The 113145-nt window shown below is 61.6% G+C and carries 106 protein-coding genes, 2 tRNA genes and 29 pseudogenes (1 of these 137 only partly in view); 99 read left to right on the top strand and 38 right to left on the bottom strand.

Annotation, left to right across the window (positions count from 1 at the left end):
* The 8 genes from QNJ43_RS00645 to QNJ43_RS00610 form a co-directional block, all read left to right on the top strand.
* Window positions 1–368, top strand: the 3' portion of a protein-coding gene (locus QNJ43_RS00645; protein ID WP_300466540.1) for a hypothetical protein. It extends 97 nt beyond the left edge of the window; the window shows 368 of its 465 coding nt (coding positions 98–465); the start codon falls outside the window, past its left edge; it ends in the stop codon at window positions 366–368.
* 85 nt (window positions 369–453) lie between these two features.
* Complete coding sequence (locus QNJ43_RS00640) at window positions 454–1488, top strand: aminotransferase class I/II-fold pyridoxal phosphate-dependent enzyme (RefSeq protein WP_300466538.1); 1035 nt, start codon at window positions 454–456, stop codon at window positions 1486–1488.
* A gap of 25 nt (window positions 1489–1513) precedes the next feature.
* Window positions 1514–2872 (top strand): homoserine dehydrogenase, encoded by a 1359-nt coding sequence (locus QNJ43_RS00635; RefSeq protein ID WP_300466536.1) that lies wholly within the window; start codon window positions 1514–1516, stop codon window positions 2870–2872.
* Window positions 2873–2877: 5 nt separating this feature from the next.
* Window positions 2878–3873, top strand: coding sequence for a class II fructose-bisphosphatase (gene glpX / locus QNJ43_RS00630; protein WP_300466534.1), 996 nt, complete (start codon window positions 2878–2880; stop codon window positions 3871–3873).
* A 238-nt stretch (window positions 3874–4111) separates the two neighbouring features.
* Window positions 4112–4951 carry a hypothetical protein gene (locus tag QNJ43_RS00625; RefSeq protein WP_300466532.1) on the top strand — a complete coding sequence of 280 codons (840 nt, stop codon included), beginning with the start codon at window positions 4112–4114 and terminating at the stop codon, window positions 4949–4951.
* A gap of 119 nt (window positions 4952–5070) precedes the next feature.
* Entirely contained in the window at window positions 5071–6915 is a 1845-nt protein-coding gene (gene recJ / locus QNJ43_RS00620) for a single-stranded-DNA-specific exonuclease RecJ (RefSeq protein ID WP_300466530.1), read from the top strand.
* Between the two features lie 103 nt (window positions 6916–7018).
* Window positions 7019–7219: a hypothetical protein gene (locus QNJ43_RS00615; protein ID WP_300466528.1), complete on the top strand. Its 201-nt coding sequence runs from the start codon at window positions 7019–7021 to the stop codon at window positions 7217–7219.
* 535 nt (window positions 7220–7754) lie between these two features.
* Window positions 7755–8570 carry a tetratricopeptide repeat protein gene (locus QNJ43_RS00610; protein WP_300466526.1) on the top strand — a complete coding sequence of 272 codons (816 nt, stop codon included), beginning with the start codon at window positions 7755–7757 and terminating at the stop codon, window positions 8568–8570.
* Window positions 8571–9053: 483 nt separating this feature from the next.
* On the opposite strand, the gene QNJ43_RS00605 is transcribed toward QNJ43_RS00610, so the two are convergent.
* The 4 genes and pseudogenes from QNJ43_RS00605 to bcp all read right to left on the bottom strand — a co-directional run bounded on the left by QNJ43_RS00605 (window position 9054) and on the right by bcp (window position 11747).
* A complete protein-coding gene (locus QNJ43_RS00605; RefSeq protein ID WP_300466524.1) occupies window positions 9054–9383 on the bottom strand; it encodes a M23 family metallopeptidase in 330 nt (109 codons plus the stop codon).
* A gap of 22 nt (window positions 9384–9405) precedes the next feature.
* Window positions 9406–10281, bottom strand: coding sequence for a hypothetical protein (locus QNJ43_RS00600; RefSeq protein WP_300466522.1), 876 nt, complete (start codon window positions 10279–10281; stop codon window positions 9406–9408).
* 301 nt (window positions 10282–10582) lie between these two features.
* The gene (locus tag QNJ43_RS26530) at window positions 10583–10924 is read right to left on the bottom strand and encodes a DUF455 family protein (protein WP_346432791.1); all 342 of its coding nucleotides are present in this window, start codon (window positions 10922–10924) and stop codon (window positions 10583–10585) included.
* Window positions 10925–11276: 352 nt separating this feature from the next.
* Window positions 11277–11747 (bottom strand): annotated as a pseudogene (gene bcp / locus QNJ43_RS00590) (thioredoxin-dependent thiol peroxidase).
* A gap of 309 nt (window positions 11748–12056) precedes the next feature.
* On the opposite strand from bcp, the gene QNJ43_RS00585 reads away from it, so the two are divergent.
* Complete coding sequence (locus tag QNJ43_RS00585; RefSeq protein ID WP_300466520.1) at window positions 12057–15299, top strand: AsmA-like C-terminal domain-containing protein; 3243 nt, start codon at window positions 12057–12059, stop codon at window positions 15297–15299.
* 461 nt (window positions 15300–15760) lie between these two features.
* Here the strand turns inward: QNJ43_RS00585 and tyrS are convergent, their stop codons facing one another.
* Window positions 15761–17014 (bottom strand): tyrosine--tRNA ligase, encoded by a 1254-nt coding sequence (gene tyrS / locus QNJ43_RS00580; protein WP_300466518.1) that lies wholly within the window; start codon window positions 17012–17014, stop codon window positions 15761–15763.
* A 98-nt stretch (window positions 17015–17112) separates the two neighbouring features.
* On the opposite strand from tyrS, the gene QNJ43_RS26525 reads away from it, so the two are divergent.
* On the top strand, window positions 17113–17502 hold the full coding sequence (locus tag QNJ43_RS26525; protein WP_346432790.1) for an anhydro-N-acetylmuramic acid kinase: 390 nt from the start codon (window positions 17113–17115) through the stop codon (window positions 17500–17502).
* Window positions 17480–18223, top strand: a pseudogene (locus QNJ43_RS00575) (anhydro-N-acetylmuramic acid kinase). Before QNJ43_RS26525 ends, QNJ43_RS00575 begins: the two are co-directional and overlap by 23 nt.
* A gap of 40 nt (window positions 18224–18263) precedes the next feature.
* Here QNJ43_RS00575 and QNJ43_RS00570 read toward each other — a convergent pair.
* Both QNJ43_RS00570 and QNJ43_RS00565 read right to left on the bottom strand, forming a co-directional pair.
* Window positions 18264–18935: a GNAT family N-acetyltransferase gene (locus QNJ43_RS00570; RefSeq protein WP_300467259.1), complete on the bottom strand. Its 672-nt coding sequence runs from the start codon at window positions 18933–18935 to the stop codon at window positions 18264–18266.
* 266 nt (window positions 18936–19201) lie between these two features.
* A complete protein-coding gene (locus tag QNJ43_RS00565; RefSeq protein ID WP_300466516.1) occupies window positions 19202–19462 on the bottom strand; it encodes a hypothetical protein in 261 nt (86 codons plus the stop codon).
* Between the two features lie 215 nt (window positions 19463–19677).
* Here QNJ43_RS00565 and QNJ43_RS00560 point away from each other — a divergent pair, with 215 nt between their 5' ends.
* Complete coding sequence (locus QNJ43_RS00560) at window positions 19678–19986, top strand: polysaccharide deacetylase family protein (protein ID WP_300466514.1); 309 nt, start codon at window positions 19678–19680, stop codon at window positions 19984–19986.
* Between the two features lie 114 nt (window positions 19987–20100).
* Window positions 20101–20466: a hypothetical protein gene (locus QNJ43_RS00555; protein WP_300466512.1), complete on the top strand. Its 366-nt coding sequence runs from the start codon at window positions 20101–20103 to the stop codon at window positions 20464–20466.
* A 436-nt stretch (window positions 20467–20902) separates the two neighbouring features.
* On the opposite strand, the gene QNJ43_RS26520 is transcribed toward QNJ43_RS00555, so the two are convergent.
* Together QNJ43_RS26520 and QNJ43_RS26515 are read right to left on the bottom strand one after the other, a co-directional pair.
* Window positions 20903–21316, bottom strand: coding sequence for a cation transporter dimerization domain-containing protein (locus QNJ43_RS26520; protein WP_346432789.1), 414 nt, complete (start codon window positions 21314–21316; stop codon window positions 20903–20905).
* A 190-nt stretch (window positions 21317–21506) separates the two neighbouring features.
* A pseudogene (locus QNJ43_RS26515) lies at window positions 21507–21863 on the bottom strand (cation diffusion facilitator family transporter); the annotation flags it as partial.
* A 288-nt stretch (window positions 21864–22151) separates the two neighbouring features.
* Here QNJ43_RS26515 and QNJ43_RS00545 point away from each other — a divergent pair.
* The 3 genes and pseudogenes from QNJ43_RS00545 (at window position 22152) to QNJ43_RS00535 (ending at window position 26288) form a co-directional block, all read left to right on the top strand.
* Window positions 22152–22940, top strand: a complete 789-nt coding sequence (locus QNJ43_RS00545; RefSeq protein ID WP_300466510.1) for an efflux RND transporter periplasmic adaptor subunit — start codon at window positions 22152–22154, stop codon at window positions 22938–22940.
* A gap of 9 nt (window positions 22941–22949) precedes the next feature.
* Entirely contained in the window at window positions 22950–23126 is a 177-nt protein-coding gene (locus QNJ43_RS00540) for a hypothetical protein (RefSeq protein ID WP_300466508.1), read from the top strand.
* Window positions 23123–26288, top strand: a pseudogene (locus QNJ43_RS00535) (efflux RND transporter permease subunit). The gene QNJ43_RS00540 and the pseudogene QNJ43_RS00535 overlap by 4 nt, the downstream one beginning before the upstream one ends.
* 332 nt (window positions 26289–26620) lie before the next feature.
* On the opposite strand, the gene QNJ43_RS00530 reads toward QNJ43_RS00535, so the two are convergent.
* The gene (locus QNJ43_RS00530) at window positions 26621–27397 is read right to left on the bottom strand and encodes a MarC family protein (RefSeq protein ID WP_300466506.1); all 777 of its coding nucleotides are present in this window, start codon (window positions 27395–27397) and stop codon (window positions 26621–26623) included.
* Between the two features lie 265 nt (window positions 27398–27662).
* Between QNJ43_RS00530 and gyrA the strand changes: the two genes are divergently transcribed.
* Entirely contained in the window at window positions 27663–30473 is a 2811-nt protein-coding gene (gyrA, locus tag QNJ43_RS00525; RefSeq protein ID WP_300466505.1) for a DNA gyrase subunit A, read from the top strand.
* A gap of 429 nt (window positions 30474–30902) precedes the next feature.
* Here the strand turns inward: gyrA and QNJ43_RS00520 are convergent, their stop codons facing one another.
* Complete coding sequence (locus QNJ43_RS00520) at window positions 30903–31256, bottom strand: hypothetical protein (RefSeq protein ID WP_300466503.1); 354 nt, start codon at window positions 31254–31256, stop codon at window positions 30903–30905.
* Window positions 31257–31639: 383 nt separating this feature from the next.
* Between QNJ43_RS00520 and QNJ43_RS00515 the strand changes: the two genes are divergently transcribed.
* Together QNJ43_RS00515 and QNJ43_RS00510 are read left to right on the top strand one after the other, a co-directional pair.
* Entirely contained in the window at window positions 31640–32131 is a 492-nt protein-coding gene (locus QNJ43_RS00515) for a DUF192 domain-containing protein (protein ID WP_300466501.1), read from the top strand.
* Window positions 32121–32438: a hypothetical protein gene (locus QNJ43_RS00510; RefSeq protein WP_300466499.1), complete on the top strand. Its 318-nt coding sequence runs from the start codon at window positions 32121–32123 to the stop codon at window positions 32436–32438. Before QNJ43_RS00515 ends, QNJ43_RS00510 begins: the two co-directional genes overlap by 11 nt.
* A 206-nt stretch (window positions 32439–32644) precedes the next feature.
* On the opposite strand, the gene QNJ43_RS00505 is transcribed toward QNJ43_RS00510, so the two are convergent.
* Window positions 32645–33766, bottom strand: a complete 1122-nt coding sequence (locus QNJ43_RS00505; RefSeq protein WP_300466497.1) for a PAS domain S-box protein — start codon at window positions 33764–33766, stop codon at window positions 32645–32647.
* Window positions 33767–34041: 275 nt separating this feature from the next.
* On the opposite strand from QNJ43_RS00505, the gene QNJ43_RS00500 reads away from it, so the two are divergent.
* Together QNJ43_RS00500 and QNJ43_RS00495 are read left to right on the top strand one after the other, a co-directional pair.
* Window positions 34042–34398: a hypothetical protein gene (locus tag QNJ43_RS00500; RefSeq protein WP_300466495.1), complete on the top strand. Its 357-nt coding sequence runs from the start codon at window positions 34042–34044 to the stop codon at window positions 34396–34398.
* A gap of 322 nt (window positions 34399–34720) precedes the next feature.
* Complete coding sequence (locus tag QNJ43_RS00495) at window positions 34721–34999, top strand: hypothetical protein (RefSeq protein WP_300466493.1); 279 nt, start codon at window positions 34721–34723, stop codon at window positions 34997–34999.
* 104 nt (window positions 35000–35103) lie between these two features.
* Here QNJ43_RS00495 and QNJ43_RS00490 read toward each other — a convergent pair.
* Window positions 35104–36079, bottom strand: a pseudogene (locus QNJ43_RS00490) (IS3 family transposase).
* A gap of 96 nt (window positions 36080–36175) precedes the next feature.
* Between QNJ43_RS00490 and QNJ43_RS00485 the strand changes: the two are divergent.
* Window positions 36176–36631: a hypothetical protein gene (locus tag QNJ43_RS00485; RefSeq protein WP_300466491.1), complete on the top strand. Its 456-nt coding sequence runs from the start codon at window positions 36176–36178 to the stop codon at window positions 36629–36631.
* A 77-nt stretch (window positions 36632–36708) separates the two neighbouring features.
* On the opposite strand, the gene QNJ43_RS00480 is transcribed toward QNJ43_RS00485, so the two are convergent.
* Window positions 36709–36921, bottom strand: a complete 213-nt coding sequence (locus tag QNJ43_RS00480) for a hypothetical protein (protein ID WP_300466489.1) — start codon at window positions 36919–36921, stop codon at window positions 36709–36711.
* 49 nt (window positions 36922–36970) lie between these two features.
* On the opposite strand from QNJ43_RS00480, the gene QNJ43_RS00475 reads away from it, so the two are divergent.
* Window positions 36971–37996 carry a class I SAM-dependent methyltransferase gene (locus tag QNJ43_RS00475; RefSeq protein WP_300466487.1) on the top strand — a complete coding sequence of 342 codons (1026 nt, stop codon included), beginning with the start codon at window positions 36971–36973 and terminating at the stop codon, window positions 37994–37996.
* 202 nt (window positions 37997–38198) lie between these two features.
* Here QNJ43_RS00475 and QNJ43_RS00470 read toward each other — a convergent pair.
* The 3 genes from QNJ43_RS00470 to QNJ43_RS00460 form a co-directional block, all read right to left on the bottom strand.
* Window positions 38199–38275, bottom strand: a tRNA-Arg gene (locus QNJ43_RS00470).
* A gap of 105 nt (window positions 38276–38380) precedes the next feature.
* A complete protein-coding gene (locus tag QNJ43_RS00465) occupies window positions 38381–38686 on the bottom strand; it encodes an ETC complex I subunit (RefSeq protein ID WP_300466485.1) in 306 nt (101 codons plus the stop codon).
* Between the two features lie 67 nt (window positions 38687–38753).
* A tRNA-Pro gene (locus QNJ43_RS00460) sits at window positions 38754–38830 on the bottom strand.
* A gap of 1247 nt (window positions 38831–40077) precedes the next feature.
* Here QNJ43_RS00460 and QNJ43_RS00455 point away from each other — a divergent pair.
* Window positions 40078–41199, top strand: a complete 1122-nt coding sequence (locus tag QNJ43_RS00455) for a DUF2336 domain-containing protein (RefSeq protein WP_300466483.1) — start codon at window positions 40078–40080, stop codon at window positions 41197–41199.
* Window positions 41200–41416: 217 nt separating this feature from the next.
* On the opposite strand, the gene QNJ43_RS00450 is transcribed toward QNJ43_RS00455, so the two are convergent.
* On the bottom strand, window positions 41417–41941 hold the full coding sequence (locus tag QNJ43_RS00450; protein ID WP_300466481.1) for a metallophosphoesterase: 525 nt from the start codon (window positions 41939–41941) through the stop codon (window positions 41417–41419).
* A gap of 49 nt (window positions 41942–41990) precedes the next feature.
* Window positions 41991–42233 (bottom strand): annotated as a pseudogene (locus QNJ43_RS00445) (metallophosphoesterase); the annotation flags it as partial.
* Window positions 42234–42555: 322 nt separating this feature from the next.
* Here QNJ43_RS00445 and QNJ43_RS00440 point away from each other — a divergent pair.
* The 7 genes and pseudogenes from QNJ43_RS00440 (at window position 42556) to QNJ43_RS00410 (ending at window position 46382) form a co-directional block, all read left to right on the top strand.
* The gene (locus tag QNJ43_RS00440; RefSeq protein WP_300466479.1) at window positions 42556–43380 is read left to right on the top strand and encodes a phospholipid carrier-dependent glycosyltransferase; all 825 of its coding nucleotides are present in this window, start codon (window positions 42556–42558) and stop codon (window positions 43378–43380) included.
* 161 nt (window positions 43381–43541) lie between these two features.
* Window positions 43542–43715, top strand: a complete 174-nt coding sequence (locus QNJ43_RS00435; RefSeq protein WP_300466476.1) for a hypothetical protein — start codon at window positions 43542–43544, stop codon at window positions 43713–43715.
* A gap of 100 nt (window positions 43716–43815) precedes the next feature.
* Window positions 43816–44331: a hypothetical protein gene (locus QNJ43_RS00430; protein ID WP_300466474.1), complete on the top strand. Its 516-nt coding sequence runs from the start codon at window positions 43816–43818 to the stop codon at window positions 44329–44331.
* A complete protein-coding gene (locus tag QNJ43_RS00425; protein ID WP_300466472.1) occupies window positions 44328–44561 on the top strand; it encodes a hypothetical protein in 234 nt (77 codons plus the stop codon). Before QNJ43_RS00430 ends, QNJ43_RS00425 begins: the two co-directional genes overlap by 4 nt.
* A complete protein-coding gene (locus tag QNJ43_RS00420) occupies window positions 44555–45334 on the top strand; it encodes a phosphatase PAP2 family protein (protein ID WP_300466470.1) in 780 nt (259 codons plus the stop codon). The genes QNJ43_RS00425 and QNJ43_RS00420 overlap by 7 nt, the downstream gene beginning before the upstream one ends.
* Before the next feature lie 4 nt (window positions 45335–45338).
* A pseudogene (locus tag QNJ43_RS00415) lies at window positions 45339–46072 on the top strand (glycosyltransferase family 2 protein).
* Entirely contained in the window at window positions 46062–46382 is a 321-nt protein-coding gene (locus QNJ43_RS00410; protein WP_300466468.1) for a lipid-A-disaccharide synthase N-terminal domain-containing protein, read from the top strand. The pseudogene QNJ43_RS00415 and the gene QNJ43_RS00410 overlap by 11 nt, the downstream one beginning before the upstream one ends.
* 381 nt (window positions 46383–46763) lie before the next feature.
* On the opposite strand, the pseudogene hspQ reads toward QNJ43_RS00410, so the two are convergent.
* The 4 genes and pseudogenes from hspQ to QNJ43_RS00390 form a co-directional block, all read right to left on the bottom strand.
* Window positions 46764–47085, bottom strand: a pseudogene (hspQ, locus tag QNJ43_RS00405) (heat shock protein HspQ).
* A 157-nt stretch (window positions 47086–47242) separates the two neighbouring features.
* Window positions 47243–48259: pseudogene (locus QNJ43_RS00400) on the bottom strand (CoA ester lyase).
* 150 nt (window positions 48260–48409) lie between these two features.
* Window positions 48410–49204, bottom strand: a pseudogene (locus tag QNJ43_RS00395) (lauroyl acyltransferase).
* A 15-nt stretch (window positions 49205–49219) separates the two neighbouring features.
* The gene (locus QNJ43_RS00390) at window positions 49220–49351 is read right to left on the bottom strand and encodes a hypothetical protein (RefSeq protein WP_300466466.1); all 132 of its coding nucleotides are present in this window, start codon (window positions 49349–49351) and stop codon (window positions 49220–49222) included.
* Between the two features lie 175 nt (window positions 49352–49526).
* On the opposite strand from QNJ43_RS00390, the gene QNJ43_RS00385 reads away from it, so the two are divergent.
* Window positions 49527–49805, top strand: a complete 279-nt coding sequence (locus QNJ43_RS00385; RefSeq protein WP_300466464.1) for a hypothetical protein — start codon at window positions 49527–49529, stop codon at window positions 49803–49805.
* A gap of 46 nt (window positions 49806–49851) precedes the next feature.
* Complete coding sequence (locus QNJ43_RS00380; RefSeq protein ID WP_300466462.1) at window positions 49852–50229, top strand: hypothetical protein; 378 nt, start codon at window positions 49852–49854, stop codon at window positions 50227–50229.
* Here the strand turns inward: QNJ43_RS00380 and QNJ43_RS00375 are convergent.
* The gene (locus tag QNJ43_RS00375) at window positions 50204–50401 is read right to left on the bottom strand and encodes a DUF2842 domain-containing protein (RefSeq protein WP_300466460.1); all 198 of its coding nucleotides are present in this window, start codon (window positions 50399–50401) and stop codon (window positions 50204–50206) included. The genes QNJ43_RS00380 and QNJ43_RS00375 overlap by 26 nt on opposite strands.
* A 181-nt stretch (window positions 50402–50582) precedes the next feature.
* Here QNJ43_RS00375 and QNJ43_RS00370 point away from each other — a divergent pair, with 181 nt between their 5' ends.
* The 3 genes from QNJ43_RS00370 to QNJ43_RS00360 all read left to right on the top strand — a co-directional run bounded on the left by QNJ43_RS00370 (window position 50583) and on the right by QNJ43_RS00360 (window position 53158).
* Window positions 50583–51671, top strand: a complete 1089-nt coding sequence (locus QNJ43_RS00370) for a COX15/CtaA family protein (protein ID WP_346432788.1) — start codon at window positions 50583–50585, stop codon at window positions 51669–51671.
* Between the two features lie 100 nt (window positions 51672–51771).
* A complete protein-coding gene (locus tag QNJ43_RS00365) occupies window positions 51772–52278 on the top strand; it encodes a protoglobin domain-containing protein (RefSeq protein ID WP_300466458.1) in 507 nt (168 codons plus the stop codon).
* Between the two features lie 4 nt (window positions 52279–52282).
* The gene (locus tag QNJ43_RS00360; RefSeq protein WP_300466456.1) at window positions 52283–53158 is read left to right on the top strand and encodes a methyl-accepting chemotaxis protein; all 876 of its coding nucleotides are present in this window, start codon (window positions 52283–52285) and stop codon (window positions 53156–53158) included.
* Window positions 53159–53399: 241 nt separating this feature from the next.
* On the opposite strand, the gene QNJ43_RS00355 is transcribed toward QNJ43_RS00360, so the two are convergent.
* The 3 genes and pseudogenes from QNJ43_RS00355 to QNJ43_RS00345 form a co-directional block, all read right to left on the bottom strand.
* Entirely contained in the window at window positions 53400–54680 is a 1281-nt protein-coding gene (locus tag QNJ43_RS00355; protein WP_300466454.1) for an O-acetylhomoserine aminocarboxypropyltransferase, read from the bottom strand.
* A 199-nt stretch (window positions 54681–54879) separates the two neighbouring features.
* Window positions 54880–55401, bottom strand: a pseudogene (locus QNJ43_RS00350) (CoA-binding protein).
* 316 nt (window positions 55402–55717) lie between these two features.
* Window positions 55718–56513: pseudogene (locus QNJ43_RS00345) on the bottom strand (enoyl-CoA hydratase).
* 136 nt (window positions 56514–56649) lie between these two features.
* Here QNJ43_RS00345 and QNJ43_RS00340 point away from each other — a divergent pair.
* Entirely contained in the window at window positions 56650–57075 is a 426-nt protein-coding gene (locus tag QNJ43_RS00340) for a PaaI family thioesterase (protein WP_300466452.1), read from the top strand.
* A 278-nt stretch (window positions 57076–57353) separates the two neighbouring features.
* On the opposite strand, the gene QNJ43_RS00335 is transcribed toward QNJ43_RS00340, so the two are convergent.
* Window positions 57354–58559: a UbiH/UbiF family hydroxylase gene (locus QNJ43_RS00335; protein ID WP_300466450.1), complete on the bottom strand. Its 1206-nt coding sequence runs from the start codon at window positions 58557–58559 to the stop codon at window positions 57354–57356.
* 627 nt (window positions 58560–59186) lie between these two features.
* Between QNJ43_RS00335 and QNJ43_RS00330 the strand changes: the two genes are divergently transcribed.
* The 60 genes and pseudogenes from QNJ43_RS00330 (at window position 59187) to QNJ43_RS00055 (ending at window position 105507) form a co-directional block, all read left to right on the top strand.
* The gene (locus tag QNJ43_RS00330; protein ID WP_300466448.1) at window positions 59187–59708 is read left to right on the top strand and encodes a CDP-alcohol phosphatidyltransferase family protein; all 522 of its coding nucleotides are present in this window, start codon (window positions 59187–59189) and stop codon (window positions 59706–59708) included.
* Between the two features lie 336 nt (window positions 59709–60044).
* Window positions 60045–61023 (top strand): annotated as a pseudogene (locus QNJ43_RS00325) (quinone oxidoreductase).
* Window positions 61024–61724: 701 nt separating this feature from the next.
* Window positions 61725–62072: a hydroxyisourate hydrolase gene (uraH, locus tag QNJ43_RS00320; protein ID WP_300467255.1), complete on the top strand. Its 348-nt coding sequence runs from the start codon at window positions 61725–61727 to the stop codon at window positions 62070–62072.
* A gap of 5 nt (window positions 62073–62077) precedes the next feature.
* Window positions 62078–63561 (top strand): annotated as a pseudogene (gene xdhA, locus QNJ43_RS00315) (xanthine dehydrogenase small subunit).
* A gap of 61 nt (window positions 63562–63622) precedes the next feature.
* Window positions 63623–65107 (top strand): annotated as a pseudogene (locus tag QNJ43_RS26510) (molybdopterin cofactor-binding domain-containing protein); the annotation flags it as partial.
* A gap of 64 nt (window positions 65108–65171) precedes the next feature.
* On the top strand, window positions 65172–65708 hold the full coding sequence (locus tag QNJ43_RS26505; protein WP_346432826.1) for a molybdopterin cofactor-binding domain-containing protein: 537 nt from the start codon (window positions 65172–65174) through the stop codon (window positions 65706–65708).
* 63 nt (window positions 65709–65771) lie between these two features.
* A complete protein-coding gene (locus QNJ43_RS26500) occupies window positions 65772–65993 on the top strand; it encodes an XdhC family protein (protein ID WP_346432787.1) in 222 nt (73 codons plus the stop codon).
* Between the two features lie 311 nt (window positions 65994–66304).
* Entirely contained in the window at window positions 66305–66592 is a 288-nt protein-coding gene (locus QNJ43_RS00305; protein ID WP_300466446.1) for an XdhC family protein, read from the top strand.
* Between the two features lie 124 nt (window positions 66593–66716).
* A pseudogene (locus tag QNJ43_RS00300) lies at window positions 66717–68307 on the top strand (ABC transporter ATP-binding protein).
* Complete coding sequence (locus QNJ43_RS00295) at window positions 68297–69337, top strand: ABC transporter permease (protein WP_300466444.1); 1041 nt, start codon at window positions 68297–68299, stop codon at window positions 69335–69337. Before QNJ43_RS00300 ends, QNJ43_RS00295 begins: the two are co-directional and overlap by 11 nt.
* Window positions 69334–70241: pseudogene (locus QNJ43_RS00290) on the top strand (ABC transporter permease). Before QNJ43_RS00295 ends, QNJ43_RS00290 begins: the two are co-directional and overlap by 4 nt.
* Window positions 70242–70298: 57 nt before the next feature.
* Window positions 70299–71363 (top strand): annotated as a pseudogene (locus QNJ43_RS00285) (BMP family ABC transporter substrate-binding protein).
* A gap of 335 nt (window positions 71364–71698) precedes the next feature.
* Window positions 71699–72259, top strand: a complete 561-nt coding sequence (locus QNJ43_RS26495) for a solute carrier family 23 protein (RefSeq protein ID WP_346432786.1) — start codon at window positions 71699–71701, stop codon at window positions 72257–72259.
* 11 nt (window positions 72260–72270) lie between these two features.
* A complete protein-coding gene (locus QNJ43_RS26490; RefSeq protein ID WP_346432785.1) occupies window positions 72271–72441 on the top strand; it encodes a hypothetical protein in 171 nt (56 codons plus the stop codon).
* Window positions 72380–73105, top strand: coding sequence for a solute carrier family 23 protein (locus QNJ43_RS26485; protein ID WP_346432784.1), 726 nt, complete (start codon window positions 72380–72382; stop codon window positions 73103–73105). Before QNJ43_RS26490 ends, QNJ43_RS26485 begins: the two co-directional genes overlap by 62 nt.
* Window positions 73106–73178: 73 nt before the next feature.
* A complete protein-coding gene (locus QNJ43_RS00275; RefSeq protein ID WP_300466442.1) occupies window positions 73179–74327 on the top strand; it encodes a urate hydroxylase PuuD in 1149 nt (382 codons plus the stop codon).
* Window positions 74328–74378: 51 nt separating this feature from the next.
* Window positions 74379–74702, top strand: coding sequence for a 2-oxo-4-hydroxy-4-carboxy-5-ureidoimidazoline decarboxylase (locus QNJ43_RS00270; protein WP_346432783.1), 324 nt, complete (start codon window positions 74379–74381; stop codon window positions 74700–74702).
* Entirely contained in the window at window positions 74641–76227 is a 1587-nt protein-coding gene (gene uraD / locus QNJ43_RS00265; protein ID WP_300466437.1) for a 2-oxo-4-hydroxy-4-carboxy-5-ureidoimidazoline decarboxylase, read from the top strand. Before QNJ43_RS00270 ends, uraD begins: the two co-directional genes overlap by 62 nt.
* 19 nt (window positions 76228–76246) lie before the next feature.
* Window positions 76247–77014: pseudogene (locus QNJ43_RS00260) on the top strand (M20/M25/M40 family metallo-hydrolase); the annotation flags it as partial.
* Complete coding sequence (locus QNJ43_RS00255; RefSeq protein ID WP_346432782.1) at window positions 77005–77100, top strand: hypothetical protein; 96 nt, start codon at window positions 77005–77007, stop codon at window positions 77098–77100. The pseudogene QNJ43_RS00260 and the gene QNJ43_RS00255, both read left to right, overlap by 10 nt.
* Window positions 77101–77130: 30 nt before the next feature.
* Window positions 77131–77433, top strand: a complete 303-nt coding sequence (locus QNJ43_RS00250) for a hypothetical protein (protein ID WP_346432781.1) — start codon at window positions 77131–77133, stop codon at window positions 77431–77433.
* A 1234-nt stretch (window positions 77434–78667) separates the two neighbouring features.
* The gene (locus tag QNJ43_RS00245) at window positions 78668–79798 is read left to right on the top strand and encodes a type III PLP-dependent enzyme (protein WP_300466433.1); all 1131 of its coding nucleotides are present in this window, start codon (window positions 78668–78670) and stop codon (window positions 79796–79798) included.
* A gap of 19 nt (window positions 79799–79817) precedes the next feature.
* Complete coding sequence (locus QNJ43_RS00240; RefSeq protein ID WP_300466431.1) at window positions 79818–80495, top strand: N-acetyltransferase; 678 nt, start codon at window positions 79818–79820, stop codon at window positions 80493–80495.
* A gap of 166 nt (window positions 80496–80661) precedes the next feature.
* The gene (locus tag QNJ43_RS00235) at window positions 80662–82092 is read left to right on the top strand and encodes a homospermidine synthase (protein ID WP_300466429.1); all 1431 of its coding nucleotides are present in this window, start codon (window positions 80662–80664) and stop codon (window positions 82090–82092) included.
* Window positions 82093–82301: 209 nt separating this feature from the next.
* Complete coding sequence (locus QNJ43_RS00230) at window positions 82302–82595, top strand: SH3 domain-containing protein (protein WP_300466427.1); 294 nt, start codon at window positions 82302–82304, stop codon at window positions 82593–82595.
* Window positions 82596–83113: 518 nt separating this feature from the next.
* The gene (locus QNJ43_RS00225) at window positions 83114–83461 is read left to right on the top strand and encodes a hypothetical protein (RefSeq protein WP_300466425.1); all 348 of its coding nucleotides are present in this window, start codon (window positions 83114–83116) and stop codon (window positions 83459–83461) included.
* Window positions 83462–83628: 167 nt separating this feature from the next.
* A complete protein-coding gene (gene flgB, locus QNJ43_RS00220; RefSeq protein ID WP_300466423.1) occupies window positions 83629–84009 on the top strand; it encodes a flagellar basal body rod protein FlgB in 381 nt (126 codons plus the stop codon).
* Between the two features lie 4 nt (window positions 84010–84013).
* Window positions 84014–84433, top strand: a pseudogene (gene flgC / locus QNJ43_RS00215) (flagellar basal body rod protein FlgC).
* Entirely contained in the window at window positions 84433–84765 is a 333-nt protein-coding gene (locus QNJ43_RS00210; protein ID WP_300466421.1) for a flagellar hook-basal body complex protein FliE, read from the top strand. Before flgC ends, QNJ43_RS00210 begins: the two are co-directional and overlap by 1 nt.
* Before the next feature lie 88 nt (window positions 84766–84853).
* Window positions 84854–85629 (top strand): annotated as a pseudogene (flgG, locus tag QNJ43_RS00205) (flagellar basal-body rod protein FlgG).
* A gap of 40 nt (window positions 85630–85669) precedes the next feature.
* The gene (gene flgA / locus QNJ43_RS00200; protein WP_300466419.1) at window positions 85670–86080 is read left to right on the top strand and encodes a flagellar basal body P-ring formation chaperone FlgA; all 411 of its coding nucleotides are present in this window, start codon (window positions 85670–85672) and stop codon (window positions 86078–86080) included.
* A gap of 79 nt (window positions 86081–86159) precedes the next feature.
* A pseudogene (flgI, locus tag QNJ43_RS00195) lies at window positions 86160–87216 on the top strand (flagellar basal body P-ring protein FlgI).
* 649 nt (window positions 87217–87865) lie between these two features.
* On the top strand, window positions 87866–88120 hold the full coding sequence (locus QNJ43_RS00190) for a hypothetical protein (protein WP_300466418.1): 255 nt from the start codon (window positions 87866–87868) through the stop codon (window positions 88118–88120).
* 6 nt (window positions 88121–88126) lie between these two features.
* Window positions 88127–88300, top strand: coding sequence for a hypothetical protein (locus QNJ43_RS00185; RefSeq protein ID WP_300466416.1), 174 nt, complete (start codon window positions 88127–88129; stop codon window positions 88298–88300).
* 28 nt (window positions 88301–88328) lie between these two features.
* Complete coding sequence (gene flgH / locus QNJ43_RS00180; protein ID WP_300466414.1) at window positions 88329–89030, top strand: flagellar basal body L-ring protein FlgH; 702 nt, start codon at window positions 88329–88331, stop codon at window positions 89028–89030.
* A gap of 13 nt (window positions 89031–89043) precedes the next feature.
* A complete protein-coding gene (locus QNJ43_RS00175) occupies window positions 89044–89472 on the top strand; it encodes a flagellar protein (protein ID WP_300466412.1) in 429 nt (142 codons plus the stop codon).
* Window positions 89473–89596: 124 nt separating this feature from the next.
* Window positions 89597–90286 (top strand): annotated as a pseudogene (gene fliP / locus QNJ43_RS00170) (flagellar type III secretion system pore protein FliP); the annotation flags it as partial.
* A gap of 156 nt (window positions 90287–90442) precedes the next feature.
* Window positions 90443–91351, top strand: a complete 909-nt coding sequence (locus QNJ43_RS00165) for a flagellin (protein ID WP_300466410.1) — start codon at window positions 90443–90445, stop codon at window positions 91349–91351.
* 188 nt (window positions 91352–91539) lie between these two features.
* Window positions 91540–93000, top strand: a complete 1461-nt coding sequence (gene fliF, locus QNJ43_RS00160) for a flagellar basal-body MS-ring/collar protein FliF (RefSeq protein ID WP_300466408.1) — start codon at window positions 91540–91542, stop codon at window positions 92998–93000.
* Between the two features lie 177 nt (window positions 93001–93177).
* Window positions 93178–93696 carry a hypothetical protein gene (locus tag QNJ43_RS00155; RefSeq protein WP_300466406.1) on the top strand — a complete coding sequence of 173 codons (519 nt, stop codon included), beginning with the start codon at window positions 93178–93180 and terminating at the stop codon, window positions 93694–93696.
* Complete coding sequence (locus QNJ43_RS00150) at window positions 93693–94043, top strand: flagellar motor protein MotB (RefSeq protein WP_300466404.1); 351 nt, start codon at window positions 93693–93695, stop codon at window positions 94041–94043. Before QNJ43_RS00155 ends, QNJ43_RS00150 begins: the two co-directional genes overlap by 4 nt.
* Window positions 94024–95379, top strand: coding sequence for a hypothetical protein (locus tag QNJ43_RS00145; protein WP_300466402.1), 1356 nt, complete (start codon window positions 94024–94026; stop codon window positions 95377–95379). The genes QNJ43_RS00150 and QNJ43_RS00145 overlap by 20 nt, the downstream gene beginning before the upstream one ends.
* A gap of 3 nt (window positions 95380–95382) precedes the next feature.
* A complete protein-coding gene (locus QNJ43_RS00140; RefSeq protein WP_300466400.1) occupies window positions 95383–95604 on the top strand; it encodes a hypothetical protein in 222 nt (73 codons plus the stop codon).
* A gap of 9 nt (window positions 95605–95613) precedes the next feature.
* Window positions 95614–96939 (top strand): flagellar hook-length control protein FliK, encoded by a 1326-nt coding sequence (locus QNJ43_RS00135; RefSeq protein WP_300466398.1) that lies wholly within the window; start codon window positions 95614–95616, stop codon window positions 96937–96939.
* Entirely contained in the window at window positions 96902–97525 is a 624-nt protein-coding gene (locus QNJ43_RS00130) for a hypothetical protein (RefSeq protein WP_300466396.1), read from the top strand. Before QNJ43_RS00135 ends, QNJ43_RS00130 begins: the two co-directional genes overlap by 38 nt.
* A 42-nt stretch (window positions 97526–97567) precedes the next feature.
* Complete coding sequence (locus QNJ43_RS00125; RefSeq protein ID WP_300466394.1) at window positions 97568–97852, top strand: flagellar basal body rod C-terminal domain-containing protein; 285 nt, start codon at window positions 97568–97570, stop codon at window positions 97850–97852.
* An 8-nt stretch (window positions 97853–97860) separates the two neighbouring features.
* Window positions 97861–98910 (top strand): flagellar hook-associated family protein, encoded by a 1050-nt coding sequence (locus QNJ43_RS00120; RefSeq protein ID WP_300466392.1) that lies wholly within the window; start codon window positions 97861–97863, stop codon window positions 98908–98910.
* 64 nt (window positions 98911–98974) lie between these two features.
* A complete protein-coding gene (flaF, locus tag QNJ43_RS00115) occupies window positions 98975–99322 on the top strand; it encodes a flagellar biosynthesis regulator FlaF (protein ID WP_300466390.1) in 348 nt (115 codons plus the stop codon).
* Window positions 99319–99618 carry a flagellar biosynthesis repressor FlbT gene (locus tag QNJ43_RS00110; protein ID WP_300466388.1) on the top strand — a complete coding sequence of 100 codons (300 nt, stop codon included), beginning with the start codon at window positions 99319–99321 and terminating at the stop codon, window positions 99616–99618. Before flaF ends, QNJ43_RS00110 begins: the two co-directional genes overlap by 4 nt.
* Window positions 99619–99741, top strand: coding sequence for a hypothetical protein (locus QNJ43_RS00105; RefSeq protein ID WP_300466386.1), 123 nt, complete (start codon window positions 99619–99621; stop codon window positions 99739–99741). It abuts the gene before it with no gap.
* A gap of 13 nt (window positions 99742–99754) precedes the next feature.
* Window positions 99755–99883 (top strand): annotated as a pseudogene (locus QNJ43_RS00100) (flagellar hook capping FlgD N-terminal domain-containing protein); the annotation flags it as partial.
* Between the two features lie 196 nt (window positions 99884–100079).
* Window positions 100080–100348, top strand: a pseudogene (fliQ, locus tag QNJ43_RS00095) (flagellar biosynthesis protein FliQ).
* Window positions 100349–100869: 521 nt separating this feature from the next.
* The gene (locus QNJ43_RS00090) at window positions 100870–101061 is read left to right on the top strand and encodes a hypothetical protein (protein WP_300466384.1); all 192 of its coding nucleotides are present in this window, start codon (window positions 100870–100872) and stop codon (window positions 101059–101061) included.
* 30 nt (window positions 101062–101091) lie between these two features.
* Window positions 101092–102960: pseudogene (gene flhA / locus QNJ43_RS00085) on the top strand (flagellar biosynthesis protein FlhA).
* 38 nt (window positions 102961–102998) lie between these two features.
* Window positions 102999–103403: pseudogene (locus QNJ43_RS00080) on the top strand (flagellar biosynthetic protein FliR); the annotation flags it as partial.
* The gene (locus QNJ43_RS26480; protein ID WP_346432825.1) at window positions 103393–103728 is read left to right on the top strand and encodes a flagellar biosynthetic protein FliR; all 336 of its coding nucleotides are present in this window, start codon (window positions 103393–103395) and stop codon (window positions 103726–103728) included. The pseudogene QNJ43_RS00080 and the gene QNJ43_RS26480, both read left to right, overlap by 11 nt.
* A gap of 6 nt (window positions 103729–103734) precedes the next feature.
* Window positions 103735–104166 carry a flagellar biosynthesis protein R gene (locus QNJ43_RS00070; RefSeq protein ID WP_300467302.1) on the top strand — a complete coding sequence of 144 codons (432 nt, stop codon included), beginning with the start codon at window positions 103735–103737 and terminating at the stop codon, window positions 104164–104166.
* A 24-nt stretch (window positions 104167–104190) separates the two neighbouring features.
* Window positions 104191–104658: a rod-binding protein gene (locus QNJ43_RS00065; RefSeq protein WP_300466382.1), complete on the top strand. Its 468-nt coding sequence runs from the start codon at window positions 104191–104193 to the stop codon at window positions 104656–104658.
* A gap of 130 nt (window positions 104659–104788) precedes the next feature.
* Window positions 104789–105187: a flagellar protein FlgN gene (locus QNJ43_RS00060; protein WP_300466380.1), complete on the top strand. Its 399-nt coding sequence runs from the start codon at window positions 104789–104791 to the stop codon at window positions 105185–105187.
* Between the two features lie 2 nt (window positions 105188–105189).
* The gene (locus QNJ43_RS00055; protein ID WP_300466378.1) at window positions 105190–105507 is read left to right on the top strand and encodes a hypothetical protein; all 318 of its coding nucleotides are present in this window, start codon (window positions 105190–105192) and stop codon (window positions 105505–105507) included.
* 423 nt (window positions 105508–105930) lie between these two features.
* Here the strand turns inward: QNJ43_RS00055 and QNJ43_RS00050 are convergent, their stop codons facing one another.
* From QNJ43_RS00050 to motA, 10 genes and pseudogenes are all read right to left on the bottom strand, one after another.
* Window positions 105931–106053 carry a hypothetical protein gene (locus QNJ43_RS00050; RefSeq protein ID WP_300466376.1) on the bottom strand — a complete coding sequence of 41 codons (123 nt, stop codon included), beginning with the start codon at window positions 106051–106053 and terminating at the stop codon, window positions 105931–105933.
* 45 nt (window positions 106054–106098) lie between these two features.
* Window positions 106099–106389, bottom strand: a complete 291-nt coding sequence (locus tag QNJ43_RS00045; RefSeq protein WP_300466374.1) for a hypothetical protein — start codon at window positions 106387–106389, stop codon at window positions 106099–106101.
* A gap of 14 nt (window positions 106390–106403) precedes the next feature.
* The gene (flhB, locus tag QNJ43_RS00040) at window positions 106404–107480 is read right to left on the bottom strand and encodes a flagellar biosynthesis protein FlhB (RefSeq protein WP_300466372.1); all 1077 of its coding nucleotides are present in this window, start codon (window positions 107478–107480) and stop codon (window positions 106404–106406) included.
* Window positions 107481–107631: 151 nt separating this feature from the next.
* Entirely contained in the window at window positions 107632–108654 is a 1023-nt protein-coding gene (locus tag QNJ43_RS00035) for a flagellar motor switch protein FliG (RefSeq protein ID WP_300466370.1), read from the bottom strand.
* Window positions 108655–108728: 74 nt separating this feature from the next.
* A pseudogene (gene fliN, locus QNJ43_RS00030) lies at window positions 108729–108997 on the bottom strand (flagellar motor switch protein FliN); the annotation flags it as partial.
* A gap of 317 nt (window positions 108998–109314) precedes the next feature.
* Complete coding sequence (locus tag QNJ43_RS00025; protein ID WP_300466368.1) at window positions 109315–109740, bottom strand: hypothetical protein; 426 nt, start codon at window positions 109738–109740, stop codon at window positions 109315–109317.
* Window positions 109721–109939 (bottom strand): FliM/FliN family flagellar motor C-terminal domain-containing protein, encoded by a 219-nt coding sequence (locus QNJ43_RS26475; protein WP_346432824.1) that lies wholly within the window; start codon window positions 109937–109939, stop codon window positions 109721–109723. Before QNJ43_RS26475 ends, QNJ43_RS00025 begins: the two co-directional genes overlap by 20 nt.
* Before the next feature lie 54 nt (window positions 109940–109993).
* Complete coding sequence (locus QNJ43_RS26470) at window positions 109994–110404, bottom strand: hypothetical protein (RefSeq protein ID WP_346432823.1); 411 nt, start codon at window positions 110402–110404, stop codon at window positions 109994–109996.
* Window positions 110341–110550: pseudogene (locus tag QNJ43_RS26465) on the bottom strand (flagellar motor switch protein FliM); the annotation flags it as partial. The pseudogene QNJ43_RS26465 and the gene QNJ43_RS26470, both read right to left, overlap by 64 nt.
* A 121-nt stretch (window positions 110551–110671) precedes the next feature.
* Window positions 110672–111565 carry a flagellar motor stator protein MotA gene (motA, locus tag QNJ43_RS00015; RefSeq protein ID WP_300466366.1) on the bottom strand — a complete coding sequence of 298 codons (894 nt, stop codon included), beginning with the start codon at window positions 111563–111565 and terminating at the stop codon, window positions 110672–110674.
* Between the two features lie 290 nt (window positions 111566–111855).
* Between motA and QNJ43_RS00010 the strand changes: the two genes are divergently transcribed.
* Together QNJ43_RS00010 and QNJ43_RS00005 are read left to right on the top strand one after the other, a co-directional pair.
* Window positions 111856–112614, top strand: coding sequence for a DUF1217 domain-containing protein (locus QNJ43_RS00010; RefSeq protein ID WP_300466364.1), 759 nt, complete (start codon window positions 111856–111858; stop codon window positions 112612–112614).
* A 3-nt stretch (window positions 112615–112617) separates the two neighbouring features.
* Window positions 112618–113145, top strand: a 528-nt coding sequence (locus QNJ43_RS00005; protein WP_300466362.1) for a flagellar hook-basal body complex protein, incomplete at its 3' end; no start/stop codon positions are given.

Genomic DNA, 113145 nt, shown 5'->3' with positions numbered 1-113145 from the left:
GCGTGCAGCCCGGTATTTCGCAGGCAAAGCCCGCCGTGGTGCTGGCCGCAACGGCCAGCGAACCGGCCGATGGCAATTCCAATAAGCCCGACTATGTCTACGATCCCGACAGCCCGAACAAGGTCGTCATGCGTGAGAGCAGCGTGACCGCCTATGCCCCGGAAGGCCAGGGCACGGGGCAGGGCGCCCGGCTGAAGACCAATGACGCGGTCAATCGCACGGAAGAGGAGCTGCGGCAGTTGGCTCAGCGCAATTCGTCCGATTCCGGGCGCGGCCTGTGGAATGCCAAGATCCGCGATCTTCTCGCCAAGCGCGACCATCACATCGATGACGCGATCAAGAAGATCGAAGAGGACGACGCCGAGTAGGCCGGAGAGGCGCCCTTCACCCGTTCTCCGCGTCCGTGTTCTCTGCCTCTCGATGCTTTCGCAACGACTCCTTTGAAGTCTTTCCTTGCTGACCGAGATCGTTCAGGACCCGCGCTCGCACCGGTATTCCGCGTCCAAGGGCATCAAGGGCCTGCGCAAGGCGCAAGGCGGATATTACGGCCGCCGGTTCGGCGTGAAGCTTGACCCGGATACCCAGGTCGTCGCGACGCTGGGCTCCAAGGAAGGCTTCGCCAACATGGCGCAGGCGATCACCGCGCCGGGCGACGTGGTGCTGGTGCCGAACCCGAGCTACCCGATCCACGACTTCGGTTTCCTGATGGCGGGCGCCGCGTTGCGCTACGTTTCGGTCGAGCCGAATGCGGAGTTCTTTCATGCGCTTGAGTGCGCCGTCAAACACTCGGTGCCCAAGCCCACGGCCGTGATCCTGTGCTACCCGTCGAACCCGACGGCCTATGTCGCGGATCTGGATTTCTACAAGGACGTGGTGGCGTTTGCGAAAAAGAATGACGTGTTCCTGCTGTCCGATCTCGCCTATTCGGAGATCTATTTCGACAACACCCCGCCGCCGTCGGTTCTTCAGGTTCCCGGTGCGATGGATATCGCGGTGGAGTTCACCTCGATGTCGAAGACCTTCTCGGTGCCCGGTTGGCGCATGGGATTCGCGGTCGGTAACGAACGACTGATCGGCGCACTCGATTACGGCGCCTTCACGCTGATCCAGGTTGCAGCCACCGCCGCGCTGAACGGGCTGGACGAGTGCATCGCGGAGACGCGCGAGATCTACAAGAAGCGTCGCGACGTGTTGGTGGAATACTTCGACAATGCCGGTTTTCCGGTGACTTCGCCGCGCGCCTCGGTGTTCGCCTGGTCGCCGATTCCGGAGAAATTCCGGCACCTGGGATCGGTGGAATTTTCTAAACTACTGATTGAAAAGGCGGATGTGGCGGTGTCTCCGGGCATCGGATTCGGCGAATATGTCCGCATCGCACTTGTGGAGAATGAGCAACGGATCCGCCAGGCTGCGCGAAACATCCGGCGTTTTCTTGAAACTGCGGACGAAACATTGCACAGCGTGATCCCGATAGGCGCCCGGCGCTGAAACTCAGATACTGGATCACGGATATATGCAAGATGCCTTGAGACTCGGCGTCGCCGGCCTTGGAACGGTCGGCGCGTCCGTTCTCCGTCTCGTCGAAGAGCACGGCAAGCATCTGGCCGCACGTTGCCGTCGGCCGATCGAAGTCGTCGCCGTCGCTGCTCGCGACAGGAGCCGCGACCGCGGCGTCGATCTTTCCGGGTATGCCTGGTACGACGACGCCCTGACGCTCTCCCATTCCAACAGCATCGACGTTCTCGTCGAATTGATCGGCGGGGAAAATGGGCCCGCTCTGGCGGTGGTGCGCGCCGCGCTGTCATCCGGCAAGCACGTGGTGACGGCCAACAAGGCACTTCTTGCAAAACGCGGAATGGACCTGGCGAAGCTCGCCGAGGACAACGGCGTCAGCCTCAATTTCGAGGCTGCCATCGCCGGCGGCATTCCGATCGTCAAGACGCTGCGTGAGTCGCTGTCGGGGAATGCGGTTACCCGCGTTTCCGGCATTCTCAACGGCACCTGCAATTACATCCTGACCTGGATGGAACGCGAGGGCCTGTCTTTCGAGGAGTGCCTCAAGGAAGCGCAGCGGCTTGGCTATGCGGAGGCCGATCCGACCTTAGATATCGAGGGCAACGACACCGCGCACAAGCTGGCGCTGCTGACCAGCCTGGCTTTCGGGTGCCAGACGGATGTCGAGTCCATCTATCTCGAAGGTATCACCGAGATCACCACGGCCGATATCGAGGCGGCCGACGAACTCGGCTACCGCATCAAGCTCCTCGGGATCGCCCAGCGCACCGATACCGGTATCGAACAGCGCGTGCATCCCACAATGGTGCCTAAATCATCCGCTATCGCGCGCATCGACGGTGTTTTGAACGCCGTTGCCGTGGAAGCGGATTACCTCGGCGAGGTGGTGCTGGTCGGGCCGGGTGCCGGCGGCAACGCCACCGCTTCCTCGGTTATTGCAGACATTGCCGACATTGCCCGCGGCGACATCATGCCGACCATGGGCCGTCCCGTGGAGGATCTGGAGCCCTATACCCGCGCACGCATGCGTCGGCATGAGGGCGGCTACTTCATCCGTTTGTCGATCTATGATCGGCCGGGCGCCTTCGCCACCATCGCCAGATGCATGGCGGAAAAGAACATCTCTCTTGAATCGATCGTGCAGCGCCGGCGTGCGCCCAAGAGTGAGGCTCCGGAGCTTTCCCTCGACGCCCTGCACGTGACGTCTCCGCAACCGGTCATCATGATCACCTATGAAACAACCGAAGCGGATATCAAGGCAGCACTAGAAGCGATCCGGTGCGAGAACGTTCTCGTCGGCCAGCCGCGCATGATCCGCATCGAACGCAAACCCGACGCTGGCACAGCGCAAGGATGACATGAATGTCCACCGAGGATGAAAATTCGAAGTACAAGCTCGACCGCCTCCTGACCCTGGAGGTGGCGCGTGTGACGGAACGAGCGGCGGTTTCGGCTGCACGCATGCGCGGGCGCGGGGACGAGAAGGCCACCGATCAGGCAGCCGTCGACGCCATGCGGCGCGAACTCAACCGCCTTCCCATCGACGGCACCGTCGTGATCGGCGAGGGCGAGCGCGACGAGGCGCCGATGCTTTATATCGGCGAGAAGGTTGGCACCACCAAGGGCCCCAAGGTCGACATTGCGCTCGATCCTCTGGAGTGCACCACCGTCTGCGCCAAGAACCTGCCGAACTCGCTGGCCGTTCTAGCGCTTGCCGAGCATGGCGGCCTTTTGAATGCGCCGGACTGCTACATGAACAAGATCGCCATCGGCCCGGGCTATCCGGATGGTCTGGTTGATCTGGATACGCCGGCGGCGGAGAACATCAACGCGCTGGCCAAGGCCAAGGGCGTCGACCTGCATGAGATCAACGTCTGCGTGCTCGACCGTCCGCGCCACGACAAGCTGATCGCGGAGATCCGTGAAGTCGGATGCGCGCTGCGGCTCATCGGCGACGGCGACATTGCCGGCGTGATCCACACCACGACGCCGAAAGAGACCGGCATCGATATCTACATGGGTATTGGCGGTGCGCCCGAGGGCGTTCTGGCAGCGGCAGCGCTTCGCTGCGTCGGCGGTCAGATGCAGGGCCGTCTGGTGATCGCGCGTGACGACCAGTACGAGCGCGCGGAACGGATGGGCATCTCCGATCTCAACCGCAAGTACAAGATGGAAGAGCTGGCTTCGGGCGACGTCTACTTCGCCGCGACCGGCGTGACCGACGGCAACTTCCTGCGCGGCGTGCATTTCGGCAAGGATCGCATCACGACGCACACCTGCGTTATGCGTTCCACCACTGGCACCGTGCGCTGGATCGAAGGCGAGCACACGCAGTTCAAGAAGTTCTATCTGGACTGAGGACAGTCCGGTCTTGAATGTGGAAACGGCGTCGCCCCGGCGGCGGCGTTTTGCGTTTCGGGGGAGGAAGAAGGAAAGGGTCCGGAGGCGCGAAAGCGCCTCCATTTCCCCTTCGCCCATAAGGGGCCCGCATGAAAAACCGTGCCCTGATCTACCGCCCTTCGGCGACCCGCTGGACGCCCTGCATCTTGAAGACGCGGATCTCGCTCCTCTCAAGCCGGGACTGATCCGGGTCGAAATGGAGCTCGCTCCGGTCAACCCCTCCGATCTGATCCCCGTCACCGGCGTCTATTCGCATCTCATCACGCTGCCGATGGTGGCGGGTTACGAGGGCGTGGGCCGGGTGGTAGAGGCACACGGAGCGCATGCCGCTCTCATCGGCTCCCGTGTTCTGCCCCTGCGTGGGCCGGGAACGTGGCAGCGCTATGTCGATTGCGATCCGGCTCTCGCGGTGCCGGTTCCCGATGATATCGAGGATCTGCGCGCCGCGCGCGGTTACATCAATCCGCTGGCGGCGCTGCGCATGCTCACCCGCTATCCGGTGGCGGGAAAGCGTGTGCTGTTGACGGTATCGGGCTCCAGTTGCGCCACGCTCTTGGGACATTGGGCGTTGTTGCAAGGAGCGGTCGAGGTCGTCGGCGTCTACCGCTCGAGCGAGCGGGTCGCCCGCATGCGCACACTCGGCATCGTACCGGTTTCGGGAGAGGACGCGGGCGCGATCGAGGCGGCGGCGCGGGCCGCGGATGTGACGTTCGATGCCGTCGGCGGAGATCTGGGATCGAAGGTGCTCGCCGCCATGCGGATGGGGTCGGTTTTCGTCGGCTACGATCTGTTGAGCGGGCAACCTGTGGTGCCGCCTGCGATCCTTCGGGCCGGGTTCGAGCGGTTTCACCTTCGCGACGATCTGGCGGAAATGACGCCCGCCGTCTGGCAGGTGCAGTTCGATCGATTGTGGCCGTTGCTGCGGCAGGTGGAGTTCCCTGAGGTGCAGGTGTTTGTGCTGGAAGACTGGAAAGCGGCCATCCGCGCGTTCCGGGAGGCGGGCGGGGCGAAGCCGTTGATTGATTTTCGGTCTTGAGGGGGCGCGCAAGCGCCTCCATTTCCTTCTCTCGGCCCCCAATCTCACCGCACCCTCTTGCCCGCGTCCGACTCGTGGTTATAGTCCGGCCCATCATCCGCGAACCCGAAGAGACCGTTTTGCTGCCAAAGCTCGCCACACTCTCCCATGACGGTTTTCGCGAGGATCCGGAGACCCGCGCCTTTCTGGGGGTGAAGAATTCGGCTACGGGCAGGGCATGGCGCGAGCGGCTCGACAATGTCAGCGCCATGCAGGCCCAGGCCATTGCACAGCGCAACGGCATTCCCGATATCGTGTCCCGCGTTCTGGCCGGGCGCGGCGTGGTGGCGGAAGAGGCGGCCGAATTCCTCGAACCCTCCATCCGTTCGCTGATGCCCGATCCCTCCAGCCTCGTCGATATGGATGCGGCCGCCGCATGCATTGCCGATGCGGTCGAGCGCGGGGAGGGCGTTGCCGTCTTCGGTGACTATGACGTGGACGGGGCAACCTCCTCGGCCCTGATGACGCGAGGCCTGCGATCTCTCGGGCTCGATCCGCGTATCTATATTCCCGACCGGATCATCGAGGGCTACGGCCCGAACCCAGCCGCCATGCACGATCTCAAGGCGGGCGGGGCGAGCCTCATCATCACGCTCGATTGCGGCTCCGTTTCCTTCGAGGCGCTGGAAGAGGCGCGCAAGATCGGGCTCGACGTCGTGGTTGCCGATCACCATCAGGTCGGTGTGGAGCTGCCGCTGTGCACCGCGCTCGTCAATCCCAACCGGCAGGACAACCTGTCCGGACAAGGACATCTGGCGGCGGTCGGGGTGACGTTCCTGGTGCTGGTCGCGCTCATGCGCGAGTTGAAGAAACGTCGCTACTTTAACGGGAATGCTCCAGATTTGCTCTCATGGCTTGATCTGGTGGCGCTGGGAACGGTGTGCGACGTGGTTCCGCTCAAGCAGCTCAACCGGGCCTATGTGACGAAAGGGCTTGTCGCAATGCATCGGCGGCAGAATGCGGGACTGGCCGCCCTTGCCGACGTGGCGCGGATCAATGGTCCGCTGGCGCCTTATCATCTGGGATTTCTGCTCGGGCCGCGCATCAATGCGGGCGGACGTATCGGCGACGCTGCGCTGGGCGCTCGGCTGCTGTCGACCGACGATGCGAGTGCGGCGGGCGAAATCGCGGCTCATCTCGACCGGCTGAACGCGGAGCGGCAGGCCATGGAAGCGGCCATGCTGGAAGAGGGAGAGGCGCAGGCGACCGCCGTCATGCTCGACGGTGAAGGGCCGTCGGTGCTGGTGACGGGGGCCGACAACTGGCATCCGGGCGTCGTCGGGCTGATCGCCTCGCGGTTGAAGGCACGCCATCGCCGCCCGACCTTCGCCATCTCGTTCGATGCCGACGGCAAGGGCACGTCGTCGGGCCGGTCTGTTCCGGGCGTCGATCTCGGTGGGGCGGTGCGTGCGGCGCTCGACGCGGGCATCATCCTCAAGGGCGGCGGGCACGCCATGGCGGCCGGGCTGACCGTGATGCGCGACAGGGTCGACGATCTCAAGGTGTTCATGGAAGAGCGGCTTGCCGCCGATGTTACCGCCTCGCGCGAGGACCACGTCCTCAAGATCGACGGTGCGGTGACGGCATCGGGCGCGACGCTGGATCTGATGGCGCTTCTGGAAAAGGCCGGGCCTTACGGGACAGGGCACTCCGAACCGGTCTTTGCGCTGCCGAGTCACCGGGTGACCTTTGCCGATACGGTCGGCAACGGCCATGTGCGGCTGTCGTTGGAGGGATCCGACCGCTCCTCGATCAAGGCGATCGCGTTCCGCTGCGCCGATCAGCCGCTTGGCCAGGCGCTTCTGGGGGCGCGCGGGCACATGCTGCATGTGGCGGGCTGCCTGTCGCTCGACCATTGGCAGGGCGCGCCCAAAGTGCAGATGCGGGTGCTGGATGCGGCCGAGCCGAAACTGGGCCAGCGCTAGGGCCACGCCACCGATTCCCGACGTCAATTAACTGGTGCGCCATTAACCATAGAGAAACCGGCTGGCGTCTATCGCGCGACCTCCCATGAACAGTAGGTCCAGGATGGGCACCTACGGCGAACTTCATGCGGTTCTGGCGGAACTCCGGTCAAGCGCAGAACGCGCAGAGATGGCTCTCTCCAAGGTTCAGCTTACCCGTACCCCGCCCATCATGCCGCCCCCCGGCATGCTGGCGGCTCTTTCGCTCGCCGCATTGCCGGCGGAAATGGCGGCGCGCTTCGTCGTTCGTCCTAAAATCAACTGAAGGAACCTCCTTGCCCTTACGTTGCGGAGATTTGTCTTTCGCGCGGGTGTTGAGCGCTTCCGATCCGGAGACGCACACGCTTGAGCGCGGAGTGCAGAACGAGGCAGGAAACGGGCGACACTTCGGCGCGAATCCGACTGCCGCAAGGCTGTTTTTCGGCCTATGTGCCCAGCGCGCAACACACCTTCGTGAATGTTTCGGCTAACAGTCTGTGCGAGGGCTGACGCCCCCTTTCGGCCATGTTTCTGCGGGCATGTATCGTGTCGAATGAAGTGCGGCGGCAACCCGTTAGAAAAGCGCAAGCGGATTACTCGGGTTTGCTCGCGCCGCGATCGATACGTGATGCGACCCCTTTCGGGAAGCGTCGCAGGTGTGGCGGAAGGGACCGCTGTGTGAGGTTGGACACGCCGGAAACCGGCGCCGGACGAGCGATATCGCCATATGGGCGGGAGGTCGATGTCGTCAGGCGTTTTGAACGGGCGGCCGTGTCAGCCGTCGCCGCGGGCTTTCGCAGAGTAACGAACAGAAAATGATCATGCGGAATACCAACGCGATCCTTTGTCTGGCCGGCATTCTGGCGCTTCTCCCCTTCGGTGCGAGTTACGCATTCGATCCGGGAGCCGCGTCGGAAAAGGCGCAAACGACGCCGACCGAGGCTTTCCGCCTCGGCGCTCGCGCCTATTTCGCCGGCAACAAGCAGAAGGCAGTCGACGCGCTTTCCTTTGCCGCGGAAAACGGAGTTCCGGCCGCGCAGTGGAAGCTTGGGCGCATGTATGCCGATGGCGACGGCGTGGCCGAGGATGATCTCAAGGCCTTCAAGTATTTTTCGCGCATCGCCTCTCAGCACGCCGACGACGCGCCCAGTTCCTCCCAGGCGCCGTATGTGGCCAGCGCATTCGTGGCCATCGGCTCCTACTACCTGACCGGCATCCAGGATACGGCGGTGAAGCCGAATATCCGCCGGGCGCGGGAGATCTTCACCTACGCGGCCTCCTATTTCGGCAATGCGGACGCGCAGTACAATCTCGGGCGGATCTATCTCGAAGGATCCCCCGACGATCCGCCGGACCTGCGCATGGCCGCGCGCTGGCTGAAGCTGGCCGCGCTCAAGGGGCACTATCAGGCCCAGGCGACGCTCGGCAAGCTGCTGTTCTTCGACGAGACGTTTCCGTCCAACCGGATCCGCGGCCTGATGTGGCTGACCATCGCCCTGCCGCATGCCCATGGCGACAAGGATGCCTGGATTGTCGATACCCAGGAACGCGCCTTCTCGCTTGCCGGCGAGGCGGAGCGCCGCCGTGCCATGACGCTGGCCCAGCGGTGGCAGGAAAAGGCCGTCGCGTCCCGCTGAGCGCGGTTTCGCGTCGGGCTTCGAATTACTCATCGAGCACGCTTGTCATTCCCACCGAGGTGGGGATCCGGTGACAACTGGATCAGCTATTTGCGCGAGAGCCGCACATGTCTCTGGAATGCCGGGGCCTCGCTATCGCGGGTATGACAGTCCGGCGCAAAAGGAGCTCATTTCCATCGAAATTGAGGGAAGCCCATCCTTCGAGCGCTCCTCAGGATGACGTTGTCGTGAGGTGGGCGGGAAGCGGCATTCACCGTGAAATCCGGGGCTGTCCCGGCAGGATCAACACGCACGATTGTTATCCCCGCGCAGGCGGGGAACCAGTAACCACTGGATCCGTTTACGCAAGAGCCGCGCACGTCTCTGGAATGCTGGATCCCCGCCTGCGCGGGGATGACATATCAGGGATATGAGATGCTTATTTTGCCGTTTCGAAGGATGGGCCTTCTGAAGACATCTCCTCCAGCCACAATCACTCTGCCGTCAGAGGATCCCGGCGAGCTTCTCTCCGGCGTTCAGGAAGGTCTGCGGGTCGACGGGATCTGAGGAAATGCGGGTCTCGTAGTGCAGGTGCGTGTCGGTGCTGCGGTCGGTATTGCCGACCTTGCCGATTACCTCGTCGGCGGAAACCGTGTCGCCTTCGGACACCAGAATGTGGCTCAAGTGCCCATAGCGGGTGACGACACCGTTGCCGTGATCAATCTCCACCATCAGCCCGTATCCGCACTTGTGACCGGTGGAGACGACCGTGCCGGCCGCGGTCGCTTGAACCGGGGTGCCGTAGGGCGCGCGCAGGTTCAGACCGGTATGCATGGCGGGGGTGTTGAGGAACGGATCAAGCCGGGGCCCGTAGGGGCTGGTGACGGAGAGCGACCCTCTCAGCGGCTGCTCGAAGGGCAGGGACTTTGCATCCGCGCAACTCCGACAGGCGCCGGACAGCCCTGTCGGCGCGCGCCAGGCGATCGTCGAAGGTGGTACTGACGATCGGCTCGTAAGGTTCGCCGACGCCTTCATGCGGGCCGTCGAGATAGAAGCTCAGCGAATGGGTCACGCGCTCGATCCGCGCAATGCGGCGCTCGGCCGTGAGCGCAATAAGATCAAGCGCGGTTTCCGATTGCCGATCTATCACTTCCAGCCCGTTCTTAATCCGGCTCATGATCAGTTTGTCCGAGCGCACGGCGTCCGGCGTCGCTGTGATCGTCGGCGTTGCAGGAGCGGCTGGGGAGGGCGTCGATAGCAATGCTTCTTGCGCGGGAAGGTCGCCGGGCTTGGCGAGCGGCAGCGGCTTGGCGGCGGTGATGGAGAGCCCGGATTGGGCCGCGCGGGTCAGCACGTCGGCAACGCGGGCATGGCGTGCATCGATCTCGCCCTGGCGCTTCTTCAAACCCGCGATCTGCGTCTCGTAGTTCTGCCGGGCGACGAGGCTCTGGCTGGTGACGTGGTCGACGCGGGCGCGAAGCTCGGCGATACGGTCTTCGTAGTAGCGGGCCTGGTGGATTTGTGCAGCAACGGTGGTGCTGGGATTGTCGTCGTGCAGCATCAGATAGGCGGCCGCGCCGAGATAGGCGGTGACGAGCAGCAGGCAGACGCCGAAAACGCTTCCGGCGACAACGGGGCGGACGGTGAAGCTGGTGGTGCTGTCTCCGCGCGCAATGACGACGCGCAGCCGAGCCTTGTCTGAGGACCTGTCGTCGGCGGTGGATTGCTGCATGGCGCGAACCGGCTAAAAACTGATCGGCACGGGCAGGGGGTGCGTCTTTGGGCCTCGGCACAAATCGCGACGGGTGTCGCAGCGTGTCGCTCAATGTCCGGCCCCCCGAACTCAACGGAATTAAAACACCGGTAAGGTTAACAAAGGTTTTGAGAACGCCGTCAGCCGACGAGCGAGGCGAGTGGTTTGTAGAAGCCCGGGGTCAGCCCCGCCTCGGAGCGGGCGCGATAGTTGAAGGGCGGCTTCAGCGCACCGCGGAAATTCTTGCGCACCATGGCTCGGGGCGCAGGTTGTGCCGGTCTCACAGGAACCGGAACCATTTCGCGCCGAAGGCGACGTGGCGCTTCTCGTCGCGATAGATCGTTTCGAGGATGTGTGCGGTGGCATCATCGCCGCCGGTTTTCGCCTTTTCGATCATCGGCGGGGTGGTGTCGAGGCCGTACGCCTCCGGAACGAGCGGGATGATGGCAAGCCGCGCGATCAGGGAGGAGCGGGTTTCCTCCGCCGCCTGCCAGAGCTCGTCGTGGGCGGGGAGATCGCCGTAGGCAGCGCCCACTTCGATCAGCCGCTTGTCGAGCATGGAAAAGTGCTTGGCCTCTTCAAGGTCGACCTGAACCCAGTCATCGAAGAACGAGCGCAGCATCGGCTGGGAAGCAAAGCGGGCGATCAGATCCTAGGTCAGATCGACGGCGTTCAGTTCGATATGGGCGAGCAAATGAAGCAGCGCGACCTTGGCCCGCGTCCCGCCCATGGCGCAGCGCGGCAGGCATGTCGCGCGGGGGCAGAAGGATAGGCCGCTTGGGACGGTTTGGGCGTTTCGGCAGGGCGAGGCGGCCCGCGGTCTTGAGCGAAACGGAACGTGCGAACCAGGCGCGTGCCAGCTCATAGGAGGCGCACCTTCTCGCCGGTGTCCGGGCAGGCAACGATCTGCGCCGCGCCGGCTTCGAGCGAACCGGCGCGGGGGGATCGGCGGGGCTCTTCGGTGAAGGGCTCGCTCATGCGGCCTGCTGAACAGCTTCCAGAACGGCGGCGGCATGCCCCTTGACGCGGACCTTGCGCCAGATCTTCGAAATCCGGCCTTCGGCGTCGATCAGGAAGGTGGAGCGTTCGATGCCCATATAGGTGCGGCCGTAGTTCTTCTTTTCCTTCTACACGCCGTAGCTCTCAGCGATCGAATGGTCTTCGTCGGAGGCGAGAACGACGTCCAGGTTGTGCTTGGCGCGGAACTTCGCGCGCTTGTCGCAAGCATCCGGGGAAATCGCGATCACGGTGGTGCCTGCGGCTTCGAATTGGGATTTGAGCGCGGTAAAGTCTAGTGCTTCGGTCGTGCAGCCGGGGGTGTCCGCCTTGGGGTAGAAATAGACCACCACCTTGCAGCTCTTCAGGTCGCTCAGCCAGACGACGGACTCACCATCCGTCGGTAAGGTGAAATCGGGAGCCATCGCTCCTTCCTGCAAATCGCTCATGATGCCTTCCTTTCGTCGGCTTTCGACGCATAAAGATCAGGTCGACAACCGCTGGCGCAAGGGGGGAGGGTACATGGTTTTCTCCATGTACCCTGCGTAAAGTCGTATAAGAAAACCGGATTCTGCAGGAATGCGATGCAGACCGGTTCATATGGATCGGTTCTTGGGGGGACCGGTGAAGCGCGCCGAGCGTACAGGCGCCAAAAACCGGATCAAGGGGAATCAGCGCCAGTGAGATGGCCCGGACGACGTCGGCAGCAGAAATCCGCAGGGGAGACCAAGGTCCGTCGTCGGTTTCTGCGAATCCGCGTGCTGCTCGGGCTCGTGGTTCTGGCCTTTTTGATCGTTGTCGGTGCGCGACTTGCCTTCACGCCCTATGACAGCGTCTGGCTCGGCCGACTCGCATCCGACTATCTGGCCCAGCGTGCGCGCGGTGCCGATCTCGATATTGAGGCGGTGCGGATCGATTTTTCCGGCACCGCAGCGGCCCCTCTCTCTCTTCTCGACGTATCTGTTCAGACCCCGGGCGGCGCGGTCAGCGCCGAAATCCCGGAAGTGCGGATGAACACCTCGTTCCTTCGCTTGCTGATCGGCGATGTCAATCTCGGACGGATCCGGCTTGAGCGGCCGGAGATTTCGGTGGAGCGCGCCGAGGGCGCGGTTTCGGTCATTCCGTCTGCCGCTGATCTGGCCAAGGAGGTCGATGCCGCGGTCGGGGCTGCGGTTGCGGATTTCGCGACCTTCGGGATCGAGAGCGTTGTGGTCGACGACGCGGAAGTGGCGCTGAACGGTCAATTGAAGCGCACCTTCCATACGATCGACATGTGGATCTCGCGTGACGAGACCGGCAAGCTCATGCAGATCGATGCATCGGTTGCGGGCCGGGCGGGGCGCTGGAACATGCGTTTTCGAAACGGCGTGGATGAAAAGACGGGCGGGCGCTGGTTCTCGCTGTCGGCGGCCGACGTGACGGTGGCCGACCTGCTGCCCGCCGACTATCCGGTGCGTCCGGGGCGTGGCCTCGATCTGCCGCTGTTTCCCCAGACGATGTTCCATCTCGACGATGACGACAATCTGGTTCGCGGCGAGGTGCGACTCGGCGTCGGGGCGGGCTATATCAGCCTGCATGACGATGACGCCATCCTGATCGACGAGATGATTCTGGCACTGTCATGGACGCCGGATCATCCGCAGGTGGTTCTGGAGCCGTCTTTTGCTGCCTTCGGCAATACGCGCGTGATCTTCCACGGCGAGATCCGTCCGCCCGATGCGACCCGGCACACATGGCAGTTCGCGCTTGAATCGCCGCAGGCCCGGCTGAAGCCGCGCGACGTTTCCGGACCTCCGCTGCGCCTTGATCGCGGTCTCCTTTTCGGCAGCTTCGACCCTGCGCAGATGCTGCTCGACATCGATACGTTCAGCCTTCGCGCCGGGCCGATTTCGGTGACGGCGGCGGGCAATGTGGAGTTCGGCCCCGACGGGCCACTTGCCGCGGTCGCGGTGTCGTCGCAGGAACTGACCGTTGCCAGCCTCAAGCGGCTTTGGCCGGCGATGATGGTGCCGGAAGCGCGGAGCTGGTTCATCAAGCACGCGGTTTCGGGAAAGCTGGAAGATGCGCGCTTCATCGTTGCGCTCGATCCGCTCGGCTTCGACGGTGATCAGGCAACGGTGGGCTGGACGCCGGACGGGCTCCGGCTTGATTTCAAGCTCAAGGACGGCAAGCTGAAGACGATCGGCGATCTGCCCGATCTCACCGGCATGTCAGCGACCGCGACGATCTGCGACGGCGCCTTCAAGATGGCGGTCGACAAGGCGCAGACGGTGGCGCCGGGCGGCGGACAGGTCGGTGTCGATGACGGCAGTTTCACGATCCCCGATCTGCGGCCTGAAGAGAAGGAGGGGCAGCTCAAGCTGACCCTGCACGGCGCTGCGGAAGATATTGCGCGGATCGCGGAACAGCATCCGGTCGACGGGCGCAGCCGGCTCGATATCAGTCCCGACAGCCTTTCGGGCAAGGCGGATGTGACGGTCACCGCCGGGTTCCCGGTGAGGCGCAATGAAGAGCCTGTCACGCCGCAGGACGTGGCCTGGACGGTGGCGGCGAAGCTGAAGGATTTCTCCAGCACCGAGGCGATTGGCGGGCAGGTGATCCGCAACGCCGATCTGCAGGTTTCAGCCGATCCTGCGGCGGCGGTCGTGCGTGGTCGCGGGCTGTTGAACGGCCTGCCGGTTGAAATCGATCTCGATCAGCCGCTGAAGGGCGGAAGTCCGCGCGATCAGGGCGTCGTTCTCGACTTCGATGCGGGCGATCTGGCCGATCGCGGGATCGATCTCGGCGGGCTGATCGACGGCAAGCTGCGGCTCAACGTCCAGACGGCGAAAAATGGTGTGCGCTGGATGGTCGCCGATCTGACCCAGAGCGAATTGCGACTGCCCGAACTCGGCTGGACCAAGGGCGCAGGTGTGCCCGCGCGGGCCAGTGTCACCGTTCGCGAGAAGGGCAAGACCCAGGAGATCGACGATTTCCGACTGACATCGGACGGTGTCGATATCCAGGGCAATCTGCGCATCGGCGCGAACGGGGAACTGCTGGAAGCCGATTTCGACAAGTTCGCCCTGCGCAAGTCTGATTCCGGACGGCTGTCGATCACGCGGAAGGGCTCGGGCTATTCGGTGCAACTCCATGCCGACAGTTTCGATGCGCGCGGGTTCATTGCCAAGCTCAAGCGCGGCGACAAGGACGCCGCCGGCGAGAGCAAGAGCGCCGGCAACAACCCGATGAAGAATGTCGACGTGGAGGTCCGCGCCAACCGTTTGACGGGCTTCAACAGCGCCACGATTACGAGCTTTGCGCTCGATCTGAGGCAAGTGAAGGGGGAGGTTGCCGCGTTCTCCGCGAAGGGGTTGGTCGACGGGCACAGCGAAATGACGGCATCGCTGACCAGCGATGGCGATGTTGTGCCGACGGTCGAGATCGATGCGGGGGGTGCCGGGGGACTGTTCCGGTTCTTCAATTTCTACGATCGGCTGCGGGGCGGCAAGGCGCGGATGACGGTCAATCTGCCGGGCGAAGGACATGCGACGGGCAGGTTGTTGGTGACCGACCTGACGATCACTGACGACCCGGCGCTGAAGAAGATTGTCAACGCCGATCCGGACCTGATCGGCGGAGATTCGCACCCGATCAGCCGTCGTCGGCGGCTGGCGCGCGGTGAGATGTCGTTCCAGAAGCTCGACGTGCTGTTCCACAAGGTGGGGCGGGTGCTGACGATCGATTCCGGCGCCCTGCGAGGGCCCATTCTGGGCGGCGCGGTGGACGGTAACGTTCATCTGGATACGCAGCAGGTCAATCTGAAGGGCACGTTCGTTCCGGCTTATGCGGTCAACAACCTGTTCGGTCAGATCCCGGTTCTGGGCCAGCTTCTGGGCGGGCGGAACGGCGGATTGCTGGGCGTGACTTTCCGCGTGACGGGCGATCTGCAGACGCCGACGATCTCGGTCAATCCGATGTCGGCGATCGCACCGGGGATTTTCCGCAAGATTTTCGAGTAGGTGATTAGGGGCTGGGGCTTTCGTGCGGCCGATCCTTCGAGACGGCGCTGACGCGCCTCCTCAGGGTGACGTTATCGGGTTAGTGTACCGCGGAAAATATAGACCCGATGTTGCCGTGACTGAGTGATCTGCAATGAGCGCGTTTTGCCCCTGACTGTCATCCCCGCGCAGGCGGGGATCCAGCACCCCGAGAGTGCTGCTTTTCGATCCGTGAGCGAAGTCCTGTGGTTACTGGATCCCCGCCTGCGCGGGGATGACAATCGCGTTTGTCTTGGTTTGCCGGGCACTCGGGGACATCGCAACGAATAGCGCGCGCAACCCCACACTGCGTCATCCTGAGGAGGCGCATCAGCGCCGTCTCGAAAGATGGGCCGCCCACTAAAGCCAACCCCCAAAACGAAAATGGGCCCCTGCCAGGGAGCCCATTCGATCATTCCTCACTCGGTGCGAGTGGGATCCGCTCACATCGGGCGCAGCAGGATGTGCTTCTTCTTGCCGAGCGATAGCTTGATCACGCCGTCATCAGTCAGATCGTCCGCGGTCAGGACGCGGCGCTCGTCGGAAACTGCCTGGTCGTTGACGCGGACCGCGCCGCCCTTGACGTTGCGCCGGGCATCGCCGTTCGATCCGCAAAGGCCCGCCTGCACGTAGGCCGCCAGAAGGCCGATGCCTGCCTCCAGATCCGCGCGCGGGATCTCGATGGAGGGGAGCGAGTGCGCCAGCGCGCCTTCCTCGAAGGTCTTGCGCGCCGTTTCCGCCGCTTCTTCGGCCGCCTTGGCGCCGTGCATCTGCTTCGTTGCTTCGTTTGCCAGGATCTTCTTGGCCTCATTGAGCTCCGCGCCTTCCAGCTTTTCAAGACGGGCGATCTCGTCGAGCGGCAGCTTGGTGAAGAGCTTCAGGAAGCGGCCGACATCGGCGTTCTCAGTGTTGCGCCAGAACTGCCAGTAATCGTAGGGCGCCAGCATCTCCGCATTGAGCCAGACGGCACCGGCGGCGGTCTTGCCCATCTTGGCGCCCGAAGCGGTGGTTATAAGTGGGGTGGTGAGCGCGAAAAGCTCGGTATCCGTCAGACGGCGACCGAGATCGACACCGGAGAGGATGTTGCCCCACTGATCGGAGCCGCCCATCTGCAGCTTGCAGCCGTAGCGGCGCGTTAGTTCCACGAAGTCGTAGGCCTGAAGCAGCATGTAGTTGAATTCGAGGAAGGAGAGGTGCTGCTCGCGCTCAAGCCGCAGCTTGACGCTCTCGCGCTGTAGCATCTGGTTGACCGAGACATGGCGGCCGATTTCGCGCAGGAAGTCGACGTATTGCAGGCCGAGCAGCCAGTCGGCATTGTCGGCCATCACGACGTCCTTCGGGCCCTCGCCGAAATTGAGGAAGCCTTCGAAGACCTTGCGAATCCCCGCCTTGTTGGCCTCGATCTCCTCGCCTGTGAGGAGCTTGCGCGCTTCGTCCTTGCCGCTGGGATCACCCACCCGCGTCGTTCCGCCGCCCATAAGCGCGATGGGGCGGTGACCGGTTTCCTGCATCCAGTGCAGCATCATGATCTGGACGAGCGAGCCGACATGCAGGCTTTTGGCCGTGCAGTCGAAGCCGATATAGGCCGTGACCGTCTCGGACAGGAAGAGCCTGTCCAGCGCTTCCGGGTCGGAGCACTGGTAGATGAAGCCCCGCTCGGATAGGGTCTTCATGAAATCCGATTTGTAGACGGTCATAGCGTTGATCCTTGATTGCACATGGGCGCCCTCCGGCGGGCGGGCGCTGGGTCATAGCGGATATCGGCTGCAATTTCACGGGCAAAAAAGACACGTCCATGTCACAGGTTCGCCGCGCGCTCGGAATGATGAGCGGGACGTCGATGGACGGCATCGATCTGGCAGTGATCGAAACGGACGGAAAATCACTGATCAAGGTGGGGACGACGGCGTTTCGTCCCTATGAGGAGGATGAACGCGACCTGATCCGCAAAGCGCTTGTGGAGGCCCGGCGTGTGACCTTGCGAAGCGAAAGGACGCCGGGAATGTATGCGGCGGAAGAGGCCGTCACCCGTGTCCATGCTTTTCTCGTCAAGACCGCGCTGCACGATGCGGGGCTTGCGGCGGGTGATATCGACGTGATCGGATTTCACGGCCAGATCATCTTCCATGTGCCGGATTGGCATCTGACGGTGCAGCTTGGCGATGCGCGCGCTTGCTGCAAATGAGGTTTCCATTCCGGTCGTGACCGATTTGCGGGTGGCGGATGTGGAAGCGGGCGGGGAGGGCGCGCCGCTCGTTCCGGTCTTTCATCGCGCTTTGGTGGAAAATGCGGGGCTCCACCGGCCCATCGTTCTGGTCAATATCACCTGGATCGGCAAGGGCGCGGACGACCTGATCGCTTTCGATACGGGACCGGGAAATGCGCTGACCGACGATTTCGTTCAGCGCCACGGGGCGGCGCGAATGGATGCGGACGGCGCTTTTGCCGCACGCGGCACGGTGGATGAGGACGCGCTCGCGCGCTGGCTCGACAATCCCTATTTTTCGCGCCGCGCGCTCAAGTCGCTCGACCGTGACGCCTTTTCCTGCGAGGGGCTGGAGGAGATGTCGCTTGAGGGCGGATGCGCGACGTTGACCGCGTTTACGGCGGAGACGATCTAGCGGGCGTTGAAGCTCGTGCCGCATCGGCCCGGCGAGCTTGTCGTCGTGGGCGGAGGTGCAAGCAATCCGACGATGCTCGATCAGCTTGCGCAGCGCAGCGGCCTCAAGGTGACGATGGGCGATCAGCAGGGCTGGGTGGGAGATTTCATCGAGGCACAGGCCTTCGCCTATCTGGTGGTGCGCAGCCTGGACGGGCGAACCCTGACATTTCCCGGAACCACAGGTGTTTCCAGGTCCCTGACCGGCGGACGGCTCGTGCGGCCGGAAGAAACGGCGGCAGGATAAGGACGCGCGCGGAATCGGCTCCCGGCTGTCCGTTTTGGAGCTATCCGTGTGAGTGGCTGCGTAACCGGCGCAATTTCAGGATGGTCTTCCACAGCAGCGGGTTGGCCTTGATCGAGCGCTTTACCGATTGCTTCGTTTCGGCCAGCAGCGCGTGCAGTCGCCCCAGTGCGGTCATCGGCAGGGAACTGTCGAACAGAGGATCCGGTTTGCACCAGGACACCTTGTAGCTCATCTCGCCGATACCGAGATCGAGCTGGGTGAGGCCGCGTTCGCAGCAGCATTTCAGCACGTCGAGCAGCAATTGCTCACCCGGAGTGGCGTTCTTCAGCTCGTCTTCGCGGAAGGAATTGAGGTGGCAGGAATCGCGCCCGTGATGGGTGCCGCCGATATAGGTCGCGCGGATGATGCCGTCGACTTCCAGCGCATGGGCTTCGGCAAGCGGGCCGCTCGTTGCGCTCAGGCTGTCGATGAGAACGTCGCGATAGAGGTCGCGTACGCCGGGAACGACGAAGACGCTCAGGATGCCAGAGGTTACGGCGCGCGCGTTACGCTGTTCCACGAGCACATCCACGATGCGCTCTATCGTTGCTTCATCCGTTCCCCGGAAGATGTGGGGACCGCCGTCGCCGAGCATCTTGCGCTTGCGGCGCAAACCGCGCCGGGCATGGCTTGAGCGCTTCTGCGTGTAGAATTCGTCGAAATCCGGCCCGATTTCCGTGACATAGGAGTCGCTCGGCCTCGGCCTCGCATCGAGGCGGGCGAAGGGATTTTCGTGACCGCCCCAGGTGCGGGGCTGGTTGGCGAGCTCGAAAATGTCGATCGAGCACTATCTCCTCGTGTCGATCGTGTCGAGTTCGTCGCTGTGCGACCTCTTTCAGGGCGAGCTGCGTCCCGCCAGATGCCGAAATTGTGGTTGTTGAGCTTGCCGCCCAGCCAACGGGTCACCGTCACCGGGCCTGAACGCCGGATGCCGAAGGGTCAGATGAAGACCGGAGTTTCACCTCTGTAACCTGCGACGAGGACAAGACGACTCACTTCCCTCAGGCCGACATGGCGGTACCACAGCTCCAGCCAGCGGAACCCCTGATAGGCGGGCATGGCGGCATCGGCCTCCAACGCGCGCCAGATGGGCTCGATTTCTTCGAAGCTGTCGTAGACGCGCAGGCGGAAAGGGGCCGACCGATCTTTTGCGTCGACCGGGATCGCCTCATCAAAAGCCGGCGCAGTTGCCGTCGACATGAACATCCTCCTCGTAGATCATTCATAGGCATTCCTATCAAGGAGTCCTAAAGAAAGAGTGGTTATAATCAGATATGTTGCGGGGAAGTGTCGGGATTAGAACGTGACAAAGTTCTGGAAGATGCTCGGCTATCGAGCCGTCATGGACGCCCTCTATTTCAGCGGAGCACATAAGGCTCTCGCTCCGATAGCGCGCGGGTTGCGGGCTCATCTACATGCTGCACAGGGTCCTGCCTGCGCATGACGGGGATTTGCAGCCTAACGCCTTTCTTGAAATGACGCCTGAATTTCTCGAGCAGGTCATCCTTGATACCAAGGCCGTCGGGGTCGAATTCATCTCGATCGCGGAAATGCACGACCGCATGATGCGGGGGGACTTCTCCCGTCGGTTCGCGACCGTGACGCTCGATGACGGCTATCGCGACAATCTGGAAACCGCTTTGTCGATCTTCAAGCGCCACGATGTGCCCTTCACGGTGTTCGCGGCAAGTGGGATTGCGAGCGGGGCGTCTGAATTGTGGTGACTGGCGCTGGAACGCATCATTGCGCAAAGCGACGAGGTTCGGATCGATTTCGAAGGGCACCGGGAAACGATCGCGACCGAAACCGCCTCCCAGAAGAATGCCGCCTATGAGCGGTTGGGGGGTTGGCTCGCGCAGGAGCTGGACGAAGCCGCGCAGCGTCGCGCGATCCGCGATCTTTCGCAAAAGGCCGGTATCGATCTCGGTGAGTTGTGCCGGTCTCTGGCCATGAACTGGGACGAGTTGTGCCGCTTGAACGAGGAGCCGCTGGTGATGATCGGCAGCCATACGGTCGGCCACTATGCGGCGAAGTGCCTGTCTGCCGATGAGGCGCGGGCGCAGATTCTCGACGATGTGGCGCGTCAGGAAGCTGAACTCGGCGCGCGCGGCCGGAGTTTTTCGCCTATCCCTATGGCGGGCCGGATTCAGCGGATGCGCGCGATTTCGACATGGTCGCCGATCTCGGCTTCAAGCTGGCGGTGACCACGCGGCCGGGGCCGCTTTTCCCCGAACGCCGCGATCACATGGTGGCTCCCCGAACACCGCGATCACATGGTGGTCTTGCCGCGTGTGTCGTTGAACGGCCTGTTCCAGAAGCGCCGTTACGCCGAATTGCTGCGTGAGACGGCACGCCGTTCGTTTTGGCCAACCGGTTTTGCAGGCTGAACGTGGCTTGAGGGATCGAGCGAGGCGTTTTGCCTGTTTCGGCGGTGAAATTCGTTTTCGATAAGAACCGTGTACTTGGGCGTCCGCGCCTCTCATCGTCTGTCATTCCCGCGAAGGCGGGGATCCAGCATTCCAGAGGCGTGCGCGACTCGTGCACCGAAACCGCATCCTGTGGTTACTGGGTCCCCGCCTGCGCGGGGATGACAGTCACGGGTAAAACGTGCCTCGGTTCGAACTCTCTTTTGCCTGCCGCCTAGTGCTCGTTTGCTTCTCCCGCCGCATCGTCGCGGGCAAGCGCCTCGCGGTGGCGGCGGTTGCTCTGGGCCTCGATGAAGACGCGGCTGACATCGGGATACTGGCTCTTGATCGACGCTTCCAGATCCGAGGTCATGTCCTCAATCTGCGCCGCTGTCAATGCGTCGTTGAAATAGAGCGAAATGGCGACTAGCATATCGTGGGGCCCGAGATGCATGGTGCGAAATTCGTTGAGGGCGCTGACGGCGTCGTCGCGTTCGACCATCTGCTCGACCGTTGCGATGAGTTCCGGCGCCGCAACCTCGCCGATCAGCAGTCCCTTGGTCTCGTAGGCCAGCAGAACGGCTGTTCCAGCCAGAACCACGCCGATGGCGACGGAGGCCGCTCCGTCGAACCATTGGATGCCGGTCATCTCCGCCCCGATCAGGCCGACGAAGGCGATGATGAGGTCCGAGCATGGCCGCGCTGTCCTCAAACAGCACGGTGAAGACGGTCGGATCCTTCGACTGGCGCACCGCCGTCAGGTAGTTGTGCTTGCCCTTGATCCGCGTGAACTCCTTCAGCGCCACGTACCAGGCTCCGGCCTCGAAGACGAAGGCGAAACCAAGTACGATGAAATTGACGAAGGGATCGCTGACCGGGTGGGGGTGCAGCAGTTTCTGGATGCCCTCGTAGATGGAGACGCCCGCGCCGACGGCGAAGATCAGGATGGCGACGACGAAGGACCAGAAATACAGCTTCACTCCGTAGCCGAAGGGATGGCGTTCGTCGGCCTGATGCGACGCCAGTTTCATGCCATAGAGCAGAAGGCCCTGATTGCCGGTGTCGACCAGGGAGTGAATGCCCTCCGACAGCATCGCGGAGGAGCCGGTATAGATCGCGACGGCGAATTTGGTGATGGAGATCAGCGTATTGCCGGCAAGTGCGGCGAAGATCACCTTTTTTGAGCCGTGGGCCATCTGAAGTCGCCTCGCGGGGGCGATGCTGTTGGAGGTGCCGCCCATCGTCCTTGCGACGTGTGGTGACGGGTATGATGCGCAACGAAAAAGGAACGGGAGGAGTTCCCTTGCGCAGGTTGTTCGGGATTTTCGAATCGATTGCAAGCGCTGCCCGCTTCCCAAGTTGCCTCAAGGGGCGATCGGCAGTGCGAATGCTCAATTTCCCAGGCGTCCGGGTGCGGTAAAATGGGGGCTATCAATCCAGTTAACATTAGAACATTAGAACATACTAATATATTCGATAACCGAATGTTTTCCGATGACCGTTTCGCAACCTGCGGGATCCGGTTGAGGCACGCCGCGCACAACGCTGTGCTTGCCGCCGTTGGAGCCGTGCTGCTCGTCGGAGCCGTGCTGCTAGGGGTGACGGCTGCCTCGGCCGCCGAGTTCACCGCCGGCCTCTCCAAGGTGGAGGACGTCAAACGCGTTTACGGCACGGTTGAGGCTATGGTGGAGGTTTCCGCACGCGCCCGGATCGGCGGAACGCTGGAGACGCTGAGCGTCGACGAGGGCAGTTTCGTCAAGAAGGACGAGGTGGTTGCTCGCATCGTCGACGAGAAGCTGACGCTTCAGGCACGCGCGATGGAGGCGAATATCAAGGCGGCGCGCTCGCGCGTCACGCAGGCCCGACTGGATCACGAACGCGCGCAGAAGCTGTTTGAGCGTGGCACCATATCGAAGTCGAATATCGATCAGCTTGAGATCGCGCTCACCGTTGCCCAGAACACGCTGAAGGCGAACGAGGCGCAGTGCGCCATCGTCGAGCAACAGATGGCTGAGGGCAACGTTCTGGCCCCCACCGACGGCCGCCTGCTGGAAGTGCCGGTTGCGCAGGGCTCGGTGGTGATGGTGGGCGATCCGGTGAGCCTCGGCGCGCCGGAGCTGGGGCTCGACGGCAAGGCGCGCGAGTGCAAGATCGTCAAGATCTTCCCGCAGATCACGCAAGGCCGCGTGGTGGCGGATGCCAAGGTGCCGGGGCTAGGCGATTTCTTCGTCGGCGAACGCACGCAGGTGTCGATCTCCATTGGCACGTGCTAGGCGATCATCGTGCCGCACGATTTCATCACCACACGCTTCGGGCTCGATTTCGTGAAGCTGAAACGCGAGGGCGGCGAGCCGCTCGATATCGTCGTGCAGCTTGGCGAGCACCATGAAATCGACGGCAAACCGGGCGTCGAAATCCTGTCCGGCCTGAAGGTCGGCGATACGCTGGTGACGCCATGAAGCTGGGGCTTTCGGGAAATCTGACCCGCAGCTTCATCGGCTCGCCGCTGACGCCGCTGTTGCTCTTCGTAGCCCTCGTTCTGGGCGCGATCTCGCTCGTCACGTTGCCGCGCGAGGAGGAGCCGCAGATCTCCGTGCCGATGGTCGACATCATCGTGCAGGCGAACGGGCTGAAGGCCCAGGATGCGGTGAAGCTCGTCACCGAGCCGCTGGAGACCAGCGTCAAGGCAATAGACGGTGTGGAACACGTCTACAGCCAGACGGTCGACGATCAGGTCATGGTCACGGCGCGCTTCTATGTGGGCACCAGCTCCGATTAAGCGATCCTGCGGGTGCACGAGAAGATCCGCGCCAACATGGACCGCATTCCGACCGACATTCCGGAACCGTTGGTGGTCGGACGCGGAATTGACGATGTCGCCATCGTCGTCGCCACGCTGACGCCGAAGCCGGAGGCCGCCGATCGCTGGAGCGCCGACGGGCTCTACGATCTCGCAGACGAATTGCGCATCGAGTTGTCGCGTCTCGACAATGTCGGGCTGACCTATGTGGTCGGCGGGGCGGCGAATCAGATCCGCGTGGAGCCGGAAAAGCTGTCGCTTTACGGCGTGACCCTCGATCAGCTCGTGGGCAAGGTGAAGGCGGTCAACAGTTCCTTCATGGCTGGATATCTGCGCGACGGCGGGCGTTCGGTGCAGGTTGCCGCCGGGCAGACGCTCAACGGCGTGCCCGATATCGGCATGCTGCTCATCACCACCCGCGATAACCGGTCGGTCTACGTCAAGTACGTGGCCCGCATCGTCGTCGGCCCGTCGCAGGAGGAGTCGCGCGCCTGGAACATCGAGCGGCATAAGGACGGCAGCGTCACGCGGTTGCCCGCTGTCGAGGTCGCGGTCGCCAAGCGTCCCGGCGCCAATGCGGTCGTCATCGCCGAAGAGGTCCTGCACCATATCGAGGATCTCAAGGGGTGGCTCATTCCCGATACGATCGACGTCAAGATCACTCGCGATTACGGCGACACGGCCAACGAGAAGGCCAACGAGCTGCTGTTCCATCTGGGACTGGCGACGCTTTCCATCGTGCTGCTGGTCGGCATTGCGATCGGCTGGCGCGAGGGGCTGGTGGTACTGCGAGGGGCTGGTGGTACTGATCGTCATTCCGACGACGATCCTGCTGACGCTGTTTGCCGCGTAACTGATGGGTTACACGATCAACCGGGTCAGTCTGTTCGCGCTGATCTTCTCCATCGGCATTCTGCTCGATGACGTCATCGTGGTGATCGAGAACATCTCGCGTCACTGGGCGATGAAGGACGGGCGAACCAGAACGCAGGCCGCGATCTAGGCGGTGGCGGAGGTCGGCAATCCGACCGTCATCGCCACGCTGACCGTGGTTGCGGCGCTGCTGCCGGTGATGTTTGTCTCCGGCATGATGGGTCCCTACATGAGCCCGATCCCGGCCAATGTATCGGCCACGATGATGTTCTCGTTCTTCGTCGCGGTGGTGCTGACGCCGTGGCTGATGATGCGCTTTGCGGGCCGCGCGCCGATCCATCACGCGGAAGAAAAGCCGGGCGACGTCAATTCTGCGGGCGGCCTGCTCGGGCGCGTCTATCGGATCGCCGTGCGGCCCGTTCTGGGCTCTAAGGCGCATGCCTGGACATTCCTGCTGCTGGTCGGCGCGGCAACGATCGGTTCCATGGTGCTGTTTTACACCGAGGACGTGACGGTCAAGCTGCTGCCCTTCGACAACAAGTCGGAGGTGCAGGTGATGCTGGATCTGCCGGAGGGAACGTCGCTGGAGGAGAGCGGCCGCACGCTCGATGTTGCGGCCGAGCTTTTGATGGACATTCCCGAAATCACCTCCATCCAGAGCCATGCGGGCACCGTCGCACCTTTCAACTTCAACGGGCTAGTGCGCCATTATTTCTACCGCGAATCCCAGGAACTGGGCGATCTGCAGGTGAACCTGCTGCCCAAGGGCGAGCGGGAACGCGAGAGCCATCCGATCGCGCTTGAGATTCGCAAGCGACTGAAGGCGTTGAAGGTGCCTGAGGGCACGTGGCTCAAGGTGGTGGAAGTGCCGCCGGGACCGCCGGTTCTCTCCACGCTGCTGGCCGAGGTCTATGGCTCCGATGCACCGACCCGCCGGGCGGTTGCCGACAAGCTGGAGGGGCTTTTCAAGTCTGTTCCCTTCATCGTGAACGTCGACAATTCGCACGGCGAGCGTCGGGAACGGCTGCGTTTCTCCATCGATCAGGAGAACCTGGAATATCACGGGATCTCCGAATCCGATGTCTATAGCGCCATCCAGTCGCTTCTGGGGTCCACCACGGTGGGTTATTCCCATCGCGGTGAGGGACGGTGGCCGGTGGCGATCACGGTCGCGCTGCCGAAATCGGAACGCACCTTGTCCGAACGCCTGCTCGCAACCCCCGTTCCGGCCAATGCGTTGCCGGGCTCGCGCGGAGTCGTGGAACTGGGCGGCGTGCTGAAGATCCGCAAGGAGAAGGGCTCGTATCTGATCTACCGCCACAATTTGCGGCCGGTGGAGATGGTGCAGGCCGATCTCGCGGGCGAATACGAGGCGCCGATCTGTGGCATGCTGGCGGTACAGAAGAAGATCGACGAGACGGACTGGGGCGATCTTCCAAAGCCTGAAGTGCTTCTGCACGGCCAGCCGGTGAGCGATGCCAATGTGGCGCTGTCGTGGGACGGCGAATGGGAGGTGACCTGGGTGACCTTCCGCGACATGAGGGCCGCCTTCATGGTGGCGCTTCTGGGGATCTACTTACTGGTGGTGGGCCAGTTCGGCTCGTTCAAGCTGCCGCTGGTGATCCTGACGCCGGTGCCGCTGACGCTGATCGGCATCATGCTGGGCCACTGGCTCTTCCATGCGCCGTTCACCGCCACCTCGATGATCGACTTCATCGCGTTCACGGGCATCATTGTGCGCAATTCGATCCTGCTCGTTGATTTCATCCGCCATGCGTGATCCGAAGATCGGCCATTGAAGGATGTGTTGCTTGAGGCGGGCTCGATCCGCTTCAAGCCGATCCCGCTGCTGTTCGGCCTGGCGTCCTCCATATTGCTCACGGTGTTGGTTATTCCGGCGATCTACGTGGTGCTCAGGGATGACGGCAAGCCGATGAGCGGCAAGTAGGAGGGGGGAAGACAACCATCTTCCGTCCATTGCCCGGCTTCGTCCGGGCAATCCAGCGGGCAGCGGCATATGCGGAGCGTGCTGGATCCCCCGGACGAAGCCGGGGGATGATGGGGGAGAGATGGGGGCTTCTTTCGGTTATTGGGCGTTTCCCGACGGGGGGCTCGAAATGGGCACGTTTTGTCCGGAACTGTCATCCCCGCGGAAGCGGGGATCCAGCATCCCTTGAGGCCAGCCGTCGAACCCCATGCGGTAACCCTGTGGTTACTCGCTCTCCGTCTGCGCGGGGATGACAAGCGAGCTGTTGGCTGTGCGCAGGGGCAAACGTAGAACTATTCAGAGTGCTTGAGCCCGGCCTGATCACCTCTCCCATGGGGAGAAGTCGGACCGCAGGGTCGGGTGAGGGGTGTCGGAGGCTCTGTATCCATGGAATATCTCCCCCAAACGGGAGCTGCGCCTTTCTCAAACCACGAAAAACGCCCGACGCCGTCGGCGACGAACTGCACGCTCAAGGCGGTCAGCAGGACGCCGAGGAGACGGGTCAGTACCAGTTGCACCGTGTTGCCCATGTAGCGCTCGATGTGGTCGGCGAGGAGGACGATCGCAAAGCATGAGCCGACGATGATCAACGTCACGACGATCAGGCCCGTCAGTTCGATGGTGTCGCTCGCCTGCGAGGCGAGAAGGATCACCGCACTGATGGAGGCCGGACTGGCGATCAGCGGGATCGCCAGCGGGAAGGCCGCGATGTCGTGCGAATGCTCGGCCATGTCATCATCTGTGTCCGGATTGGCGAGCTTGTCCGCCGTGGCGCTCTTGCGCTTCTGGCGGCGGGCGAAGATCATCTCGAAGGCGATGTAGAACAGCAGCAGCCTGCCGGAGACCTGGAAGGCGGGCACCGAGATGCCCAGAACGCTCAACAGCGTCTTGCCGCCGAACAGGAAGACCATCAGCAGCACCGCCGCGATCGACACCGTCCTGACGGCGATCGAGCGTCGCACCGCGCTCGAGGTGCCCGCCGTCACCGCCAGGAACATCGGCGCCAGACCGATGGAATCCACGGTGAGGAAAAGTGTCGCAAAGGCATTTATCAGGTAATCGGCAATCATAAAGGGCTCCGGCTAACAGGGCGCTTTCGGGCAATTTGGCGCGCCATTTTCTGGCGCATTGCGAACCGCTTCGCCTCCATAGCTGCCGGGAGGCGCCCAAGCCACCGGCGCTTCGCCGCCACATTGTTGTGTGTAGCTTGTCGGACCCTTAGTAAATATCGGAAAATAAGGGAAATGTCGCCTAATTTGCAGGCGCAGCATTTGGTTCGCGGCTTGGAATCGGCTATAAGATCGTAAGAATCGTTTCCAACCGACGAGACTATTCTTGGCAGACCAGGACAATACGACGTCATTCGGCGGGTTGCCGTCGGAAATCAAGCCCGTTTCGATTGCCGAGGAGATGAAGCGCAGCTATCTCGATTACGCGATGAGCGTGATCGTGTCGCGTGCGCTCCCCGACGTACGCGACGGCCTTAAGCCCGTGCATCGGCGCATCCTCTTCTCGATGTCCGAAAACGGCTACGACTGGAACAAGCCGTACCGCAAGTCGGCCCGCGTGGTCGGCGACGTCATGGGTAAATATCACCCTCACGGCGACAGCGCGATTTACGACGCGCTGGTGCGCATGGCGCAGGATTTCTCCATGCGCCTGCCGCTGATCGAGGGGCAGGGCAATTTCGGCTCCGTCGACGGCGACCCCGCCGCCGCCATGCGTTACACCGAGTGCCGGTTGCAGAAAGTCACGCACACGCTGCTTGACGATATCGACAAGGACACGGTCGACTTCCAGGATAACTACGATAACTCCGAAAGCGAGCCTTCGGTCGTCCCGGCACGGTTCCCGAACCTGCTGGTCAACGGCGCGGGTGGCATCGCGGTCGGCATGGCGACGAACATCCCCTCGCACAATCTGGGCGAGGTCATCGACGCCACCATCCTGATGATCGACAATCCGGACGCCACGCTCGACGAGGTGATGGAGGTTCTGCCCGGTCCGGATTTCCCGACTGCGGGCCTCATCCTCGGCAAGGCGGGTATCCGCTCTGCTTACGAGACCGGGCGCGGCTCTGTGCTGATGCGCGGTCGGGTGACGACGGAAGAGGTCCGCTCGGGCCGCGAAGCGCTGATCATCCACGAGATCCCGTATCAGGTGAACAAGGCGACGATGATCGAAAAGATCGCCGAACTTTTTCGCGACAAGCGCGTCGAGGGCATCTCCGATATCCGTGACGAGTCCGACCGTTCGGGCATGCGCGTGGTCATCGAGCTGAAGCGCGACGGGGTGGCCGACGTCATCCTCAACCAGCTTTACCGCTACTCGCCGCTGCAGCAGAGCTTCGGCTGCAACATGGTGGCGCTGAGCGGCGGTCGCCCGCAGCAGCTCGGCCTATTGGACTTCCTGCGCGCCTTAATCGATTTCCGTGAGGAAGTCGTTAGCCGCCGCACCAAGTTCCTACTGGCCAAGGCGCGCGACCGGGCCCACGTCCTGGTCGGTCTGGCGATTGCGGTCGCCAATATCGACGAGGTCATCAAGCTCATTCGTCATGCGCCCGATCCGGCAACCGCGCGTGGGCAGTTGATGGAGCGCGACTGGCCGGCCTGCGATGTGGCCGCGCTGGTGGAGCTGATCGACGATCCGCGCCACAAGGTTTCGGAAGCGAGCACCTACAGGCTTTCGGAAGAACAGGCGCGCGCCATTCTCGACCTGCGTCTGCAGCGCCTGACGGCTCTGGGGCGTGACGAGATCGGCGACGAACTGACCGGTCTGGGCGAGCAGATCGCCGACTATCTGGATATCCTGCGCTCGCGTCCGCGTATCTTCTCCATCATCAAGGACGAACTCGTCGCCGTTCGCGACGAATTCTCCACCCCGCGCCGCACCGAACTGGTGGAAGGTGGGGCGGACTTCGAAGATGAGGACCTGATCGCGCACGAGGAAATGGTCGTGACCGTTTCCCACGGCGGCTATATCAAGCGCGTGCCGCTCAACACCTATCGGGCGCAGCGGCGCGGCGGCAAGGGCCGCTCCGGCATGGCGATGAAGGAGAAGGATTTCGTGTCCCGCCTCTTTGTCGTCAACACGCATACGCCGGTGCTGTTCTTCTCCTCGCGCGGCATCGTCTACAAGCTGAAGGTGTGGCGCCTGCCGCTGGGCGGGCCGACCTCGCGCGGCAAGGCGCTGGTCAACATGCTGCCGCTTCAGCCGGGCGAATTCATCAACACGATCATGCCATTGCCCGAGGACGAGGATACCTGGGGCGAGCTGGACGTGATGTTCGCGACCACCAAGGGCTCGGTCCGGCGTAACAAGCTGTCCGATTTCACGCAGGTGAACCGGAACGGCAAGATCGCCATGAAGCTTGAGGAAGAGGACGGCTCGATCATCAATGTCGAGACCTGCCGCGAGAGCGACGACGTCCTGCTGACGACGGCACTCGGCCAGGCGATCCGCTTCCCCGTTACTGCGGTGCGCTTGTTCCAGAGCCGGTCGTCGACCGGTGTGCGGGGCATCTCGTTGGCCGACGGCGACAGCGTGATTTCGATGTCGATCGTCAACCACTTCGATGCGACGTCGGACGAGCGTGCCGAATACCTCAAGCGCCGTCGCCTGATGCGCGGCGAGACGGAAGACGTGACGCTGGAAGGCGAAGACGGAGCGGTCAGCGGCGGCGAGCTGTCGGAAGAGCGCTACGTCGAAATGAGCGCGATCGAGCAGCACATCCTCACCGTTTCGGAAAACGGCTTCGGCAAGCGGACCTCGTCGTTCGAGTACCGGATCACCGGTCGCGGCGGCAAGGGCATCGCGGCGATGACCGTGAACGAGCGCAACGGCAATCTGATCGCGTCTTTCCCGGTGGAGGATGCGGACCAGATCATGCTGGTGACCGACGGTGGCCAGTTGATCCGCTGCCCGGTGGACGGCATCCGTGTTGCCGGACGTTCGACCCAGGGCGTGACCGTCTTCCACACCGCCGATGACGAACACGTCGTGGCCGTGGAACGCATCTCCGAGGATGTGAACGGCGAGCACGATGAGGACGAGGACATCGATGGCGAGGATGCTCCCGACGGCGAGGCGTCCGAAGGCCCGGATGAGGATGGCTCCGAAGCGCCTGATGAGGGCTCCGAAGAGTAGGCCGTTCCGGGCTTGATTGGATAAGGATTTGGGCCTCTTTCCCGGCTGGGAGAGAGGCCCTTTTCGTTGGTGCAGCGGGGTTTGGGGGAACGGGCAGGGGGCGCTGTTGGGAGGAAGGCACTTCGCGGAGTGACGTTTGCAGGTAAGTGGGGTTCCGGCGCTTGCCTATCGTCTCGGCTCCCACGCCAATCTATCGGTTCGCCATCCCCCGGCGAAGTTCGGAGGATCCAGCACTTCCCGCATATGCGGCTGCCTGCTGCATTGCCCGAACTTCGCCGGGCAATGACGGTGGAGAGAGGGGAGAGCTTTCGCACCCGCGTCGTCCCATTCATTCGTGCCGCGCACATCAAACGAAATCAGGGCCGCCGGTTTGCTACCGGTCGGCCCTGATTTCGTAAATGGCGATCGAGCTCTATGGGTTCGCCGCGATCAGGGGCTTGCGGGCTCCTTCACCAGAACCGACAGGCGGCGGCCGGCGTCGCGGAATTCGACGGTGCGGCTGGGGGCGACGCTGATGTCGTGCTTTTCCGCCAGCGTGCGCAGGCACTCGGCGTTCCAGTGACCCCAGGCCTGACCGGCGCAGGCATCCTCTTGCGCAATCGTCAGCTGATCGCCCTTGACGGGAGCGGCGGTCGCGTCGTCGGAGGCGGCCGATCCGAAGCCCGCGGTGAACATCGCCAGCGAGAAGACGGTGATCGCACCGGCGGTGGCGACCAGCAGCTCATGCGGACGGATATTGAACGGTAACGGAATGCGGAAGGTGCTGTGTTCTGTGTAGGTCATGACGATTTTCCCTGCTGTTCCGGCTTCATTGGGGTCACTTTGCCTCGCTAAGGCCCAAATTGCCGTGACGGGGGTCACATAAAGATGGGTCGCTTTCGCCGCTCCTCTCCTTTCATCATCAACGCGCTTGAACCGCATACGTTCCCTCGAATACGTAGCCGCATCTCTAACGTGTTGGTCCGGGGTTCAAAATTATTGCAAGTGACGTCCCTTTGCGGGCGGGATCGGGCGGTTGCAATCGCTGGTCCTGCGGTGCTGGGAGACTCGCGCGCCTTGAAAACGCTGGGAGCCTTGCGTTCGTTGTTAGGGCGCGACCGCATTTCGATTCCGTGGCATAAGACGGGGCCGGCTGCGCCGCCCGGCCGTTCATCAGGAGAAGAGCCATGTCCCACTTCGCCGCTCCCCGTGCTTTCGCTCTGTCGAGGCTCGTGGCGATATTCGCCCTTTTGCTGACGGTCGCGGGTACAAGCGCGGGCGTTGCGCGGGCTGTGGACATGCAGACTCTGCGCATCGAAAACCAGTACGGGTGCCAATGGGAATTCCGCGTCGAGGTGGTCGCTTTGGAAAAGGATCGCGCGCGCGGGCTGATGTTTCGAAAATCGGTGCCGGAGGGAACGGGCATGCTGTTCGATTTCCAGCGCCAGCAACCCGTCAGTTTCTGGATGAAGAGCACCTACGTGCTGCTCGACATGATCTTTATCCGCGAGAATGGAGCCATCGGTCGGATCGCCCACGACACCACGCCGCTTTCGGAAAACGTCATCCCGTCCGGCGTTCTGGTGCGCTATGTGCTGGAAGTGGTCGCGGGGACGGCGAAACAGTTGCAGATCCAGCCGGGATGGCGGTCCGCTCTGGGGCAGGGATGTGTTCGATGATATCCAGCCTGTTCTCGCCCTGAAGATCGATATCGATGATGACGAGATCGAACTCGTGGGCCTGCAAATGGCGTTTCGCGCCTTTCAACGTGGTTTCGTTGATCAGTTCGATTTTGGAATCCAGTTCGGCCTGAAGAACCTCGGCGAAATTCCGGTCCTCTTCCAGATGCAGGCCGAGGAGGCGATAGCCCGTGCCGCCGCGGCTGAGGCACGAACAGCGGAGACGCAACCCAGAAGGTCGCTCCGTGGCCCTCCGCGCTCTCGAAGGCGATCTCCCCGCCCATGCTTTCCACCAGGCGCTTTGTGATATGCAGGCCAAGTCCGGTGCCCGAACTCTTGGCGGAATTCCCGCTATCGGCCTGGCTAAAGGGTGTGAACAACTGGTTCTGAAAGTTCTTCGGGATGCCGGCGCCGTGATCCGATGACGTAGATGCAGGCCGTCGTGTCGTGCCGCTCCAGACGAATCTCGACGCTCGCGCCCTCTTCTGAATATTTCGCGGCGTTCGAGATCGATTAGCGAGAACCTTTTGCAGCCGATCCTGGTCGACGGTGGCAATGAGCGGTTCGTTGGAGGTGATGACCTTCAGCTTGACCTTGCGATCCTGCGCATAGGTGGTGTTCATCTCCACCGCCTTCGCCGCCTCGCGGTTCAGATCGCAATGGATCAGCCGGAAATTTGCCTTGTTTGCCTGCAGCGTCTCGAAATCGAGGATGTCGTTGACGAGCAGGATCAGCCGCGCGGTGTTCTTCTGCGCCATCTGCAGCATTTGTTCGACCTTCTCCGCGCGCGGTTTCGCTAGAAGCTGGTCGATCACCGCGAATGGAGGTGGGGGGCGTTCGCAGTTCGTGGCTGACGGTGGCGACGAATTCGGTGCGGATCCGTTCGATTTTGCGGCGTTCGGAGATGTCGCGAATGATGCCGCTGAATTTCGTCATGCCCTTCACCTTCAAGGTGCTGATGCCGATTTCGATGGGAAACCGGTCTCCCTTGGCGGTGACGGCTTCCAGCTCCCGGGCCTGCAAGGGCTGCGAGTGATCCTGCAGCTTCTCGAAGATTTCGGAAAACGTCTCGTCATATTGCGATGTGCCGTCGGACAGCAGTCGTTCCACATGCTTTCCGACAATTTCGTCTGCCTGGTATCCGAACATGCGTTCGCAGTTCGGGTTTAATTCCTCCACGATGCCCACACCATCGAGCAAAATCAAGCCGTCGGGCACGTTGTTCACGATGGTGTTGGCGTATTCCTCGCTGTCCATCAGCGCCTGGGTCCTGTCGCGGAACGAGCGGGCGAGATCTCCGATCTTGTCGTCGCGCTCGATCGGCAGCTTCTTGAGAAGCTCCGCGTTGGTTGAGCCGGAAATCTGTTTGGTCAGGAAGCCGAGCGGCCGGATGAAGGATTTCGCGAAGAAGATCGCGATGATCGAAAACAGGAGGGTAGTGATGATGCAGATGTAGATGACGTGCTTCTTGATCGCGTCCGCATCGCCGAAGAGGATTGCGACGGGTATCTGGAGCGCAAAGCCGATCTGTGCGGATTGCTGGGAATAGTGCCCCGGATCGCGCAGGTAATAGGCAACCGTGTCGCCGATCTCCAGCAGGCCTTCCGGTTCTCCCCGCGCGAGCAACTCGCACACGATCTTCGGGACGGGCCGCATCGGGTCTGACCGCAATTGCAGGTCGATCCGCTCGTGCGGCTCATGGCGTGGTGTGGAGCAGGTGATCCGCCAGATCGTGCACCCGCGAGGTTGTCGTTGTGTTCGGTGTCGTTGTCGGTGGCGTTGTGGAGTAGGGCCACGTAGTCGGCATTGAGGATGAGGAGGTCGAAACGCTGTCCCTGATCATCGTCGATCGGGATCATGCCGCGAATGGCGAGGATCGGATTTTCCTCGGACGCCGCGTTCGGCCCCACATGCGCCACATCGGAGAAGGCGACCTCACCGGTCGGTACGGTGATGCCGAAGCGGAAATAGGGTTCGTTTCCCTTCGCCTGCAGGTGGTTGTCCGGTGTCGAGATGATGTCGCGCACGCTACGCACGACGCGGACGATCTCCCGCCCGTCATCGACAAGGCCGACGAAGCGGAACTTGAGGTACTCGGGATTGCTGTTCAGAACGGCCTGAAAGGTCTCGCTCAGCCGGTCGCGCCATTGCGCCTCGGTTGTGAGCCGTCAACGGGATCGATCCCTCCGTTCTCCCTGCTGCGGACAAATCCTTTCAGCGAGGGTGTCTCGGCAACGGTGCGCAGGTCTCTGGCGAGTGCGGAATAAACCCGGTCGAACCGCCGCGCCATCTGGTGAGTTTCCGCGGCGATCGAGGCGACCGCATTGTCCTTGGTGATGGGTCCTGACCTGATTGTAGACGAGCAGACCCAGCAGCGCCGTGCTGAGGACGACGTAAAAACAGACCAGAAACATGATTCGATATGTCATCGAACCAAGGGGGTACGATCGTGCGAACGCATCGCCACTCCAGAAAAGAACCGGACAATTCGGAACGTGGCATTAAAACCATATAAGAAGATAAGAAATCGTAATATTAGGGAAACGGATATTATATGTATAAAAATACATATGGTATTTCAGCCAATTCATGCGCGACGAGACATCCGGCACGCGTGTGAGTGCTCGAATGCCGGGAAGGCTGCTAGAGGAAACGGGGGAGAGCTTTGGGGGCGAGGATCGGAAGTTGGGAAGGGCGTTGCTTTCCCTGAAAATCTGGCCCCGAAAATCCGGCCTCGAAAATCTCGCGCCCCCGGCAGGATTCGAACCTGCGACCGACAGCTTAGAGGGCCGAAGTTATCTCAATAATATCAATAATTTTACAGAATTTTTCAGTACAGAAAATGCCGGTTTTCGAGCAAAAGTCTGAAAGCTATTTGGTGTTAGATCCGGCATTTTTCCGGGCTGCGTCTACGGATCGAACGACGCGGATATTGAGCTACTCCCCGATCCCTGGACAGTTTCCGGGGTGATTTAAGCTACCCTCTGGCCCTGCTGGTCGGTTTCGATCTGGTTGAAGTAGACCACGGCGGGAGGCTGTCCGCCATGGGCGGCGTGGGGCCGCTGGTGATCGTAGAAGATGATCCATGGGCCAACGCCGGCCTTGGCCTGCGAGCCAGTCTCCCATGCGTGCAGATAGATGCACTCATACTTCAGGGATCGCCAATGAAGATATTGTCGAGACAGCGCCCTTTGCCGTCCATCGAGATCCGGGTGCCGGCCCATTTCAGCCGGTCGGCCTAGGCGAAAGACATGAACTGCGAGCCCTGATCGGAATTCATGATCTCCAGCGGGCCGAAGCGGTGGACCGCCTCGTTCAGCGCCTCGATGCAGAAGTCTGCTTTCAGCGTGTTCGAGAGGCGCCAGGCCAGCACCTTGCGGGTGAACCAGTTCATGGTAGCAACCAGGCAGAGAAAGCCTCGTTGCATCGGCGGATATGTGATGTCGGCGCACCAGACCTGGTTGGCACGACCGATCCGCAGACCACCCAGCAGGAAAGGGGAGGTTTTGTGCCCCTTGGTGGGCTTGCTGCTGTTGGGCTTCTGGTAGATCGACAGCAGGCGACATTGCGCACCGATAGACAGCGTGGGGTGGGAGCGTTCGATCATCCCGCGCCTTACTTGCCGGTCCAGGGCTTGAGTTTTCGTGACAAAAAAACGTTGGTGACGACCAGCTCTCCGATCTTGGCGTGCAGCGACCCACCTTCTCCTCGTCGACCTCGGTCTTCTTCTTCCCGCTGCGTTCGAAGATGTTGGAGCTCCCTCGAGCAGCGCGTTTGTCGGGAAAAAGATTCACTGAATTGTTTTCCACCTTCCAAACTCCACTGATGGATCATCGTCGGATGCACATCGTATTCCGTGGCCAGCTCTGACACGGTACGCGCGCCCTTGACGGTTTCCAGCGCCACACGAGCCTTGAAGCTCGCGTCATGGTTCCTGCGTTTCGACATGCTTTGATCTCCTTGCGCTTGGAGACCAGCAGAAAGCAAATCGTAGCTTCCGTCATTGTCCGACTTTCCGGGGGTAGCTTAGTACGCTACGTCGACATGCTCACCGACGTTTCGGCGGCTCTGTCTTTGATCGGCAAAAGCACCTTCGATATCGTGACGATCCAGCAAGGCGAGACTGATGCACTCAATGGGCGCACGCAGGCGGAGATTACCGCCGACCGCGCGACCTTGATCGATCAATTGAGGGAGGAAACCTTCATTCGATCCGACACGCTGTTTCTTGTTGGGGAGTCATGCCAGGATTGGGACGAGACAGCGGATTTGGCGACGTTCATGGCGTCCGTCGGTGATGCCGATGCAGATGGAGAAAATTACACGTTCGCTGTGCGCAGCTATGTGCTTCCAAGTGTCGACTCGGTGTCAAACTCGATTCATTTCAGCGGGGCGAGCCTCTATAACATGGGTTACAATAGATATTGCAACGCTGCTCCCAGCGCTGCATGTCTGGCGCCCCCGCTCATCATGGGTAATTTTGCGGGAGCACAGGTGTAGGAATAGACGCTGCGCGAGATCTGGCGTGCCGGGAACGCGCTAACGCACAGAGATACCGTGTTGATATTGTTTAAAGGTTACGCGTCCATGCCTTGGTGCTGAGTGCTGACCCGCGCGTCGAGCATGAGTGCGAATGTCGCTTGCAGTGAGCCAACGCTCATGCCTTCACCCGGGGTCGCGCTTTCGCGTTCGATTAGCCAGAGATCAAGCGCGTCATCAAGTGCGGAGAGGGCATTCTCCTCCGAAAAAACTGGTTCTTTGCGACCTGTTTTAACTTGATAATTTCTCATGATCGGACATCCTCTTATCGTTCCCTGAAACTAACGCAGGGGAAAAAGAGTGAAGCATAGTGTTGATAGTCAGATTGTTTCAGATTCGAAAACGGATCTAAATGGATATTTGTCGAGACATATCGGTGCTGCCATCGATAAGGCAACGCTGAATGCACTATACAGCCGGATCGTCGCCAAGCACTTCGTTCTGGTGGGGTTCAACGACTACACGAAGCATTTGATCAATTTTCTACTGCACATGATCGTGCGTGTGGTCGGCAACGACCCGCGGTTCCATGGCATGAGGTTTCGCGAGTTCGCAGTCGAGCCCGTTTCGGCGGAGCGCGATGAGCACTCCCTTTATGTCGATCCTGACCAGATATCCGAAATGCAATCTGCGCTTGTCGATGTGGATAGCCGGCAGCCGTTCAAACAGGAGATCATATGCCAGTTCCACAAGCTGGCGATGGAGTGCACTGTCCCACATGAGCTCGGAGTGCCAGTATCGATGATGCTGTTCGAGACGATCGTTTTCCTGAGGCAGGTGGCCAACTTCGCACTGCAATTTCTTGGGGATGTCGCTGAGGTTGGCGTGTGCCAGGGGGCGAGCCTGTGGCACCTGATGCGGTTGATGCAGGATGCCGGCGATATCCGCGCAGTTCACGGGTTCGACTCATTTGATACATGGCCGCGTCAAAATCCCGAAGCAATCATGTGCCTGGACGAAATCAAGAAACGGCTGGCCTTCTGCGACGGTGAGTGCCGGCTCTATCAAGGCATGGTTGAGAAGACGCTTCAGGAGTGTGAGCCTGATCGTCTCTGCTTCCTCCACCTAGACATGGGCTATCGGAAAGAGATCCTGGATTGGGCAGTTGAACGGATGCGTGGTGGCGGTGTGATCCTGCTTGATAATTACGGCCATGTTGCATCTTGGACGGCAAAGTTCGATCGATATTTCGAGAGCGTGGGAACCCGACTAATACGGATATTAGGCGTTCGCTGTGATCGTGCCGAAATAGCTAGGTTCGCAATTGTTCGAGAATTCGAAACCCGCCCGCAAGGCGGGTTTTTTGTCGCCCGAAAGGATCCATGAAATGAAGACGAGCGAACGAGGTCGGGCTTTTATCGCTCGGCACGAGGGTGTTGTGCTGCGCGCTTACAAGGACGTGGCGCCAATTCTCAAATCGGAGCGTCTCTAGCGGCTGCGTGAGAACACGCGCGATGCTAAAAGTCTGAAACCAAAGGTCATTTTGAGACTTTTGAAAAATAAGATGAGAGCTAAGCCATTGAAAATATGGCGACCCCGGCAGGATTTGAACCTGCGACCAACGGCTTAGAAGGCCGTTGCTCTATCCAGCTGAGCTACGGGGCCGGCAAATGCGGTGCGCAAATCCCGCGCCTCGTTCAAAGTGCCATATGTGCGCGGCGAAGTCTCGCTGCGTCAGGGTAAATCCGGTGGATGTCGGGAGTGGACGGGTCAGTGCGTCCAAGGCATGAGGCGGTCGTAACGGAAATTGTCCGCGTAGGCCATCGACCGGGTCTTGCGCTCATGCACTTCCTTCACCCGGTAGGGGATGCCGTGGGCCTTGGCATAGGCAATCGCTTCCTCGCTCGTGTCGAAGAATAGCTTGATCTGCCCATTCATGTCGGTGGAGGAGGTGTAGCCCATCAGCGGCTCGATTTCGCGGGCGCTTTCCGGTTCGTAGTCGAGTACCCAGCGTTTCGTCTTCGCCTTGCCAGACTGCATCGCCGTTTTGGCGGGACGATAGATGCGTGCGACCATGACTGTCTCCGAATATTCGCCGATAATTCTGACCTCCGGCCGTGTCTCGTAATCGACCGGAAGCCGTTGGTCGGGGCAGCAGGATTCGAACCTGCGACCCCCTGCTCCCAAAGCAGGTGCGCTACCAGACTGCGCCATACCCCGTGCGGCTGATCCGCTTGCGTTATCTAGACGTTTTGCGAAAACCGCGCAATCGGGCAAACCGGGGGAATGTGAACAAATAAGCCTCTTTACTCTCGCGCGTGCGGGATGCGCGCGAAGGGAGCCTGTGGCTGCCTCCTTCCAATCTTGCGGCAGGATAGCATGTGTTCAGGGGCAAATTCGCGCCCGGTTCAGGCGGAGCCGCCGACTTCGAATTCCTGATACAACATATCGAGATCCGTCCAGCCGGGATCCGATCCGACGGAGGGCGGGGAGATGGAGAACGCGCTCGACTTCTTGGCCTTGGTGCCCGTTCCTGCGGCGAAGTCGGCGTATTCGCAATAGGTTGCGAACTGGTAGAGTCAGACTGCCTGGTCGGCCTTCACCTCATCCGGGTGGTTCTTTTGATAGGCGTCGAGTACGTTGCCCATGACATAGGCGCCGTCAGCATAGTCGTTCCCGGTGATCTAGGAGTAGATATTGGTCGGGGCGGGCTGCCCCATATTGTGCGCCAGCTAGTACCAGAGATATTCGCAAGGCGAGGCAATAGGCGGGCGTCAGCATCTTCTCGTAGCGCACGTAGATTGTGACCGCCTTGGGCGGTGCGATGCTCGAGACGCCGTTCAGATGCCAGGTGTCGGGGAAGGTGGCGTTGTATTTCGCGTATCTCTGCTGTTTGTAAAGCAGGAAATCCTTCAGCGGGGGGTTGTCTGGTGCGCGCCGCGCGGCAACCGCGTAGTCGTTCGCGCCGTTGAAGCAGTAAGCCGTTGAAGCAGTAATAGGCTATTTGTTCGGATCGAGATCTCCGCCCTTGATGCCCTGGAGAAAAGGCAACTCGTAAGCGGCTAGACCGATCGGCTCCGATGCGTTCCACATCTTGAAAAACAGCGAATCCTCAGGCGGCTTTGTCGCGACAAGATCGAATTTATAGATAATATATTTAATATTATCGAGGCGTCTATTTCTTAACATTGAGGCCTCCATCAAATAACGAATCGTCGAGAACTGAATATTATTTTAATTAAAACCTGTAGTTTTTGAAAATGGCAATAGAGTATATGTAATAATGTTGTGTAAAATATATGTTTTTGAACAATCTCGAGATTTTTTAAATGAGATTACTATCGAGCGTTAGGATTTGTTTGCCGATGAAAAATAATAACGAGTTGTTTATGGCACGCTCGTGTCTCTAATATTCTAATATTGCGCATGAAATCCGGGTATACGGCGGTGAATGAAGGGGCAAGAACATGCCGGTATCTAAACTGGTGGAATTGGCGCGCGACCGCAGCGCACGGAGCCGCACCCGGCTTGTAAAGGCGATTTCGGACGTCTTCTTCGAGGAAAGCCACATCCCGAGCGATATCGAAAAGCGTCTTTTCGGCGATGTGGTCGCCAAGGTGCTGGACCAGGTGGCAGACGAGATCCGCGCCGATATCGCCGATCAAATCGCGTGCTCGGAACATGTCGACCGCGATCTGGTGCTCACGCTTGCCAATGACGATGCGATCGTCGCGATGCCAATCCTGCAGATATCTCCGCTTCTGCGCGACGACGATCTGGCCGAGATCGCGCGTGCGCGCGGAGAATCCCACCGGCTGACCATCGCGGCACGTCCGGCGATCGGTGAGGCGGTGACCGACGCCTTGACGGAAGTCGGCAGTACGGAAGTATTGCGCAAGGTGGCCGCCAACCGCGGGGCGCGGTTCTCCATGGCGGGCTTGGGCCATCTTCTCAACCGCGGCGGTGAAGATCCTCAGGTTCAGCACAATCTGGCCGAGCGCGGGCGCGACGAAGACGGCTTTGCGCGGGATCTGTGCGCCTCGCTGACCGATGAGCTGCGTACCCGGCTCGGGGCGTTCGCCTCGTTGGTCGAGGAAGGTCATTTCAAGGAGGCCGCCCGCCGCGCCTCGCTGATGATCGAGGAGGGGATGAAGGAGAGCGCGCACCGTCAGCTTGAGCGCGACACCCTCTACGACGCGATTCCCGACGGACGTCGCACGATCGACTCCGTGATCAGCGAACTGACGATGGAAGATCGTCTGGGCGACTGCATCTGGCTTCTGGCGCGTCTCGTGCGCATCGACGAGGCGACGTTGAAGCGCTCGCTTCTGCACAGCGATGTTTCGTCCGTCGTGGTGCTTTGCCGGGCGACGAACATGGGCATGCAGGGCTTCTGTGCCTTCGCCCGCCTGATCTGCAAGCGGGTGGGGCGGCCGGAAAGCGAATCCAAAGCTCTGGCGGATTCGTTCAGCCGTACGCTGCAGGAAGATGCGCGCCGTACCGTCTTGATGATTCGCGAAGCCCAGCGCAGCAAGGTCGTCTCCAAGGGCGACGGCAAACGCGCTAAGGCGGCGGCTGTCGCTGCCTGACGAGCGCTCGTTAGCCCCAGGCTGTCATCCCCGCGACGGCGGGGATCGAGCACTCCGTGCGGCTGGCTTCTTTATTCTGTGAGCGAAATTCTGTGGTTACTGAATCCCCGCCGTCGCGGGGATGACAACTGTGCATGCGCGCGCGTTGCCGTTTTCGGGCGTACGCGAGGGGCTCGCCGTGCGCGGTCCGAGAATTTCGTCTTTCAACCCGGCCAGCTTACGCCTTCGCCTGCCCAGAAGGGATAGGGGCCGTCGGCACGTTCCACGTAGGCGGTGTGGTGACCAGCCCCGCTTCCGCCGTCCAGTAGTGCAGATAGAAGGCGGGCGGCTCGAAATTGAACTGGGTCGGGGCGCCCTCGTTCAGGGCGAGGACGACCTGATGCGTGACGTCGGGGGCGATGGTCACCACCGTTCCGCTGCAGGTGGCGACGATGCCGCGATGGTCGTGGCCGCAAATGATCCGCTTCACCCGAGAATGTCGGGCGACGATGTCTGCGAACGTATCTCCGTCACGCAGGTTGATCGCGTCCATGTGCAGGATGCCGGTCAGGACCGGGGGATGGTGGACGGCGATGACGGTGGGCACATCCGGCTCTGCGGCGAGGGTCTCGTCCAGCCAGGCGCATTGCGCGGCGCCGAGTTCGCCGTGGCCGGAGCCGGGAACAGATGAATCCAGCGCGATCAGGCGGATATCCCCGATCCTTGCGGCATAGCGGATACGGTCGGCCGGGCCATGGTCCATGGCCCGGGTGACCGGGTAAAGCGGCTTTCAAAGCGGCCGAGTCGTCGTGGTTTCCAGAAAGCAGGTAGAGGGGGATGTCGAGTGCGGCGAAGATCTCGCGTGCGACGACATATTCGCGCGGGTCACCCTGATCGGCGATATCGCCCGTCACCACAACGGCATCGGGCACGGGATCGAGCGCCTTCAGAGCCTGAACGGCGCGCTCTGCCAGCATGTTGGTCTCGCTGACCCGGTAGCACGCCACACCGCGTGGCTTCAGGTACAGGTCAGTGATTTGTGCGATAAGCGTCATGGACGTCTTTGAGGCTGGTGGGAAAGCCGGGGCGGCCGAAGGGTGAGAGGAAGACGAAGCCTCAGTGTGCACCAATCGACGCGATACGCCACCCGATTAGGCCTGCCGCACGACAGATGCGTGAACGTGGAGGTGGTGCTCTTTGGGTGGGATACCTGAAATGCGCGCGCTTTGCCTTCGATTGTCATTCCCGACTAGAGAGACAAACCGCATGAGGTGAGGGGGGCAGGACGAAGCCGGGAATCGATCTTTTGCGCTGCATCCTGTAGGAGAAGCCCGATCGCCTGTTTGTGCGCGGCGACATTCTATCCGGAGCCGGGTTTTGAGCGAGTCCGATAACGCCCCGAAGAACGGGGACAAGGCAAACGGTGAAGGGGACGCGGAGCACGTTGCTTCTGATCCCGCACGCGAAGCCGGTAGCGAAGCAGCCCCCGAGGGGACTCCCGAAGCTGCCCCTGAAGCTGACAATGATGACACCGAGAGCGCGCCGGATGGATCTGGCGAGGCGCCCGCTGCTGCGCCGGATGTTGGCGCGGGTACGCCCTTGCCGCCGCGCTGGCTGCGTGTCGTCGGTCATTCGGGCATTGCACAGCTTCTGCTGGTCATCGTCATGCTTGCCGCGTTTCTGCCGGGTTTCTGGACGGTGCCGCCGCTCGACCGCGACGAGCCTCGTTTCGCCAAGGCCAGCAAGCAGATGCTGGAGACGGGCAATTACAGCGACATCCGTTTCCAGCAGGAAGTCCACTACAAGAAGCCGGTCGGCATCTACTGGTTGCAGGCCGCAGCCGCGAAAGTGACCGGTTATGACGCCGAGGCGCCGATCTGTGTATACTGGCTGTCCTCCATCGCGGGCGCGATCCTCGCCGTTTTGCTGACCTTCTGGGCCGCGCGCGCCTTTACCGGGTCGCCGCAGGCCTTGGTTGCCGCGCTTTTCGTCGCGTTGGCGCTGGTCGTTGGCGTGGAGGCGCGGCTTGCTAAGACGGATGCGATGCTGCTTGCCACCATCGTCGCCAGTCAGGGCGCGCTTGCGCGCATCTGGCTGTCGGGCAAACCAAAGCAACCGCTCTCGCTCGTTCTCACCTTCTGGATCGCGCTCGGGCTCGGCATCCTGATCAAGGGCCGGTTGCGCCGATGGTCGTCGGGTTGACGATCGTGGCGCTGGCGGTTTTCACCCGGCGCGTGCGCTGACTGAAATCCCTGCGGCCGCTCATCGGGATCGCGATCAAGGAAGCCTTCTTCCAGGAGGCGCTGGGGCGCGATCTCTTCGCCAAGCTGGGGCAGGGACAGAAAAGCCACGGCGCGCTGCCGTTGATCCATCTGGCCGCGATGTTCGGCACGTTCTGGCCGATGCCCGCCTTCGCGCTGATGGCGATTGCGCCGATCTGGTGGGCGCGCAAGGCGACGGTCGTGCAGTTCTGCCTCGCCTGGGCGATTCCGAGCTGGATCGTGTTCAAGCTGGTTGCCACCAAGCTTCCCCACTAAACCATGCCGCTGCTGCCGGCCCTGGCCACGCTCACCGCTTACGGGCTGGTGATCCGGGCCGACAAGCCCGCTCCCGCGTATTTCGGCAATCCTTTTGGCCGTGGTGCCGGTCGTCTTTGCCGTCGCGCCTCCGGGCGCGGTTTTGGCGGTCTTTGCCGCCGTCGTCGGCATCTGTGTCGCACGCGCCTTGGTGAAGGGATCGGCGGTGAATGCGGTGCCGCGCGCCGCGTTGACGGCGATCCTGCTTTTTGCGGGCGTGTGGGGCTTTGCCATGCCAGTGCTTACGCCGATCTGGGTCAGTTCCCGTCTGGCTGCGGCGACGAAGGCCGCGACGGATTGTCCGGAACCTGAAATCTTTTCCGTCGACTTCAACGAGCCGAACTTCATCTTCCTCACCGCAACGGGCACGCAGCTCAGCAATGCGGAGGAGGCGGCCACGTGGATCGGGCAGGGGACTTGCCGGGTCGCGGCGGTGGAAAGCCGGTATGAGGGCAAGTTCCTTGATGCGGCAAAGGCCGAAGGGGTGGCGCTTACCCTGTCGTCTCGGGTAGAGGGAGTGAATATCAATGGCGGGTGGCAACTGGATATTGCTGTTTACAAGCGGACGGACCCGTGAACGAAACGAAATCCGACGGCATTTCAAGCCGCGTTCATGACGAGCTGGCGGCGGGTGAAGAGGTGCCGGATGGCACGGCGACGGGCGACCGTCGCGCGCGCCTGGCGCGGGTGGGCCGACGCATGCGCGCCAACTGGCAACGCTTCGCGACAACCTGCGCCGTCGAAATGGCCGCGCCGACCGCGCCATCGATCCTCTGCCGCGCGGCCTGCGCCCTCAGAACTTGCTAGCCATCTTGCTTCTCGCCGTTGGCCTCGCCGCGCTGCTGCTCGATCGTCCCTCCCATCCCTGGATTCATTCGCTGCCGCGCGAATGTGTCGAGTTCTTCCGCGCCATTACCGATATTGGCAAGTCGAACTGGATCCTGTGGTCGACGGGGCTTTATCTGCTCCTCACCATGGCGATCGACTGGAAGCAGGTGAACTTCCGCCTGCGCCTGTCGCTGATCTGGACCTATTGCGCTTTCATCTTCTTCTCCGTCGCCTCAAGCGGACTGATCGCACTGGTTCTGAAGCGGATCATCGGGCGCCCGCGGTCGAAACTGTTCGACAGCGTTGGGCCGCTCGGCTTCGACATGTTCCACTTCTCCAATAGCTACGTGAGCTTTCCCTCCGGCCACGCCACGACGGTTGCCGCTCTTGCCACCGCGTTGTGCCTGATCTTCTCGAACCTTCTATGGTTGATCGTGGTCTGCGGCTTTTGGTTGGTGGCCTCGCGTATCATGGTGGGGGCGCATTATCCAAGCGATGTGATCGCCGGAATCCTGCTCGGTATGTCTGTCACCTTGTGGACGGCGCGGTATATGGCTAAGCGTCGTCTTGGTTTCGCCACCGTACCGGGCGAGGGAATAAAGCCGATCGTCGGCAGCCGTATGCTCGGCCGTGCGATCGCAACCGCATTTTCAAACCTTGGTCGCGTGCTCGCCCGGGCCCGCTTCTTCGGAGGCGAGCACCTGGAGTCCGTGTGGTCCAAAGACAACGAGACACAATCCGATGACCGATAAAGCGATGCCCGCATCGGCCGACGGCGCGTTGACGGGAGGGGCCTTCGTGACGGAGACGCCTGCCGTTTCGGTCGTCATTCCCGCAAAGGACGAGATCGGCAATCTGCCGGGGTTGATCGAGGAAATTCGAGCAGCACTCGACGGCCGCGCCTTCGGGGTGATTGCCGTGGACGGTGGGTCTTCCGACGGCACCGACCGGATGCTGGCGGAGCTTGCCGCCACCTTGCCGTGGCTGCGCCCGGTGCGCCACGGCGATATCGTTGCCACGATCAACGGCGACGGGTAGAAACGATCCGGCCTATATCCCCGCACTTGTCGATGCGCTGACGGCGGCCGGACCGTCCGTCGGGCTCGCTGCCGGGCAGCGTGTGGGGCGCAAGGCCAACGCCTTCAAGCGGTCGGTTCGCATTCCGGTTCGCCAACAAGCTGCGCGGGGCGATCTTCAAGGACAACACGCGGGATTCCGGCTGCGGGCTGAAGGCTGTGCGGCGCGAGATCTTCCTGCTGCTTCCCTATTTCGACAGCTGGCACCGCTTCCTGCCTGCGCTCGTCATGCGCGAGGGCTACGGGATCGTGCATGTGGACGTGGTCGACCACGAGCGCCGTCACGGGGTCTCGAAATACGGCGTGTTCGATCGCGCGCTGATCGGAATTCTGGACCTGTTCGGCGTGTGGTGGCTGCGCCGCCGCCGTAAGTCCGTGCCTATCGTTTTGGAGATTTCGCAAGATGGTGAGTAGTTGTGGGTGGATTGCCGACCTGGCGCAATGGGTGCATCAGGTGTTCGTCGTTCAGTTCGACGTGTGGGTGATCCTCGGATTCGTCGCGCAAGCCATGTTCATGATGCGCTTCGTGGTGCAGTGGATTGCCTCGGAGCGGGTCGGCAAGTCGATCGTTCCGGTGGCCTTCTGGTTCTTCTCCGTGGCGGGTTGTGCGCTGCTGCTGGTCTATTCGCTGATCCGCAAGGATCCGGTCTTCATCGCCGGTCAGGCCTTGGGACTGATCATCTATTTCCGTAATCTCTACTTCATCTTCCGAGAGAAGAAGTAGGCTCTGCCGCCGGAAGAGTGAGTGGGCGCTTGGGCTAATGTCCTCTCCGTCGTCATTGCCCGGCTTTGTCCGGGCAATCCATCGGGCGGCGGTATGTGCGGTGAGTGCTGGATCCCCCGGACTTCGCCGGGGGATGACGGTTGAGAGAGCGGGGGCGATGACTGCTTGAGGTCAGGCGTCGGGAATGGTCGTGCGCTGGGCCCATCCTTCGAGACGCCGTCTCGCGACGGCTCCTCAGGATGACGTTATCGTGCTGAAGGTTTTGCAGACGCGGGCAGCATACACAACGTCATTCTGAGGAGCCCGCGTAAGCGGGCGTCTCGAAGGATGGGCCTCCGCACTGTCGCTCGCGAACACGCTCAGCGCCGCGCTACATCACTCTCAGTGAATTTCCACGTCGCGGGCGTGGTAGCTGCCGTCTTCCATCACGTCGAAGAACTCGTCGATCTGCGGATGGTGCACGGGTTCGCCCGTGGTGTCGGAGATGAGGTTCTGCTCGGAAACGTAGGCGATGTACTCGCTCTACTCGTTTTCGGCGAGCAGGTGATAGAAGGGCTGATCCTTGCGGGCGGATATCCTCGGGGATGGAGTCGTACCAATCCTCGGTGTTGTCGAAAATAGGATCGACGTCGGAGATCACGCCGCGAAACGGGTAAACCCGGTGGCGCACGACCTGGCCGATCCTGTATTTGGCCGATCGGATCTTCTCAATCAAATCTCACTCTCCACGCAAAATAAAACGTCCGGACATGGACCTATCAGGGGCAACGTCCGGCGTCCAGAAATTCAGGTTCGTTTCGGGCGCCCTAGAGGACACGCCGAAGGTCAGGTGTCAACCCGTCGAAAATATCCCAAACGGGTCAGAAACCGTAGCGTTGCGCCAGATCCGCATCCTTTTCGGCCACCCGGCGGGCAAGGTCGACGATCACCTTGGCCTGCTTCCAGGTGGCGTCGTCCTGCATCTTTCCGTCAATCATAACAGCGCCCGCGCCGTCCGGCATGGCATCCAGGATCTTGCCGGCAAAGGCGACCTCGTCCGGTTCCGGCGAGAAGACGCGCTTGGCGATATCGATCTGCGTCGGGTGCAGCGACCAAGCCCCCCACGCACCCCATCAAAAATGCGTTACGGAACTGCGCCTCGCAGGCTTCCGCGTCGGAAAAATCGCCGAAGGGGCCGTAGAAGGCTCGAATGTCGGCCGACATGCAGGCATCGACCATCTTGGCAACCGTGTAGTGCCACAGGTTCTGCTGGAAGGCGGTGCGCGGTGCGTTTCCTTCCGGGTCCGACAGCACCGCATAGTCCGGATGTCATCCGCCGACGCGCGTCGTCTTCATGCCGCGCGAGGCCGCGAGATCGGCCGGGCCGAGGCGGTGGTGATCGCCTCCACGTTCTTCACGCCTTCCGCCGTCTCAAGGATCGCGTGGATCAGGATCGGCTTTGAAATGCCGTTCTTTGCCTCAAGCTGAGCAAGGAGTTGGTCGAGATAGTGGATGTCCCAGGGGCTTTCCACCTTGGGCAGCATCACCACGTCGAGCTTCTCGCCAATCGCGGGCAAGATCTCCATGATATCGTCGAGAAACCACGGGCTGTTGAGGCAGTTGACGCGCGTCCACAGGCCGGTTGCGCCGAAATCGTTGTCGCGGCCCATGGCGATGAAACCGGCGCGTGCCGCTTCCTTGGCATCGGCGGGAATGGCGTCTTCCAGATTGCCTAGCACCACGTCGACCTTGGAAATCAGATCCGGCACCTTGGCGCGCATTTTCTCCACATGCGGCGGTACGAAATGGATCATCCGCTCCAGCCGGGCCGGCAGCTCGCGATAGGGTGCGGGTGCTCCGATGGCGAGCGGTTGGTAAAAGGCGCGCGGTGTTTTCATTCGAACGGTTCCCCCCGTTTGCGGCTTTTATGTGCCGTTAGGTATAGCTATGTGCCGTTAGGTATAGCGCTTTTTGTGCAGGTCATAAATGCGTCGAAAGGGGGGAGACGAGGGGACGCCGTTGGCACCCGGATGATCGAATGAACCGCGTCAGTCGTGGCTCTTGTACGCCGCGATTGCGGGCTTCCGCTTCTTGTGTTTCGGCTCGGCCCATTTGCGATGGATCCACATCCACTGGTGGGGATATTCGCGAATCCATTCCTCGAACTGCGCGTGGATGCGGGCAGTGCCTTCAACGATATCGTCCTGGCTGTCGCCGTCGCGCGGGATGTCGAGGACGCGGGCCTCGAAATGGAAGTGTGCGTTTTCCTTGCGGATCGTGCGGCAGATGATCGGCCGCAGGCCGTAGGTGCGCGCGACCATCACCGGAAACGGGGTCGCCCAGGCCGGATGACCGAAAAAGGGCACTTCCACGCTGCGGACATCGCGCAGATCGCCGAGAAAGGCGATGGCGCCGCCTTCGCGCACATGGTGGATGAGCTTGCGTGCCGTGCTGCGGCCCTTGGAAAACAGTCCCGCGGGGAAATAGCGCTCGCGCAGGGCGGTCAGATAGGCGTCGGCATAGGGGTTCTTCAGCGCCTGATAGACGCCGGCCGTATCGAGCCCGACCATCGGGGCCGGTTAGGCGATGATCTCCCAGTTGCCGGTGTGGAGCGAGGCGACGACGTTTCCCCCGCCGTTCTTTGCCACGTCCTGGCGCGCGTTCTCCACATCGAACGTGTAGCGGTAGCGCTGGGCGTGGAGCCGACCGAGCTGGAATGTTTCCGCCACGATCCGGTCGAAATTCTCCCACATGTCGCGCGCAAGCTTTTCCCGGTCGGCTTCCGGCATGTCGGGGAAGGCGAGCTCGATGTTTTCCAGCGCATGGGCGTGGCGCGCCGTCAGCGGCGCAATCAGCCGTCAGGCCCGGCCCATCACCCGCGCAGCCGTTTCCACGGGCATCAGCCGGATCAGCCCGGCGACAAGCCGCAGCAGGACGTATTCGGCGCGGTAGCGCAGTTTCATCAGGGGAGAGAGGGCGTGCTGAGCCATGTTGTCTTTCGTTCGGCCCGTTCTTTCGCGGGCCTGTCGTCTAATTGATCTAACGGCACGAACCCGTTAGGCAATTCTGGATACCCCGACCCGGCCGGAAAGCGCAACCGCAACCACGATGCGAACCGGCTTCGCTCCCTCGTTCTCTTCGCCTTACCACCGGATTTATTCCCGCATGCAGGAAGTCATCTCCCTCGCCCTGCCGTTCTTCGGACAGATATTCTTGGGTTATTTCTCCGGCAAGGTGCGCTCCATTCCCGCCGCCGGGCTCGAATGGATGAACTTCTTCATCCTCTATCTCGCCCTTCCGGCGCCGTTCTTTACAGCTTCTTGCAAAGACCCCGATCGAGGAACTGGCGAATCTCAACTACGTTGCGACCACCACCTTCTCCACCTATTGCGCCTTCGCGCTGGCCTTCTGCTTCGGCATCATCAAGACGGGGCGGATTGGTGAGGCGACTATTCAGGGCATAGCGGGCGGCTATTCCAATGTCGGATATATGGGGCCGGGCATCACGCTTGCCACTCTGGGCGCTTCGGCCGCCGTGCCGACGGCGCTGATCTTCTGTTTCGACAATATCTTGCTGTTCACCCTGTTGCCGCTGATGATGGCGCTGGGGGGAACGGAAAAAGTCGGATTTCGAAAGGCCGCTTTCGGCGTGTTGCGCCAGATTCTGACCCATCTCTTCATCGTGGCGACGGCCTATCAGACCTACGTTCAGCGCGCTTCGGCCGTGGTGCTGCTCGGCGCGCTTGCTCTCCGTCGTCACGGTGACGGGGTTTTTCTTTATGCGATCACCAACACCTGTTGCCGGGGTTGTGAGACAGGGCTCTTGAGGAGCGGATCGCGCCTCAGCTCCGGTACATCCACCAGATGATCGCGCCGGCGGGGATCGTCCACAAAAGCCCGGCGACGAGATAATAGGCGATACGCACGAGTTCGGAGGTGTTCTGCATGGTCATGTCGCCGATCACCGCCGCGAAGAAGGCGTAGACGACCACGAAGACGACCAGGAAGATGGTTCCGAACAGGCGTTTGAGCGGCGGCATGGGAGATCCTTCGCGAAGGGCGGAAACCGGGGGCGTTCCGGCCGCGCTCTAAGTAGCTTCCCCAAGGGCGTCAAGTCGAGCCCCGAAGCAGCCGTACTCGCTTTCGTCTTGCCGTGTGGCGCAGATCGGGCTACGTCCATGCGCCGGGCGACGAGGAATATCGGGAGAGTGGGAGAAAACGGTGAGCGCTGAGATCACCGCGAACGAGACAATGGAACGCACGCCCGCGCAGCGCGGCCGCGTGTGGGTGCGGCTGTGGCTCTATGTCATCGTCGCGCTGGTTTTCGGCATGGTAATGCTGGGCGGTGCGACGCGGCTGACCGATTCCGGCCTCTCCATTACCGAATGGCAGCCGATCCACGGCGTCATTCCCCCGCTCAGCCAGTCAGACTGGGACGAGGAATTCGCGAAATACAAGCTCTCTCCCGAATATGAGCGCGTCAACAAGGGCATGAGCCTCGACGAGTTCAAGGGCATCTTCTGGTGGGAATGGGCGCACCGCTTTCTCGGTCGGTTCGTCGGCTTCGTCTTCTTCGTGCCGCTCGTCTTCTTCTGGTTGACCGGACGTATCGAGCGCTGGCTGAAACCGCGGCTCGTGCTGCTCTTTGCCGTGGGCGGCTTTCAGGGGGCGATCGGCTGGTGGATGGTGACCTCCGGGCTCGTCGACCGGGTCGATGTTAGCCAGTACCGGCTCGCGGTCCATCTGACGTTTGCCTCCGGAATACTTTCCTATGCGCTGTGGCTCGCGCAACGGTTGGGCGCGCAGGGCGACGAGCGCTTGCCCGTCGAACCGATTCCCGGGCGCCGTAGAGCGCTGGTGCTGGTTGGGCTTGCCTTCGTGCAGATCTTCCTGGGCGGGCTCGTGGCGGGGCTGCATGCGGGGCTGACCTACAACACCTGGCCGCTGATGGACGGCGATCTCGTGCCCTCCGGCCTGATGATGATGGATCCGGCCTGGGTGAACTTCTTCGAGAATATCACCACCGTGCAGTTCCAGCACCGCTGCGACGCCTACCTGCTGCTGGCGCTGGCCTTGTGGCACTGGTGGGCGACGCGGAAGAGCGATGTCGCGCCGCGGCTGCTGAAATCAGGGGCCGCCCATGCGGTCGGCGCGGTCCTTGCCCAGGCCGTTCTGGGCATCGCGACGCTGCTGCTCGTCGTGCCGTTCGGGTTTGCTTTGGCGCACCAGGCGCTGGCCGTCATCGTATTGATGGTGCTTGTCGTACATGCCGCGCGGTTTTACGCAGTGAGAGATGCGCGTATTAGTTGAAACGACTTGCGCTATTTTGAAGCTGACGCGGAAAAACCGTTTAAGGTAACGGTATAGTTAACATCTTTTTCAAATCCTCCTACGTAAAAACAACTAAAGTTTGAAACACCGGTTGAGAGGCTGCAATTTACTAGAAACACAAAAAGATACAAAAGATCAGTTGGATATTGCCAACCGGCTGTCCTTTGCTTCGTTCTCGCCTGAGGATCGACGCACGCTGGCGCAGGTGTGGGAGTGGATCTCTTCGAAAATGCCGGGTATTCTCGACCGGTTCTACGAATATCTGAACATGTTCGATGAAACGCGGTCGATGGTTCGCGTGGATGTCGGCGGCCTGAAAAAGGCGCAGATGCGGCATTGGAACCTGATGTTCAATCACAGCTTCGGCGAAGACCATGTCGCCAGCATCGTGCGTATTGGCGAGGCGCATTACGGCGTCGGTATGGCGCCGCGCTGGTACATAGCCGGCTATCAGAGAATTATGCTCGAACTGATGGAGATCGTCGGCCGTCCGGGCTTGATCGGCGGAAACAGGGCGATGGCCGCCACCCGCGCGATCGGGCGTGCGGTGATGCTCGATCTCGATCGCTCGTTCGCGGTCTTATGAGTAGATGAACGCGGAGGCGCGCCGGGAGCGCATGTCGCGGCGCGAAGAGGCGATCCAGGTACTGGAAGGGGTGACGGAGACCTCGTTGTCACGGATTGTGGAAGTCATGGACGTGATGCGCACCATGGCCGGAATGCTCGACAGCGTCGCCAACGAAACCAAGACGATGGTCGACGGGGTGGGACGTGAGATCGCTCTGGCCAGCGAGGGCGTTTCCGCCAGTGCGCAAGCCTCTGACGAACTGACCTACGCGGTTGCGGCGATCAGCGAGCAGTCCGACAAGGCGACAAAGCTTACCGAGGAAAGCCACGTGTGCGCCACTGCCACGCGGACCACGGTGCGCGATCTGGCCCATGCCGCGGACCGGATCGGCTCGGTCCTGTCACTGATCAACGACATCGCGGCGCAGACCAGCCTTTTCGCGCTCAACGCGACGATCGAAGCCGCACGTGCGGGCGAGGCCGGACGCGGGTTCGCGGTCGTCGCCGTGGAGGTGAAGAAGCTTGCGGAGCAGACCTCGAACGCCGCCGAGGAAATCGCCGGTCAGATTGACGCCATCCAGAAGGCGACGGCGCACACGGTGGACGAGATCGAGGGCATCGTCACCTCCACCATGGAGATCTCGGAGATTTCCGGCGAGGTCGGCTCGTCGATTGCGGGCAACATGACGGCGATCGGCTATATCTCGCAGAACATGCAGACGACCGCGGGCGCGAACACGGACGTGGCGCGCAACCTGGAGGAATTGCGTTCGATCGCCGGGGGGGACACTCTGGCGGCGAGCGAGGAAGTCGGCGGATCGGTCGATGCGGTCGACGGTGAGGTCGGCGCGCTGCGCAAGGAGATCACGACGTTTTTCGAGCGGATTCGCGCCGCGTAATGTTTCGCGGGTCGGAGAGGCGTGTCGTCCTTCCTCCTGCTTTCTCTGTCGTCATTGCCCGGCTTTGTCCGGGCAATCCAGCAGGCAACGGCATATGGGGAACGTGCTGGATCCCCCGGACTTCGCCGGGGGATGACGGAAGGAAAATCGGGGAGGCGGCGGGGACGGGCCTCTCATCCGCGCAAAGAAAAAGCGCACGGGCCGGGGCCCACGCGCCTTTCAATTCGGCACGTCAGATCTCTCAGGCGTGCAGGGCCTGATCGAGATCGCCGATGATGTCTTCCACGTCCTCCAGGCCGATGGAGAGGCGCACGACCTCCGGACCGGCGCCGGCGGCGACCTTCTGCTCGTCGGTGAGCTGGCGGTGAGTGGTGGAGGCCGGGTGGATCACCAGTGAGCGCGTGTCGCCGATATTGGCCAGATGCGAGAAGAGCTGCAGGCTCTGGACGAATTTAACGCCCGCGTCATAGCCGCCCTTGATGCCGAAGGTCAGGACCGCGCCGCCGCCGCGCGGCGAGTACTTCTTCATCAGCTCGTGGTTGGGGCTGCTTTCCAGACTGGCATAGGAAACCCAATCGACCTTCGGGTGCTTTTCCAGCCACTCGGCGACAGCCTGCGTGTTGTCGCAATGGCGCTGCATGCGCAGCGGCAGGGTCTCGATGCCCGTCAGCAGCATGAAGGAGTTGAAGGGCGACAGAACCGGTCCGAGATCGCGCAAGGAGAGGGCGCGCATGGCGATGGCGAAGGCGAAGTTGCCGAAAGTCTCGTGCAGCACCACGCCGTTATATTCCAGCCGGGGCTGGGAGAGCATCGGATAGCGGTCGTCGGTCGACCAGTCGAACGTGCCCGCATCGATGATCACGCCGCCCATGGAATTGCCGTGCCCGCCCATGAACTTGGTGAGCGAGTGGACGACGATGTCCGCGCCGTGTTCGATCGGGCGGCATAGGTAGGGCGAGGCCAGCGTGTTGTCGACGATCAGCGGCACGCGCGCCTTCTTGGCGATGGCGGCAACCGCCTCGATGTCGGTGACAATGCCGCCGGGATTGGCGATCGACTCGATGTAGATGGCCTTGGTCTTGGGCGACAGCACCTTCTCGAAGGAGGAAATGTCGTCCGGGTCGGCCCATTTGACCTTCCATCCGAAGCTCTCGAAGGAATGGCTGAACTGGTTGATGGAGCCACCGTAGAGCTTGGTGGAGGCGACGAACTCGTCGCCCGGCTGCATCAGGCCGTGGAAGATCAGCATCTGCGCGGCATGGCCCGAGGCCACCGCAAGCGCCGCGGTGCCGCCTTCAAGGGTTGCCACACGCTCTTCCAGGACTGCGGTCGTGGGGTTGGTGATGCGGGTGTAGATGTTGCCGAAGGCCTGAAGTCCGAACAGCGAGGCGGCGTGGTCCGCGTCGTCAAAGACGTAGGAAGTCGTCTGATAGATCGGCGTGGCGCGCGCGCCGGTGGCGGGGTCGGACTGCGCTCCGGCATGAATGGAAAGGGTGGAAAATCCCGGGGTCTTGTCTGTCATGAAGGTCGGTTCCCTTGTCGTTTCTCCACCGTGCGCGATGCAACAATCGGTTCGGGACCGTGGATCGCGGCCGGTGCGTTTTGAAAGTCTTGCCGTGGTGAAAAATGTCGCTTTATTGCCTTGAAATCGAAGCACGTTATTCCCCTCAGCGGTTAAAAGCGGCAAATCGTTTTTCCGGTACACAGGGGGGTTCGCCGTTTCATTTGCGCAGGTCGCGATGCTGGAAGCCTGCGCGCAGGGTCGGTTTGCGGGCCGAAATCGTGCGTGAGTTCACGCCGATCCAGACGATCTCGCCGGAAAGCCGGCCGTATTCGATCTTCGGACAGCGGTCCATGACAACCTTGAGCCCTGCCTCTTTAGCCCGCATCGCCGCCCCCTAGTGAACGACGCCGAGCTGCATCCAGACGACTTTCGGCTTTGGTTGTAGCGCCAACGTTTCCTCCACGATACCGGGAATGGCTTCGGATGCGCGGAAGATATCGACCATATCCACCGGGCCCGGCACGTCGGCGAGCGTCGCAAAGCACGGGCGGCCGAGGATTTCCTTGCCCGCCTGACCCGGATTGATCGGAAAGACGGTGTATCCCTTGTCGATCATGTATTTCAGGACGAAGAAGCTCGGCCTGACGGGATTAGCGCTTGCCCCGACGATGGCAATGGTCTTCACCTCGTCGAGAATGGTGCGGATCGTCTCGTCTGAATAGTGGAAGTCGCTCGCCAAAGATCTCGAACCCCGCTTTGCTCAGGCGGGGTAACGCTATTGGCTTTAAGTAAATTCGGCCAGGTGTCTGGATGGGGGAGTGGTTTTTGAAGAGGTCTTTGTGGAGGCTACAATGCCGCTAGCGCTGCGCGAGGAGCACGTTTTGCTCCTGACTGTCATCCCCGCGAATGCGGGGACCCAGTACCCCCAAGATCAGGTTGTGGTGCTTAAGCCTCGCGCGCCTCTGGAATGCTGGATCCCCGCCTTCGCGGGGATGACAAATGTTCGGGAGGCCAAATGGGGGTGGAAACGATCACCCCGCCTTCGTGCAAAAGGCCTAACGGCCTTCCCATTCGGGCGCGCGTTTTTCCAGGAATGCGCCGATGCTTTCCTCCACATCGCGGGCCAGCATGTTTTCGACCATCACGTCGGCGTAATAGTCGTAGGCGTCTTCCACCGGAAATCCGCCTGGCGGTAGAACACCTCCTTGTCGATCTTCAGGGTCAGCGGCGATTTGGAGGCGATGACGGCGGCGTATTTCATCACCGCCGTGTCGAGATATTCCGACGGTACGATGCGGTTGATGAGGCCGAATTCCTTGGCGGTGGAGGCGTCGCTGCTTTTGCCCGTCAGCAGCATTTCCATCACCTGCTTGCGTGACACATTGCGCGTCAGCGCCGCCATCGGCGTGGAGCAGAACAGTCCGATATTGACGCCGGGCGTGCAGAAGGTCGCCTTGTCGGTGGCGATCGCCAGATCGCAGGAGGCAATGAGCTGGCATCCGGCTGCCGTCGCCACACCGGCCACGGCCGCGATCACGGGCTTGGGGAGCGTCACGATCTGCTGCATTAGCTTCGAGCAGCGGCTCGTGACTTCGGAAAAATATTTGCGTCCGCGGTCATCTCCTTCAGGTCGTGGTCCGCGCAGAAGACCTTGCCCGGCACCGCATCGATGACCACGACGCGCACGGTGTTGTCCTTGGCGGCATTGGTCAGGGCGGCGAACAGGGCGGCCATCATCGCTTCCGACAACGCGTTCATGCGCTCCGGCGTGTTCAGCGTCAGGCGCATAATTCCCTCTTCGAGCGAGGATTTGAGCGGCGCGCTCGGTAGCGTGGTGGCGGCATCGGCCATGGGTGCGTCTCCCTTCCTGTTTTGCGTCTTATAGCGCACATCGTGTCGCTTCGTCTCTCAAGGTGCTTGCGAAACGGGCCGCGATTGTCTCCCATATGCGCAAAACAACGAATGCCGATCACTTGAGGGAGGAACGATGGATACCGTGATGACGAGGGAGGAAGTCACCGGCTTTCTCGACAGGGAATTTCCCGAAATCAACTACGATGGGCCGGCCTATTCGGTCGAATCGATCACCGACAACGAGGTGATGATTCGCCTCCATGCCTATGATCGCCACCTGAGGTCGGGGGGAACGGTTTCAGGCCCCACGATGATGGCGCTCGCCGATCTCACGTCCTACGTGGTGATCTTCGCCCATATCGGGCCGGTTGCACTGGCAGTGACCACGAACCTCAATATCAATTTTCTGAAGAAACCCGATCCGGGAGATCTGCTCGGCATGTGCCGGCTGCTGAAGCTCGGCAAGTGGCTGGCGGTGACGGAGTGCTCCATCGTTTCCGAAGGGCACGAGGATATCGTCGCCCACGCCACGGCCACGTATTCGATCCCGCCGCGCTGACGGGGGGGGAGTGCGTGCGATGCGGAAAGCCCATCCTTTGAGAGGGCCTTTGGACCTTCTTAAAGACCGGCTTGAAATGCGCACGCCTTACCCCTGACTGTCATCCCCGCGCAGGCGGGGATCCGGCATTCCAGAGACGTGCGAGGTCCGGGCGCCACAACCCGATCCTGTGGTTGCTGGTTCCCCGCCTTCGCGGGGATGACAATTGTGCCCGTGGCGTGTCGCGTGATCACCATTCGAAGGATGGGCTTCCGCACCAAACCTCCGCCCCGGTTTCCTCACATCTGCAGGGACCGGCCGACGCGCGCGGAGGAGGGGTTGACGCCTTCGCGCATCAGGCGGCGGCGCAAGGGGCCGACACGACCGGCAAGGTAGAGACCGATGCTGCGCGCCATCTGGGCGGGCAGGAAATCGGCCAGAAGTGTGCGGTTGAGGGCGTCGACGCCGAAGATGCGCGTGTCGATGTCGCCGCGCCGGGCACGCGCATAGCGATCGAGCGTTTCCGCACTGCCGATATCGAGACGGTCCTTGCGGATCTGGGCGCAGGCATCGCCGAGGGCTGCCACGTCGCGAAGCGACAGGTTGAGCCCTTGCGCGCCGATCGGGGGAAAGACATGCGCCGTCTCTCCGACGAGCGCGATGCGATCTGCGCCGACCGTCAGCGCCTTCATGCCCGACAGCGGGAAGGCCTGCCGTCCGCCTTCAAACCGCATGCGGCCGAGAATGGATTTGGCGTGCTTTTCGACCGCCTGGGCAAAGGCGTCGTCGTCGAGATCGCCCAATGCCTCGATCTCCCTGGGGGCGCCGACCCACACCAGGCTCGACCGGTTGCCCTTCAGCGGCACGAGCGTAAAGGGGCCGTGGCGGGTGTGGAATTCCGTGGAGGTGTCGTCGTGTGGCAGGTCGTGGGCGAGATTGGCGACAAGCGCCGATTGCGGATAGCGCCAGCGCTGCACGGAAATGCCGGCCGCATCGCGTGCCCGCGATTCCCGTCCGTCGCTTGCCGCCAGAAGGCGGGCGCGGAGCGGTGCCTCATATCCGGCGATATCGATCTCCACGGCGTCGCTGCCCGGCCGGATCGCGTCGGCAAATGCCTCGATGCGCGTGACGTCGGATGCGCCGAGAGCTTTTTGAAGCACTGCATTAAGGTCATTGTTTAAAATATTGTAGCCGAAGGTTTCCAGATCGATCTCGCTGCAATCGAAGAGCGCTTCCGGTGCGCGGATCAGGTGTCCGGTATCGTCGATCAGACGCATCCGCCGCATGGGCGCTGCGGCTGGTTCGATCTGTGGCCACACGCCGATATTGCTCAGGATGGAGACAGAGGCATCGAGCAGCGCTGTTGTGCGCGCATCCGGTTTCGGCGCGGGGCCAATGAGCGTCGTTGTGAAGCTGAGGTGGGAAAGCAGGAGCGCCGCGATCATGCCTGAGGGGCCTGATCCGACGACGGCAATGTCCACCGGTTCCGGCGTTGCCTTTTCCATTTTCTCCATCCTTCCTGATCCGTGTTCGCAGCCCGGCGTGTGCCTTGGTCGCACGTCATCGCGTCCCGGCGCACACGGGGTTTGCGGGTCTTGCTGGAAGGATTAGGTCAGCTCTCCCACTTCGACAAGAGCACCGTGTCGTGATCGGTGCGCGCGACTCACTTACAACTTGCATTCTCGTCGCTGTGGCGATTTTACCGTGGGGCGGCGCGTTCGGGTCGGTTTTACCCGGGTTTCAAAGCCCGATTGGGCTTATGTTCCCTCATCCGTGCAAGTTTTGATCGACGGCGGGCTCCAGCAATGCGAAGACATAGAAACAAGCGCCGGTACGAACGGTGCCCGACCTGGATCAAACAATCTTCCGAGTGAAGATATATAAGAGTTCAAAAGCCGACCGGTTCAAAAGGGCTGGTGTGGCGGTTCGGTTGCCGTTAGGACGCAGGATGCTCCGATCGAGCAAAGGATACGTATCCTCGGAAAGCAAGTGAAATGGCCACGCAGCCACACGAGAACACTGCTGACGTCGTAAAATCGACCTGGTTGGCTTTCGCCGTTCACATATTGACCGCCTCCGGCGCGCTGTGGGCCTTGCTTGCAATAGTCGCGGCAGCGGACGGGGGCTAGCCGATGATGTTCGCATGGCTGGGCGTCGCCCTGGTGGTGGACGGCGTCGACGGACCTCTGGCACGCGCGGTCAACGTGACCGAACGCCTGCCGACGTGGTCCGGCGCCGCGCTCGATTTCGTCATCGACTACGCCACCTACGTTCTGCTTTTGGCCTTCGCGATCGCGACCGTCGGGCTGATGAGTACGTCCTACAACCTCATCGCCGCCGGTCTGGTGGTCGTCTCCGGTGCGCTCTATTTCGCCTACGAGGGCATGAAGCTGCCGGACAATTGCTTCCGCGGCTTTCCCGTGACGTGGAACATGTTCGTTTTCGTGCTGTTCGCGTTCCCCGACTTGCAATCCTATGCGGACGCTGGTGGTCGCGATCATGTGGCTGGTCTGCGCTTTCGTCGCCGCGCGCGACGGAATGCTCGCACAGAGGGGATCGCCTGGATCGGACTCGCGGCCTCCAGCATCTACCTGCTGGTGATCGGGGCCCTGTTCCAGCTCGCCGATGCCTTGTTCGGTCGCGACGAGGACTGATCGCGGGGAATATCCTTTGTGTGACCGATCCTTCGAGACGCGTTCTTGCGAGCGCTCCTCAGGATGACGTTGTGTGTGTAGCTCGCATCGTAAAAGCCAACCACTCGATAACGTCATCCTGAGGAGGCGTCGCAGACGCCGTCTCGAAGGATCGGCCCCATAGAAGACCTGTCCTTCCATCTTCCCTTCGCCGCATCAAATCCAAACATGAAACCTCTCCCTCATCGTCGCTGACGGCTTGAGCGTGTCGGCCTAGCGCGGCTACATCTGTCTTTTCAGGTTCGCGCCCGGCATACGGAGCGGTGCGGGACGCGTTGCAAGATTGGGGAACGGAAAATGGTTCGAGTTATCCGTGCATACGAGACCGGCGGGCCGCAGGTCATGCGGCTGGAGGATGTGGAGATCGGGGATCCGGGTGAGGGCGAGGCCCGCGTTTGCCACGAGGCGATCGGTCTGAACTACATCGATACCTAATTTCCGCTCAGGTCTCTATCCGACCCCCGGCGGGCTGCCGCTGCCGCCGGGCCAGGAAGGTGCGGGCATCGTCGTTTCCGTCGGGCCGCGGGTGAGCGAAGTCGCGCCGGGCGATCGCGTTGCCTATGTCGGGCCGCTCGGCTCCTATGCCGAGGAACGGCTCGTGCCCTCCCATCGTCTGGTCAAGCTGTCCGAGACGATCGACATGCGCACCGGTGCCGGTATGATGCTGAAGGGCATGACGGCGAGCTACCTGCTGCAGCGTACCTTCAAGGTCGATCCCGGCACGACGCTGCTGTTTCATGCGGCTGCTGGCGGTGTCGGGCTGATAGCAGGGCAGTGGGCCAAGCATCTGGGCGCGACGGTGATCGGCACGGTCGGCTCCGCGACGAAGGCGGAACTGGCGCGCGCCAACGGCTACGATCACGTCATCGACTATACGAAGGAGAACTTCGTGGAACGGGTTGCCGAAATCACCGGCGGCAGGAAATGCGACGTGGTCTACGATTCCGTCGGCAACGACACCTATCCCGGTTCGCTCGACTGCCTGAAGCCCTTCGGCATGTGGGTTTCGTTTGGCCAGTCGTCGGGGCCGATCAAGGATTTCAACCTGGCGCTTCTGGGTCAGAAGGGCTCGCTCTTCGCTATGCGTCCGTCGCTGTTCAACTACATTGCCGAACGCGCCGATCTGTAGGTGACGGCCGGGGCATTGTTTGATGTGGTGGGAAGCGGCGCGGTGAAGATCGCCGTCAATCAGGACTATGCGCTTGTGGACGCTGTGAAGGCGCATGAGGACCTGGAAGGTCGCCGCACCACTGGGACGACGGTGCTTCTGCCGTAAGGAACCCGGGGAACGGGAGACCTTCCCGTTCCCTCATTCCGGACCGAGTGCGCCGCAAGGCGCATCGAGATATACTGAATCCAGAGTTCAGTCGGCGCGTCAGCGCCGTCCCTGGTTCTTTCTGAAGGGACGACAAGCCGAGAGGGGGGCGTGGCGCTGGTTGCGCTCAAGGCGTCTTCGGCTCTTCTTGCGCTGGATCCCGGATCCGTCGATGCGCCTTGCGGTGCACTCGGTCCGGGATGACGGCGGAGAGATCGAGGTCGGTGGCGTACTCCTTTCGCGGCTTACGCCCATCGTGCCGTTAAACCAATGTCGTAGTCCGAAGCCTGACCTCATCATTTTTCCACAACGGCGTGCGGGTTCGCACAGCTCAAGTCGAGGGCTTTGCTCCGGTGCCATATGTCGCATTTTCATCGGGCCTTCGCACGGGAGATGATCGCACCCGTTCGTGCGCGGAACGTCAGATTTCCGCCGACTCGCATCATGGGGCCCTTCCGCCGTCGCCTGCCCCTAAGATAGGGCTTGCCACGGCGCCGGCGATGTTTTTCGATCATGCGGTGAGTCCGGTTCGGACTCGGCCGAAGGGGAGGTGATGCCGAAAAGGCATCGCCGGGCACTAAATTAAGTTCTTTTGTGAAGCTCTTCGGTGATGCACACTCCCCGTGCATGCCTAACGAATGATCGTACCGATTGGAGCCGCGATGGGCCGTCTGACCACCCATGTTCTCGATACCGCTGCCGGATGTCCGGCGGCCGAGCTGTATATCGAGCTGTGGTGTCTGGACGGCGATCCGACACGACTGACCACGCTTTCCACCAACGCCGACGGACGCGCCGATACGCCGTTGCTGGAAGGCTCCTCCTTTCGCAAGGGCACTTATGAATTGCGTTTCTTTGCCGGGGACTATCTCCGCAGGTCACAGACCCTGCCGGAGCCGGCCTTTCTCGACATGATCCCGATCCGGTTCGGGATATCCAATTCAGATCAGCACTATCATGTAACATTGCTATTATCGGCCTATGGCTATTCGATCTATCGCGGGAGTTGAACCGCATGCGTGAAGCGATCCGCTTCCTGCGCGGGGATCAGATCATCGAGCTGGCCGACGTGAAGCCTACGGAGATGCTGCTCGACTATCTGCGCCTGCGCGAGCGAAAAGTCGGCACCAAGGAAGGCTGCAACGAAGGCGATTGCGGCGCCTGTACGGTGGTGCTCGGCAGGCTCGACGAGGGGAAAGCTCGTCTATGAGCCCGTCAATGCCTGCATCCAGTTGCTCCTCGGACAGGTGAACGGTGCGAGGTCGTGACGATCGATGATCTGGCGGAAGCCGGAACGCTCCATCCGGTGCAGGAAGCGCTGGCGCGCCATCACGGCTCGCAATGCGGCTTCTGCACGCCCGGCATCGTCAGAGCCTGTTCGCGCTCTACCACCAGCCGGAGGCAAAGCCGGATCGGTGCACAGTGAACGAGGCTTTGGCGGGAAATCTGTGCCGCTGCACCGGCTACAGGCCGATCGTCGAGGCGACGATGGAAGTGTGCTTCGAGGCGCTGGACGACAAGTTTTCGCGCGAAGCGGATCGGATCACCGAAATTCTCTCCGGTCTGAATGACGGCGAAGAGATCTTCATCGGCAACGAGACCTCGTTTTTTGACGCTCCCGCCAGTATCGATGCGCTGGCCGATCTCTATGCGCGCTACCCGGATGCGACGCTTGTGGCGGGCGCAACCGATGTGGGACTGTGGATCACCAAGCAGCTGCGCGAGCTGCCGCGCATCATCTGGCTCGGCCGTGTGGCAGGGCTGAACCGCGTCGAATCCATCGAGGGCGGACTGATCATCGGCGCGACCGCGAGCCTTGCGCGCGTTCAGCCGGATATTTCGCGGCTCGATCCGGATCTGGCGGCCATGTGGTCGCGCATCGGGTCGCGGCAGGTACGGGCCTCGGGCACGGTCGGCGGCAATATCGCCAACGGCTCACCCATTGGCGACACGCCGCCCATGCTGATCGCGCTCGGCGCAACGCTGGAACTGCGAAAAGGCGAAGAAGCGCGCACGCTGCCGCTGGAAGATTTCTTCGTCGATTACGGGCGTCAGGATCGCGGCCAAGCGGAATTCGTGACTGAGCTGTTCGTTCCCGAGCCCGGCGAGAATGATGTCTTCCGGGCTTACAAGATTTCCAAGCGGTTCTATCAGGACATTTCCGCCGTCATGGCGGCGTTCCTGTTCACGGTTGAAAACGGACGGATAGTCAATGCGCGGGTCGCCTTCGGCGGCATGGCGTCGACCCCGAAGCGGGCGCGCCGCGCGGAAGCCGCGCTGGGCGGCGCCGTTCTGTCGGAATCCGGCACCTTGGCGCGCGCGCTGAAGGCTATCGAGCGTGACTACGCGCCGATCTCCGACATGTGTGCAAGCTCCGAATACCGCGCCAAGGTCGCGCGTTCGCTGCTTGCCAAGGCTCTGGTCGAGGCTGCGGGCATGCCGTCAGAGCGCACGCGCGTGGAAGGGCAGAGGGAGGTGATGCTTGAGAACCTTGTCTGACAAAATCGGATCTGGGTCTGACAAGATCGGGGCCGACGGCGGCGAAAACCACTACGCGACCGTGCGCCGGGCGATCAAGCACCACAGCGGCGACAAGCACGTATGCGGCACCGCGCGCTATGTGGACGATCTGCCAGAGCCGGAAGGCACCTTCCATCTGGCACCGGGCTGGTTGCGTGATGCCGCGCGCGGAAAGATCACGGAACTCGATCTGGAAGCGGTGAGATCTGCGCCCGGCGTGGTCGCGGTGCTGACGGCGGACGACATTCCGGGCGTCAACGATTGTTCGCCCTCCATCGGCGACGATTCGATCCTGGCCGACGGCGAGATCCTGTTCTGGGGACAGGTGATCTTTCTGGTCGTGGCGCGCACCCGCGATGAGGCCCGCCGGGCCGCGCGTCTGGCGCGCATCGTTGTGGAGACCGAGACCCCGGTCGTGACCGTCGATTGCGCGCTCGTCGAGGGCGGCACGGTCATGCTGCCGGACTATCAGTTCCGCAAAGGCCAGCCTGAGGCGGCGCTCGATACCGCCAACAAGCGCCTTTCCGGCGTGATGCGTATCGGCGGGCAGGAGCATTTCTATCTCGAAGGGCAGGTTTCGCTCGCCCTGCCGGGTGAGGACGGCGACATGTTCGTTCACAGTTCCACCCAGCATCCGAGCGAGGTTCAGCACATCGTCGCCAAGACGCTCGGGCTGATCGATGTGGCCGTGACGGTGGAAGTGCGCCGCATGGGTGTGGCCTTCGGCGGCAAGGAGAGCCAGGCGAACCAGTGGGCGGCGCTTGCCGCCTCGGCTGCGAATTACACCGGGCAGGCCTGCAAGATCCGTCTCGACCGCGACGACGACATGATTATGACCGGCAAGCGGCATGATTTCCGCGTCGACTATACGGTCGGCTTCGAGAGCGACGGGGCAATCACGGCCGTCGATATGGCCTTTGCGGCGCGCTGCGGCTATTCCGCGGATTTGACGCTCGGCGTGGTTGACCGCACCATGTTCCGCGCCGATTCCAGTTACTTTTATCCCGATACGCTGATCACCTCGCGGCGGATGCGCACCAATACCTGTTCCAATACGGCCTTTCGCGGCTTCGGCGGATCGCAGGACATGCTGGCGGCGGAACGGCTGGTCGATTCCATCGCCATCACGCTGAAGCTTGATCCGCTCGACGTGCGCAAGCGTAATTTCTACATGCAAGGGGCCGACGTCACGCCCTACAGCATGCGTGTGGAGGAATTCGCCACCCAGCACGCCATCGTCACCACGCTTGAGGAAACGAGCGAGTATCGGGTGCGGCGGGAAAAGATCCGGGCCTTCAACGCCTCCAACCACATCCTGAAAAAGAGACTGGCGCTGACGCCGGTGAAATTCGGCATCTCGTTCACATTGCCGGGATTCAACCGGGCGGGCGCGCTCGTTCATCTCTATCAGGACGGCTCCGCGCATCTGAACCACGGCGGCACGGAGATGGGGCAGGGGCTCAACATCAAGGTGGTGCAGGTCGTGGCGGAGGAATTCGCCATCCCGCTCGACTGGGTGAAGATCACTGCGACGCACACCGGCAAGGTGCCCAACACCGCGCCGACGGCGGCCTCCTCCGGCACCCGACATGAACGCCATGGCGGCGCGCGAGGCAGCGGAAAAGATCAAGGAACGTCTCGTGGCGTTTGCGTCCGACAAGTACGGCGTGCCCGTCGACAAGATCACCCTCCAGGATGGGCATGTGATGATCGGCAACGAGCCTATCTTGCTCGGCCAGCTCGCGAAGGCCGCCGTCATGAGCCGGATGTCGCTGTCGGCGACCGGCTTCTATGCCACGCCGAAGATTACCTGGAACTGGCAGACGGCGACCGGCCGCCCGTTCCTCTATTTCGCCTATGGGGCGGCGTGCTCGGAAGTGATCGTCGATACGATGACCGGCGAGATGCGCGTGACCCGCGTGGATGTGCTGCACGATGTAGGCAAGTCGCTCAATCCGGCCGTCGATATCGGCCAGATCGAAGGCGGCTTCGTTCAGGGCATGGGCTGGCTGACGACGGAGGAACTGGTGTGGGGCGAGGCGGGCCGTCTGAGTACGCATGTACCCTCCACCTACAAGATCCCGACCGCTTCCGACGTTCCTGAAGATTTCCGGATAACGCTATAAGATTCCTTGTGAAATCCTGAGCCGACTATCTATCGTTCAAAGGCCGTCGGCGAACCGCCGCTGATGCTTGCCAATTCGGTTTTCTCCGCGATCGTCGATGCGGTCGCAAGCCTGAAGCCCGGCGTGATCCCGCCGCTCGATGCGCCGGCGACGCCGGAAGCGATTCTGGAAGCCGGTGCGCGACTCGTGGTGCATCCGTCGGGCGGGTTTTCCGGCACGATCGGTGGCGGCGAGCTGGAGTGGCAGGCTGATTGCCGCGGCGCGTCGGATGCTGGAAGAGAGTGACGGCGCTGCCGTTGTGACGCGCAATTTCGCGCTCGGCCCCGAACTCGGTCAATGCTGCGGCGGACGCACGGTCGTTCTGATGGAGCGCTTCACGCGCGAAAACGAGGACGCGGTGTGCGCGCTGGCTGCGCACGAGGCGCAGGGGCCTTTCGAAACATGCGCGCAGATGGGCGGTGCGAGAGCTCTGGAGCGCACGATTTCCTCCGATCTTCCTAAGGAAACCGGATCGGCGGCCCGGATAACCGGCGACGGTGTGCTTGAGGAGCGGTTCGGAGAGGTTCGCCAACCTCTGTATCTCTTCGGAGCCGACCATGCTGGAGATTACCGAGGTTGCGATTTCCGCCGGCCGGTTCGATTACGTGGGGCTGATCGGCAGTCAGACGAAGCGAGCGCGGTTCGAGCGGAACATGCGCAAGGTGGGGATATCGCAAGACAGGATTACGGAACTTGTCTGTCCTATCGGCATAAGCGGTATCACCTCGCGCGCCCCGGCGGCGATTGCGGTGGCGAGCGTTGCCGAATTGCTGGTGCGGCGCGACAGCGCGGCCGGCATGGACAAGGGGTTACCGAGGGAAAAACAGGTACGCGCGGTATCGTGACAGATGGAAAAGACGGTCGGGCCGGAGCATCAAGGAACCGACTCACGAATAACAGACAGGACGGACGAGAAGCGGCGGTAAGTCGCGGGGCCGTCGGGACGGGTTTGAGGTGGGGGTAGAGAGGATGAGCGAGGCAGGGCCGGAAACGGCACCACCGGATACAGGCGACGGGCTTCTTGTTGCGCGGGGAATTTCAAAGCGGTTCGGCGATCTGCTCGCCAACAATCGGATCGATTTCACGATCCGGGCGGGGGGGTGGGGATTCACGCGCTTCTGGGTGAAAACGGCGCGGGCAAGTCGACGCTCGTAAAGATCCTCTACGGCGCGCTCGAGCCGAACGAGGGCCAGATCCTTTGGACGGCAAACCGGTGACGATTTCGAGCCCGGCTGCGGCCCGTGCGCTCGGCATCAGCATGGTCTTCCAGCATTTCTCGCTGTTTGAAGCACTGACGGTGGCGGAAAACATCGCGCTGGCGCTCAACGATGCGTCGTCGATGAAGGTGCTGTCGGATCTCATCAAGACGGTGTCGCGCGATTACGACCTGCCGCTCGATCCGAATGCGCGCGTGGCCGATCTCTCCGTCGGTCAGCGCCAGCGCATCGAGATCGTGCGCTGCCTGTTGCAGGAACCGCGCCTGATCATCATGGATGAGCCGACCTCTGTGCTCACGCCGCAGGAATCCGACGGGCTGTTCAAGACATTGGAACGGCTGGCATCGGAAGGCTGCGCGATCCTTTACATCTCGCACCGCTTGAAAGAGGTGAAGCTCCTGTGCCGGGCCGCAACGATCCTGCGCCACGGCAAGGTGGTGGGCTCGTGCGATCCGCGTAAAGAAATGGCCAATTCGCTGGCCAGCATGATGGTGGGCGCCGACGTCAAGCAGGTGAAGGTCGACCACACGACTGCGGCCGGACCTGTCCGGCTTGCCCTCAACGATCTGAGCCTTCCCGCCAAAGACCCGTTCTCGGTTCCCCCGAGCCACGTCAATCTCGCCGTTCGCGGCGGTGAGGTCGTGGCGATCGCGGGGATCGCGGGCAACGGGCAGAGCGAGCTTTTCGACGCGATTTCGGGCGAGACGGCGACGCGCCGGGCGGATGCTGTGGAGATCGACGGCAAACCCACCGGTCGGCTCGGCATCACGGCGCGCAGACGTGCCGGTGCCGCCTTCGTGCCGGAAGAGCGGCTCGGTCACGGTGCGGTGCCGGGGCTTGCCGACAATATCGTTCTCACCCGGCACGCGACGGGCTCGTGAACCTGTTCATGCTCGCACGCGGTGCGGTGCACTCGATGGAGCAGCGCATCAAGGGCGAGTTCGACGTGCGCATGAGCCCGGGACAACCCGGAGGCGCGCGCTCTGTCGGGCGGCAACCTTCAGAAATTCGTCGTCGGTCGTGAGCTCGATCGCGAACCAAGCGTGCTGGTGGTCAACCAGCCAACCTGGGGCGTGGATACGGGCGCGGCCGCGTTGATCCGTCAGGCGCTGATCGATCTGGCGCGGTCTGGCTTGGCCGTTCTCGTGATCTCGCAGGATCTCGACGAGATCTTCGAGATCGCGGACCGGATCGCGGTGATTTCGCGCGGCCAGCTTTCGGAGCCGGAAGCGGCGGCGACCATGACGCGCGAACGCATCGGTCTGCTGATGGGCGGGGCGGGTGAGCGCGAAGCGGAAGAAGCGCCGGAAGCGGCGACAGGGGAACAGATCGATGCGGCTTGAGTTGAGGAAGCGTACGGAGCGTTCCCGGGCGATGGCAATCGCCTCGCCGCTGATCGCGATCGCGCTGACCGTCATTTTCGGCGCTGTCCTGTTTGCGTTTCTGGGCTACGACCCGCTCAAGGCGCTCTACTATTATTTCATCGATCCGCTGACGGCTGCCTGGTCGCTGGAGGAACTGGTCGCCAAGGCGACGGCGCCGGTGCTCATCGCGGTGGACCTGTCGGTCGCGTTCCTGTTGAACACGTGGAACATCGGCGCCGAAGGCCAGTACACGATGGGGGCGATCTTCGACTCCATCATTCCGATCTATTTCTGGCAGTGGGACAGCTGGATGGTGCTGCCCGCCATGATGGCGATGGGCATGATCGGCGGTGCGTTCTATGTCGCGGGCTATTTCCTCGACTGGCTGGTGCGGGGGCCGTGGCGCGATCCCGGCGGATATAATTTCCCCGAAAGCCGCGATTTCTCGGAGGCCGCGATCCTGCACCCAATGATCAACAACGGCGCGATGCACTGGGGCGCGGTCTTTGCCCTCGTCGCCGTGATCGTCATGGCGATCCTTCTCGGCGGTACGTTGAAGGGTTTCGAGGTCAAGGTGCTGGAACAGGCGGAGTGGGCAGGGGCGTTTGCCGGTTTTTCGCGCAAGAAGATGGTCTATTTCGGCTTCCTGCTGTCCGGCGCTTTCTCCGGTCTGGTCGGTATTTCCACCGTTTCCGGCACGATCCAGCAGCTTCAGCCGACGATTTCGCCGGGGTATGACTTTACCGCAATCATTGTCGCCTTTCTTGGGCGCCTCAACCCGCTTGGCATCCTCGTTGCAGGGCTGATGCTCGCTTTGACCTATCTGGGAGGGGAGTCGGCGCAGGTGACGATGGGAATTTCGGACAAGGTCGCCCGCGTCTTCCAGGGCATGCTTTTGTTCTTCGTGCTCGCCTGCAACACGCTGATCCTCTACCGGATCACTATCTCGAAGGAGCGCAAGGAGCCTGAGCCGAAAGACAATCTCGTACCGGAGGAGGAAGCGGTATGAGCATGTTCGAAGCTATCCTCCTCACCGTCATCACCGCCTCCACGCCGCTTCTGCTGGCTGCGATCGGCGAGCTTGTCGTGGAACGGTCCGTCGTCCTTAATCTCGGCGTCGAAGGCATGATTGGTGATGGGCGCGGTGATGGGCTTTGTCGGAGCGCAATGGACCGGCAGTCCCTATGTCGGCGTCGTGTTCGCGGTTGTGGCCGGAATGGCGATGTCGCTGCTCTTTGCCTTCGTGACGAAGACGCTTGTGGCCAATCAGGTCGCGTCCGGTTTGGCGTTGACGCTTCTGGGGCTCGGGCTTTCCGGCATGATCGGCAAAGGCCTCGTCGGTCAGCCGGGCGTCAAGCTACCCGCGTTTCACATTTCGGGCCTCAGTGACATTCCCTTCTTCGGGCAGGACCCGCTGGTCTATGTGTCTTTCATTCTGGTGATCGCGGTTGCGTGGTTCCTGTTCGTCTCTCGCGCTGGGCTTAAGTTGCGCGCGGTCGGCGACAATCACGATTCCGCGCATGCGCTGGGCATTCCCGTCGTGCGGCTTCGCCATATGGCGATCCTGTTCGGCGGTGTCTGTTCGGGGTTGGCAGGCGCCTATCTCAGCCTCGCCTACACGCCGCAATGGGTGGAGAACATGACCGGCGGGGCGCGGCTGGATCGCGCTTGCGCTGATGGTCTTCGGCTCGTGGCGGCCGTGGTGGGTGGTGATCGGGGCTTATCTGTTCGGTGCGATCTGGATTTCCCAGCTTCAACTGCAGGCGGCCGGGGTCGGCATCCGGTCGCAGTTTCTGTCGTCGCTGCCGTATATCGCGACGATCATCGTTCTTGTCCTGATTTCGAGCAATCGTCGGCTGTCGTTGATCAACACACCGGCGGTGCTCGGAAAGTCCTTCGTGCCGGAACGATAGTAAAGATGGCCCGGCACGGGCGCCCACTGAACCCTCAAATCCAAAGGGAACATGATTATGAAGAGCAAGCTTTTAGCCGCAGCCGCATTGGCCCTGGGCCTTGCGACCGGCGCCGCTCAGGCGGAGCCGTTGAAGATCGGGTTCATTTATATCAGCCCGACCGGTGATTTCGGCTGATCCTACCAGCACGACCAGGGCCGCAAGGCAATCGAGAAGACGCTCGGTGACAAGGTCGAGACGACCTACCTGGAGAGCTTGCCGGAAGGTCCTGATGCCGAGCGTTCCATCGAGCGTCTGGCGCGTGCGGGCAACAAGCTGATCTTCACCACGTCCTTCGGCTACATGGATCCGACCATCAGGGTCGCCAAGAAGTTCCCGGATGTGAAGTTCGAGCATGCCACCGGCTACAAGCGGGCGGACAACGTCTCCACCTATTCCTTGCGCTTCTATGAAGGGCGTTAGGTGATCGATCATATCGCGGCGAAGATGTCCAAGACTGGCACCGCCGGCTACATCGCCTCCGTGCCGATCCCGGAAGTGGTGCGCGGCATCAACTCCTTCATGCTGGGTGCGCAGTCGATCAACCCGGACTTCAAGGTCAAGGTGATCTGGGTCAACTCCTGGTTCGACCCGGGCAAGGAAGTCGACGCCGCCAAGGCGCTGATCGGCCAGGGCGTCGACATCATCGCCCAGCACACGGACAGCCTCGCCGCTATGCAGGTTGCCGAGGAGCGTGGCATCCACGCCTTCGGTCAGGCCTCCGACATGATCAAGTTCGGCCCGAAGGCCCAGCTCACCGCCATCGTCGACAACTGGGGTGACTATTACATCTCCCACGCCAAGGCTGTTCTCGACGGCACCTGGAAGTCGGAAGACACCTGGGGCGGTTTCGACAAGGAAATGGTGCACCTGGCGCCCTTCACCAACATGCCGGACGACGCCAAGGCGATGGCCGAAGCGACCGAAGCCAAGATCAAGGCCGGCGAGCTGCATCCCTTCACCGGCCCGATCATGAAGCAGGACGGTTCGGAGTGGCTGAAGGACGGCGAAGTGGCCGACGACGGCACGCTGCTCGGCATGAACTTCTACATCAAGGGCGTCGACGACAAGCTGCCGCAGTAATGCGGGGCAAGCCCTTGTCCGCCGGCGATTGAGGAAAACGCGGGCGTTGAACACGATCCCGACCGGACTTCGGCCCGGTCGGGAGAATACCGGGTTGATCCGGGACGTCAGAAGCCGCTTCCTTCTCCGTGGAGAAGACAAGCGAGTTCCGTTCACCTCTCCCATGGGGAGAGAGGACACGTATGTAGCGTTTTTCGTTCTCTCCGGAGGACGTTGGGAGGCTTCCGAGAACTAACCGACTGCGGCCCGAGAGGTCGAACTGCACAAGATGTCCGTCACATCGGCGCAAAGATCGATGTGCGGAACCGGTCACATCTTCCTGGGGAATAAACAGAATGTCAGAGGCTCAACATCTCGGCGTTACGCCGGAACAAATGCGCGATCCGAACTGGACGCCGTCCATCGAAAAGGCGGTGCCGCTCGGCATTCAGCACGTGCTGGCGATGTTCGTCAGCAACTTCACGCCGTCGATCATTATTTCGCTGGCCGCAGGCTATGTCTTCGGTTCGCCGGACATGGTCTATCTGGTGCTGATGGCGATGGTCTTTTCCGGCATCGCAACCCTGATCCAGACGATCAGCATCGGGCCGGTCGGCGCGAAGCTGCCGGTGGTGCAGGGCACCAGCTTCGCCTTCATTCCCGTCATGATCCCGGTGGTGAAGACCGTGGGCATGGCCGCGCTCTTCGGCGGAGTCGTCATCGGCGGCATCTTCCACTCCTTCATCGGCACGGTGATCGGACGTTTCCTTAGCGCCCTGCCGCCGCTGGTCACGGGCATCGTGGTCATTTCCATCGGTCTGGTGCTCATTCCGGTCGGCATCCAGTATGCCACGGGCGGCGTGCCGCTGATGGGCAAGCCCGAATTGGCACCTTCCAGCACTGGGGCCTCGCCATAGTCGTCATTCTGGTGACGCTGGCTGCCAAGTTCTTCGGCAAGGGCATGGTGTCGACGGCGGGCGTGCTGATCGGCCTGCTTGCCGGTTATCTGGTGGCGCTGACCTTCGGGATGGTGTCGTTTGCCCGCGTCGGGACAGGCGGCGTGGTTTGCGCTGCCCCAGCCCTTTGCCTACGGCTTTGAGTTCAACATCACGGCCGTTGTCGGCATGTGCCTAATGGCGATCGTCTCCGCGATTGAGACGGTCGGCGATATCTCCGGCATCACCAAGGGCGGTGCGGGACGTGAGGCGAGCGACAAGGAAATCGGCGGCGGCACCATGGCCGACGGTCTGGGCACGGCAATTGCCGGTATCTTCGGCGGGCTGCCCAACACCTCGTTCTCGCAGAATGTGGGCCTTGTCTCGATGACCGGCGTGATGAGCCGTCATGTGGGCACCTATGGCGCGATCTTCCTGATCCTGGCAGGCCTTGTCCCGAAGGTTGGGGCGGTGATCTCCACCATGCCGATCGCGGTTCTGGCCGGCGGCGTCATCGTCATGTTCGGCATGGTCGTTTCCGCGGGCATCAACATGCTGTCCGACGTGCACTGGAACCGGCGCAACATGCTGATCCTGGCGATCTCGCTTTCCGTCGATCTCGGCCTGCAGGGCGTGCCGGAATCGCTGCAGCACGTGCCTACAACGCTGAAGGTGCTGCTGACCTCCGGGCTGCTGCCGGCAATAACGCTCGCCGTCGTCCTCAACCTGATCCTGCCTGCCGAAGAGAAAGACATCTCTGCGGCCTTAGGATCCCGATCCTGCCGGTCCGGCGAGGGCGTCGGACCGGTTCACGTTTCAACCGGATAACCGCCTTTACCCCGTGGATACGAATGCGGTCCGCGAAGGGAAAGGGTGTCACAAACAAGAGCAAAACCTTCCCATGAGTGCCTTCATCGCCGATTGGCTCAACCTCCTCCTGCGCTGGGCGCATCTGATCGTCGGTATCGGCTGGATCGGAAAATCCTTCTATTTCATCGCCCTCGATCTGGCGTTGAGAAAACGGGAAAAGATGCCTGAAGGCGTGATGGGAACCGCCTGGGAAGTGCATGGCGGCGGCTTCTATCATGTCGAGAAATACTCCGTTGCGCCGAAGGAACTGCCGGACGATCTGATCTGGTACACGTGGGAGGCCTATCTCACCTGGGTCACCGGCTTCGGCCTGATGATGGTGCAGTACTACTTCAAGGCGACGAGCTACCTGATCGATGCGAACATTCTGGTGATGACGCCCGGCGAAGCGATCGTGCTGTCGGTTGCCTCGCTCGTCGGTGGCTGGTTCGTCTATGACGGCCTGTGCAAGTCGGTGGCCGGCCACAACATGCCGTTGCTGGCGGCCTGCGTCTTCGCGCTGATTCTGATCGCGGCCTACGGCTACACGCATATCTATTCCGGGCGCGGCGCGCTCAGCCACGTGGGTGCCTTCATCGGCACGATCATGGCCGTCAACGTCTTCGGCGTGATCATTCCGAACCAGAAGAAGATCGCGGCAGCTCTGATGGCGGGGCGCGATCCCGATCCCTCGCTCGGTGCGAAGGGCAAACAGCGTTTGGTCCACAACAACTACCTGACGCTGCCGGTGCTGGTGATGATGGTGTCGAACCATTATCCGATGCTCACCAACCATCCCCATGCTTGGCTGCTGGTGGCGCTGATCCTGGTGATCGGCGTGATGGTGCGCAATTTCTTCAACCGCCACGAGGCGGGCGATCCGCTTTCCAAGATCGTCTGTACGCTGCTGAGCGCGGCTGCGGGGCTTGCGGTTGCCATCGTCATTACGGCGCCTGCACCGATCGAGACGGACGGCACGAAGATCTCCGATCAGGTCGTGCTGGGGCTCACGCACAAGCATTGCGTTGCCTGCTATTCTGCCACACCGACCAATGAATTGTTTGCAGAACCGCCCAATGGTGTGCAACTGGAAACAATCGAGGAGCTGCACCGCTGGTCGCAGCAGATTTTGGCGATGGCGGTCTACTCCGACGCCATGCCGCTCGGCAACGAGACGGGCATGACGAAGGAGGTGCGGTAGGAGCTGGGCACCTGGATTGCGCAGCAGAAATAGGCGTGAGCAACGCATACGATGTCAGACCGACCTGAGTTTCCGCTAAGCCTCGCCGCGGTCAATCGAATGACCGCGGCGGATTTCGTTCGTCATTTCGGGGATGTGGCTGAACATTCTCCCTGGGTCGCGGAAGCCGCGGCGGAACTCCGCCCATTTTCCGACATTCCCAGCATGGTGGCCGGTTTCGAAGCGGCGATGCGGTCGTTTTCGCGCGAGCGGCAACTGAAGCTGATCCGCGCCCCATCCGGATCTTGCGGGAAAGGCGACACTGGCGGGGAAGGTGGCCGACGAGTCGCGCCGCGAGCAAGCAGGCGCCGGGCTCGACACGCTCGATGCCGATGAGTTCGCCCGGTTTGAACGGTTGAACGAAGCCTACAAGGTACGCTTCGGCTTTCTGTTCATTCTCGCGGTCAAGGGTGCCACGAAACACCAGATTCTCGCCGCGTTCGAGCGCCGGATCCAGAACGATCCGGATATCGGATTCGCCACCGCACTCACCCAGATTGCCCGCATCCTGCGGTTCCGGTTTGAGGAACGGGTAACTGTGTACGGGTTTGTGGACAAGCCGGGAAAACCCGACGCAAAGCCTGTGGACAAGACAAAGGACAACGCTGTGGACGGGCGGTTCGGCGAACGCGCGCAAGAGATGATCGATGCGCTGGCGCGTCACACCAGTGAAGAAGGCAAGGTCACGCGCCTCTATCTGTCGCGCGAACACGGGGTTGCGGCCGATGATGTCGTCGCCTGGATGCGGCAGGCGGGGTTGAAAGTCTCTGAGGACAACCTGGGGACAGTGCGTGGATATCTTCCGCCCAATGTCGCCGGACACGGCAAGCTCCTGTTGATCGGATCGCATATCGACACGGTGCACGACGTTGGGCGTTTTGACGGCAATCTCGGTGTCGTTGCGGGCATTCTGGCGGCGCAGGGGCTCAAGGAACGCGGGGCGGAACTACCCTTCGGTATCGAGGTTCTGGCCTTCGGCGACGAGGAGGGCGTACGCTTTCCGATCACCTTGCTGGCCTCGTCGACCGCTGCTAGTCATCTGGATTGGCGCGCGCTTCAGGCGGCGGACGGCGAGGGCGTCACGGTGCGCGAGGCATTGAAGGAATTCGAGTGCGACCCCAATGTCGCCGGCGGTGCCGCCTACGATCCGAAGGAAGTTCTCGGTTATCTGGAAGTTCATATCGAGCAGGGTCCCGTTCTGGAGAAGGAGAACCTGCCGGTCGGTATCGTGACGGCGATTGCCGGGGCGAGCCGGTTCCGGTTGTCGGTGCGCGGTGAGGCCGGGCATGCCGGGACGGTGCCGATGGGATTGCGCCACGATGCGCTGGCGGCCGTGAGCGAGCTCGTTCTGGCGATCGAGGAGGTCGCGCGCGCTGGCAAGCGGGACAATCTGGTTGCGACGGTTAGCGAGATTTCCGCTCTTCCCGGAGCGATCAACGTTATTCCGGGCGAGGTGCGCATGACGCTCGATGTGCGTGCGGCCAATGACGAGGCGCGGGCCTCCGCCATCGACACGATCCGAACGAAAGCGCGCGCCATCGGGGCGCGGTGGGGCTGCGTCGTCGGCATGGATCGCTTTCATGATGCCGCTACGGCCCCTTGCGCAGATCCCCTTCAAGCTGCCATGGAACAGGCAATTTCCGGAATGGGCGTGAAGCCGCTCCGACTCATGTCTGGTGCGGGACACGACGGGCAGGCCATGGCGAAATTAACCGATATCGGTATGATTTTTGTTCGCTGCCGCGCCGGGATAAGTCACAATCTTCTGGAACACGCGACCGGCGAAGACATGGGTACGGCCGTGGAAGCCCTGATCCGAACGATAGAAACGCTGGCGCAGCAGGAGAGGAACGCTCGATGAAAGCCGCGATCGAGGCCCGATGGGCCGAGGAAGTGGAATTCCTGAAGGAGCTTGTGAAAGTACCCTCGGACAATCCACCCGGCGATTGCGACGCCCATGCGGAGCGCACCGGCGAGCTTTTGCGAGAGCTCGGGTTCAAGGCCGAAGAGCATCCCGTTCCCGAACCGTTCGTGCGCCAGAACAGCATGCGGTCGGTGACCAATCTGATCGTGCGTCAGGTCTTCGGGGCTGGCACGGGGCCGACGATCGCCCTGAATGCCCACGGCGACGCGGTTCTCCCGGCGACGGCTGGACGACGAATCCTTATGGCGCGGAGGAGCGTAACGGCCTCCTCTGTGGGCGCGGCGTGACGTTCGGCAAATTCGATTTCGCCACCTATGCCTTCGCCTTGCTGGCGCTGATCTCGGAGCCGGAAGGACTGAACGGCGCGGTGGAACTGCATTTCACCTACGATCAGGAAGCGGGGGGCTTAGTCGGGCCGAAATGGCTGTTGGAGCAGGAATTCACCAAGCCGGATTACGCCATTTCTGCCGGATTTTCCTATGCTGTGACCACCGCGCATAACGGGTGCCTGCATCTGGAAGTGGTCGTGCGCGGCCGTCAGGCGCATGCGGCGATGCCGGAGGCGGGGGCGGATGCGCTGGAGGTGACGGTTCCGATACTCTCCGCACTCTATGCGGAGCGGCGAGGATTACTTGACCATGTCGAGCGGCTTAAGCGGGAATCGATACGCCGAAGCTCACCGTCGGGCTCATCAATGGCGGGATCAACACGAATGTGGTGCCGGATCGCGTCACGCTGCGCATCGGCCGGCGTCTCATTCCGGAGGAAAACGGGCTGGAGGTTGAAAGTGCGCTGCACGATCTTATCTAGGCCGCAGTTTCCAAGACGGACGGCATCGAGGTGGAGTGCCGCCGGATCATGCTGGCCGAGCCGCTGCGTCCGTGCGAGGGCACCGATACGCTGGTGAAGGCGATTTCCATTCCGGCCGAAGCCATTATGGGCGAGCCGATCGGCGCTAAGGGCGCGCCGCTTTATACCGATGCCCGCCATTATTGCGAAGCGGGCGTTACGACCGTGCTTTATGGCGCAGGGCCGCACTCACTCATGGAAGTCAATGCGCACGGGGCCGACGAGCATCTCGACCTCAGCCATTTGAGGGCGGAAACGGAAATCGTTGTGCTGGCCTTGAAGGATCTCCTGTAGGAATAGACAGTTCCGGTTCCCGGGCACGGTGTCGTCGAGAATGCGCCGGGCGCATTTTCCGACAGGCTCCAGTCGCTGGAAGATCGGTTGCGGCCTGACTATTCGGCGTTTTCAAGGGTCGCAACGGCGTATTCCAGATGTGCGTCGATTCCCGGCATGGCCGCTAGATGGGCGGCGGTTGCCCGCGTCCAGGCGCGTTCCGCATCGAGCACGAAATCATCTTAATCGCCGGGCGAGGCTTCTTCGCGTCCGAACCACGCCAGCGCCAGCAGGTCGTGCTGGAACGGGGCGTCGAGATTCTCGATGTGAAGGCGCAACTCCTCGTTGGGGAGAAAGGACGCATCGGAGGCGTCGGCGTCGGTTTGCGGGGAGCTTCCGGCAAGTGGCTTGCCTTGCGAGCGAGCTTGATGACATGCATCAGCTTCCGCTTGCTAATCGCCAGCTTGCGAATCCACGCCATCGCGAGCATCTCCGTCGATTACCTTCCCACATCGCCGGCTGATTGAGACAGCGCGCATCGCCCGTATCTCAATAAAGATAAGAAAAAAGAAGTAATAATTACAAAAATAGAATTGAAATGAGAGTTTTGATCCATGGAAATCCATGAACGCTTCCTACAAAACGGATAGGATATTTTACTATATAAATAAATAAGACGGTTGAAAATCGTTTGTATAGGGGAAGTACGTATCCACTTGCGTGCGGAATTTTGGTAAAAATTATTATGATTGATGAATAAATAATTGAAAGATATGATATACCTTCGTCGAAGAAAGATGCGCAATTTGATCGGGACGTGAATTCCCTCTTGCAATTGGATTCAAAATTCGCAAAGTTGAGCTTGCCCAAATTCGCACGTGCCCGTGGTCGTCCACAAATTGAACAAGGGCCGTCGTGACAGGAATTAGGCGTACGTCCTTCTCGAGAGGGAGCGCCGGGTTGCGACACACCGGACGGCTTAAAGCAACGACGTAAGAGGGCTTTTTTGGTCTCTTCCGGGTTTTCCAACGCCCGGGGTCACTGAAGAGGCACTTATTACCTCCTTGCCGGCCGTACGGAAAGTTCATCCTTTCCAAGCCAAGGCATCACACGCGGGACAGCTCCCGGATTCTGATCCGTCAGCTCGACCGGCCGCGCGATGAGCTGCAGCTATTGCTCGCGTCTCCAAAGCGCTGGCAAGGCGCCGTCACGTCCGCACCCTGCGACGTGATTCATGAAGTGGATTGGGCAAGACATGACCCAGCGCATCCGTGATTTTCTGCGTACCCGACGTGATGATGGACCGTGCCTCGTCGTCGATCTGGACGTCATCCGAGAAAACTATGACGCCTTCGCCTGCGCTCTGCCGGACAGCCGCGTTTTCTACGCGGTGAAGGCAAACCCGGCGCCGGAGGTCTTGAATCTTCTGGCGCGCGCAGGCTCGTGCTTCGACTGCGCCTCGGTTGGCGAAATCGAGGTGGTTCTGGCCACCGGCGTAACTGCCGAGCGCATCTCCTATGGCAACACCATCAAGAAGGAACGCGACATCGAGCGCGCCTTCGAGCTGGGCGTGCGCCTGTTCGCCGTCGATTGCGAAGCCGAGGTGGAGAAGGTCGCCCGCGTGGCACCTGGCTCCAAGGTTTTCTGCCGCATTCTGTGCGACGGTGCCGGCGCCGACTGGCCGCTGTCGCGCAAGTTCGGGTGCGACCCAGCGCTGGCGCCGAAGGTGCTGGAACTGGCCCATCGCTCCGGTCTCGTGGCGCACGGCGTTTCCTTCCATGTCGGCTCGCAGCAGTCCAACCTGGAAGCCTGGGACGGCGCGCTTGCATCGGCCGCCGAAGTCTTCCGTGAAATGGCGGTGCACGGCATCCGTCTTTCCATGGTCAACATGGGTGGCGGTTTCCCGACCGGCTATCTGAAGAAGATGCCGGGCGTTGCAAGCTACGGCGAGGCGATCTTCCGCGCGCTGTCTCGTCATTTCGGCAACCGTCTGCCGGAGGCGATCATCGAGCCGGGCCGCGGTATGGTCGGCAATGCTGGCATGATCGAGGCCGAGGTCGTGCTGATTTCCAAGAAGTCTGATACGGACAGCCTGCGCTGGGTCTATCTCGACATCGGAAAGTTTCATGGGCTCGCCGAGACCATGGACGAGGCGATCCGCTATCCGATCCGCACGCCGCGCGACGGCGACGAGACCGAGCCCTGCGTGATCGCCGGTCCGACCTGCGACAGCGTCGATGTGCTCTACGAGAAGACGCCCTATGAGTTGCCGGTGTCTCTGTCCATCGGTGATAAGGTGCTGATCGAGGCCTGCGGCGCCTATACGACCACCTATTCGTCGGTCGGCTTCAACGGCTTTGCGCCGCTCGCCGCCTACGTCATCTGATCGGTTGAGGACTGGTGCGATGATCGATGTCATTGATGAGGCGTCGTGGCACGTCGCGGCGCGTGAAGATCTGCTCGACGAGGTGTTCGGGGCGGCGCGGTTTGAAAAGCCGTCCGAACGGCTGCGGGAGGGCAGACTTCCCGAAATCGCGCTCTCCGCGATGGAAGAAGGCGAACTCGTCGGTACCGTGCGCCTGTGGCGGGCGGAAACCGGCGATGGCCGGGCCGTGTTGCTGCTGGGCCCGCTGGCGGTGTCTCCCGTGCTTCAGGGCACGGGCGTCGGCGGCCGGTTGATGCGCATGGCGCTGAACCGGGCCGCTGTCGGCGGACACGAGGTGGTGATTCTGGTCGGCGATCCGGCCTATTACGAGCGCTTCGGCTTTACCGCCCTCCACACCGGCGGTCTGTCCATGCCCGGTGCCTACGAGCAGCGTCGCCTGCTGGCTCTGGAGCTTTCCGACGGGATCCTCGAGGGTGCCACGGGCGCTTCGTGCGGCCGCTCCTCTTGCGGGATCCGCATTGGACGATCGGCGATGCCGCGACCGCTGCGGTCCATCGCGCCCCCTGGTCGCCGGTTTGCTGCTAAGACGCCTTCCACCCGAGGAGCCGGTGTAGACGCCTTGCAAGAGGGCGGTCGCGATCCCTGCGGCCGTCTTTCGTGCGTCAGGGCGTCCGAATTGCCGGCCGTTCGCGTCTAATCCGGGCTTGCAAGTTGACAGGGTCGAACGGGCTTGCCTAAGCCTTGTTTTACCTTTTGGGAAACAAGCCCTTTCACCTGGCCGGAAACCGGTACCGTCCGGTTCCCTCTCCATGGCGGTGAGTATTGCGCCGCACCCCAATCAGAAATGAAAACGGAGGACAGCGATGGCCGATTGGCCTGTTCACGCCACCATAACCGGACCGATCGTGATGATCGGACTTGGATCCATCGGGTCGGGCACGCTGCCCCTGATCGAACGTCATTTCAAATTCGACAAGGACCGCTTTACGGTCATCTCGCCGGAGACGGTGCACCGCAAGCTCGTGGATGAGTGCGGGTATCGCTATCGCGACACGACGTTGACGCCGGAGAATTTCCGAGACGTTCTGGAGCCGCTGCTGACCGAAGGCGAAGGGCAGGGCTTCTGCGTCAATCTCTCGTGCGACACCTCCTCGCTCGACATCATGAGGATGTGCCGCGAGATTGGAGCGCTTTACATCGACACGGTGACCGAGCCGTGGCTGGGGTTCTATTTCAACGCGGAAGCAGGCAACGCGGCGCGCACGAACTATGTGCTTCGTGAGGCGGTGCGCGCGGAAAAGCGCAGCAATCCGGGTGGCACGACGGCCGTTTCGTGCTGCGGGGCCAATCCGGGCATGGTGTCCTGGTTCGTCAAGCAGGGGCTGATGGATATCGCCCGCGATACCGGCCATACGGCCGACGTCCCGACCTTCCGCGAAGGCTGGGCGGCGCTGATGCGCGATCTCGGCGTCAAGGGGGTTCATATCGCGGAACGCGATACGCAGGTGGCCGACAAGACAAAGCCACTCGACGAATTCTGGAACACGTGGTCGGTTGAAGGGTTCATCGCGGAAGGCTTTCAGCCCTCCGAGCTCGGCTGGGGTACGCACGAGAAGTGGATGCCAAAAAACGCGGTCACCCATGAGGGCGGCTGCGGGGCGGCGATCTTTCTGGAACAGCCCGGCGCCGATACGCGGGTGCGCACCTGGTGCCCGACGCCCGGAGCGCAATATGGCTTCCTGGTGACCCATAACGAGTCGATCTCGATCGCCGACTACTACACGGTGCGCGAGAACGGGGAGGCGGTGTACCGCCCGACTTGTCATTACGCCTATCACCCGGCCAACTGCGCGGTTCTTTCACTGCACGAGCTTTTCGGCCGTGCGGGCAAGATCCAGGACACGTTTTATCTTCTCGAGGAAGACGAAATCACCTCCGGCATCGATGAACTGGGCGTACTGATCTACGGTCACGAAAAGAACGCCTACTGGTACGGCTCGCAGCTCTCCATCGAGGAAACGCGCGAGATCGCGCCCTACCAGAACGCAACCGGCCTGCAGGTGACCTCGGCGGTCATTGCCGGGATGGTCTGGGCGCTGGAAAATCCGAACGCGGGCATCGTGGAGACGGATGAAATGGACTTCCAGCGCTGCCTGGAAATCCAGACACCGTATCTGGGATCGGTGAAAGGCTACTACACCGACTGGACGCCGCTCGACGATCGTCCGGGACTGTTTCCCGAGGATCTCGATGGGGACGATCCCTGGCAGTTCAGCAACATTCTGGTGCGCTAGCGCACTCAGCGCCGGCTCGCGTTGATATATGAGGAAACGGCCGTGCCATCTTTTTGATGGCGCGGCCGTTTTCGTCTTTGAAACATTTCGCCACAAAACGATACGCGGGCGTTATCGCGCATTTACGCGCCGTTTCTAGTCCTTTGGGTTCTTTCTCGCTTCTGGGTTCGCCGGTGGCGAAGCTTTTGATGAAGAGGACTCGTTTTCTCATGAAAAGATATCTGACGACGGCTGACGTTGCCGTCGCATTGAACGCAGGGGCCGTCGTTGCGACGTCTGCGGATGCGGCGGTCGTGTCGCTGGCGACCGCCAACGTCAACATTCGTGCGGGACCGTCGACCCAGTATCCCGTGATCATCGTCCTGCCCCAGGGGGCTAATGTCGTAACCTACGGGTGCCTCGCCGGCTACACATGGTGCGATGTCGGGTTCGCCGGGCGGCGCGGGGCTGGATCTTCGCGTCCTATCTCCGTGTCGTCTATGGGGGCGGAACGAGGGTTCTGACACCGGGCGCCGCGGTCGCGGTCGGTGTGGCGATCGTCGGTTTCAGCCGCGCCTACTTGGACACCTATTATCGCGGATACGCCTGGCATTCGCACTGGAATTCCTATCCGCCCCCCGTCCCACGGAGGCAATCCGCCACCTCCGTCCCATGCGGGCAATCCTCCTTCGGGCGGAAATCCGGCAACGACGTCTCCTCACGTGACGACGCGCGGGACCTGCACGCAGGGCGACGCCTATGCCGGGGGCTCGAGGGTCGAGACCTATACTCGAGGGTCGAGACCTAATAATGGCGGGAGTTCGATGCAAGGTGCGGCTTGCAGGAATGGCAATTGCGTCTCTGGACGTTATGTCGAAGGCCCCGGCGGGGCGTCTGCGACCTGGTTTCGCCACTGCAATTCGGCAACCGGCTCGTGCACCGTCAGGGGCGTTGGACCGAACGGACGGCACTACCAGCGGTCCTTCGGCCGGTGATCTGAGCGCTGGAACGGGAGTTATCCGCCATGAGGATGATCCGATATATGGCCGTGGCCATCCTGGTGCTCGGTATGGGTGGGACAGGCGCAAAGGCGCAGGACGGCGAGCCTTCGGATTCATATGTTTCCTCGCCCGGAGAGTCGTTCTGCATCCTGCCGGAAGGGGCAACGCGTCAGTTGTGCGCGACGATCGTCTTTGCCGAAGATGGTTACGAGTTGTGTCTTTCCGTCGAGGACGTGGACGACGAACGCTGCATGGTTTTCCGCGATACCGGTCTGACGGACCCGGACGACCCTGAGAGCGAGGCCCCCGAGAGCGGGGACCCTGACGTGACGCAATCGGGGGAGTGCAGCGGCTGGTTGTGCGAAACGCCGAGCCTTCGGCTCATGTAACCGCCCCCCGATCTTACATTGATGAGCCCCCGACCGATTGCCCCGGCTGGGGGCTTTCTTTTCCCCGTTCGGCCTTGCGGTATCGGCCCGACCAGCCTCGGACAAGCTTGGACACATAAACCGGTATCCGACAACGCGATTATCGTGCGGAATTCCGGAGAGTGTCCGTGGAACCTGTTTATCTCTTTATCCTGGCGTCTCAACGCAACGATTGGCTTTCGGTTCGTCAGGCGGCGATTTCGGAAAACATCGCCAATGCCAATACGCCGGGCTTCAGGGCCAAGGACGTGACCCCGTTCACAGCTATCTTCGACGACATGGCCATGCCGATGGTCGCCACCCATGACGGCCATATGGGCGGCGTTGCGGCGACCAGCGAAAGCACGGATCTGAAGAAGGTCGATATATGGCAGGTCAGCTACTCGGGCAATTCCGTTTCGGTCGAGGAGGAGATGGTCAAGGCGACGGAGGTCAACGAGCTTCACGCCCTGACCGCCAACATCCTCAAATCATTCCATCGCATGACACTCGCGGCCGTGAAGGGATAGAGCCATGGTGGATCCACTCAGCGCATCCATGAAAATCGCGGCCTCGGGGCTTCACGCCCAGTCGCAGCGCATGCGCGTCGTTTTCGAAAACATCGCCAATGCGGACTCGACCGGCAAGACCGCTGGATCCGATCCCTATCGGCGCAAGACCGTGACCTTCGAGAACGAATTCAGCCGCGTCGCCTCCGCCGACCTCGTCAAGGTCAAGGATGTGGGCACGGACGATTCTCCCTTCCGTATCGAATACGAGCCGGGCAACCCGGTCGCGGACGTGGACGGCTACGTCAAGAAGCCGAACGTCAATCTCCTCATTGAGATGGCGGACATGCGCGAGACCAATCGGTCCTATTAAGCCAACCTGAAGATGATGACGCAGATCCGCTCGATGGTCATGTACACGATCGACCTTCTGAGGAATTCGTGATGATCAACGCAATCGACGCCCTGCGGACCGTCACCGACGGCGGGACGGGCAAGGTTTCCAAGACACAGTACGGCCAGCCGACGGCGGCGGTTTCCGGTGCTCAGGAGGCTAGCGATGTCAGCTTTTTCGATGCGCTCGCCAATGTGTCCATGGACGCCATCGAAACCCTGAAGGTCGGCGAAGCGGCTGCGATTTCGGGCGTTTCGGGCAAGGCGTCGGCGCAGCAGGTGGCCGAAGCGGTCATGGCGGCGGAAACCACGCTGCAGACGACCATCGCCATCCGCGACAAGGTCGTCTCCGCCTATCAGGAAGTTGTCCGCATGGCGATCTGACGAAGCTCGTCGGATCCCCGAACACCATACGAATTCCCCGCCGTGAGCCCCCACAAGGGGCCGGGCGGATCTGATCAGGAGTTGAAGCATGAAAGCGCTGGCTATCGCGGCGACAGGAATGAGCGCCCAGCAGCTCAATCTTGAGGTCATCGCCAACAACATCGCCAATATGAACACGACCGCCTTCAAGCGGGCGCGGGCGGAGTTTACAGATCTCCTCTATCAGGTCGACCGGTTGCAGGGCGTGCCGAACCGTGGCGGCGAGGACGTGGTGTGGAAGGCGCTCGTCTCGGCCTCGGCGTGCGCACCGCCGCGATCCGCAAGCTGCACGAGCAGGGCAGCCTGATCAATACGGATAATCCGCTCGATGTCGCAATTGACGGCCGGGGCTGGTTCCAGATCACCGGGCCGGACGGCGAGGCGCTCTATACGCGGGCCGGGTCGTTCAACAAGAACGACGAAGGCCAGCTCGTGACCCTCGACGGCTAAACGGTGGAACCGGCGATCGTCTTTCCCGATGAAACCGTCGAGGTGACGATCAACGAGTCCGGTCAGGTCTACGCCACCGTGGACGGTGAGGTGGAGCCCAGGGAACTGGGGCAGATCACGCTGGCGATCTTTGCCAATGGCGCAGGCCTCGAGCCGGTCGGCGGCAATCTCTTCCGCGAGACGAGCGCTTCCGGCGCGCCGGTCGACGATCCGGGCTTCGGCATCATCCAACAGAACTATCTGGAAAGCTCCAATGTCGATCCGGTCAAGGAGATCACGGAGCGGATCACTGCGCAACGCGGCTACGAAATGAACTCCAAGGTGATTCAGGCGACCGACGAAATGGCCAGCGCCGTCACCAACGGCATCCGCTAGGACGCCGGTTCTGGGCGAGGATAAGCGAAGGGAGCCGATCATGTTCGGTTCGGCGAAAGCAACGGGATTTCGCGCAAGGGCGCGGGCCACGCGGATGCTGGCCCTGGTACTCGGCGGGCTGGGGGCAGGCGTCCTCGGCACCGGTCCGGTTGCTGCCGGCGTCGATCTGCCGGTGCCACGCGTCACCATCCATCCCGGCGACGCCATCGTGCCGACGCTCCTCGTCGAGCGCAAGTTCCCCGAAGCGACCGTGCAGCGGTTCGCCGTGGTGGTCAGCCGTTCGGAACTCGATGGCATGGAGGTCCGGCGCACCTTGCTGCCGGGTCAGCCGATTCCGCTCAACGCGGTGGCCGCTCCGCAGCTCGTCAAGCGCGGACAGCCGGCACGGCTCGTCTTCCATGACAGCGGGTTGATCATCGTGGCGCAGGTCGAGGCGATGCAGGGGACCTGATCAAGGTTCGCAATCTCGACAGTGGGCCCACCGTCGTCGGCACCGTTCAGTCGGACGGGATGGTCCTGGTAGGAAACGAATGATGCGCATCCTGTCTCTTCTATTCGCGGTGCTGATCTCGATCGGTACGGCCGTCCCTCCCGCCTTTTCGATGGCCTGCATCAAGGATATCGCCAGCCTCCAGGGCGTGCGCGAGAACCAGCTCGTGGGCTACGGTCTGGGGATCGGGCTCAACGGCTCCGGCGACAGCATGCGGGTAAACGTGTGTAACACGCGGTTACGTACACGTAGCGTCGCGGCAGTTGCTGTTACGGTAGAGCTTCCGGCGTTCATCGGAAAGGGCGGGATGTCAGCGTCTCTTCGCTGGGCGATGCGACGTCGCTGAAGGGCGGCACGCTGATCGCGACGCCTTTGATGGCGGCCGACGGATCGGTCTATGCGCTTGCCCAGGGGCCGCTCGCGGTTTCCGGGTATTAGGCGGCCGGTGAAGCGGAAAATCTTGACAACGGCACGCCGACGACCGGGCGTATTCCCAACGGCGCGGTGATCGAACGCGAGATCGGCGACCGATTCGCGGATATCCCGTCGCTGGTACTGGAGCTGAACAATCCGGATTTCCGTACGACCGTGCGTGTCGCCGATGCGATCAACACCTATTCGAACAACCGCTACGGGGTGCGCGTAGCTCGTGAGCGCGACTATCGCTCCGTTGTGCTGCGCAAGCCGAAGCGTCTTGGCATGACCCGGTTCATCGCGGAGATCGAGGAGTTGCTGGTGCAGCCCGATCAACCGGCCCGCGTTGTCATCGATGAGCGGACGGGGACGGTAGTGATCGGCCGGAACGTGCAGGTTTCGACGGTTGCTGTAACCCACGGAAATCTCACGGTTCGCGTGGTGGAGACGCCGCAGATCTCGCAGCCCGCGCCGTTTTCGCGGGGCGGCAATACGCAAGTCGTGCCGCGAACCTTCATCGATACCAACGGAGAGGGCGGCCGGATGGCGATTGTCGGCGGCTCGACCTTCAGACGCTCGTGCGCGGTCTCAACCGGATCGGGTTGAAACCGACGGGGATCATCGCGATTCTCCAGGCGATTAAGACCTCCGGTGCGTTGCAGGCGGAACTGGTGATCCAGTAGGGGCTACGCCGTTCGCAGGCGATGTCATTCCTGAAGGCGTGTTGTTCCGGCCCGGGATTCGTTTGCGCCTTGCTGCGGGTAATTAGGCGGCAAAATATTTGCATGAAAGTTTTCGAACGACGTTCCCGAAACACCTCATCTCTCCATCGTCATTACCCGGCGAAGTTCGGGCAATCCAGCAGTCTGCGTCACGGTGAGGACGCTGGATCCCCCGGACTTCGCCGGGGGATGATGGCGGTGAAATTGGGGGGGAAAGGACGTTGCGCCTGTCCGGCAAGGCCGTTCAATTCGCAAAACCCAGTGGTTACTGGGTCCCCACCTTCGCGGGGATGACAATTGTGCGAGGGGGCGGTCGCAGGGGCATACGCTGATATTGCGGTGAGGGGGCCGTTCCCAAGGTCGCTCACGCAACATGGGCGCTCAGATATTCGCCCTACCGCTCCCGACCATCCGGTTCTCCGTACAAATCCGCCCTTCCTCTCCCATACCCAGCTTCGCGCAAGCCAGATTGGTCATGGTCTTCATGGCCCGCTTAAGGGGGCCGGTCTGGCGCCGGGATGAGTCCGATCCGGAAGTCGAGAAAAGAACGGAAGAGACGGTGCGTCGATGACAATGATTTCTGCGATCCACCGGGGGAGCCTGTGTTCCAGTGTCGCTGGCCGCACTGGTCGCGACATCTTCTGCCGGTGCTGCCGAGCAGAAGCCTCCTGAAGGAGCAAGTGCCGCGCAGCAAGCCGACGCACTGGCCGAAACCCAGGAGAGCGACGTGGCCGCCTATTGCCGCAATACAGTAGACGCAACAGCCGAAGCCCGGATCGCCTGGCAAACCTGGAAACTCCTGGCCTTGCAGGACTCCCTGAAACAACAGATCGAAGCACTGGAAGAAAAGCGCTCCCAGTTCTAGGAATGGGTGGAGAAGCGCAACAAGGTGCTGGCCGCCGTCGAGGATCACGTGGTCTCGATCTACGGACGCATGCGCACCGATGCCGCCGCACAGCAGCTTGCGACCCTGGATGAGGATGTCGCGGTCGCGGTGCTCTCCAAGCTCAAGCCGCGCAACTGGCCCAGAGCATGGCGAGCCTGACGGCCGCCGACTTCGGAAAGGATTCGTGATGCGCGCCTCCGCAATCATCGTTCCGCTCATTCTGCTCGGCAGATGCGCCGGGCAGCTCAAGGATGTCGGGCGCGAGCCGAGCATGTCGGCCGTGGGCGAGGGCCTGAAGTCGCAGCTCACCTCCATTCCGATGGAGACCTTCGCGCCGCTGAAGCGCAAGGACTACAACTCCCTTTGGGTGGAGAACCGCACCGACTTCTTCCGCGATCCGCGGGCTCGAAAGGTCGGCGACGTGCTGACCGTCAAGATCGCCATCGACGACAAGGCGGAACTTGACAACACGTCCGATCGCGAGCGCAGCTCTTCGACCGATATCGGGCTCGGCGGTGGATACAACGCCGACAGCGATTCAAGCTCGGTCGATGTGTCGGGCAACGCATCCAGCGGCTCGTCCTCGACCGGCAAGGGCTCCATCTACCGCTCCGAAGAGATCGAACTCAAGGTCGCGGCGATCGTCACCGAACGTCTTCCGAACGGCAATCTTGTCATTTCCGGATCGCAGGAAGTGCGCGTCAACTACGAGATGCGGCTCCTGAACGTGGCCGGGATCGTGCGTCCGCGCGATATCGGCGGCGACAACACGATCGACTACGACAAGATCGCCGAAGCCCGGATTTCCTACGGCGGACGCAGCCGCATCAGCGAAGTGCAGCAGCCCGGCTGGGGCCCGCAGCTCTTCGACATCATTTCCCCGTTCTAGGAGATCGGTCGTCATGTCCGACACACTATCCGCGCCGATCCGGCGAACCGGATCGGATACGTCGAGCCGCATCGGCATGATCTTCGGGTTCGTGTTCCTGACGGCGGCAGCCGCGGGCGCCGGCGGGCTGATCGGCCTGAAAATGGTCGATACGGTACGCGATTCCGTTGCCCGCGATGCGTCTGGAGTGGCGCGCAAGACGAGCTTCAATCCCGTCTACAGCACCAATGCGCAACTGCGCACCCTGATGCCGATGGTGACCAATCTCGCCGCCCCGCGCGATACCTGGATCCGGTTTCAGGTCTCCGTCATCCTGACGGACGAGGCGAGCGAGGAAGCGAGCCTGCTGGTCAGCCGGGTGGAACGGGACATCCTCGCTTATTTGAAGACGCTGACGCTCTCGCAGATCGAGGGAGCCGGCGGGGCTGCAACACCTGCGTGAATATCTCAATGAGCGCGCGAGGATCCGCTCCAAGGGGCAGGTGCGCGAACTGGTTCTCGAATCCCTGGTGATCCAATGAAGCGGTTTGCTCTCGCCACCATGATAGTGGCCGCTCACCGCGACGGTCGCGCAGGTTCCCGATCTCTCAAGTTTCATCCCCGAAGGCGACGGCAGTGCCGCCGGCCGAATCTTTCAGATCGTCGCGCTTCTGACGGTCCTGTCGGTTGCGCCGGGCATCCTGACCATGGTGACGAACTTCACACGGTTCGCTGTCGCGCTGTCGTTTTTGCGCTCGGGCCTCGGGCTGCAGACAACGCCCGCCAATCTCATCCTGATCTTGCTGGCGCTGTTCATGACCTTCTATGTCATGGCGCCGACCTTCGACCGCTCCTGGCACGACGGAGTGGAGCCGTTGATGCAGAACGAGATCACGGAGGAGGAGGCGTATACGCGGATCACGCAGCTCTTCCGCGAGTTCATGCTGGGGCAGGTGCGCGAACGCGACCTTGTGCTGTTCGACGATCTTGCCTCGAACCGCGTGACGGACAAGCCTGCGTCGAGCCCGGAAGAGGTGGAACTGCGGGTCCTTATCCCCGCCTTCATGATTTCGGAGTTGCGTCGCGGCTTCGAAATCGGTTTCCTGATCGTGTTGCCGTTCCTGATGATCGACATGATCGTGGCGATCATCACCATGTCCATGGGCATTATGATGTTGCCGCCGACAGTGATTTCCCTGCCGTTCAAGGCGCTGTTTTTCATCCTGATTGACGGATGGAACCTTTTGATCGGGAATCTGGTACGGTCTTTCTTCTGACTGGCAAGGTCCACGCAAGGTGGGCGTGTCAGTCTCCTAAGCACGGCAGGTTGGATCCTCAAACCAACCCATAGATCCGAAGGCATGATGCCGCCCTGCCGTACCGGTGCAAACCCGGTATGTCCCATCCAATCTTTTCTTTGAAAGGGACATATAATGGCTAGCTTGATGACCAATGCTGCGGCGATGACTGCGCTGCAGACCCTGAGCGCAACCAACAGCTTTTTCGAGGAAGTCCAAAACCGTATTTCCACCGGCTATCGCGTTTCGACGGCCGAGGACAACGCGGCTTACTGGTCCATCGCGATGACCATGCGTTCCGACAATCTGGCTCTTTCCGCGGTGGAAGACGCTCTCGGCCTCGGCGCCGCGACGCTCGACACCGTGTATGCGGCCATGGAAAGCACGGTCGACATCGTCGACGAGATCAAGGCGAAACTCGTGGTGGTCACCGAGCCGGGCGTGGATCGCGCGAAGATCCAGGAAGAAATCGATGCCCCGCAGGACAACCTGCGGTCCATCGCCGACTCCGCGGTCTTCAACAACGAAAACTGGCTGTCGGTGGATTCTTCCGACGCTTCCTACAACGCCACGAAGGAAGTCGTGGGTTCGTTCAGCCTCAACAGCGGTGTGATCACGATCGAGAAGATCCAGATCGATATCACCGAAACCGAACTCTACGATGACGCCGACCAGTCGGGCATTCTAGACAAGGCACAGGTCAACGGTAACGCCGTTGCCACGATCGACATCTCCGCTCTGACCGACTCGGCAGCCGACCTGGCGCTCCTGGAGGGCATGGTGACCGACGTTGATGACGCCTTGGCCGAGATCATGGATGCGGCGACCGCCCTTGGCGCTGCCAAGAGCCGCGTGAAGCTGAAGAACGAGTTCGTCTCTGCTCTGACGGGCGCCCTCGATCGCGGTATCGGCCAGCTGGTCGATGCGGACATGAACGAGGAATCGACCCATCTGCAGGCTCTGCAGGTTCAGCAGCAGCTCGGTATTCAGGCGCTGTCGATCGCCAACTCTTCGAGCCAGAACATCCTCTCGCTGTTCCAGTAAGCTCAATCTGAGCGAACAAGTACGGCCGAAAACGAGCCGCGCCCCTGACCGGGGGCGGCACGGTTTTTTCGTGTTCGCGCCCGCCTGCACCTCGTCTGCCCATGAACCAAAGGCCGCGCAATGTCCGCGCAAGCTTGGGGGGCGATAGTCGGTCCAACGAACAATTCGACCGTTGTCAGGGGTGCTCGATGCCGGGTCGCGAAGATGCTGAAAAGCTCTGGGCCAATCTTCAGGAACTGGGAACGAAACGGCTCATCGCCATGGCGTTGATCGGGCTCGTCACCATGATGACGGTCGGCTTCGGCGCCTACTATCTTAGTCGGCCGGAAACGGTCACGCTCTATACCGGGCTCGACGGCGAGGATGTCAGCCGCATCGGTGCGGCCCTGCAGGACGCAGGTATCACCTATGACGTCAATCCGGAAGGCTCCGCCGTCTTCGTCAATCATTCCTCCACCGCGTGGGCCCGTATGTTGCTGGCTGAACGCGGTCTGCCACGCGGGGCGGAAGCCGGGTACGAACTCTTCGATGAGATCGGTTTGCTGGGACTGACCTCGTTCATGCAGGAGGTGACCCGCGTCCGGGCACTTGAAGGAGAAATCGCACGCGCGATCCAGTTGATGAGTGGCGTGCGTGCCGCGCACGTTCATATCGTGATGCCTGAGAAGGGATCCTTCCGGCGCGATCAGCCGCCGCCGTTCGCCTCCGTTGTGATCCGGTCGGAATCCGCCGATGACGTGAAGACGGCGGAAGCCATCCGCCACCTGGTCGCCGCCGCCGTTCCCGGCATGACGGCCGAAAAGGTCACCGTGCTTGATACGCGCGGAACGATGCTTGCCACCGGCAAGGATCCGGCCAATGCATCCGCAGGAATGATGGCCTCGCTTGAGGGGGCGGTGAACGTCCGCATTCAGGAAAATATCCGCACCACTCTGCCCCCCTATCTCGGCCTCGACAACTTCGAGGTGTCGGTTGCCGCCACGCTGAACACCGATCGCAAGCACACCAACGAGGTGATCTACGATCTGGATTCGCGCACCGAACGCTCCGTGCGCACGGTGCGCGAGGAGGAGAGCGTCCAGAACGCCAGTTCCGAGCCGCCGATCACCGTGCAGCAGAACCTGCCCGACGAGACGGTTCAGTCGGATTCCGGCGAGCGCTCCAACGAGGAGAACAACCGCCGCGAAGACACGGTCAACTACGAGATTTCGTTGAAGACGATCGAGACCGCGCAGGACGGATACCGGGTCGACCGGCTGTCCATCGCCGTGCTGGTCGACAAGGCCCGGATGATGGAGACGCTCGGCGACAATGTGGGCGAAAAGGTCGTCGAGGCTCATCTTGCCGACATCAAGCAGATCGTCTCGTCCGCTGCCGGCGCGAACGCCGAGCGCGGCGATACGGTGACGATCTCGATGGTCGATTTCATCGCCAACAGCCGCGACATGAAGCCGGTGCCGCCAATCTCGCTAGTCGAGCTGCTGGTGCGCCAGTCCGGCAATGTTGTCAACGCCCTGACGATCCTGATCGTTGCCGGAATGCTGGTCTGGTTCGGTCTTCACCCGGCGCTCGCCGCTCTGGTGCCGCCGAAGGAGATCGCGGTTCAGGTTTCCGAATTCGAGGCGTTGCCTGCGGGTAAAGCCGGATAGGCGGCGACAGCGAGGGGACGCGTCTGGCACCGTCGGATCACACCCTGCTGATCCAGGGCCTCACCAAGAAGATTAACCAGTCGCCGCTCAAGAAAAGCTGGAACCGCCCCCGGATATTGACGAGGAGCAGGCGGCATCGATCCTCAAGCAGTGGATGTATGAGACGGAGGCAGCCCTATGAGGGATACGATCGCCGCGCGGTTGCCGAACCTTTCGGTCGCCGCCTTCGCCCAATTGCATGCCGAGGCGGCCTTCGAGGAGAAGCTTCTGGCGGAAAAGCAGCGGCTTCGCGAAGAGGCAGACATGACCAGCACCAAGTTCGAGGAGGAACTGGGCGAGCGCCTTGCATCCTCGATCGTCAAGGGCGTGCAGGATCTTGAAAACCGCGTGATCGATGTGGTCGCCCATCTGATCTCTCCCTTTCTCAAGGAAGCGGCGACCGCGCATGTGGTCGAGGCTTTTGCTGACAATCTGAAGGATCTGCTGGGTTCCCACAAGCGCACGAGCCTCGTCGTGCGCGGGCCGGAACGGCTGCTGCGGCGGCTTGAGGAATGCCTGGGCGATGAGGGCACGGGGATCCGTCTTGAGCCGGTCGACGGCATCGAGATCTACGTGTCGATCAACGACACGACGATCGAAACACAACTGGGCACCTGGCTGCGCCGGTTGGAAGACGCGCAAGAGGATAAAGCATGACGCAGAGCGCCCCCTCCGAGCTGGTGATCGTTCGCCGTCGCCCGCCGCTGTTTCAGGACCATCCCAAGGGCGGCGTGTGGAAGATCGCCTATGCCGACTTCATGACGGCGATGATGGCGTTCTTTCTAGTGATGTGGTTGATCAACGTCACCGACGAGAATGTCCGAAAGAGCGTCGCGCAGTATTTCAACCCGGTCAATCTGGCCGCCACGTCACCCAATCGCAAAGAGCTCAACGACCCGGACAAGAACGGGGGTGACGAACGAGGCAGGCCGCGACCGGCCGCAAGGCAATGCGGGGATGGAAAAGGATTTCGATCCGTCTGTCATGTATGCCACGCGGAATGAGTCCGCTCAGACCTCTGCGCAAGGCAACAAGCCCGCGGACACGAGAAGCCCGCCGGCCGATGGTCAGTATGTTCAGGCCTATTCGGAAGAGGCCCGTTTCTCGAACCCCTATGCGGTTCTGGACAAGCTTTCGGATTCCGTTCCCGCGACGGCGGCGGCCGGGATTTCGTCGGAAAAGGTCGGCTTTGGCGTAAAGGTGGACAAGGGCGGCCATGCCTATCGCGATCCGTTCGATCCACTCTATTGGCAATTCACGCCCCAGGGTGAGAAGGAAGACGAGGGCCGCGCGAAGATCCGCAAGGTGGTGGCGTCGGAGATGTCTGCAGATGCGAAAACCTCCGATGCGGTCGAGACGAAGGCGCAGCCCGGTGAGCCCCGGTGCAAACCCAATCCGGATCTGCTGTTGCAGTTGGCGGCGAAGGATGCCGCGGTTGCCGGAGAAGCCGGAGGTAGCGGGGCCGACACGATGACGCCCGGCGGCACCGCGCAAGGAACCGGAAACGTCGTGACGGCGAAAACCGCCGAGGCCTCGGGCAGAGTTGTCGGACAAGGAGTCGGGAAGGGCGCCGGAAACGGTTTGGTGGGCGCAAGCGACACTGATACCGGCACCAAGGTTGGCGCGGATGAGACCGCGCGGCGTCTGAAGTTGCAGCTTGCGGCGATTGCTGGTGGGCCATTGGGCAAGGTGGCGGCGCGTCTCACGGTGGAACAATCCGACGAAGGGCTGCTGATCAACCTGACCGACGACAAGAACTTCGGAATGTTCGCCATCGGCTCGGCCGAACCGCTTCCCCAGCTCGTCAAGCTGATGGAAGAGATCGGCAAGACGCTTTCCGCCTCCAGGGGCAAGGTCATCATTCGCGATCACACCGACGCGCGGCCCTTCCATTCGCGCACCTATGACAACTGGCGGCTTTCTACCGCGCGGGCCCATATCGCCTATTACATGCTGATGCGCGGCGGTTTCGATCCCAAGTGCGTGGAGCGGGTGGAAGGGTATGCCGATCATGACCTGAAGGTGCCGAGTGATCTCCCCTTGCGGCCTCAAACCGCCGCATCGAGATCCTGTTCAAGGGAGACAAGGCATGATCTCCGCATATCTCCCTTTTGCCCGAAGGATGCGCGTCCCGCTGGCGATGCTGATCGGCTTCTGGCTGGTGGTCGCACTTGGTTATTGCGCCGTCGTCACGGCAAAGGAAACGCCGGAACCCTTCGAGATGGTGCGCACGCTGCAATCGCTGCAGGGGCAGATGGCGTACGGCAACAGCTAGGCGCAGGCCGCGCAGCGCGTGTTGCTGAAATTGATGCAGGCCGTGTTCGAGAATGCCGCTCCTGAGGTTTGGCAGGATCTCCCCGCAATGCACGCGCCGCAGTCGCCTATCTGTTGAGCGGCGGTCATCCGGCGGTGATGCGCAAGCTCCTGAGCTACGATTCGAAACCGGCGGTGGATGAGCGCCTGATGCGCGGTTCGCTTGCCTATATCGAGGGGCGGGCGGAAGAGGCGCGCAATGCCTTCCAGGATTTCGATCCGCTGACGATGGAACACGGGCTCGGCGGTTAGGTCGCGCTGGTGCGTGCGGCGCTGCTCGTTCACGAGGATCCGGTCGAAGCCGTCAAGATGCTCGATATCGCGCGCCTTTTGATGCCGGGCACGCTGGTGGAAGCGGACGCGACCTCCAAGGGGGCGTCGAACGCGCAGAAAGGGGGCGACGGCGCTTTCACGGCGATTATACGGCTGTTATCGAACGGCGGGGCCGGAAAGGGAGCCGCGCAAACGGCTGGCGGTGAAACGGCGTCGAGCGAGGAAAGCAGTCAGATGCCGTCGACCTCCGTTCTCGCCCCGCTGTTGGGCACGAAGGGCGAGGGGGAAGACGGCAAGACCGCAACCTCGGAAGCCGGGGCAGATGCGGGCACGGATATTGGTGAAGACGGTGACGCCTCATCTCAGGATGGAGCGGAACCTTTGGCCAAGGGGCAGTGGGCGACCACGGCGACACAGGCCATGTCCACCGTCGTCGATCTCGCGACCAGGCTTTCCTTCGCCGTTCAGGGCAAGACGGCCACGGCCGGTGAGGCGGGCGCCTCGCGCGCCTCTTCTCAAGGACAGGGCCAGAATGACGCCAACGCTCAGGCTGGCGTTGACGGCGAGATGTCCTCGGATGGCGAACTGGATACGCTTTTCTCGCGGTTCTGCGTGAAGGCGGAAGCGGTGGATCTCAACGCGAAGTCGATGGAGACGTCGTCCGGATCGTCCTCACGCATTTCGGCGGAGTCGATCGACGTCGTGCGCCAGGAAACCCATTTCGCGCCCTCCATGCGCATTCCGCCGATCCAGCAGGTGGGCGAAGCCGTGACGAAGCCGCTCGGCATCATGCCGGGGACGCAGACGGGTGCGGCTGCCAATCTGCTCGAGAGCACGATGGCGGGCACGCAGACCTCAGGCCCGATGGTCAAGATCCTGGAGATCAAGCTTCAGCCGGAAGAACTCGGCACCGTACGCGTCACCATGCGGATGGTCGACGACATGTTGCAGGTCGATGTCCGCTCCGCCAATCAGCAGACGGTCGAGATGCTGCAGAAAGGCAAGCACATGCTCGACAGGATGCTGCAGGCCGCCGGATGCAAGGCCGATAACGTCACCATTCAGGCTATGGGCGACGATCGCTCGCCCTTCCAGGTCACGGCCGCGTCCAATGCGCAGAATGCCGGTCAGATGTCCTGGCAGAACGGCGGGCGTGGCGAAGGTCAGCCCGGCGGTGCGACTACCAACGGCAATGGCGACGGTGGATCGGGGGCAGGTGAGGGCGGCAGTGCCGGTCACGGCGATCACCTGACGGATAAGAGTGCGCATGGCACGGATGAGCCTTCGCGCGACCGTCGCTCTCTCTATCTCTAGTTTCCTGATCCCGATTGCGACTGGGGGGGGCCGCGATGAACATCTGCGAACGCGAGATGGTCGCCGCTTCCGCCGCTATGGCGTTCCCCTCGGCGTGCTCTATTCGGTCGGTCTGACGGAGACGGGCCGCAAGGATTCCCTTCAGCCCTATGCGCTCAATATCGAGGGCAAGGCGCGCTTTGCGACCTCGGCGCGCGAGGCGGAGGCGATGTTCCACAACGCCCGAAAAAGCGGCAAGACGCTGATCGATCTCGGCTGCATGCAGATCAACCACCATTACCACGGCAAGGAGTTTTCCTCCGTCGCGCAAATGCTGGAGCTGCATGCCATCGCGCGGGGGCTCATCGAGGCCTTTGCCGAAAGCGATCAGATCGGGGGCGGCGGGCCCGATCAGACGAGTCTGTTCACCTATTCTGGTGGTCCTGCGGTTCCCACCACATCGACGCTTGTCACCGATCTTGCCGGCGACATCGAGATCAAAACTGCGGTCGATCCCGATCAGGGCGGCGATATCGATCTGCTGCGCGACGGCGGCATGGCGGGCACGGACTACGATTACAACACGGATGATCTGGCGGCCTATTAGGACCGCCTGCAGGAATACCTCGACGGCTTCGATGAGGCGCGGGTGTTCGATGCGGGCGTGGAGCTGGATGCGACCGATACGCTGGCGGACTTCGCCTCCTCCTCGGTGAGTTGGCTGGAAGCAGCGCGCAAGTCGTCGGATGCGGATCTGGAGGTCCAAACCGTCATCGTTGAGCGCACGGCGGAATCCCTATCCAATGCAACCGGCGTGAATATCGATGAGGAAATGATGCTTCTTCTCGATATCGAGCGTGGCTACTCCGCCGCGGTCAAAATGATAGCGACGGTCGACGAAATGTTCGACGACCTGTTCTCAACCATAAGGTAGTAGTCGCGATGAAAACGACCTTTGTTTCTTCCTATTCCCTGTCGAATTCCTCGCGAAGCGTGTTGATGCAGCAGGCGAGCAATCTGGCAAAGCTGCAGACAGAGCTTTCGACGGGTCGCAAGGCGGATGTGGGGCTCGATCTGGGAAGCGGCACGGGCGAGGCGGTGATGCTTCGTTCCGAATACAATCGTCTCAACGCGATCATGGACACCAATGCCCTGGTCGCCTACCGTCTCGACGTCAGCCAGGCCGCGCTCGCCGATCTTGTGTCTACGGCGGAGGATTTCCTGTCCACGCTCGTCGGCGTCTCCGACAGTTCCGGCAGCGCGGCGGTCGCGCAGAGCGAAGACGAGGCCGGGCTCGATCTGCTGGTTTCGCGGCTCAACACCCAGTTGAACGGCAGCTACATCTTTGCCGGTCTCAACACCGACGTGAGCCCGATCGTCGAGTATTACGGGACGCCTGAGGGATCGAACCAGACGGCGGTCGACACGGCCTTCCTAAACTATTTCGGCTTTGCACAGAATGACGCGGCGGCTGCGAGCATCAGCGCCACGGAAATGGAAAACTTCCTCGATACCGATTTCGCGGCGTTGTTCGACGATCCGGCCTGGGGCACGGACTGGTCGAGCGCCTCGGACCAGAGCATCCGCAGCCGGATTTCCACCAGCGAACTGGCGGAGACTTCCGTCAGCGCCAATGAGGAGGCGTTCCGGCAGCTTGCCGAGGCCTTTACCATGGTCGCGGATCTGGGGACGGAGGGCCTCAGCGAGGGCGCCTACAGTGCGATCATCGAGAAGGAGATCTCACTTCTGGGCGAAGCGATCGCCGGGATTACCGACATCGTGGTGGATCTCGGAACTGCTCAGGAACGCGTCTCCAATGCCAGCGAACGGCTGGCCATCCAGACCGACATTCTGAACGAGCGCATCGTTGAACTGGAGAATGTCGACACCACCGAAACCGCGGTTCTTCTAGAAACTGCAGTTACCCAGATGGAAACGACCTACACGGTCACGGCTCGGCTCTCCGAACTCAGCCTGATCAACTACCTCTGAGTTTTCGAAGGGGCCGATCCCGGTTTTGCGACCGGGGGCGGCGCCCACAGGTAAAGATGCGTCTATGTACAACTTCTCGTATGCCGAAACGCTCGATGAATTCTGCGCGGATACGCGCGGAAACGAGAGGCAGGCAATGGGAATGATCGTCGAGCAGCTCACATCAGTGAAGGAAAAGGGTCGGCGATCGAAGGAGGCTATCGAAGCCTTGTACAACACCCGCCGTGTCTGGGCCTATTTCATCGACGACCTGGAAAGCGACAAGAACGAGCTGCCCGTATCGCTTCGCACCGATCTGATCTCGATCGGGCTCTGGGTGATGAAGGAGCTGGAGTCCATCCTCAACGAGCGCTCGGACAATTTCGACGAACTTATTCAAATCAACGCGACGATCCGGGACGGGCTGGCATGACGAAATCCATCAACCTCGTTTTGAAGACGGGCGAACGGCTGTTCGTCAACGGAGCCGTGTTGCGGTTCAACCGCAAGACCACGGTCGAACTGATGAGCGATGCGGTGTTCCTGCTGGAGGGGCATGTGATCCAGCCGCATGAGACCCATACGCCGCTGCGCCAGATCTACTTCGTGTTCCAGACCATGCTGATGGATCCCGCGACGGTGGAAACTGCCCGCGATCTGGCGAAATCGCTGATTTCGGCGGCTCAGAAGGCTTTCTCCAACCTGGAGAGCTTGGAAGGGTTCGATTAGGTGGGGCTGATGCTGGAAGCGGAACGCTATTTCGATACGATGAAGATCATTCGCGGTCTCTACGGGATCGAGGAGGTGATCATGGGAAAAAAGTCCGACGGCTCGGCCGTCCGCACGGCATAGAGGAGCAGCGAAAATGATCACCACATCCACGGATTATTCGACCACGACGACGACCTCGACGAGCACGTCGTCCTCGCTGGAAGATCTGACGCTGGATTACGATGCGTTCCTGACGCTGATGATCGAGCAGATGAAAAATCAGGATCCGACCGATCCGATGGATTCCACCGAGCAGCTCTCCCAGCTTGCGACGTTCTCGCAGACCGGCGACCTGATCGGCCGTACGGCGACCGCTGCGGACGGCACGACCGGCGTCATCGGTCTACAGCGACGGCACCGTGCTGGGCCTGGAAGACGGTTCGGGCATCCTGCTCGGCGCGGGGGTGGCGATTCTCCTGATGAACGAGGCAGATGCATTCGATCTCGTGCGCAGCGCGATCTGGACGATCATCGTCGGGGCCGCGCCCCGGCGATCGTACCGGCAATGGTCGTCGGCGTGACGATCGCGCTGATGCAGGCCCTGACCCAGGTGCAGGAGGTCACGCTGACCTTCATCCCGAAGATCGTCGCCATCCTGGTGATGATCGTGATCGCCGGTCCCTTCATCGGCGGCCAGATCTACGGCTTTACCGCGCTGGCCTACTCGCACATCGAAAGCGGGTTCTAGGCGGGGGATTGGCGGGGCGGAACAAGCGACCCATCCTTCGAGACGCCGTCTGATGACGGCTCCTCAGGATGACGTCGTGAGGGATGAAACGCGGAGCCGATCTCGGCGTTTGGTGCCGGGACATGCCGATGTCTGAGTATGTCGAGGCAAACCCCACACGCACTATTGTCATCCCCGCGCAGGCGGGGATCCAGCATTCCAGAGGCGTGCGTGGTTCTTGCTCGATAACCGGATTCTGGGGGGGTACTGGGTCCCCGCCTGCGCGGGGATGACAGTCAGGGGCAAAACGTGCCCGTTGCGCTCCGTCCATTGAGACGCTTCCGGACGCACGCCCTCTCCAGGCGGTCGCGCTCAATTCCCCAACACACACAACGTCATCCTGAGGAAGCGCAGCGCGCCGTATCGAAGGATGGCTGCATGTGCCTTAGCCCCCCTCGGCACCTCGCCCCCCCCACGCCACCTTCGCGCAAGCTTGAGCTGGCAATAGTCGTTTCAACGAAAAGCGCTCAAGAGGAGATGGCATGTCCGTGATAGGGGCCACCGTCCCCACCGAAATCATCAAGGAAAGCCGTCGAGATATCGGTTTTGCCATCGGTATCATCATCGTTCTGACGATCCTGTTCCTGCCGGTTCCCTCGTTCCTGATCGATGTGGGGCTTGCGCTGTTCATCGCGTTTTCCACGCTCATTCTGATGGTCGCGCTGTGGATCTAGAAGCCGCTCGATTTCTCCTCCTCTCCCACGATCCTGCTGCTCGTCACGATGCTGCGCTTGTCGCTCAACATCGCGACGACGCGCGTGATCCTGGCGCATGGCTTTGAGGGAACGACCGCGGCCGGGTACATCATCAACGGCTTTTCGAAATTCGTCATGAGCGGCGATTTCGTCATCGATCTGATCGTCTTTGTAATCCTGGTGATCGTAAACTTCCTCGTCATCACCAAGGGCGCAACGCGTATCGCGGAAGTGGGCGCGCGCTTCACCCTCGATGCGATCCCCGGCAAGCAGATGGCTATCGATGCCGATCTGAACGCGGGCCTCATCAACGAGAAGGAGGCGAAGCGCCGCCGGTATGAACTGGAAGAGGAAGGCTCTTTCTTCGGCGCCATGGACGGTGCCTCCAAGTTCGTGCGCGGCGATGCGATTGCCGGTCTGATCATCACCACCGTCAATATCCTTGGCGGCATCGTCATCGGCGTGACGCGTTACGACATGGATGTGTCCTAGGCCGCCGACGTCTTCACCAAGTTGTCGGTCGGCGACGGTCTGGTTTCGCAGATCCCGGCTTTGATCGTCTCTCTTGTGGCCGATCTTCTCGTTTCCAAGGGCGGAACGCGGGGCAGGGCGGAAAGCGCGGTTCTCGGTCAGCTCGGCCTTTACCCCCGCGCGCTGTTCGTGGCCTCCGTTTTGATGGGGATCCTGGCGATCGTGCCGGGGCTTCCGGTCATTCCCTTTGCGCTGCTCGGATCTCTGATGGCGTTTGTCGCCTATACGGTGCCCAAGCGCCTGGCGGAGAAGAAAACGCAGGAAGAGCAGGCGGCGAAGGCGGCGGAGATCAAGAAGAAGGCGGAAAGCCGGGATTCGGTGAAGGAGTTGCTGAAGTCGGTCGAGATCTAGCTGTGTCTCGGCAAGCAGGTCGCGGTGCAGCTTCTAGCCAATCACGGCGAACTCGCGAACCGCGTCGGGCGCATGCGACGGAAATTCGCCGAGCAGTTCGGCTTCGTCGTGCTCGATATCCGGGTGACCGACAGCATGACGCTCGAGCCCAAGAGCTACCAGATCAAGATCCACGGCACGGTGGTTGCCCAGAACAAGTTGCGGGTGGGCGAATTGCTGGTGATCACCGGCGAGAACGGCAAGCTGACTGTTCCGGGCGACGAGACCCGCGAACCGGCTTTCGGCATGAAGGCCTTCTGGGTGCCGTCGGCCTATGCGGAAGAGGCCAAGCGCAGCGGCCATACGCCGGCGGAAAACGACACCGTGATCCTCACGCATCTGAGCGAAGTGGTGCGCAACAACCTACCGTAGCTTCTCTCCTACAAGGAAATGCGCAAACTGCTCGACCGTCTCGATCCGGAATACAAGCGGCTGATCGAGGATATCTGCCCCTCCCACACCTCCTATTCCGGGCTTCAGGCGGTGCTCAAGCTGCTGCTGGCGGAGCGCGTCTCCATCCGCAACCTGCATCTGATCCTGGAAGCGGTGGCGGAGATCGTGCCCGATGTGCGCCGCTCCGAGCAGGTGGTGGAACATGTCCGCCTGCGCATCGCCCAGCAGATCTGCGGCGATCTGGCGGCCGGTGAACCGTTGAAGATCATGCGGCTCGGCAACCGCTGGGATCTGGCCTTCCACCAGAACCTGAAGCGCGACAACAAGGGCGAGGTCACCGAGTTCGACATTGATCCGCAGCTTGTCGAGCAGTTTGGCGCGGAACTGACCAAGGCCGTGCGCACGCAGATGGATGCGGGCAACAAGTTCGTCGTCGTGGCCGCATCCGAGGCGCGGCCCTATGTGCGGATGATCGTGGAACGGATGTTCCCGACCCTCCCGGTGCTCTCGCATCTGGAAATCGCGCGCGGCGTCGAAGTCACGTCGATTGGCAACGTGTCGTGAGCGAGCTCCTGGTCGCGGCAATCGGGCCGAAGACCGTCATGGCCACCTTCCTGCTCTTTTGCAGGATCGGGGCGTGCATGATGGACATCCCCGGTTTTTCCAGCAACCGCGTCGACATGCGCATCCGGCTTCTGATGGCGGTCGCCTCCACCTTCGCCATGGCGCCGATGCTGCTGCCGGTCATGCTCAAGGCGATGCCGGATATGAATCTGGTGACCACCGCGCGGCTGATCCTCGGCGAACTCTATATCGGCCTTTTGATCGGCCTGATGGCGCGCGCGTTCATCGCAGCGCTGGAGACGATCGGCACGCTGATGTCGATGGCGATGGGGATGAACAACGTTTCCGGCGTTCCCATGGCGAGCGACGAAGCTCTGACACCGCTTGCGACCCTTCTCACCGTCACGGCGACGGCGGTGATCTTCATCACCGATCAGCACCAGGAAGTGTTTCGGGGGCTGGCGCAATCCTACGTCCGGCTGCCGCCGAGCATCGCCATGCAGCCGAGCGAGGGGGCTGGAACAATTCACCAGGCAGCCTGCCTCCGCCTTCTGGCTGGCGCTGCGCATCGGGTCGCCTTTCATCGTCTATTCCATCGCGGTGAAATTCACGATTGGCATCACCAACCGTCTGACGCTCCAGATCCCGGTCTACTTCATCTCCATGCCACTGATCATCATCGGCGTGCTCTACTTCCTCTTCGTCGTCATCTCCGACTTCATGCGGATCTTTCTCGACGGCTATTTCAACTGGCTTCAATACGGGTAGTGCGCGATGTCCGACCGTCTTCGCCATATCAACCGCATTCTCAAGCTGCAGCGGCAATTGCACCAGCTTTCCGAGTGCACGCTCGTTTCCTTCGATTGGGAAAACAAGCAGCTCATGGACAGTCAGGAGCGCGTGTTTGTCTCGCTATCTGGCGGGGAGCTCGCGCTCCATGACCGTTTCATCCGAAACGCGTCGCGGCGCCTGAAAACCATTGCATCCGAACAGAGCAAGCTGATGGAAACGCGCCAACGCGTGGAAGCCGGCTTGCAGCGGCAGGAGCGAATGATGGAGGTGACGAAACGCCAGCTCGGCCGGGTGGAGAAGGACGAACGCGCGGTGGAGGAAAAGCGGCAACTCGCGCTGGTGATCGATTCCTCACTGACGCAGCGGGAAGCAAGCCTCGCGCAAGGGCCTGCCGCTAGTGTGAAGCGCAAGTAAACCTATCATCCGAAGATCTGATCGATGGCAATTTCTCCTCCCTCCGATCTGGTGCTGGACGTCGCGAAGGCGGTCAATCCGCACGAGCTGAAGGTCGCCTCGGCCAAGTTGCAGTCGATTGCAAACGACGCAAAGGCCATGCGCGCCGGGGCTGACGGGGTAGAGTCCGGCGATGCCTACGGGTCCTATGCGCGAGGCAGCGCAATCCGGAGTGGCGGGACGAGCATCGCGGCGCGGCGCACGAGCATGCACAGCCGCACAGCGGTGGCGGCGAGCGCGTTTACGCCCAATCAGAAATTCGAGGTCCTGATGCTCCAGCAATTCATTGAGGCGATGATGCCAGAGGATGCGGAGGAGGTCTTCGGCAAGGGAACGGCCGGTTCGATCTGGAAATCGATGATGGCCGAGCAGATCGGCAATCAAATTGCCGGGGCCGGGGGCGTCGGTGTCGCCGACATGATCACCAGCTCGTTGAAGGAGCGGATCGGCTAGTCGGGCCGGTCGAATTTGAACTCCGGGGGCTTCGGCATATTATAAAACGAGCGACGGATCTGCCTTGGGAGGCCCCGGACGCAGGCGACACGCTCCTGAAAAGGGTTTGGTCTCAATGGAGAACCTACCGGTGGAATCCTCTCCCTGTCAGCCGTCGTCTGTTGCCGACGTCTCTGCAAGCGGTCGCCAGGCGCTGATCGTGGCCATCGAGCGAGCCAATGCCGCGGTCGTTGCGGAGACGACAGCCTTGCGGAAACGCGCCGGGGTCGATCTCAGGGATTTCGAACGCCGCAAGAGCCAGGCGCTGCTGGATCTCACGCGCGCCGGCCGCAATCTGAGCGAAGGTTCGGGCGATGCCGTTCTGGCCGCGCAACTCGGAGTTCTCAGAAGCAGTCTTCACGACAACATGCAGCTCCTGTCGACGCATCTGCGGGCGGTGCAGGAAATCTCCGAGCTGATCTCGCGCTCGCTCATCGAGGCGGAATCCGACGGAACCTATTTGCGCCAGGTCGGTGGGGAACGGATCTAGCCATGCTCAGGGTGCTCACAATCGGGATCTGGATGGCCGCGGTGACCGCCGGCTCAAGCTACGGTGCGGTCTACTGGATGACGCACATGAACGGTATCGATCCGGCAGATATCGTGCTCGAGGGGCTGGACTACGAGAAGACCCGGCTGATCTATGAGGACTGCTCGCTCGATTTCAAGCACCTGGAACGCTATGACCTCGAGATCTTGAAGAAAGAGATCCGCGAACGGGTGAACAAGCGGATGAGAGGCCCGTTCATTCACGAGATCCTGATGGAGGAATTCGACTATTTCTCCAAGGAGGACGTCATCTCGAACTGAACCGAACCGGCCCGTACCCCGTGTGAGGGTGCCTGTTGTTTTGACAGATGCCCGGGCGAATTCCTCTGCGTGGTCGAAGCCGGATTAGCTTTCGACCCTACATTCGCCTCACCTGGACCGTCACCCCATCGGGGTGGCGGTTTTTTTATGGGAAGTCGCGAGTGGGGAAGGATGTCCGTGTGCGCGTCTTCTGGATCGTGCGGTGACACCGAGGATAGATCCCGGATTTGCGAAGCGTCAATGCGTGCAGCATCGCGTCCGGGATGAAGCTGGAGAGATTTGTGAAATAGCGGTAGGAAGACGGGAAGGGCGGAGGCCCTTAGACAAATGCCGTTTGGGGCGAGGCTTCGGGGAACCGTCGCCGGCGATTGTCCGGAGGCTCGACCTCCGCAGTAACCACTGCCGAGCCGTTCCAGAAGCGCCCTACTGCAGCACCCGGTTCTTGGCCTTGGGGGCGGGCAGGCGGGCGTCCTTGAGGGCGTTGACGAGCTGCTCGGTGTTGCTTGCCGGATCGACGGAAGGATCGGCGAATTCGATGTGATACATGTCGACGCCCGCGCGCAGGGCCGACAGCGACAGGCCGAAATAAACCTAGACGCCGTTGTGGCGGAATTCCAGGTCGAGATTGATCGTCGGCGTGGAGCCCCAGTTGAGATCCACATTCGCGGCCGAGCCGTAGCGCAGCGTGCCGGTCTTGAAATATAGCTCGACCGAAGATCGAACCAGATCGTTGATATTCCCGCGTTTGCTAGCAAGCACATAGAATATCATGTCCGTCACGTCTATCAGACCCAATTCGGCCGCTATATCCTGGATGGCGTGCGCCAGGATCTGTTCGCGTTTGCCGCTGCTATCGCCTGTACCGCGGGGCGTGGTACTCACTCCAACATGTTCCATTACACGACCATGTCATTGTCGCGCGAATACACATAATAGATCACCTCCGCCACTGCACGATAAAATTGGGGTGGGATCATGCGATCGACCTCAACGACTGGATAAAGGGCGCGCGCCAGTTCCTTGTTCTCGATAACCGGCACCTGATTGTCCTCGGCGATCTGGCGGATTTTCAGCGTGATCAGGTCCTGTCCCTTGGCAACGACGAAGGGAGCTGCGTCCTCGTCGCGGTCATAGCGAAGCGCGACGGCGAAATGGGGCGGGTTGGCGACGACCAGCGTCGCCTTCGGAATCGCCGACATCATGCGGTTACGGGTTCGGTCGCGCGCCAGTGAGCGCATGCGCGCCTTGACCAGCGGATCGCCCTCCATCTGCTTGTGCTCGTCCTTGATGTCGCGACGGCTCATGCGCAGCTTGCGCCGCCAGTTCGTGCGGGCCCACACGAGATCTGCCGCAACCAGCACGATCATCGCGATCGCCACCCCCGACAGAAGCCGCGTGGCCGGACGGAGGATCGTTTCCGGGAGGTCACTGGGGTCGGTGAACATGGCATTTACCAGAACATTTTGGTCCGATCGCAGCAGCACCAGGGCGACGACGGCGATCGTTGTGAATTTGAAAATGGCCTTGAGAAATTCCACCAAACCTTCAAGGCCGAAGATCGGTTTCCACCCCTTCGTGAGCGAAATACGGAAGAGGTCGGGCTTGATCCGTTCGCCGACCACGCGTGGTACGTTCCGGAACCACGCGGCCGCGAGCCCGCCCATCATGAGGATGACAACGATGGAAATGAGAAAGCGTCCCACTTTCAGCCCGACAACGCGGGTAAGCATGATTGCATCGGCGCCGTTTCCAAGGCGTATTCCTTCCGCATCTTCGATGAACCGGGCCAGGCTCTGACTAAGGCGCTGTGCGCCCGAGACGGTCGCAAAGCTTCCGATCAGCAGGATCACCAGAAAGGAGATCAGGATCGACGCTTCCTTCGATGTGGGCACGTTACCCTTCTCGATGGCGTCGCTGATCTTCTTTTCTGTCGGCTCCTCTGTCTTTGACTCCTCGTCTTGCGAGTCCGCCATTATCATTCGTGCCTGACATGTTCACGGTCATGGTGCGTCGGCACCGGCCACATGCTCCGGTGCCGGGGACCGTCGCGACCTGATCGCAAACGGCCGGATGGACGGAGACCCCGTTCCCCACCACCGGTCTCGTGGCGGAGGGAAGGGGGCATTAACTGTAGTAGGTGCTTTCGTCCTGCTTGGGATTGAGCTCGATCTCGCCGCGCCCGGCCATTTCCAGCGCCAGGTCGGTGATGGTGCGGTGCGCCTCCAGGACGTCGCGCTGGGTGGCCGGCTCGCCGGAATTCAGTTCGAACTCCACGATGCGGCGCGTGCGCGAGGTCAGCGACGACAGGATTGCCTTGCGGAACTGCGGCGAGGTCCCCTTCAGCGCCATCACGATGCTGTCGGTGGGGATCTGATCGAAGATCGCCATCTGCGTGCGCGCATTCAGGTTGATGATGTCGTCGAAGGTGAAGAGCAGACCCTTCAGGAGTTCCGTCGACTTCGGCTGTTCCTCGTTGAGGTTCTCCAGCGCGTCCTCCATGTGGTCGCGCTCCATCTTGTTGAGGATGTCGGCCATGCGGGCGAAGCTGTCGGCTTCCATCGAGCCCGACAGGTTGAGCATGAAATCCTCGTGCAGCGTCTTTTCCATATCGCGCATGATTTCCTGCACGATCGGCTTGATGGACAGCATGCGGCGCATGAGCTGGTTGCGCAGCGGTTCGGGCATTTGGCTCAGGACCTTGGCGGCGGCCGCCGGACGGATCTTTGACAGGGTCAGCGCCGAGGTCTGCGGGTGCTCCTTGGTCAGATAGTTGGTGAGCACCGTTTCCGACATGGTCGTGATCCGGTCCCAGATCGAGCGGTTGGAGTTGTCCAGCACGTCCGACATGATTTCGGAGACGGCATCTTCGGGCAAAACGCCGTCGAGCATCTTTTCCACTTCACCGACGGTGCCGAAGAGGTTGGCGCCATTGGCGAACTGCCTCAGGAACTCGTCCGCGATCTCGTCCAGTTCGACGGAACTCACCGCGCCGAGCTGGGTGGCGTTGAGGGTGATGAGACGAATTTCCTCCTGGTCGAAATGCTTCAGCAGGCGGCCCGCATTGGCCTTTCCCATCGCCAGCAGCAGCGCTGCCACCTTCTGGATACCGCGCAACGGCTTTGCCCTGCGCTGGTGCTCAACGCTCACATTGGCATTGATCTTCGTTCATCCACTGTCGCTGGGGTCCCGCCGGTCGGTGTGATCCGGCTCGCCGCTGTCGCTCACGCCTCCAGAGCGCCGCCCTGGTTTGCGATGATTTCGGTCAAGGAGACGCCGAAGCGCGAGTTGTTATCTTCCACGACCACCACTTCGCCCCGCGTCACCACGCGGCCGTTGACGACGATGTCGACCGGTTCGCCGACCCGGTGGTTGAGCGGAATGACCGAGCCGAGCCGCGACCGAGCTTCAGGAGGTTCGCCACGAGCATGGATGCGGAGCCGAGCACGACCTGCACATCGACCGGAATGCCGAGGATGGTGTCGAGATTGCGCTTTTCCTCGTCGTCGGCTTCTTCGCCGTGGAAGGTCGACTTGGAGACGCGCGGGGCATCCTCGGCGCCGAAATCGTGCATGTTGGCCGCGATGGTGATTTCTTCGGCGCTGTCGAAATCGTTGATGTCGTTCATTTGAAGGTATCCTTGTCGCCTACGGAAACGGACCGGAAGGAATTCGCGTAGGTGTTGTCGTCGATGCGCTGGACGCGCATGTCGGTGGAATTCAGCCCCGCGAAGGCTGCGGCTGCGGGATCAACCGCCAGGCGATTGCCCTGGCCGGAATAGAGCCGGGTCTTGTCGCGCTTTGTCGGATGTTAGCCGGCCGCGTCGCCCGAGGCCTTCAGCGTGCCGTGAGATCCCGCGCCCGTGTGGGACCTGGAACGCGGCGTCTCTGGCGTTTCGCGGGAGCGTTCGCGCTCTGAATGAAGGGCGCGGATCTCGCTGCGCAGGGCGGCCTGATGCTTGCGGGCCTCGCGCATCAGCGCGTCGATATCGGTGATCAGGCCGCGGGCGTCGTCCATGCGCTCGCCGAGCGCGTTGAGGACCTGGGCGCCGCGCACGTTGATCTCCTGAATGGAGACCTCGATGCCGTCGAGCGCCAGCGTGATCTGATCGAAGATGCGCTGATAGTCCGCGTGATATCCACTGAGCCGCTTCAGCTCGCGATATATGGTGACCATTTTGACGCTGGTGATGACAAGCACGACCATCAACGCCGTATCAACGAGATAAAAGATCATCGAGCAGATTCTCGTTCTGATAGATCAGGTCCTCGACCTGGAGCGTGTACGCGCCGTCGAGGCGCTCGAGCCGGCATGTGAAGATCGGCTGCTTGTTGCATTCCAGCTTGACCGGGCTGCGCGGGGTCGCCTGCAGCTCGATGAGCTGGCCGACTTCCATGTTGACGATGTCGCCGAGCGTGACATGCTGTTCCTCCAGGATCGCCTGGAGCTTGACCTTGGTGTGCTGGATCTCACTCTGGAAGTGGTGCGTCTATTCCTTGTCGCGGTTGGTCATTTCGCCGAAAATGACCTGCGACAGGCGCTGGCGCAGTGGATTGAGGGTGGTGTGCGGCAGGATGACGAAAACTTTGCCGCCGCGCCCGATCGCCTGGACAAGAAGCCGGGCCACCACGGCCGGATTGTTGCGTCGGCCGAGAATGGCGAAGTCCATCCGGCTTTCGATGCGCTCCAGTTTGATTTTGGTTTCTGCGATCGGCTTAAAGGAATCCTGAAGGGCCTTGGAGGCCTCCTCGAAGATCGTGTGGGCGATCCGCGGGTCTCGATATTGGAGAAGTTGCGCTCTTCGTCGATCGGCGGCTCGGTGCCGTCGGCACCGAACAGGACGTCGGCCAGCGTGAAGATGAAATCGCGGTCGAAGCCGATCAGGATGCGGCTGTCCCACTCAGGTGAGTAGTAGACCGCAACCAGGGCGTTGATCTCGTATTCATCGAGCACGTCTCCGATGCGCTCGTTGTCGATGTAGCTCACCGAGATGTAGGACGGCGAGGTCGATTTCTGGCGCATGGCGTCGGCAAAGATGCGGACCATGCGGTCGAAGACCACGGGCAGCATCGGAAGCCGGTCCACGGAGATGCCGGCGGCGTCGAGCAGGCGATCGGTGATCTGCGAGCGCTCGGCCGCGGTGGCGGTTGCTGTCTCCATCATGGCGTCAGGCCGCTCCCTTCTGGTTCAGTTCCTGAACGTTGTCCGCCGTCGTCATGACGGCGTGGGTAATGGTTTCGTTCTCCACCTCGTCGATGGACGGGCGGTCGTTGGCATTGATGGTCTTGCGTCCGTGCTCGATCGCGATCTGCGGTGCAGCCCCGTTGAGGAAGGCCAGCAGCGACTGCTTGACGATGACGTAGGGACGCAGGCGGCGTTCGCGCACGCCCTTGATGTTGTTGGCAAGCGGCGTCACCAATCCGTAGGACAGGAAGGTGCCGACGAGCGCCGCGCCGATGAGACCGCCGAGGATCTGCGGCGACTGGTCGATCGCGCCCATCGCTTTGATCACGCCGAGCACGGCGGCGACGATGCCGATGGCAGGCAGCGCTTCGGCGAGAACCGTCATCGCGTGATAGGGCTTCATCTTGTCCCGCGCGATGGTCTCCAGTTCTTCGTCCATGAGCGCCTCGATTTCATGCGGGCGCGCATTGCCGACGATGATCAGTCGGAAGTAGTCGCACACGAAGGTGCGCAGCGGCTTGTGTTTCTGGAGCGAGGGGAACTTGCGGAAGATCTCGGAATTGTCCGGATCTTCGATATGGGGCTCCACCTCGTTGCGGCCCTTGGCGCGCAGTTCGCGCATCAGGGCGTAGAGCACGCCGACCACGTCGAGATAGTCGCGCTTGCGCGGCACCGAATGGACGAGCGCCTCTCCGATGGAACGGGCGGTGTCCGCGATAACCTTAAGCGGGTTGGCGACGATATAGGCCCCGAAGGCCACGCCCACGATGATCAGGAATTCAAAGGGTTGCCGCAGGACAAGCATCTTGCCGCCCAGTGCTGCAAAGCCACCGATCAGCGACGCTCCGGCGATGATCAGGCCGATGATGATAGTCAATTGCCGCCTCCTGCATGAGCTGGCTCGTTTGTCTGGACAGGAGACTAGGAGGCGAGGCTTGCTTGAAGCTGTCGGGGCGAAAGACCGGACAGAGGGCACGCGAAATGCGCGCGGCGATCACGGCGCGCGCGCGTATATGTTCGAAGCAATCGTGACGGTGCGACGTCCGGGCGTGCCATGCCGCCGGGCGGGTCAGCCTGAGGCAAGCCACAGCTCTCATCATCTGGCCATAGCTTGACCGAGAAGATGAGAGCGCCGGAATGATAAGTACTTTGCTTCAGTATCAGATCGTGACCAACAACCTGGATCGGTCGTTGACGACGGTTGCGTCCGATCCGACCTTGGAACGTGAAAGCGCCTACTATCTCGAAAACATGGAGAACGTGACGTCCATCGACGAGTTCCTGGAAGACGATCGCCTGTTCGACTACGCGATGAAGGCGTTTGGTCTGGAAGACATGGATTACGCCAAGACGTTCATGCGCAAGGTGCTGGAGGAGGGGATCGACGACGACGATTCCTTCGCCAAACAGTTCACCGACGGCAAGTACGCGGCTTTCGCGGAAACGTTCAATTTCGCCCGCTACGGCGAGGTCACCACGACATTCGAGGCCACGCGCCAGGATGTGGTGGACGCCTACCTGCGTCAGACGCTGGAGGAGAAAGAGGGCAGCTCGAACGAAGGCGTTCGTCTCGCACTCTATTTCTCGCGCCAGGTCTCCGATATCGAAAGCGCCTACGACATTCTGGCCGATCAGGCCTTGGCCGAAGTCGTCTATACCGCGCTCGGCCTTCCCGATGAATTCGCCTCCGCCGATATCGACAAGCAGGCGGAATATATCGAGGAACGGATTAATATCGAGGACTTCCAGGATCCCGAAGCGCTGCAGACGTTTCTGGAGCGCTTCAGCGCGATGTACGATCTGCAAAACGAGACGGCGACGGCCACCTCCCCCGCGCTTCAGGTCATCACCTCGGCCAATACGACCATCACGATGGACGAAGATCTGCGGGCCAGTATCCAGAACCTCAAACTCGGGGGCGTTTGAGCGATGGAGTCTTCGCTTTACGTTGCCCTGTCCAGTCAGGTTGCCATTTCGCGTTGGCTTGAAACCATGGCGCGCAATGTCTCCAACATGAACACGGCGGGGTACCGGGCCAATGAGGTCAAGTTCTCCGAAGTCATGTCGAAGGCAGGGCCAGATCCTGTGTCGTTCACCAATGGCGGCGAGGTCTATATCTCGCGCCAGCACGGCGACCTGACCAAGACCGACAACCCGCTCGATGTCGCGGTGGACGGGGATGGCTGGCTGACCATCCACACGCAGGCCGGTGTCGCCTATACGCGAGACGGTCGGATGTCGATGGGCACCGATGGCATGCTGCGCACGGTGAACGACTATCCCGTTCTCGACAGCGGCAGTCTGCCAATCATTCTCGATCCGGAAGGCGGAACGACGACGATTGCTGCCGATGGTTCGGTTTTCCAGGGCGAGGAACGCGCTGGCACAATCGGCCTGTTCGAGATCCCGGCCGATGCCAAGCTCTCCCGGTTGGACAATTCGGCCGTTGTTCCCGAC

The organism is Breoghania sp. (assembly GCF_030066895.1).
Classification (GTDB): Bacteria; Pseudomonadota; Alphaproteobacteria; order Rhizobiales; family Stappiaceae; genus Breoghania.
The sequence above is the reverse complement of the archived record's forward strand: the minus strand, read 5'-3'. Positions and strand labels throughout refer to the sequence as shown.

What these genes read in the sequence shown, in the direction of transcription:
- QNJ43_RS00635 (WP_300466536.1), top strand. Translation starts at nt 1,514, where the DNA reads ATGCAAGATGCCTTGAGACTCGGCGTCGCCGGCCTTGGAACGGTCGGC.
- glpX (WP_300466534.1), top strand. Translation starts at nt 2,878, where the DNA reads ATGTCCACCGAGGATGAAAATTCGAAGTACAAGCTCGACCGCCTCCTG.
- QNJ43_RS00625 (WP_300466532.1), top strand. Translation starts at nt 4,112, where the DNA reads ATGGAGCTCGCTCCGGTCAACCCCTCCGATCTGATCCCCGTCACCGGC.
- QNJ43_RS00615 (WP_300466528.1), top strand. Translation starts at nt 7,019, where the DNA reads ATGGGCACCTACGGCGAACTTCATGCGGTTCTGGCGGAACTCCGGTCA.
- QNJ43_RS00610 (WP_300466526.1), top strand. Translation starts at nt 7,755, where the DNA reads ATGCGGAATACCAACGCGATCCTTTGTCTGGCCGGCATTCTGGCGCTT.
- QNJ43_RS00605 (WP_300466524.1), bottom strand. Translation starts at nt 9,383, where the DNA reads ATGCATACCGGTCTGAACCTGCGCGCGCCCTACGGCACCCCGGTTCAA.
- QNJ43_RS00600 (WP_300466522.1), bottom strand. Translation starts at nt 10,281, where the DNA reads ATGCAGCAATCCACCGCCGACGACAGGTCCTCAGACAAGGCTCGGCTG.
- QNJ43_RS26530 (WP_346432791.1), bottom strand. Translation starts at nt 10,924, where the DNA reads ATGCTGCGCTCGTTCTTCGATGACTGGGTTCAGGTCGACCTTGAAGAG.
- tyrS (WP_300466518.1), bottom strand. Translation starts at nt 17,014, where the DNA reads ATGACCGTCTACAAATCGGATTTCATGAAGACCCTATCCGAGCGGGGC.
- QNJ43_RS26525 (WP_346432790.1), top strand. Translation starts at nt 17,113, where the DNA reads ATGTCACAGGTTCGCCGCGCGCTCGGAATGATGAGCGGGACGTCGATG.
- QNJ43_RS00565 (WP_300466516.1), bottom strand. Translation starts at nt 19,462, where the DNA reads ATGTCGACGGCAACTGCGCCGGCTTTTGATGAGGCGATCCCGGTCGAC.
- QNJ43_RS00560 (WP_300466514.1), top strand. Translation starts at nt 19,678, where the DNA reads ATGCTGCACAGGGTCCTGCCTGCGCATGACGGGGATTTGCAGCCTAAC.
- QNJ43_RS26520 (WP_346432789.1), bottom strand. Translation starts at nt 21,316, where the DNA reads ATGACCGGCATCCAATGGTTCGACGGAGCGGCCTCCGTCGCCATCGGC.
- QNJ43_RS00545 (WP_300466510.1), top strand. Translation starts at nt 22,152, where the DNA reads ATGTTTTCCGATGACCGTTTCGCAACCTGCGGGATCCGGTTGAGGCAC.
- QNJ43_RS00530 (WP_300466506.1), bottom strand. Translation starts at nt 27,397, where the DNA reads ATGATTGCCGATTACCTGATAAATGCCTTTGCGACACTTTTCCTCACC.
- QNJ43_RS00520 (WP_300466503.1), bottom strand. Translation starts at nt 31,256, where the DNA reads ATGACCTACACAGAACACAGCACCTTCCGCATTCCGTTACCGTTCAAT.
- QNJ43_RS00515 (WP_300466501.1), top strand. Translation starts at nt 31,640, where the DNA reads ATGTCCCACTTCGCCGCTCCCCGTGCTTTCGCTCTGTCGAGGCTCGTG.
- QNJ43_RS00500 (WP_300466495.1), top strand. Translation starts at nt 34,042, where the DNA reads ATGCGCCACATCGGAGAAGGCGACCTCACCGGTCGGTACGGTGATGCC.
- QNJ43_RS00495 (WP_300466493.1), top strand. Translation starts at nt 34,721, where the DNA reads ATGCGCGACGAGACATCCGGCACGCGTGTGAGTGCTCGAATGCCGGGA.
- QNJ43_RS00485 (WP_300466491.1), top strand. Translation starts at nt 36,176, where the DNA reads ATGCTCACCGACGTTTCGGCGGCTCTGTCTTTGATCGGCAAAAGCACC.
- QNJ43_RS00480 (WP_300466489.1), bottom strand. Translation starts at nt 36,921, where the DNA reads ATGAGAAATTATCAAGTTAAAACAGGTCGCAAAGAACCAGTTTTTTCG.
- QNJ43_RS00465 (WP_300466485.1), bottom strand. Translation starts at nt 38,686, where the DNA reads ATGGTCGCACGCATCTATCGTCCCGCCAAAACGGCGATGCAGTCTGGC.
- QNJ43_RS00455 (WP_300466483.1), top strand. Translation starts at nt 40,078, where the DNA reads ATGCCGGTATCTAAACTGGTGGAATTGGCGCGCGACCGCAGCGCACGG.
- QNJ43_RS00450 (WP_300466481.1), bottom strand. Translation starts at nt 41,941, where the DNA reads ATGGACCATGGCCCGGCCGACCGTATCCGCTATGCCGCAAGGATCGGG.
- QNJ43_RS00410 (WP_300466468.1), top strand. Translation starts at nt 46,062, where the DNA reads ATGGTGAGTAGTTGTGGGTGGATTGCCGACCTGGCGCAATGGGTGCAT.
- QNJ43_RS00390 (WP_300466466.1), bottom strand. Translation starts at nt 49,351, where the DNA reads ATGGCTCAGCACGCCCTCTCTCCCCTGATGAAACTGCGCTACCGCGCC.
- QNJ43_RS00385 (WP_300466464.1), top strand. Translation starts at nt 49,527, where the DNA reads ATGCAGGAAGTCATCTCCCTCGCCCTGCCGTTCTTCGGACAGATATTC.
- QNJ43_RS00380 (WP_300466462.1), top strand. Translation starts at nt 49,852, where the DNA reads ATGGGGCCGGGCATCACGCTTGCCACTCTGGGCGCTTCGGCCGCCGTG.
- QNJ43_RS00375 (WP_300466460.1), bottom strand. Translation starts at nt 50,401, where the DNA reads ATGCCGCCGCTCAAACGCCTGTTCGGAACCATCTTCCTGGTCGTCTTC.
- QNJ43_RS00360 (WP_300466456.1), top strand. Translation starts at nt 52,283, where the DNA reads ATGAACGCGGAGGCGCGCCGGGAGCGCATGTCGCGGCGCGAAGAGGCG.
- QNJ43_RS00355 (WP_300466454.1), bottom strand. Translation starts at nt 54,680, where the DNA reads ATGACAGACAAGACCCCGGGATTTTCCACCCTTTCCATTCATGCCGGA.
- QNJ43_RS00340 (WP_300466452.1), top strand. Translation starts at nt 56,650, where the DNA reads ATGGATACCGTGATGACGAGGGAGGAAGTCACCGGCTTTCTCGACAGG.
- QNJ43_RS00335 (WP_300466450.1), bottom strand. Translation starts at nt 58,559, where the DNA reads ATGGAAAAGGCAACGCCGGAACCGGTGGACATTGCCGTCGTCGGATCA.
- QNJ43_RS00330 (WP_300466448.1), top strand. Translation starts at nt 59,187, where the DNA reads ATGATGTTCGCATGGCTGGGCGTCGCCCTGGTGGTGGACGGCGTCGAC.
- uraH (WP_300467255.1), top strand. Translation starts at nt 61,725, where the DNA reads ATGGGCCGTCTGACCACCCATGTTCTCGATACCGCTGCCGGATGTCCG.
- QNJ43_RS26505 (WP_346432826.1), top strand. Translation starts at nt 65,172, where the DNA reads ATGAACGCCATGGCGGCGCGCGAGGCAGCGGAAAAGATCAAGGAACGT.
- QNJ43_RS26500 (WP_346432787.1), top strand. Translation starts at nt 65,772, where the DNA reads ATGCTTGCCAATTCGGTTTTCTCCGCGATCGTCGATGCGGTCGCAAGC.
- QNJ43_RS00305 (WP_300466446.1), top strand. Translation starts at nt 66,305, where the DNA reads ATGCTGGAGATTACCGAGGTTGCGATTTCCGCCGGCCGGTTCGATTAC.
- QNJ43_RS00295 (WP_300466444.1), top strand. Translation starts at nt 68,297, where the DNA reads ATGCGGCTTGAGTTGAGGAAGCGTACGGAGCGTTCCCGGGCGATGGCA.
- QNJ43_RS26495 (WP_346432786.1), top strand. Translation starts at nt 71,699, where the DNA reads ATGTCAGAGGCTCAACATCTCGGCGTTACGCCGGAACAAATGCGCGAT.
- QNJ43_RS00275 (WP_300466442.1), top strand. Translation starts at nt 73,179, where the DNA reads ATGAGTGCCTTCATCGCCGATTGGCTCAACCTCCTCCTGCGCTGGGCG.
- QNJ43_RS00270 (WP_346432783.1), top strand. Translation starts at nt 74,379, where the DNA reads ATGTCAGACCGACCTGAGTTTCCGCTAAGCCTCGCCGCGGTCAATCGA.
- QNJ43_RS00245 (WP_300466433.1), top strand. Translation starts at nt 78,668, where the DNA reads ATGACCCAGCGCATCCGTGATTTTCTGCGTACCCGACGTGATGATGGA.
- QNJ43_RS00240 (WP_300466431.1), top strand. Translation starts at nt 79,818, where the DNA reads ATGATCGATGTCATTGATGAGGCGTCGTGGCACGTCGCGGCGCGTGAA.
- QNJ43_RS00235 (WP_300466429.1), top strand. Translation starts at nt 80,662, where the DNA reads ATGGCCGATTGGCCTGTTCACGCCACCATAACCGGACCGATCGTGATG.
- QNJ43_RS00230 (WP_300466427.1), top strand. Translation starts at nt 82,302, where the DNA reads ATGAAAAGATATCTGACGACGGCTGACGTTGCCGTCGCATTGAACGCA.
- QNJ43_RS00225 (WP_300466425.1), top strand. Translation starts at nt 83,114, where the DNA reads ATGGCCGTGGCCATCCTGGTGCTCGGTATGGGTGGGACAGGCGCAAAG.
- QNJ43_RS00210 (WP_300466421.1), top strand. Translation starts at nt 84,433, where the DNA reads ATGATCAACGCAATCGACGCCCTGCGGACCGTCACCGACGGCGGGACG.
- flgA (WP_300466419.1), top strand. Translation starts at nt 85,670, where the DNA reads ATGTTCGGTTCGGCGAAAGCAACGGGATTTCGCGCAAGGGCGCGGGCC.
- flgH (WP_300466414.1), top strand. Translation starts at nt 88,329, where the DNA reads ATGCGCGCCTCCGCAATCATCGTTCCGCTCATTCTGCTCGGCAGATGC.
- QNJ43_RS00175 (WP_300466412.1), top strand. Translation starts at nt 89,044, where the DNA reads ATGTCCGACACACTATCCGCGCCGATCCGGCGAACCGGATCGGATACG.
- QNJ43_RS00165 (WP_300466410.1), top strand. Translation starts at nt 90,443, where the DNA reads ATGGCTAGCTTGATGACCAATGCTGCGGCGATGACTGCGCTGCAGACC.
- fliF (WP_300466408.1), top strand. Translation starts at nt 91,540, where the DNA reads ATGCCGGGTCGCGAAGATGCTGAAAAGCTCTGGGCCAATCTTCAGGAA.
- QNJ43_RS00155 (WP_300466406.1), top strand. Translation starts at nt 93,178, where the DNA reads ATGAGGGATACGATCGCCGCGCGGTTGCCGAACCTTTCGGTCGCCGCC.
- QNJ43_RS00150 (WP_300466404.1), top strand. Translation starts at nt 93,693, where the DNA reads ATGACGCAGAGCGCCCCCTCCGAGCTGGTGATCGTTCGCCGTCGCCCG.
- QNJ43_RS00145 (WP_300466402.1), top strand. Translation starts at nt 94,024, where the DNA reads ATGTATGCCACGCGGAATGAGTCCGCTCAGACCTCTGCGCAAGGCAAC.
- QNJ43_RS00130 (WP_300466396.1), top strand. Translation starts at nt 96,902, where the DNA reads ATGAGCCTTCGCGCGACCGTCGCTCTCTCTATCTCTAGTTTCCTGATC.
- QNJ43_RS00120 (WP_300466392.1), top strand. Translation starts at nt 97,861, where the DNA reads ATGAAAACGACCTTTGTTTCTTCCTATTCCCTGTCGAATTCCTCGCGA.
- flaF (WP_300466390.1), top strand. Translation starts at nt 98,975, where the DNA reads ATGTACAACTTCTCGTATGCCGAAACGCTCGATGAATTCTGCGCGGAT.
- QNJ43_RS00110 (WP_300466388.1), top strand. Translation starts at nt 99,319, where the DNA reads ATGACGAAATCCATCAACCTCGTTTTGAAGACGGGCGAACGGCTGTTC.
- QNJ43_RS00090 (WP_300466384.1), top strand. Translation starts at nt 100,870, where the DNA reads ATGTCCGTGATAGGGGCCACCGTCCCCACCGAAATCATCAAGGAAAGC.
- QNJ43_RS00070 (WP_300467302.1), top strand. Translation starts at nt 103,735, where the DNA reads ATGTCCGACCGTCTTCGCCATATCAACCGCATTCTCAAGCTGCAGCGG.
- QNJ43_RS00065 (WP_300466382.1), top strand. Translation starts at nt 104,191, where the DNA reads ATGGCAATTTCTCCTCCCTCCGATCTGGTGCTGGACGTCGCGAAGGCG.
- QNJ43_RS00055 (WP_300466378.1), top strand. Translation starts at nt 105,190, where the DNA reads ATGCTCAGGGTGCTCACAATCGGGATCTGGATGGCCGCGGTGACCGCC.
- QNJ43_RS00050 (WP_300466376.1), bottom strand. Translation starts at nt 106,053, where the DNA reads ATGTATCACATCGAATTCGCCGATCCTTCCGTCGATCCGGCAAGCAAC.
- flhB (WP_300466372.1), bottom strand. Translation starts at nt 107,480, where the DNA reads ATGGCGGACTCGCAAGACGAGGAGTCAAAGACAGAGGAGCCGACAGAA.
- QNJ43_RS00025 (WP_300466368.1), bottom strand. Translation starts at nt 109,740, where the DNA reads ATGATCTTTTATCTCGTTGATACGGCGTTGATGGTCGTGCTTGTCATC.